Origin of the sequence: Pseudoalteromonas sp. NZS11_1 (assembly GCF_015864275.1) — a bacterium.
In the GTDB taxonomy this organism is placed as follows: domain Bacteria; phylum Pseudomonadota; class Gammaproteobacteria; order Enterobacterales; family Alteromonadaceae; genus Pseudoalteromonas; species Pseudoalteromonas arctica.
In genome coordinates this window covers 519,045-611,426 of sequence record NZ_JADYXK010000001.1, presented here as the reverse complement: position 1 = coordinate 611,426, position 92,382 = coordinate 519,045, and the positions used below count along the sequence as shown (strand labels likewise).

General features: G+C 39.1%; 74 protein-coding genes and 1 tRNA gene (1 of these 75 cut by a window edge). 23 read left to right on the top strand and 52 right to left on the bottom strand.

All coding sequences use genetic code 11. From position 1 onward, the window contains the following. Positions 1 to 8,971, bottom strand: an 8,971-nt coding sequence (locus I6F44_RS02675) for an Ig-like domain-containing protein (RefSeq protein ID WP_197173242.1), incomplete at its 3' end; no start/stop codon positions are given. 239 nt (positions 8,972 to 9,210) lie between these two features. Between I6F44_RS02675 and I6F44_RS02670 the strand changes: the two genes are divergently transcribed. From I6F44_RS02670 to I6F44_RS02655, 4 genes are all read left to right on the top strand, one after another. Then, positions 9,211 to 11,187: a TolC family outer membrane protein gene (locus I6F44_RS02670; protein WP_121953507.1), complete on the top strand. Its 1,977-nt coding sequence runs from the start codon at positions 9,211 to 9,213 to the stop codon at positions 11,185 to 11,187. A 120-nt stretch (positions 11,188 to 11,307) separates the two neighbouring features. Then, positions 11,308 to 13,446 (top strand): type I secretion system permease/ATPase, encoded by a 2,139-nt coding sequence (locus I6F44_RS02665; RefSeq protein WP_121953506.1) that lies wholly within the window; start codon positions 11,308 to 11,310, stop codon positions 13,444 to 13,446. Further along, positions 13,443 to 14,864 (top strand): HlyD family type I secretion periplasmic adaptor subunit, encoded by a 1,422-nt coding sequence (locus I6F44_RS02660; RefSeq protein ID WP_024608819.1) that lies wholly within the window; start codon positions 13,443 to 13,445, stop codon positions 14,862 to 14,864. The genes I6F44_RS02665 and I6F44_RS02660 overlap by 4 nt, the downstream gene beginning before the upstream one ends. 23 nt (positions 14,865 to 14,887) lie before the next feature. Beyond that, positions 14,888 to 15,475: a response regulator transcription factor gene (locus I6F44_RS02655; RefSeq protein WP_007583159.1), complete on the top strand. Its 588-nt coding sequence runs from the start codon at positions 14,888 to 14,890 to the stop codon at positions 15,473 to 15,475. Positions 15,476 to 15,497: 22 nt separating this feature from the next. On the opposite strand, the gene I6F44_RS02650 is transcribed toward I6F44_RS02655, so the two are convergent. The 3 genes from I6F44_RS02650 to I6F44_RS02640 all read right to left on the bottom strand — a co-directional run bounded on the left by I6F44_RS02650 (position 15,498) and on the right by I6F44_RS02640 (position 18,766). Further along, on the bottom strand, positions 15,498 to 17,453 hold the full coding sequence (locus I6F44_RS02650) for a bifunctional diguanylate cyclase/phosphodiesterase (RefSeq protein WP_007583158.1): 1,956 nt from the start codon (positions 17,451 to 17,453) through the stop codon (positions 15,498 to 15,500). After that, positions 17,453 to 18,160, bottom strand: coding sequence for a transglutaminase-like cysteine peptidase (locus I6F44_RS02645; RefSeq protein ID WP_121953505.1), 708 nt, complete (start codon positions 18,158 to 18,160; stop codon positions 17,453 to 17,455). The genes I6F44_RS02650 and I6F44_RS02645 overlap by 1 nt, the downstream gene beginning before the upstream one ends. Positions 18,161 to 18,307: 147 nt before the next feature. Beyond that, positions 18,308 to 18,766, bottom strand: coding sequence for an LPP20 family lipoprotein (locus tag I6F44_RS02640; RefSeq protein WP_008168853.1), 459 nt, complete (start codon positions 18,764 to 18,766; stop codon positions 18,308 to 18,310). 140 nt (positions 18,767 to 18,906) lie between these two features. Here I6F44_RS02640 and I6F44_RS02635 point away from each other — a divergent pair, with 140 nt between their 5' ends. Beyond that, positions 18,907 to 20,100: a flagellar assembly protein FlgT gene (locus tag I6F44_RS02635; RefSeq protein WP_121953504.1), complete on the top strand. Its 1,194-nt coding sequence runs from the start codon at positions 18,907 to 18,909 to the stop codon at positions 20,098 to 20,100. Between the two features lie 4 nt (positions 20,101 to 20,104). Here I6F44_RS02635 and I6F44_RS02630 read toward each other — a convergent pair whose 3' ends face one another. Beyond that, complete coding sequence (locus I6F44_RS02630) at positions 20,105 to 21,007, bottom strand: LysR substrate-binding domain-containing protein (RefSeq protein ID WP_024589976.1); 903 nt, start codon at positions 21,005 to 21,007, stop codon at positions 20,105 to 20,107. 112 nt (positions 21,008 to 21,119) lie between these two features. On the opposite strand from I6F44_RS02630, the gene I6F44_RS02625 reads away from it, so the two are divergent. The 4 genes from I6F44_RS02625 (at position 21,120) to I6F44_RS02610 (ending at position 25,170) form a co-directional block, all read left to right on the top strand. After that, positions 21,120 to 21,848, top strand: coding sequence for a glutathione peroxidase (locus I6F44_RS02625; RefSeq protein ID WP_010553231.1), 729 nt, complete (start codon positions 21,120 to 21,122; stop codon positions 21,846 to 21,848). An 82-nt stretch (positions 21,849 to 21,930) separates the two neighbouring features. Further along, a complete protein-coding gene (locus tag I6F44_RS02620; protein ID WP_121953503.1) occupies positions 21,931 to 23,379 on the top strand; it encodes a dihydrolipoyl dehydrogenase in 1,449 nt (482 codons plus the stop codon). Between the two features lie 144 nt (positions 23,380 to 23,523). Next, positions 23,524 to 24,456: an exopolyphosphatase gene (locus I6F44_RS02615; RefSeq protein ID WP_024609032.1), complete on the top strand. Its 933-nt coding sequence runs from the start codon at positions 23,524 to 23,526 to the stop codon at positions 24,454 to 24,456. 120 nt (positions 24,457 to 24,576) lie between these two features. Beyond that, positions 24,577 to 25,170, top strand: a complete 594-nt coding sequence (locus I6F44_RS02610; RefSeq protein ID WP_121953501.1) for a DUF4303 domain-containing protein — start codon at positions 24,577 to 24,579, stop codon at positions 25,168 to 25,170. Between the two features lie 258 nt (positions 25,171 to 25,428). Here the strand turns inward: I6F44_RS02610 and I6F44_RS02605 are convergent, their stop codons facing one another. The 22 genes from I6F44_RS02605 to rppH form a co-directional block, all read right to left on the bottom strand. Continuing rightward, entirely contained in the window at positions 25,429 to 26,283 is an 855-nt protein-coding gene (locus I6F44_RS02605; RefSeq protein WP_197173241.1) for a hypothetical protein, read from the bottom strand. 9 nt (positions 26,284 to 26,292) lie between these two features. After that, a complete protein-coding gene (locus tag I6F44_RS02600; protein WP_197173240.1) occupies positions 26,293 to 26,439 on the bottom strand; it encodes a hypothetical protein in 147 nt (48 codons plus the stop codon). Between the two features lie 208 nt (positions 26,440 to 26,647). After that, positions 26,648 to 27,523, bottom strand: a complete 876-nt coding sequence (locus tag I6F44_RS02595) for a hypothetical protein (RefSeq protein WP_197173239.1) — start codon at positions 27,521 to 27,523, stop codon at positions 26,648 to 26,650. Continuing rightward, on the bottom strand, positions 27,523 to 29,289 hold the full coding sequence (locus tag I6F44_RS02590) for an AAA family ATPase (protein ID WP_197173238.1): 1,767 nt from the start codon (positions 29,287 to 29,289) through the stop codon (positions 27,523 to 27,525). The genes I6F44_RS02595 and I6F44_RS02590 overlap by 1 nt, the downstream gene beginning before the upstream one ends. A 194-nt stretch (positions 29,290 to 29,483) precedes the next feature. After that, entirely contained in the window at positions 29,484 to 33,353 is a 3,870-nt protein-coding gene (locus I6F44_RS02585; RefSeq protein WP_197173237.1) for an RNA-directed DNA polymerase, read from the bottom strand. 461 nt (positions 33,354 to 33,814) lie between these two features. Continuing rightward, entirely contained in the window at positions 33,815 to 34,699 is an 885-nt protein-coding gene (locus tag I6F44_RS02580; RefSeq protein ID WP_197173236.1) for a hypothetical protein, read from the bottom strand. An 8-nt stretch (positions 34,700 to 34,707) separates the two neighbouring features. Further along, a complete protein-coding gene (locus I6F44_RS02575; RefSeq protein ID WP_197173235.1) occupies positions 34,708 to 35,088 on the bottom strand; it encodes a hypothetical protein in 381 nt (126 codons plus the stop codon). After that, positions 35,088 to 35,288, bottom strand: coding sequence for a helix-turn-helix transcriptional regulator (locus I6F44_RS02570; RefSeq protein WP_039484739.1), 201 nt, complete (start codon positions 35,286 to 35,288; stop codon positions 35,088 to 35,090). The genes I6F44_RS02575 and I6F44_RS02570 overlap by 1 nt, the downstream gene beginning before the upstream one ends. Positions 35,289 to 35,410: 122 nt before the next feature. Continuing rightward, the gene (locus I6F44_RS02565) at positions 35,411 to 36,256 is read right to left on the bottom strand and encodes a DUF6387 family protein (RefSeq protein ID WP_197173234.1); all 846 of its coding nucleotides are present in this window, start codon (positions 36,254 to 36,256) and stop codon (positions 35,411 to 35,413) included. Between the two features lie 10 nt (positions 36,257 to 36,266). After that, positions 36,267 to 37,505: an integrase domain-containing protein gene (locus tag I6F44_RS02560; RefSeq protein WP_197173233.1), complete on the bottom strand. Its 1,239-nt coding sequence runs from the start codon at positions 37,503 to 37,505 to the stop codon at positions 36,267 to 36,269. A gap of 259 nt (positions 37,506 to 37,764) precedes the next feature. Continuing rightward, positions 37,765 to 37,839 (bottom strand) — tRNA-Arg (locus tag I6F44_RS02555). A 72-nt stretch (positions 37,840 to 37,911) separates the two neighbouring features. Then, the gene (locus tag I6F44_RS02550) at positions 37,912 to 38,586 is read right to left on the bottom strand and encodes a FlgO family outer membrane protein (RefSeq protein WP_121953500.1); all 675 of its coding nucleotides are present in this window, start codon (positions 38,584 to 38,586) and stop codon (positions 37,912 to 37,914) included. A gap of 8 nt (positions 38,587 to 38,594) precedes the next feature. Further along, positions 38,595 to 39,296, bottom strand: coding sequence for a FlgO family outer membrane protein (locus I6F44_RS02545; protein ID WP_010553226.1), 702 nt, complete (start codon positions 39,294 to 39,296; stop codon positions 38,595 to 38,597). 13 nt (positions 39,297 to 39,309) lie between these two features. Further along, positions 39,310 to 39,903: a FlgO family outer membrane protein gene (locus I6F44_RS02540; RefSeq protein WP_121953499.1), complete on the bottom strand. Its 594-nt coding sequence runs from the start codon at positions 39,901 to 39,903 to the stop codon at positions 39,310 to 39,312. A 144-nt stretch (positions 39,904 to 40,047) separates the two neighbouring features. Then, the gene (locus tag I6F44_RS02535) at positions 40,048 to 40,542 is read right to left on the bottom strand and encodes an SPOR domain-containing protein (protein WP_180961365.1); all 495 of its coding nucleotides are present in this window, start codon (positions 40,540 to 40,542) and stop codon (positions 40,048 to 40,050) included. Between the two features lie 112 nt (positions 40,543 to 40,654). Continuing rightward, positions 40,655 to 41,338: an SPOR domain-containing protein gene (locus I6F44_RS02530; RefSeq protein ID WP_197173232.1), complete on the bottom strand. Its 684-nt coding sequence runs from the start codon at positions 41,336 to 41,338 to the stop codon at positions 40,655 to 40,657. 608 nt (positions 41,339 to 41,946) lie between these two features. Further along, positions 41,947 to 42,825 carry a UTP--glucose-1-phosphate uridylyltransferase GalU gene (galU, locus tag I6F44_RS02525; protein WP_007583126.1) on the bottom strand — a complete coding sequence of 293 codons (879 nt, stop codon included), beginning with the start codon at positions 42,823 to 42,825 and terminating at the stop codon, positions 41,947 to 41,949. A 23-nt stretch (positions 42,826 to 42,848) separates the two neighbouring features. Next, entirely contained in the window at positions 42,849 to 43,700 is an 852-nt protein-coding gene (locus I6F44_RS02520) for a thymidylate synthase (protein ID WP_010553222.1), read from the bottom strand. A 10-nt stretch (positions 43,701 to 43,710) separates the two neighbouring features. Next, positions 43,711 to 44,514, bottom strand: coding sequence for a prolipoprotein diacylglyceryl transferase (lgt, locus tag I6F44_RS02515; RefSeq protein WP_007583122.1), 804 nt, complete (start codon positions 44,512 to 44,514; stop codon positions 43,711 to 43,713). 13 nt (positions 44,515 to 44,527) lie between these two features. After that, entirely contained in the window at positions 44,528 to 45,337 is an 810-nt protein-coding gene (locus I6F44_RS02510) for a sulfite exporter TauE/SafE family protein (RefSeq protein ID WP_197173231.1), read from the bottom strand. A gap of 90 nt (positions 45,338 to 45,427) precedes the next feature. Beyond that, a complete protein-coding gene (ptsP, locus tag I6F44_RS02505; protein ID WP_007583118.1) occupies positions 45,428 to 47,692 on the bottom strand; it encodes a phosphoenolpyruvate--protein phosphotransferase in 2,265 nt (754 codons plus the stop codon). A gap of 30 nt (positions 47,693 to 47,722) precedes the next feature. Beyond that, positions 47,723 to 48,241, bottom strand: coding sequence for an RNA pyrophosphohydrolase (gene rppH / locus I6F44_RS02500; RefSeq protein WP_002958704.1), 519 nt, complete (start codon positions 48,239 to 48,241; stop codon positions 47,723 to 47,725). A gap of 683 nt (positions 48,242 to 48,924) precedes the next feature. Between rppH and mutH the strand changes: the two genes are divergently transcribed. Beyond that, positions 48,925 to 49,596: a DNA mismatch repair endonuclease MutH gene (gene mutH / locus I6F44_RS02495; protein WP_024589993.1), complete on the top strand. Its 672-nt coding sequence runs from the start codon at positions 48,925 to 48,927 to the stop codon at positions 49,594 to 49,596. A gap of 197 nt (positions 49,597 to 49,793) precedes the next feature. Here the strand turns inward: mutH and eno are convergent, their stop codons facing one another. From eno to rlmD, 5 genes are all read right to left on the bottom strand, one after another. Further along, positions 49,794 to 51,092 (bottom strand): phosphopyruvate hydratase, encoded by a 1,299-nt coding sequence (eno, locus tag I6F44_RS02490; protein WP_121953496.1) that lies wholly within the window; start codon positions 51,090 to 51,092, stop codon positions 49,794 to 49,796. 112 nt (positions 51,093 to 51,204) lie between these two features. Further along, positions 51,205 to 52,839, bottom strand: a complete 1,635-nt coding sequence (locus I6F44_RS02485) for a CTP synthase (protein WP_101217576.1) — start codon at positions 52,837 to 52,839, stop codon at positions 51,205 to 51,207. Positions 52,840 to 53,001: 162 nt separating this feature from the next. After that, entirely contained in the window at positions 53,002 to 53,799 is a 798-nt protein-coding gene (gene mazG / locus I6F44_RS02480; RefSeq protein WP_121953495.1) for a nucleoside triphosphate pyrophosphohydrolase, read from the bottom strand. 2 nt (positions 53,800 to 53,801) lie between these two features. Then, complete coding sequence (gene relA, locus I6F44_RS02475; protein WP_121953494.1) at positions 53,802 to 55,958, bottom strand: GTP diphosphokinase; 2,157 nt, start codon at positions 55,956 to 55,958, stop codon at positions 53,802 to 53,804. Positions 55,959 to 55,966: 8 nt separating this feature from the next. Beyond that, positions 55,967 to 57,292: a 23S rRNA (uracil(1939)-C(5))-methyltransferase RlmD gene (rlmD, locus tag I6F44_RS02470; protein ID WP_121953493.1), complete on the bottom strand. Its 1,326-nt coding sequence runs from the start codon at positions 57,290 to 57,292 to the stop codon at positions 55,967 to 55,969. A gap of 109 nt (positions 57,293 to 57,401) precedes the next feature. Here rlmD and barA point away from each other — a divergent pair, with 109 nt between their 5' ends. Next, a complete protein-coding gene (gene barA / locus I6F44_RS02465; RefSeq protein WP_197173230.1) occupies positions 57,402 to 60,176 on the top strand; it encodes a two-component sensor histidine kinase BarA in 2,775 nt (924 codons plus the stop codon). An 82-nt stretch (positions 60,177 to 60,258) separates the two neighbouring features. Here barA and pdxJ read toward each other — a convergent pair whose 3' ends face one another. From pdxJ to rpoE, 10 genes are all read right to left on the bottom strand, one after another. Continuing rightward, a complete protein-coding gene (pdxJ, locus tag I6F44_RS02460; protein WP_024592969.1) occupies positions 60,259 to 60,990 on the bottom strand; it encodes a pyridoxine 5'-phosphate synthase in 732 nt (243 codons plus the stop codon). A 22-nt stretch (positions 60,991 to 61,012) separates the two neighbouring features. Continuing rightward, a complete protein-coding gene (gene recO, locus I6F44_RS02455; protein ID WP_024592970.1) occupies positions 61,013 to 61,705 on the bottom strand; it encodes a DNA repair protein RecO in 693 nt (230 codons plus the stop codon). A 20-nt stretch (positions 61,706 to 61,725) separates the two neighbouring features. Next, positions 61,726 to 62,658 (bottom strand): GTPase Era, encoded by a 933-nt coding sequence (gene era / locus I6F44_RS02450; protein ID WP_007581730.1) that lies wholly within the window; start codon positions 62,656 to 62,658, stop codon positions 61,726 to 61,728. Continuing rightward, entirely contained in the window at positions 62,648 to 63,325 is a 678-nt protein-coding gene (gene rnc / locus I6F44_RS02445) for a ribonuclease III (RefSeq protein WP_007581728.1), read from the bottom strand. The genes era and rnc overlap by 11 nt, the downstream gene beginning before the upstream one ends. A gap of 2 nt (positions 63,326 to 63,327) precedes the next feature. Continuing rightward, the gene (lepB, locus tag I6F44_RS02440) at positions 63,328 to 64,263 is read right to left on the bottom strand and encodes a signal peptidase I (protein WP_007581726.1); all 936 of its coding nucleotides are present in this window, start codon (positions 64,261 to 64,263) and stop codon (positions 63,328 to 63,330) included. A 16-nt stretch (positions 64,264 to 64,279) separates the two neighbouring features. Next, entirely contained in the window at positions 64,280 to 66,067 is a 1,788-nt protein-coding gene (gene lepA, locus I6F44_RS02435; protein WP_007581724.1) for a translation elongation factor 4, read from the bottom strand. A 276-nt stretch (positions 66,068 to 66,343) separates the two neighbouring features. After that, on the bottom strand, positions 66,344 to 66,793 hold the full coding sequence (locus I6F44_RS02430; RefSeq protein ID WP_024609022.1) for a SoxR reducing system RseC family protein: 450 nt from the start codon (positions 66,791 to 66,793) through the stop codon (positions 66,344 to 66,346). Between the two features lie 19 nt (positions 66,794 to 66,812). Further along, positions 66,813 to 67,763 carry a MucB/RseB C-terminal domain-containing protein gene (locus I6F44_RS02425; RefSeq protein WP_121954201.1) on the bottom strand — a complete coding sequence of 317 codons (951 nt, stop codon included), beginning with the start codon at positions 67,761 to 67,763 and terminating at the stop codon, positions 66,813 to 66,815. Positions 67,764 to 67,767: 4 nt separating this feature from the next. Continuing rightward, complete coding sequence (locus I6F44_RS02420) at positions 67,768 to 68,385, bottom strand: sigma-E factor negative regulatory protein (RefSeq protein WP_007581717.1); 618 nt, start codon at positions 68,383 to 68,385, stop codon at positions 67,768 to 67,770. Position 68,386: 1 nt separating this feature from the next. Then, positions 68,387 to 68,968 carry an RNA polymerase sigma factor RpoE gene (rpoE, locus tag I6F44_RS02415; protein WP_002958721.1) on the bottom strand — a complete coding sequence of 194 codons (582 nt, stop codon included), beginning with the start codon at positions 68,966 to 68,968 and terminating at the stop codon, positions 68,387 to 68,389. A 246-nt stretch (positions 68,969 to 69,214) separates the two neighbouring features. Here rpoE and nadB point away from each other — a divergent pair, with 246 nt between their 5' ends. After that, a complete protein-coding gene (gene nadB / locus I6F44_RS02410; protein WP_007581714.1) occupies positions 69,215 to 70,825 on the top strand; it encodes an L-aspartate oxidase in 1,611 nt (536 codons plus the stop codon). On the opposite strand, the gene I6F44_RS19585 is transcribed toward nadB, so the two are convergent. Both I6F44_RS19585 and I6F44_RS02405 read right to left on the bottom strand, forming a co-directional pair. Beyond that, the gene (locus tag I6F44_RS19585) at positions 70,800 to 71,156 is read right to left on the bottom strand and encodes a hypothetical protein (protein WP_007581712.1); all 357 of its coding nucleotides are present in this window, start codon (positions 71,154 to 71,156) and stop codon (positions 70,800 to 70,802) included. The genes nadB and I6F44_RS19585 overlap by 26 nt on opposite strands. 55 nt (positions 71,157 to 71,211) lie before the next feature. Further along, positions 71,212 to 71,463: an FAD assembly factor SdhE gene (locus I6F44_RS02405; RefSeq protein ID WP_007581709.1), complete on the bottom strand. Its 252-nt coding sequence runs from the start codon at positions 71,461 to 71,463 to the stop codon at positions 71,212 to 71,214. 164 nt (positions 71,464 to 71,627) lie between these two features. Here I6F44_RS02405 and ygfZ point away from each other — a divergent pair, with 164 nt between their 5' ends. Then, positions 71,628 to 72,539, top strand: coding sequence for a CAF17-like 4Fe-4S cluster assembly/insertion protein YgfZ (gene ygfZ, locus I6F44_RS02400; protein WP_024592974.1), 912 nt, complete (start codon positions 71,628 to 71,630; stop codon positions 72,537 to 72,539). 12 nt (positions 72,540 to 72,551) lie between these two features. Continuing rightward, a complete protein-coding gene (locus I6F44_RS02395) occupies positions 72,552 to 73,037 on the top strand; it encodes an FKBP-type peptidyl-prolyl cis-trans isomerase (RefSeq protein WP_007581704.1) in 486 nt (161 codons plus the stop codon). A gap of 41 nt (positions 73,038 to 73,078) precedes the next feature. On the opposite strand, the gene I6F44_RS02390 is transcribed toward I6F44_RS02395, so the two are convergent. Genes I6F44_RS02390 through I6F44_RS02380 form a run of 3 tightly spaced genes read right to left on the bottom strand, consistent with a single transcriptional unit; the run spans position 73,079 to position 74,762 of the window. Continuing rightward, positions 73,079 to 73,561 carry a hypothetical protein gene (locus tag I6F44_RS02390; RefSeq protein ID WP_008168001.1) on the bottom strand — a complete coding sequence of 161 codons (483 nt, stop codon included), beginning with the start codon at positions 73,559 to 73,561 and terminating at the stop codon, positions 73,079 to 73,081. A gap of 25 nt (positions 73,562 to 73,586) precedes the next feature. Continuing rightward, on the bottom strand, positions 73,587 to 74,399 hold the full coding sequence (locus I6F44_RS02385) for a DUF481 domain-containing protein (RefSeq protein WP_007581700.1): 813 nt from the start codon (positions 74,397 to 74,399) through the stop codon (positions 73,587 to 73,589). A gap of 42 nt (positions 74,400 to 74,441) precedes the next feature. Continuing rightward, entirely contained in the window at positions 74,442 to 74,762 is a 321-nt protein-coding gene (locus I6F44_RS02380) for an HI1450 family dsDNA-mimic protein (RefSeq protein WP_007581697.1), read from the bottom strand. Between the two features lie 367 nt (positions 74,763 to 75,129). On the opposite strand from I6F44_RS02380, the gene I6F44_RS02375 reads away from it, so the two are divergent. The 7 genes from I6F44_RS02375 (at position 75,130) to I6F44_RS02345 (ending at position 82,948) form a co-directional block, all read left to right on the top strand. Further along, positions 75,130 to 75,921: a crotonase/enoyl-CoA hydratase family protein gene (locus tag I6F44_RS02375; protein ID WP_121954203.1), complete on the top strand. Its 792-nt coding sequence runs from the start codon at positions 75,130 to 75,132 to the stop codon at positions 75,919 to 75,921. 71 nt (positions 75,922 to 75,992) lie between these two features. Next, positions 75,993 to 76,346 (top strand): CidA/LrgA family protein, encoded by a 354-nt coding sequence (locus tag I6F44_RS02370; protein WP_002958731.1) that lies wholly within the window; start codon positions 75,993 to 75,995, stop codon positions 76,344 to 76,346. After that, on the top strand, positions 76,339 to 77,082 hold the full coding sequence (locus I6F44_RS02365) for an LrgB family protein (protein WP_024592978.1): 744 nt from the start codon (positions 76,339 to 76,341) through the stop codon (positions 77,080 to 77,082). The genes I6F44_RS02370 and I6F44_RS02365 overlap by 8 nt, the downstream gene beginning before the upstream one ends. 38 nt (positions 77,083 to 77,120) lie before the next feature. Beyond that, positions 77,121 to 77,951 (top strand): mechanosensitive ion channel family protein, encoded by an 831-nt coding sequence (locus tag I6F44_RS02360; protein WP_008167991.1) that lies wholly within the window; start codon positions 77,121 to 77,123, stop codon positions 77,949 to 77,951. Positions 77,952 to 78,119: 168 nt separating this feature from the next. Then, positions 78,120 to 81,374, top strand: a complete 3,255-nt coding sequence (locus I6F44_RS02355; RefSeq protein WP_121954204.1) for an nSTAND1 domain-containing NTPase — start codon at positions 78,120 to 78,122, stop codon at positions 81,372 to 81,374. A 20-nt stretch (positions 81,375 to 81,394) separates the two neighbouring features. Continuing rightward, the gene (locus tag I6F44_RS02350) at positions 81,395 to 81,775 is read left to right on the top strand and encodes a DP-EP family protein (protein ID WP_121954205.1); all 381 of its coding nucleotides are present in this window, start codon (positions 81,395 to 81,397) and stop codon (positions 81,773 to 81,775) included. A gap of 183 nt (positions 81,776 to 81,958) precedes the next feature. Next, a complete protein-coding gene (locus I6F44_RS02345) occupies positions 81,959 to 82,948 on the top strand; it encodes a sensor domain-containing diguanylate cyclase (RefSeq protein ID WP_121954206.1) in 990 nt (329 codons plus the stop codon). Positions 82,949 to 83,026: 78 nt separating this feature from the next. Here I6F44_RS02345 and I6F44_RS02340 read toward each other — a convergent pair whose 3' ends face one another. Then, positions 83,027 to 83,509: a winged helix-turn-helix transcriptional regulator gene (locus tag I6F44_RS02340; protein ID WP_024598591.1), complete on the bottom strand. Its 483-nt coding sequence runs from the start codon at positions 83,507 to 83,509 to the stop codon at positions 83,027 to 83,029. Between the two features lie 169 nt (positions 83,510 to 83,678). Between I6F44_RS02340 and putA the strand changes: the two genes are divergently transcribed. Both putA and I6F44_RS02330 read left to right on the top strand, forming a co-directional pair. Then, positions 83,679 to 87,482: a bifunctional proline dehydrogenase/L-glutamate gamma-semialdehyde dehydrogenase PutA gene (putA, locus tag I6F44_RS02335; protein ID WP_010553201.1), complete on the top strand. Its 3,804-nt coding sequence runs from the start codon at positions 83,679 to 83,681 to the stop codon at positions 87,480 to 87,482. 117 nt (positions 87,483 to 87,599) lie between these two features. Further along, positions 87,600 to 88,793, top strand: a complete 1,194-nt coding sequence (locus tag I6F44_RS02330) for an HD-GYP domain-containing protein (protein ID WP_197173229.1) — start codon at positions 87,600 to 87,602, stop codon at positions 88,791 to 88,793. A gap of 53 nt (positions 88,794 to 88,846) precedes the next feature. Here I6F44_RS02330 and I6F44_RS02325 read toward each other — a convergent pair whose 3' ends face one another. The 4 genes from I6F44_RS02325 to I6F44_RS02310 form a co-directional block, all read right to left on the bottom strand. Further along, positions 88,847 to 89,884 (bottom strand): general secretion pathway protein GspB, encoded by a 1,038-nt coding sequence (locus I6F44_RS02325; RefSeq protein WP_169044244.1) that lies wholly within the window; start codon positions 89,882 to 89,884, stop codon positions 88,847 to 88,849. Between the two features lie 11 nt (positions 89,885 to 89,895). Continuing rightward, positions 89,896 to 90,813 carry an ExeA family protein gene (locus I6F44_RS02320; RefSeq protein ID WP_165734544.1) on the bottom strand — a complete coding sequence of 306 codons (918 nt, stop codon included), beginning with the start codon at positions 90,811 to 90,813 and terminating at the stop codon, positions 89,896 to 89,898. 165 nt (positions 90,814 to 90,978) lie between these two features. Beyond that, positions 90,979 to 91,497: an Lcl C-terminal domain-containing protein gene (locus tag I6F44_RS02315; RefSeq protein ID WP_024590014.1), complete on the bottom strand. Its 519-nt coding sequence runs from the start codon at positions 91,495 to 91,497 to the stop codon at positions 90,979 to 90,981. Between the two features lie 9 nt (positions 91,498 to 91,506). Next, a protein-coding gene (locus I6F44_RS02310) for an Lcl C-terminal domain-containing protein (RefSeq protein ID WP_197173228.1) crosses the window boundary here: on the bottom strand, positions 91,507 to 92,382 show its 3' portion. The gene runs 780 nt beyond the window's last position; only the last 876 of its 1,656 coding nucleotides appear in the window; its start codon lies beyond the right edge, outside the window — the gene reads right to left on this strand; it ends in the stop codon at positions 91,507 to 91,509.

Sequence of the window (92,382 nt, the reverse complement as noted above, 5' to 3'; positions counted from 1 at the left end):
TGCCTGTGGCAGTGGTGTCGTTGCCTGCCACATCTTCAACACTCGCGCTAATAGTGTATGCACCTTCTGCAAGTGCTATCGGTACAGGCATTGACCACGTACCATTAGCAAGTACGGTGGCGCTCATTGTTTGCGCTGCGCCGCTGCTGTCGGTGACAACAATGGTTACTTCACTGCCTTGTGGCGCATCGCTTGTACCCGAGATAGTCGGTGTCGTGTCATTGCTAACACCATTGTCTGCAATAACAAGGCTTGGTGCGGTTAAGTCAATCTCGCCTGTTTCGGTGGCGCTGCCGATATTACCTAGTCCATCATCTACCTGTGCGGTGACAGTATATTCGCCTTCTGCTAGTACGCTTGGTGCATCGACGCTCCATACGCCGCCCGTTACGGTCGTATCAACAGTCGTAATATTCCCTGCACTGTCTTCAAACGTTAAACTAATGGTGGTGCCATCTGCCGCATCGCTTGTACCATTAATGGTTGGGGTGGTGTCGTTGGTGTCAACCAGTGCATTAATACTGATGCTTGGCGCTGTGGTGTTGAGTATGGCGGTTTCACTTAACGTAGTGGTATTACCGGCGTTATCACTAACGCTTGCTTCGATAGTAAGTGGACCATCAGTTAACGCGTTCGGCACATCTGCTGACCAACTGCCGTCGGCTTGTACTGTCGCGGTGAACATTTCGGTTGTGGTGCCATCGCTTACACTGATGTTTATCACTGTGCCCGCTGGCGCATTGCTGCTTCCGCTGATTGTTGGGGTGCTGTCGTTGGTCGCTCCTACGGTATCCAGTGTCAATGTCGGCGCTAAGGTATCTAGGTTGCCCGTTTGTGTCGCACCGCCGGTGTTGCCTGCATCATCGGTGATACTGGCTTGTACGGTGTAGCTTCCATCCGGTAATTCAGGGCTGGTTGCTTGCCAGTCACCGTTTGCATCCACGGTGGCGGTGATTGGGTGTTCATCACCGTTGCTGTCGGTAATAACAATATTTATAACCGTGCCTGCAGGCTCTGTTGAGGTACCACTAACAACTGGGGTGCTGTCGTTACCCAGGCCCAGTGCATCAACGGTGACAACCGGTGTAATGGTATCCACATTACCACTGCTGCTCGTGGTGGTGTCGTTGCCTGCAGCATCAGTAATGCTGGCAACAACGCTAAAATCACCTTGTGCAAGGGCACCTGGAATTTCAATGTTCCAGTGACCATTGCTGCCAACTAGGGCCTCAATGGTTTGCACAGCACCTGCGCTGTCGGTGATGGTGAGTGTAACGGTGCCACCAATTTCATTACTGATGCCCTGAAGCTCGGGTGTTAAATCGCTAACATCACCTACGTTTTGAATGGTGAGCGTTGGCGCTTGCGTGTCTAACGTAATTGTATCTGTAACTTTTGTCGTATTTCCTGCTTCGTCAGATACACTCACTTCGATGGTGTTATCACCTTCATTTAAATCTGTTTGTGGAGTTACTTCCCAGTTACCATTTGTATCTACTGTGGTGGTAAGTGTTTGTTCAACCCCGTTATCATCAGTAATAACAACCGTGATGCTGGTACCAACGTCTGCATCACTAGTGCCTGAAATAGTAGGCGTTGAGTCGTTGGTTACAGCTTCAAAGTCAACGGTTAAGCTAGGTCCTGATGTGTCTATATTACCGGTAGCCGTAGTTGAAGCGCTATTTCCTGCAGCATCAGATACTTCAGCTTCTACAGAATAATCGCCCGAGGCCAGCTCTTGAGAAAGCTCAACACTCCAATTACCATCGGCATCCGTTGTAGTGCTAAATGTACGAACAACTCCTTGAGAATCAGTAACCGTTAAATTTATAACTGTGCCTGAAGCTACGTCTGTTGTGCTACCTGAAATAATTGGAGTAGTATCATTACTTGTTTCTAGTTCATTTACTTGTATGGTTGGAGGCGTAATATCAATTACAGCATCAAGCTCTGCATTAGCCGTTCCACCACCTATGTCTGTTACTGTTGCACTAATTAAAATGGTGCCCTCAGCTAAATTTGCAGGCGGAGTAACACTCCAAAGACCGTTTTCATCAACAACTGTGGTTAAAGTAATTATTGCACCCGCTGAGTCAGTGATCTGAACTTCAACTTGAGAGCCAACTTGTGCATTAAAAGTATCACCATTTATTTGAGGTGTTTGATCGTTAGTTTCGCCAATAACATCAATGGTAATAGTCAATGCGCTTGTATCAATTGTGCCTGAAGCACTTGCTGTGCCTTCATTACCAGCGCTATCACTAATACTTGCATCTACAGAGTAGGTTCCTTCAGCTAAAGCCGCAGGTACTTCTACTGTCCAACTTCCGTCTGCAATTACTTGTGCTGAAATTGTTTGTACTGCACCATTAGCATCGGTCACTGTTAAAGTTATGGTTGAACCAGCTGGCTCCCCGCTAACCGTACCTGAAATGGTCGGTGTTGTATCACTCGTATCGCCTAACGCGTTAATAGTCACTATTGGCGCTGTGGTATCAACTTCTCCCGTTGTTGTGGCTGTGGTTTCATTACCTGCGGTATCTGTAACCGATACCTCAACAGTAAATTCGCCTTCGCTTAGTTCATTTGGCACATCAGCACTAAAGGTGCCATCAGCTTGCACTTCAGTGGTAATGATTTGTGGGTTACCGGCTTCATCAGTTACCGTAATAGTAACAACTGTACCTTCTGGCTCACTCGTCGCGGTGCCTGAAATAGTTGGAGTGGTGTTGTTAGTATCACCTACGGGGTCAATAATAACTGTTGGCGCGGCAGTATCAACTTCGCCTGTTGTTGTTACGGTTGTTTCATTCCCTGCTGTATCGGTAACCGATACTTCAACAGTAAACTCACCTTTACTTAATTCATTTGGTACATCAACACTAAATGTGCCATCGGCTTGTACTTCTGTGGTTATGGTTTGTGGATTACCTGCTTCATCAGTTACTGTAATAGTAACAACCGTGCCTTCTGGCTCACCCGTTGCGGTGCCTGAAATAGTTGGGGTGGTATCGTTACTATCACCTACTGGGTCAATAATAACTGTTGGCGCGGTAGTATCGACTTCTCCCGTTGTTGTTGCTGTGGTTTCATTACCTGAAGTGTCAGTAACGGATACCTCAACTGTAAATTCGCCTTCACTTAGTTCATTTGGTACGTCCACACTAAAGGTGCCATCTGCTTGCACTTCAGTGGTAATTATTTGTGGATTACCTGCTTCATCAGTCACGGTAATAGTAACAACCGTGCCTTCTGGCTCACCCGTCGCAGTCCCTGAAATAGTTGGAGTGGTGTCGTTAGTATCATCAACAGGGTCTATTATTACTAATGGTGCAGCCGTATCGACCTCACCCGTCGTTGTTGCTGTGGTTTCATTACCTGCGGTATCGGTAACCGATACCTCAACAATAAATTCACCTTCACTTAATTCGTTCGGTACATCAACAGTGAAAGTGCCATCAGCGAGCACTTCTGTAGTGATAACTTGTTCGTTACCAGCGTCATCAGTCACGGTAATAGTAACAACCGTGCCTTCTGGCTCACCCGTCGCAGTCCCTGAAATAGTTGGGGTGGTGTCGTTACTATCAACGAGTGCATTAATCGCAATAACAGGAGCTGAGGTATCAATAGTACCCGTTGTTACTTCTGTACTTTCGTTACCCGCAGTATCAGTGATTGATACGTCTACGCTGTATTCGCCTTCACTTAATTCGTTCGGCACATCAATACTAAAGGTGCCATCGGCTTGTACTTCTGTGGTGATGGTTTGTGGGTTACCTGCTTCATCGGTCACGGTAATAGTAACAACTGTGCCTTCTGGCTCACCTGTTGCGGTGCCTGAAATGGTTGGTGTGGTATCGTTAGTATCACCTATGGGGTCAATAGTAACTGTTGGCGCGGCAGTATCGACTTCTCCCGTTGTTGTTGCGGTTGTTTCATTCCCTGCGGTATCTGTAACCGATACCTCAACAGTAAATTCGCCTTCACTTAATTCGTTCGGCACATCAACACTGAAGGTGCCATCAGCTTGTACTTCAGTGGTAATGATTTGTGGGTTACCTGCTTCATCAGTAACTGTAATAGTAACAACCGTGCCCTCTGGCTCACCCGTTGCGGTGCCAGAAATAGTTGGGGTGGTGTTGTTAGTATCATCAACAGGGTCTATTATTACTAATGGTGCAGCCGTATCGACCTCACCCGTCGTTGTTGCTGTGGTTTCATTACCTGAAGTGTCAGTAACGGATACCTCAACTGTAAATTCGCCTTCACTTAGCTCATTTGGTACGTCCACACTAAAGGTGCCATCTGCTTGCACTTCAGTGGTAATTATTTGTGGATTACCTGCTTCATCAGTCACGGTAATAGTAACAACCGTGCCTTCTGGCTCACCCGTCGCAGTCCCTGAAATAGTTGGAGTGGTGTCGTTACTATCAGCCAGTGCATCTATCGTGATCACCGGTGCTGAAGTATCAATTTCTCCAGTCGTAGTTGCTGTGGTTTCATTACCTGAAGTGTCAGTAACAGATACCTCAACAGTAAATTCGCCTTCGCTTAGTTCATTTGGTACGTCCACACTAAAGGTGCCATCAGCTTGCACTTCAGTAGTAATTATTTGTGGATTACCTGCTTCATCAGTCACGGTAATAGTAACAACTGTACCCTCTGGCTCGCCCGTTGCAGTGCCTGAAATAGTTGGGGTGGTGTCGTTACTATCAGCCAGTGCATCTATCGTGATCACCGGTGCTAAAGTATCAACCTCGCCAGTCGTAGTTGCTGTGGTTTCATTGCCCGCAGTATCTGTAACCGATACCTCAACAGTAAATTCACCTTCACTTAATTCGTTCGGCACATCAACACTAAAGGTGCCATCGGCTTGTACTTCAGTAGTAATTATTTGTGGATTACCTGCTTCATCAGTCACGGTAATAATAACAACCGTGCCTTCTGGCTCCCCCGTTGCGGTGCCTGAAATAGTTGGGGTGGTGTCGTTACTATCAGCCAGTGCATCTATCGTGATCACCGGTGCTAAAGTATCAACCTCGCCAGTCGTAGTTGCTGTGGTTTCATTGCCCGCAGTATCTGTAACTGATACCTCAACAGTAAATTCACCTTCACTCAATTCGTTCGGCACATCAACAGTGAAAGTGCCATCAGCGAGCACTTCTGTAGTAATTATTTGTGGATTACCTGCTTCATCAGTCACGGTAATAGTAACAACCGTGCCTTCTGGCTCGCCCGTTGCAGTGCCAGAAATTGTCGGTGTTGTATCGTTACTATCAGCGAGTGCATCAATCGTAATAGTTGGTGCGGTATTATCGATAGTTCCTTGTGCTGAAGTTTCACTTTGGTTACCTGCTTCATCGCTAACGATGGCATTAACGCTAAAGTCACCTTCAACTAACTCATTAATAGCATCAGCTGTCCAGCTACCATCAGCTAGCGTTTGTGTTGTAATTGTTTGTGTATTACCACCAGCATCCGTCAATATTAACGTAACCGTTGTTCCAGCTGGCACATTTTGTACTGAACCTGAAATTGTTGGAGTAGTATCGGCGCTATCTGGGATTGTATTAATTGCTATAATTGGAGCTGATAAATCAATTGTTCCAGTACCGGTATCGCTTGCTTCATTACCTGCAGCGTCTGTTACTGTTGCCGTAATTGTAAAGTCGCCTTCAGCAACAGCTTGAGTTGCACCAACTTGCCAAGTTCCATCTTCTGACACAACCGCCGTCAATGTTTGAGACTCACCATTTGCATCAGTAACTAAAACACTAACAAGGCTACCTGGAGCTACATCACTTGTTGTTCCGCTAAATGTAGGCGTTGTATCGTTTGAATCAGCAAAGTCATTTATTGCAACTAAAGGAGGGGTGGTATCAACTGTGCCTAATTGTGAATCTTGGGCTGCGTTACCCGCATTATCAGATACATTAGCAGTTACGGTAAAATCCCCCTCACTTAAAGCAGTTGAAATCTCAATACTCCAAGTACCATCAGCACTTATAGTAGTCACTAACTGTTGCTCTGCTCCTAGACTATCGGTAACAATTAAAGTTACTTCACTGCCCGATGCTAATCCTTGGGTAGAACCGGTAAGAGTAGGTGTTGTATCGTTTGTATCAGCAATATTGTTGATAGTGACACTTGGTGCGGTTAAATCGACCGTACCTGTAACAGTTGCCGTACTGCTATTGCCTGCAGTATCACTAACACTCGCTGTTACTGTGAAATCACCTTCACTGAGATCTGCAATAATATCCGCTGTATATGTACCATCGGCATTTGTAAGTGTTGTGAGTGTTTGTTCATTGCCTTCACTGTCAGTTATTACTAATGTAACTTCGGTCCCTGCAGGTACATCAATTACGTTACCACTTACTGATGGAGTTACATCATTCGTATCCTCAATAGGATTAATCGTGATTGCAGGATCTGTTAAATCAATTTCTCCAGTTTCGCTTGCAGAAGCTGTATTACCCGCAGCATCAGTCACAGTTGCAATTACACTAAACGGACCTTCAACCAATTCATTACTTGCCTCAACTGACCAGCTTCCGTCAGCACCAGTAACTACTTGCACAGTTTCTGTTACGCCATCGCTTCCTGTAAATGTAACGGTTACTAATGCACCAGGCTCTACGTCTTGGGTAGAGCCGCTAACTGTTGGTGTTGTATCGTTAGTATCAATAATAAAATTAATGCTTACAGTTAAATCAACATTACCTACTGCACTTGCTTGCGCTTCATTACCCGAGTCATCTATAACAGCAGCAACTACGGTAAAGTCGCCCTCAGGTAGAGGGGTTGTTACTTGTGCAGTCCATGAACCATCTGCTTGCGTCACTGCAAGTAATGTAAATGTACTCCCATCGCTTGCCGTAATAGTTAAAGTAATGGTAGTACCTGCAGGCACATTACCGGTGTTACCACTTAAAAATGGAGTGGTATCGTTAGTATTAGCAATTGCATCGATTTGAATTGAAATAGGAGCAAACGTTATTTCGCCGTTTGTTTGCGCAGTAGCCTCATTACCTGCTGGATCGGTTACTGACGCAGTTGCTGTAAACTCACCACCTGGCAAGATTTCATTAGCATCAACACTCCATGTGCCATCTTCATTTAATAAAGTAGTTAAAGTTTGTACGTTACCGTTAATATCGGTTACTAATACTGTAATAACAGAGCCCGCAGGAGCGTCTTCCACCCTACCTACAAATGTTGGTGTAGTATCGTTAGTATCAGCAATTGCAGTAACGGTAATATCTGGGTTTGTTAAATCAACAACACCTTGGTTATTTGCTTGGGCTTGATTACCTGCAGCATCGCTTACACTTGCATCAACCTCAAACTGCCCTTCAGCCAATGGCGTAGTTACGTCGATAGACCAATCACCATCAGCGTTTGTTTGGGTTAATAATGTTTGAGTTTGACCATTAAAATCGGTAATAACCACACTAATAATAGAGCCTGCAGGTACATCTTGCGCGTTACCAGTAATAGTTGGCGTGGTGTCTTGAGTGTCGTTAATATTATTAATTTGTACCGTAGGCGCCGTTAAATCAACTACTCCTGAATCACTTGCTGATGCTAAGTTTCCTACACTGTCGCTTACTTGTGCATCAACAGTAAAATCACCTTCGGGTAAAGGAGTCCCAACTTCTACACTCCAGCTTCCATCGGCTTGAGTAACCGCAGTTAATGTTTGTATTTGTCCTGCACTATCTGTAACAGTAATTGTTACTTGCGTGCCTTCAGGAACACCATTTGTTGTTCCAACAAGTGGTGGTGTTGCGTTATTTGTTTCATCAGTTACATTTACTGTGATTACCGGAGCAGTTAAATCTACATTCGCTAAAGCTTGATCTACAGCTTGATTTCCAGCGGCATCAATCGCCACTGCGCTTACGTTAAACTCTCCTTCAGATAAAGGTGAGGTAGTAGTAATAACCCAATTTCCTAGCGCATCAACTTGAGTAACAATTGTTTGTACCGTACCTGCACTATCCGTTAACGTGACTGACACATTATCCCCAGTGTTCATCAACCCAGATACAGTCCCTGTTACTGTCACTGTTTGCGAAGCAGAATCGGCAACAGGATCAATAGCAATAAGCGGAGGTGTTGTATCAATTTCTATAGAAATAGTGTCGTTTATAGGGTTGCCAACAGGATCTGTCGCTTCAACAACAACGGTCACAGGGCCATCAGCAACCGGAGTTGGTAGAGTTATTTCAAAGGTACCATCAGGGCCAATCACAACACTAACTACTTGAGAATTTCCATCAACATCAGTTACCGTTACATTAACCGTTTCGCCAATTAAGTTTTCACTCGTACCGGTAATTGTTGGTTGTGATGAATTAGTAACGCCCAGCTCATTAAGTGAAATAGAAGCCGAAGTTGCGTCAGGCACAATACCATCAGAAGTATCTCTTAAATTAAAAGCTTCAGTAGCGCTTTGATCAAAAGAAGAATCAAAAGTAACACTACTAGGATCAACACTTTCAGAAATTCGGGTTAACTGTACAAACGAACTACCTCCATCTGCACCAGCTGCATTACCGCCACCAGCGGCTGTTGCCTCTAAATTATCTAAAATGTCCCCATCACCCTCTAATGCATCTAAAAAATCTGTTACATCTGAATTAGCTGCCGTTGATGAGTCTTGTTCTGTACCTAAGTCTAAGCTTGCGATTGCTTCATCTAAACTTTCATCAAAAACAGTTGTTTCGCTAGCGTCTCTTGCTTCTTTCGCTAATAGGTCTGGTGTTATTTTTACCTTTTGATTTGCGGGTATAGATAAGGTTTCACCTTGCACATCTATTTGTAACGACGACTTAATAGCAGTAACAACTAAATCACCTACGGTAATAATGTCACCAACGTTTAACGCTCTTATTGATCCATCATCCAACACAACACCCGCCGAACCCTGAATATCAATAACTACAAGTTGATTTGCTTCCATTTAGGTACCCTCAAACTTTTTAAAATAACAATCTAATAAATTAAAGGTAGAACAAAAAAAGCACATAGATACTGGACTCAAGTACAGGTTTAGAAGAAAAATTCAAAAATAAAAAATCAACAAAAAAGTGGTAGAAATTTTTTTTTATGCTGTCCAAAAAGATTACTTGCAAAATTAGCACTCCTTTACTAAATATTTAAAAGAGTATTTTCGGTCTTAACAGGATCTAAGAGGAAGAAATGATTATAAAAAACACTTTTAAAAAGCATCAAGGGACTATGTTAATCGGATTAGCGATTGCAACCGTAACTTTATCAAACTACGTGCATGCAAACGAACAATCAGCAATGCCACTTACATACGTCTCAAGTAAAGCGATTGAAAACAATCCTGAAGTACAAGAAGCATGGCATGCTTTTAAATCTTCTATTTATGGAGTGGATGCTGCCCGTTCAGGTTATTTACCAAGTGTTGATGTATCAGCAAGTGCAGGATATGAAAGAAGAAATTACGGTATTGAAGAAGAATATAACCGTAATACAGCCGAATTAAGCGTTACTCAAATGCTTTATGACGGTTTTAGAACATCTAATACAGTTGACCGTTTTAAACGTATTCAACTTATTAGGTACTTTGAGCTTATTTCTCAAACAGAACAAACAGCACTTGAAGCCTCGATTGCACTACTTGACGTACAAAAATTCAAAGAGTTAGTACAACTTGCAGAAGCTAATTTACAAGAGCACGAGTCTGTATACCAACAAATAGAGCAAAGCGTAGGCGCCGGTGTAGCGCGCGCAGCAGACCTAGAACAAATTAGTGGCCGTTTATCTCTAGCGCAATCTAATGTATTAACGGAGTACTCAAATTTACATGATGTAAGCGCTCGCTACCTAAGAGTTGTAGGTGAGCTACCTATGAACGATATAAAGCAAGCTGACCTTGATGAAAACAATATACCAATTTCGGTTAACCAAGCGCTAGACGTCGCCTACAAAAACAGCCCTTCATTTTATGCCTCTTTGTATAATATTGAAGCGCAAAAAGCGAACGCCAAAGCACAAAAAGCGGCCTTTCATCCTAACGTAGATTTATCTGCCCGCTACGGTAGCCAAGATAGAGATGAGCTTGGTCAAAATGAAACCAGAACAGAAGCGCGAGTCGGCATAGATATTAGTTATAACTTGTATAACGGTGGTCTTGATAGCGCTAATTTAGAACAAGCTTATCAAGATATAAACATTGCAAAATATCAACGAGATCAAGCCTGTATTGATATTCGTCAAAGTCTGCAAATTGCCTACTACAACGTCACTATACTAGAGCAAAAGTTGCCAGCGCTTAATCAACACCGCGAATCATCAACTAAAGTTAAAATTGCATATAAAGATCAATTTGATATAGGCCAACGAACTCTACTAGACGTACTTGATGCCGAAAACGAATCGTTCCAATCAACACGTTCATACATAGTTGCGCTTTACGACCGCCAATCGGCTATTTTAACTATGCTAAAAGAAATGGGGAAATTATTGCCAGCACTTGACGTAATGTCAGGTAAATACCCTACATTAAAAGAGCTAACTGACGATCCTATTGTGCATAACGCACAAAATATTTGTCCGAGTTACGATGTAGCAACCACCTTTAGCCGCAAGGCATTTCTACAAAAAAAAGCGAAGCAAGATAATGCCTACATGAGTGTAACCGCTATGCCAAGGTACTTAGATATACCGTTGGAAACCGACACTACACAAAGTAGCTTTTTAGATGATGATGGTGACGGCGTACCAAACGAGCAAGACACTTGTCCGAGTACGCCGCTGTCAACTAATGTTGATTTATCTGGCTGTACAATTTATAGCGCATCAACCTCGAATATAGAGATTGGTATCCCTTTTTCTGCTGACTCAAGCGATGTAAGGTCTCAATATATTCAAGAAATTAGTCGGCTTGCAGATTTTTTAAAAGAAAACCCAAATAAGCAGGTTGAAATACAAGGTCATGCTTCTCTAGATGGAGATCGAACATATAACCGCAAACTATCTGAAAAACGTGCGTTTGCCGTTGCCGAAATTCTAATTAAACAATTCGATATAAAACCAAAACGTGTTAAATCGTTCGGGTACGGTATTGATCAACCTCGAGTAAACGAAATATCAGTAAGAGCAAATGCTGCGAATCGACGTATCGAAGCTGTAATTACTGATAGCTAAGTCAATTAACGTTATGTAAATAACCTAAACTCGGCTTGAAATATTTAAGCTAAATTTATTTCTCGAGTTTAGGTTTAGTAGTAACAACCGCATGCAGTTCTACATAACATTGGATGGTTTATGGAATTAAACGATGTACTTGATCACGGTGGCATACTCGTTGACTGCCTAGCAGTTTTATGTCGCCATCATGATAAAGAGTTTTCAAGAGAAGCACTATTAAATGGACTTCCTCTAACTGATGGAAATCTTACTCCATCAGGTTTTTCGCGCGCAGCAAAGCGCATTGGCTTTAAATCAAAAGTAGTTAATAAGCCACTACAAAAAATTAATACAGCACTGCTACCTGCCATCTTAATTTTAAAAGACAATCAAGCCTGTGTTATTAATTCTATTGATTACGATAAGCAGTTGGTTAGTGTAATTTACCCAGAGCTTACCGAATCAGTTATCGAACAAAGCATTGATGAATTAGCAGGCAACAGTGTTGGTTTAATTATTTATGCACAACCAGAATTTGCATTTGATGAGCGAACACCTGTACTTGAAAAACTATCAAAAGACGGATGGTTTTGGGGAGTAATTAAAGAGTGCCGCTCACTTTATAAAGACGTAATCATTTCAGCTATTGCGTTGGGCTTTTTGTCGGTTGCCATGCCTTTATTTGTAATGAATGTATATGACCGCGTAGTGCCCAACCATGCAACAGAAACCCTTTGGGTACTTGCCATTGGTATTATGATAGCACTCACTGCTGACTTTGTTTTACGCTTAGTAAGAGGCTATTTTGTAGAGCTTGCTGCAAGCAGAATAGATGTCAAAGTATCGGCTGTAATTATGGAGCGGGTATTAGGTATGAAACTAAAAAACCGTCCATCATCAGCTGGCTCCTTTGCTAGCAATATTCAATCATTTGAAGCTGTACGTAACTTTTTTAGCTCCATAACGCTTGTCGCATTAGTCGACTTACCATTCGTAGTTTTATATTTAATTGTTATCGCCATTATTGGCGTACCTCTAAGTTTACCCATTATAGCGGGCGCACTTATATTATTAGCTTACGCTATAGCCGCACACCGCAAACTTGAAGCCCTTTCAGAGCAAACAATGAAAGCAAGCTCAATGCGAAATGCAGTATTAGTAGAAAGTTTAACCAACATTGAAGATGTAAAAAGTTTTCACTCAGAGTGTAAAACACAATCTGTATGGGAAAAGTCGACCATTTACATTGCGCAAGTAAACGCACAAAGCCGACTCGTTTCAAGCTCTATATCAAATACAGCATCGTGGATACAACAATGTGTAGGCGTGATAATAATGATAATAGGCGTACACCTCGTTATTGAAGGTGAGCTAACTCAAGGCGGATTAATTGCAGCCTACTTATTATCATCTCGTGCTATGGGCCCTATTGGGCAGTCAGCCGCTGTTTTAGCGCAATATCATCATGCCGCAATAGCAATGCAATCACTAAATGAGATTATGGAAAAAGAGGTCGAGCGCCCACCTGGTAAGCATTGGTTAAGCCACCCTATTTTAAAGGGCGATATAGAATTTAAAGATGTATGCTTTAAATACTCTGACGAATCTCATAATGCACTCAACGGCGTTAGTTTTAAAATTAAAGCTGGTGAAAAAGTCGCAATTTTAGGACGTAATGGCTCAGGTAAAAGTACATTAGAAAAGCTTATTTTAGGGCTATATGAACCCTGTTCAGGAGCAATTTTGATGGACAATAACGATATACATCAAATTGACCCTGCAGAGCTTCGCCATAATATTGGTTATGTACCGCAAACCGTTGCCCTGTTTTATGGGACCTTAAAAGACAACCTTACGATAAGCGCTTGGCATGCCAAAGACGAGCAAATTATTGAAGCCTGTGAGCGAAGCCAATTATTTGATTTAATTAATTCGCACCCAGACGGATTTGATTTACAAGTAGGCGAGCAAGGCCGCCAATTATCAGGAGGGCAACGCCAAGCTGTAGGTATGGCAAGAGCCATAATTAACGACCCTCCAATACTATTACTAGATGAGCCAACCTCATCACTAGATCATAATAGTGAAAGTAAAATTATTAATAATTTAAAGGGTTATTCTAAAGATAAAACCTTAATCGTGGTGACTCACCGCTCATCATTACTTGAGCTTGTTGACCGAATTATAGTTTTAGATAACGGAAAAGTAGTTGCTGATGGACCAAAACAAAAAGTAATTGCGGCGTTAAATAATAAAACCGTGGAGCAGGCCTCATGAGTGATAACAAAAAACCACTTGAACAACGCTCTTTTGAATCTGTTAGCAAAGCAATAGAAGCAAGAAAACAAGGTAAGCCATCCGTATTTAATAAACTATTTAAAGGATGGATTTCACCGCCAAATACTCAAGACTGGGTAGTAGATGCACAGTGGGAAAAAATGCAGCAGGAACCAGCAAGCGCTAGGTTACTACTTTATTTAATTTGCTTAACGTTTATATGCCTTATTGTGTGGTCTGGTTTTGCTAATTTGGATGAAGTTGCTCGTGGCGAGGGACGGGTTATTCCCTCTAATAAATTACAGCTTATTCAATCTTATGATGGTGGTATGGTCGAAAAAATAAATGTCCGAGAAGGCCAAATAGTAAACGAGGGTGATGTACTCATTAAAATAGACCCTACCCGCTTTATTTCTAGCTTTAGGGAAAATCAATCCAAGGTTGAATCGTTAAGTGCAAAAGTTGCGAGGCTCAGAGCGCTCACTCAAAAAAAGGAGCTCGTATTTAACGAAGATGTTATAAAAAATGCGCCTCAGGTGGTTCAACACGAACGCTCTCTTTATTTGAGTAACAGCCAAGAGTTGGAGCAACAGGTAAGTATTCACAAACGTCAACTAGAGCAGCGACACCAAGATTATATTGAAGCAAAAGCGGCACTTCAGCAGCATACCAGCGCGCTACGCTTAACAAACAGGGAGCTTAAAGTGACCCGCCCATTGTTACGCACCGGTGCTATTTCGGATATAGATATTATTCGTTTAGAGCGTCAAATAGTTGATTTAAACGGCGAGATAAACAGAACCAAAGCAGTTATAAATAGGAGTCTTTCGGCCATTAACGAAGCTAAAAATAAGGTAACCGAAGTTGAGCTCGTTATGATTAACCGCTGGAACAATGAACTCTCCGAAGCGCTACTGCGACTAGATTCAATTAAAGAAACTGAATCTGGCTTAGCCGATAAAGTAACTCAAACTGAAATACGCTCTCCTGTTAAAGGCACTGTACAACGATTATTAGTTAATACTGTTGGCGGTATTTTACAGCCAGGTAGTGATGTTATGGAAATTGTCCCGCTTGACGATCAACTTGTAGTAGAGGCAAAAATCCCGCCTAAAGACATTGCATTTTTACGCCCTGGGCAATCTGCAATGATAAAATTTAGTGCCTACGACTTTGCCGTATATGGTGGCCTTGAAGCCGAAGTATTACATATAAGTGCCGATACAATTACAGATGACCGCGAGAATACCTTTTATTTGGTGCAGCTAAAAACCACCAAAAATAATTTTTCAAAAGAGCTGACTATTATTCCAGGAATGACCACTCAAGTGGATATTATTACCGGTAAAAAAACCGTACTTGAGTATATTTTAAAACCGGTTCTTAGAGCTACATCGCAAGCAATGACAGAGCGTTAAAACATTTTATAAATGGAGAAGTAATGCGCCAAAGTATTTTTATTACACAGCCTGAATTTGAATCGAAACACTGGCATACAGCGTTTCCTGGTTGTTTGATATGCACAAAAGAACCACACAGAGTCACGGCATCAAGTATTATTTGGGTTTTAGCCGGCACACCTAATTGGCTTGAGCTTGTTAAAAAGTATTCTCAGCAACGTTTACTGGTTATCGTTATGACCAACGAACTAGAAATAAATCAACTAAGAAGTGCGCTTGAAGCAGGAGCTAGGGGGTACGTAGAAGCACTCGCTACTAAAGTAATTATTGAACAAGTACTTGAGACAATTTGTACTGGCGGAATATGGTTACCAGGGCAATTACTATCTAACTTAGTAGGAGCTTTATCAAATACACCGTTTAAATATGCGAGCACATGCGAGCTTGATGTACTCACAAAACGAGAACGCCAAGTAGTTGATATTGTTGTAACAGGTGCAACTAATAAGCAAGCTGCAGAATCTTTAAATATTACAGAACGCACAATTAAAGAGCATATGAGCTCTATATTTAATAAGCTAAAAGTTCGCGATCGTATTCAATTAATGTTAGTTGTAAAAGGGCATTAACCGCACAGTTAATGCCTATTACTTACTCTTTAATAACCCCATCAAAACCTAAGTTAATAAGCGTATCTATATCATCTTGGCTTGTTACACCTTGAGCCACCACTTTAATGCCAATAGAATGCGCTAATGTACACACTCCTCGCAGAAATGTTTGGTTATCTTGGCTGTAACTAATATTGTGTCCGTAAACACTATCAACCTTAATCATTTCAAGACCAAATTCCTGAATTTTATTAATTTTAGTAAATTCAGGGCCCACACGTTTTAATGCTACCTTAGCGCCCATACATCGAGCCTGCTCACAAAAATCTTTAAATATCTCAATTTCGCTAACGGCAATACTTTCACGAATATCAAAACAAATTTTAGAGGCTAAATCAGGAAACGCCGAAAGGTACGTAAGAATCGAAGCAAGTGCAGCATCATCAAGTAGCGTTTGAGCAGATAATTCAACCGAAATCAGTTCACTTGGTGGCTCAATACTATAATGAGCCACCAACGCCTTAATTAAACCCCAATCTAAACGCGCTAATAACTTTAATCGGTTAGCCCACTGGTAGTAGTAACTAGCACGGTATACTTGCCCACCAAGCTTTAGGCTCAACCCTAATTGATTTTGCATTACCTGCCCTGTAAAGCTCGTTACTGGGTAAGTATTTATTTCTAAATTATTATTGTTGAGTGCCTCTTCTATGGCATTTTTCCAGCTAGTTGCATTATCAAACAGCTCACTTTCTTGCTTGATTTGAGCTACTTTTGCTTGTACATCAGATTGTTTACCCGATGATTTTAAAAGTTCATCCGCACGCTTTAATACATCAAATCGCGTGTCGTCTTTTTGAATATAAGTACAGCTGTGAGGTATCGCTAGCTTAACGTTTTTATACTCTTCAACAAACGATTGATGCATCAATAAAATACGTTCACTGATTGCTTGAATATCATCAATATCACTAAATAAAACGGTAAAATCGCTGTGAGAAATACGTGCAATGTAATTTTCAGAAAAGTGTTCTTGGTTGCTCTCTAAGAAGCTAACCAACATCTGTGAAAATCGACGTAGAAAGTTAACCATTTCTACTCGTCCCACTTCCTCACTTACGCGATCGAGGTTAACAACCCTAAATAAAAATAAGGCACCATGGGCATGATCTTTCGATTTTTGTAAGTGAGCCTCAAGCGTTGCACCAAAGTATTCTCTATTTGCTAAACCAGTTAGCTCATCGTGTTGCGATTTAAATCTAAGCTCTTCTAAACGTTTATTATCTTCTTTAATAATACGGCTAAAACGGGTAGATAATTGGTTCATAGACTGCACTAAACGTGCAAACTCAAATGTGCGCGGAACGCTCGATTTAATAAAACGTTTTTCACCAAATGCATTAGCCTGATACACAACATCATCTAGTGGTTTTAATATTCTACTTAAAAAGTAAGCACTAACTATACAAGCAAAAAAAGCGACAATTAAAAAACTAAAAAATAGTTTAAGCGCACTTTCCCATAATGCTTGCTCAGCATATTGACTGTGGCTTTCTATAAACAAAGTACCAAACTGCTGCCAACCATTATTTACTTGCCCAACCCCTGGCTGTACATTTAATCCATACATTGCTCTAAACCACTGCGGAGCCGTCGCTTCGAGTTCATCGGTAAACGTGCGTTTAACAATCACCTCACCATTAGGGTTTTGTAGTTCTATTCGCTTATAGTGACCGGTATCAAATGTGGCCGATACTAATAATTCAAGCTCAACGGGGTCTTTATCTAATTGGCTGATCATTAACGCGAGTGAACTGGCGTTATCTACATTTTTTAAGTACAGCTGGGTCGAAAAATAACTTTTAGCCGAATTAGTGCTAATTAAAACACTACTTATAAAGCCTACAAAAATAACAATTAATAATGCAATCCACAGCTCTTGCCTGAGTGTTATTTTTCGTTTTTTAAGATACTTAGATAAGGAAAATGATGCCATTACCACATAACTCCTTCTTTGGTTGTCTGCTCCAAAATTTTACGCCAGCGTGAGAGTCTTGCTGTTGGGCTGGCTACACTTTTGGTTGAATTATTAGCCCATAAACCTTGGCTGTTAAAGCTAAAAACAGGGCTTAAATCTACACGTTTTGCAGCAGGTAAAACCTTTGTTACTAAACTGTCTAAAATAAGTGGCTGAGCGTTTGGTGTAGCAAAATAACCTAACACCATATGTGCTTGCGTTTTGTTAGTGCCCGCAATTTTTGCTTTTACATAAATAAGGCGTAACTTGTCGTCACTCACCCCTAGGGCTCTCAAGCTTATATACTTTGCTATTGCGTAATCTTCACAATCACCTAAGCCTCTGCCTAACGTTTCTAAAGGGGTTGCCCAATAATCGTTTTGTTTCCATAGCAAAATATCAGTTTGGTAGCGTAAATTACGCGCAAAAAAATCATTAACAATAAGAATTTGTTGTTGCTCTGGTTTGTTTTGAGTTTGTACCAACATACTTTGCCAGTTACGTGCAACAGCCGCTCGCGCAGGTCCATATTTTTGACCCATCAGCTCAATAAAGGTATTAAATTGAATAGTTAGTCGGCTTGCAAGCACACCACTAGAGAGTACAAAAAACAGTAATAGGTAGCGCAAATTGGCTTTGCACCATATAAATAATTTAGGATTTAAATGAGTTGGCTTAAACGCCATTTACAGAGCCACTGTTAATATAAGTGGCAATAAAATACATCTGTTGAGCACTACGCAATCTGCTTAAAAATTAATCCTAACAACAGCATAGCACTCAATATAAGAGGATGAGATATTTTGAATAACTTTTTTAATTAACTGGGCTATTTAGTAATAAGTTACTTTTTTAACTTCGCGTGGTTTTACTTCACCTATGTATAAATCGTGCACACGCTTCATATTAAGCTCAAGCTCGGTCACGTAAGTGTCATCTACTGCGTAAGTTTTAATTATTTGTGCACCTTTAATAAGCCCCTGCACTTTACTTTCTAGGTAATCGTCTTGAGCAATTGAACCTTCCACCGTTGTTCCTGCGGTAATTTTTTGCCCATATACTTGCTCAGTAAGCTCGCGGTAAGCCTCAAGCTTAGAAGCCTTAATTGCCATAAGTTGCTTTTGCGACGCGTTAGCGCCTTTTTGCAAGCTAATAGGTGCATACCCTATCGCTTTTAAAACGGGGTAATTATTTGGCTCTACATATTTATATTCAACATGCTTATCAAAAACGCTGCTACAACCACCTAAGGTTAAACACCCAAGTGTAATAAGTAATGAAATTGCTCGCATAGCATCTAGCCCTTGTATAGTAATTAGCAGTACATATGCACGTTTAATGCCATTTATAGCATTACTAATAATTACCAAATAACATTGGTACAGTCCTTGCTCTACCTAGTTAATAGCTAACGTTTAATTGGAGTAAAAGTATGAAGTCGTTTTTATCATTGGCATTTGCAGGATTAAGTGTAACGGCATTATTAACCTTCTCCCCTTTTACTAAAGCACAGTGGTATGAATCAACGGGTCACGCGAACGTTCAAAATGGTGATACGAGCGCAGCTAAATCTGCCGCTATAAAAGATGCGATTACACAAGCGTTAGTGTTCTCTGGCGCACGGGTTAGCTCTGTACAAACCCTGGTAGATGGCGTGTTAATGCAAGATCAGCTAAAAATTAGCAGCCACGGTGAAATTCAAAAAATTGAACTAATCAGCGAAAATAAATACGACAATAAATTTGCCGTTACATTACGACTCGATATTTTTTCTCAAACAGAGCAATGCCCACAAAATAGTTTTAATAAGTTTGTGGCCGTTACACAAAGCCAACTTGTTCATCGTGAACACGCCAAAATGGGTCAAATATTTGACGTAAGCAAAGCGATTAGCAAAAATATTTTTACTTCCCTGCAAAAATCAAAAATGAGCGCAGTACCTATTGCTTACTATAATAATGCAATAAGCGTTGATAAATACTTTTCGCAGCAGCACGACTATTCAAATGCCCAATTAGAAGAAATATCTTCGCGCAGTAACGCTCAATATGTTCTGCTTAGCCAAATAACCAGCCTTTCGACTAGCGACAAACTCAATAACGATTATGCATTTTGGCAAGACGAGGCGTATGAGCGCAGTTACAACATTGAGTTTGCACTGTTTGATGGCACTACCTATGAGCAACTTTGGCAAAATAGTTACCATACTCAAGCAATTTGGCCATTTGAAAAAACAACCATAGTTGATGTTAATAGTGATAGGTTTTGGCAATCGCCTTATGGGCAAAGCATAACCGATATCAACCAATCAGTAAGTTATGACATTCAAGCAGCTATGGCGTGTTTACCTACTCAAGGTAAAATAATGCATATGGAAAATAGCAAAATCGTTATTAACTTAGGTAAAGCTCATGGGTTAAAAAAAGGCCAAATGCTAAGCATTGCGCACCATAACTATTTAACCGACGCGGCAGGTAATGTTATGCCACACACCATCACCACGCTTAATAAAATTCGCGTAGAGCAGCTTTATCAGCAAACTGCTGTAGCTGTCAGTATTGATGACAAACCGCTACCTGGCGTGCAAATTAACGATGTTGTAGAAATAATCAGCCAAAACCTTTAAATATTTAATTAACTTTTTTAGTTAATTTAGCTTTTAAATTAGGGTGAGCCGATAACCACTCGCCCAATTGTTCTACACCAGATAAATGCGGATAATGCTTTCTGCATGCAAACACCACATTACGCTGCTGATTAGGGAATATAGGCAAGTAATCAATCCCTACACGGTCGGTACATGCCAACTTTGGTACAAATGTAATACCGTCATCCATGGCCACTAACGCTAATAATGTTTCTAAACTATTACCTTTATACTGGTTAGATACATCGACTCCTGCAGAAAAACAAAACTTTTGGGCTTGATCTTTAAAGCAATGGCCATCACTTAACATTAATAGGCTGCATCCTTGAAGATCGCTCAGCGCTACTTTTTTATGCTTAGACAGCGCGTTATCGTGTGATACCGCCACTAAAAAATCTTCTTTGTATAAAGCAACCGTATGGTAATTAATAAGCTCTGGCACATCGGCTAAAATAGCAAAGTCGAGTTCACCCTTGTTTAAAGCTTCTAAAATTGTTGCTGTTTGCATCTCAATAAACGAAAACTGGCTATCAATAAATGCCGCTTTCATCGATGTTAGTAACGCAGGCAACAAGTAAGGCGCAATGGTAGGAATAATACCAATAGTTAATTTACCTTGTAGAGGCTCGTTAGAAGTAGCAGCAAGTTCTTTGAGTATTTGCGTTTGTTCTAAAATAATCTCTATTTGCGTCAACAAACGTTCACCTTTTGCTGTTAAGGTAACTTGCTTGGTTGAGCGATCAAACAAAGTAACGCCAAGCTCATTTTCGAGTTTTTTTACTTGACCACTTAATGTAGGCTGGCTTACAAAACATGCATCGGCAGCTTTGCGAAAATGTTTATATTGCGCTATTGCTTTTACATATTCAAAATCTTTTAAGTTCATATTCAGCTCTACGTGATAGTTTATAACTATCAGTTTAATACAAACAAACGATTGGAACTATATTTAATTATTCACCATAATGGCTATCAACAAATCAAGAGGAACAAAAACTATGTTAAACAATATCGAAGGTCAAACAATCCCAAGTGTTACATTTGCAACTCGTCAAAATAACGATTGGAAATCAGTAACAACAGATGACATTTTTAAAGGTAAAACTGTTGTAGTGTTTTCACTACCAGGTGCATTCACACCAACATGTTCATCAACTCACTTACCACGTTACAACGAATTAGCAGGCGTACTTAAGCAAAACGGCGTTGACGAAATTGTATGTTTATCAGTAAACGATACCTTTGTAATGAACGCATGGGCTGAACATCAAGAAGCGCAAAACATTACTTTATTACCAGACGGCAACGGCGAATTTACTGACGGCATGGGCATGTTAGTAGACAAAAACGACCTAGGCTTTGGTAAGCGCAGCTGGAGATACTCTATGCTTGTTAAAGATGGCGTGATTGACAAAATGTTCATCGAACCAGATTTACCAGGTGACCCGTTTGAAGTATCTGACGCAGACACAATGCTTGATTACATCAACCCTAAGCAAGCTAAACCAGAACCAGTAAGCATCTTTACTAAACCTGGCTGTCCTTTCTGTAAAAAAGCAAAAGAGCTTCTTGCAGAAAAAGGCTTCGCATATGAAGAGATTGTTATGGGTGCAGGCGCATCACTAACAAGCCTAAAAGCTGTATCTGGTCGTGACACTGTTCCACAAATATTCATTGGTGGTAAACACATCGGTGGTTCAGACGACTTAGAAAAATACTTTGCTTAATTAATAAGTAAATTAAATACCTAACGTTAGTAGGTAAAAAATAGGGGCTTTTATGCCCCTATTTATTAGAGGAAAAAATACTATGAAAGAATTGCAAACCGATGTTGTTGTTATAGGCGCAGGCACTGCTGGTTTAAGTGCTTATCGTAATGCTAAACAGTTCACACAAAATGTATTAATGATCGAATCAGGCCCATACGGCACCACATGTGCACGTGTTGGTTGTATGCCAAGTAAGTTATTGATTGCAGCCGCTGAAGCTGCACACGCAATTGAAATGGCACCTGCATTTGGTGTTCATAGCTCAAAGCCTATCATTGATGGCAAAGCAGTTATGGCACGCGTTAAAAGTGAACGAGATCGTTTTGCAGGATTCGTAGTAGAAGCCGTAGATGAATTACCAGATGGTGATAAAATTCGTGGTTACGCTAAATTTTTAGACACAAACCGCATACAAATAGACGACCACACAATTATTACAGCAAAACGCTTTGTAATTGCCACCGGTTCACGCCCTTCGTACCCTGGCGTATTTAATAACTTTGGCGACAAACTTATTATAAACGACGACGTATTTGATTGGGATGACCTACCAGAATCAGTCGCTGTATTTGGCCCTGGTGTAATAGGTCTTGAAATTGGCCAAGCACTTAGCCGACTAGGCGTAAATGTAAAACTATTTGGTGTAGGCGGCGCAATTGGCCCACTTACAGACCCAGTAGTAAAAGACTATGCAAATACTGTTTTTGCTGAAGAATTTTTTGTAGATACCGACTCAAACGTATCTGACATGATGCAAGTTGGCGACAAAGCACAGCTAACTTACACCGACAAACAAGGTGAAAAACACACCGAACAGTTTGACTACGTACTTGCAGCCACAGGCCGAGTACCTAACGTAGATAAACTAGGCCTTGAAAACACAGGCATTGAGCTTGATGAACGCGGCGTACCGCACGCAGACACGCACACAATGCAATGTGGTGAGTCGAACATATTTATAGCAGGCGATGCGAGTAACATGCTCCCATTGTTACACGAAGCATCAGACCAAGGTGCTATTGCAGGTCAAAATGCCGGGCGCTTCCCAGATGTACGTATAGGTCTGCGCAGAGCTAAAATTGCAGCTGTATTTAGCGACCCACAAATGGCGATGGTAGGCGAAAGCTACAAGCAAATTACCGACCGTTTAGGCCCATGTGGTTGTTTTGAAGTAGGCGAAGTCAGCTTTGAAAACCAAGGCCGTAGCCGAGTAATGCTTAAAAACAAAGGTCATATGCGAGTATACGCAGAGCAAGGTACAGGCTTATTTTTAGGTGCTGAGTTTATTGGCCCACAAGCCGAACACATCGCTCACTTACTTGCATGGGCTGTACAAAACAAAATGACCGTACCAGAAATGCTTGATATGCCATTTTACCACCCAGTAATTGAAGAAGGGTTACGTACCGCCCTTCGCGACTTAAATGCCAAACTTAAATTTGGCCCAGACATTGTAAATTCATGTATGGAATGTGGCCCAGGCGCATAACCTATTTGCCACACATACAAACTTGCTAGCAAAAGCCAAAACTAACGTTTTGGCTTTTTTTTATAATTTTTTTGAGCTGACCTCTCAAAAAAAAATTTAGCTGTTACACTTAATTGATAATTCAATTAAAAAGATGGAATAGCTATGCCCAATAATAAATTTAGACTAGTCACCCGCAGCGATTTTGATGGCTTAGTTTGTGCTGTATTGCTTAAAGACTTGGACCTAATTGACGATATTTTGTTTGTTCACCCAAAAGACATGCAAGATGGCAAAATAGACATTACCGAAAACGACATTACCACCAACCTCCCCTACGTTGCAGGTTGTCACATCGCATTCGATCATCACCTTAGCGAAACCGTTCGTAACTCAAGCGACATAAAAAATCATATTATTGATCCAGAAGCCCCATCAGCAGCTCGCGTAGTTTATGACTATTATGGCGGCGCTGAAAAACTTCCAAATATTTCTGTTGAAATGATGGACGCGGTAGATAAAGGCGATGCTGCTCAGTTTTCAAAAGACGAAATATTAAACCCAACCGATTGGGTCTTAATGAACTTTATTATGGATGCGCGAACTGGCCTTGGCCGTTTTCGCGAGTTTAAAATTTCAAATTACCAATTAATGATGAAACTGATTGATGCGTGTAAAGATCAAAGCATCGAAGAAATCCTACAAATGGAAGACGTAGCCGAGCGTGTTGCTTTATATAACGAGCATAACGAAAAAGCTAAAGAGCAAATTTCTCAATGCGCTACCGTCCATAAAAACTTAGTGGTTCTTGATTTAACTCAAGAAGAAACTATTTACGCCACAAACCGATTTGTTATTTATGCAATGTACCCCGACTGCAATATCTCGATTCATAAAATGTGGGGCCTTAAAAAACAAAACGTAGTGTATGCCGTTGGTAAATCAATCACTAACCGCAGCTCAAACACGAATGTTGGCGAACTGTGCCTTAAATACGGCGGTGGTGGTCATTTAAATGCAGGTACTTGCCAAGTAGAAACAAGTAAATCTGAAGCCGTACTTAGTGAGCTAATCGATACGATTACAAGTGATGGCTAATATTAACTTACAATAACCAGAGTCATATAATAGCTCTGGTTATTTTATTTTAGTAGAGTGAGTTTTAATCGCTCTCTTTTTCATATAAATTTCTGTAATAATAAAAGAAATAATGACCTCATGTTAGATACTAAAAACTTCGAAAAAACACTTTATCAAGATACCAAAAAAGCGTTTAAAAACATTATACAAAAATACGGTAACGATCTTTATGTAATGGGCTTTTACCACACAGGTAGCTACTCACTACTTCCAATGTTTAATACCTTATCGGATTTAAAAAAAGTATTTGAAGAAGAGTACGGCAATGATGTAAGTAGTTTTTACATGGCTAAATGGAATCCAGAAGACTACCCCACGCTTGAGGATTATTCCGAATACTTTGATGAAACAACTCTAGAGTGTCAAAAACTAGAAAACAGCATTGATTTGTTTCAATCAGATATAGAAGCAATGGATAATTGGCATCAATGGCTTACAACCATGGAGAAAGTGCTCATACAATTAGATACCGAAGGGATATTTTCAAATGGTATCGAACGCGAAAAAATTACTTTAGCAATACTCGCCTATGATGAAGAAGAAAGTATTCAATTTAAAAGAATCAAACGACTTAACCCACCAACTGTTCTAGCACAAATTCGAACTGACTTTGAAGCCATGATTACAGAGCGTGAAAAATGCGAGCAAGAAGTGTTAAATACCATTAATTAAAAATAAAACACGACTACATATACGCTATACACAAAGTATAAGGAAGGGAGGTTAAAATATAACTCATTGATTTAATTGGTAGCCCCTGCAACCACCAAACCGACAACTTAAGGCTCTGATTTTAAATGACTTAAAGGCAGAACAAGACTAAAGGTGTAACATAGAGTGTAACAAAAAAACATTTTAAACTTTTTGAAACACTCTAAATAAATTTGAATTAAAATAATTAAATTAAAACTCACTTTATACAGAAATAGTTTATTGTGCGTATTGAATATCAGCTCTAAAGTACCCTGGAACAGGGTAAGTTACATCGGATGGTGCCATATAAAATACATGGAAAAAGTAAGTACCATCTTCAGGTAATTCATATTCAAGGTTTTCTGTACAGCTATAAGCTCCTTCGTTTATGCTAAACCCAATAGCGCTTCTATCTTCCCCAGCGCCGCTTCTACACCTAGTCAACATCAAAGCAGGTATAGACTCTTGCAAATACGAGTTTAAGAACAACTTATCGCCTGCCTTCCCTTCATATACAAAGTAATTATTATTAAGGTCTTTATTGATTTCATTATTCTCAGTAAAGCTTATTTTTCTAGGCGTACTTGGTAAACCACCAGAGCCATTCTCATTTAAAATAGTCCTCTGATTATTCTCAATAGTATCAACTGTAAAATAGCCATAGTTAGAGTTTGGATATTCAAAATGTATAGAATGTTGTCCAGCTTTCAAATCAAGTACCACCCGATGGTCGCAAGCAACGCCAATACTATCGACTGTTATAAATCCGCTTTCTTCAACTGTACTACTCACACATCTAGTTTTATCAAGTGTCTTCATTCCAAGATCAAGTAATGCTGATATATAAAGCTTCGAGTCTTTTTCTAAATTAATAGTAAAATAATTCTCGAAAGCATCAACGTTAATTTCATTCTTCTTAATAAAAGAAACCGGACCAGGGTTACTTGGTGTCCCCCCTGGATTAAACTCATTCCCTGAGCCGGTTACAGTACCCGCATTATCGGCTACTGAACTACTGGCCGAATCATCTTCATTACTTCCGCCGCAACCGGCTAAAGCTAATAATAAAATTGAAGCTGTTATATTTTTCACTAAATTTCCCTATAAATTATCATTCTGATTAAATTCAAATATTTCTCTATGCTCTTTAAAATATGCTAAATGTTCCTTTGTAAGGTTTTTTATTGCCATTTTTTTATCTACACCGACTGCTTTTAAAGCATCGGTTGATAAAGAGTTCTTGATCAAAACCTTTCCTTTTTCATCAAAAGAAATAAAAACTGATCAAAAAGCTTCATTGACTGATTCTTTAAGTTTAATTAATCGTATGACTTTCCTTGTTTATAGTTATTTTTATAGGCAACACCATTAGCTCAAACTAAAAATACCTAAGCTCGATAATTTTACAATTATTTTTGGCCTATCACAGGGAATAGACCAGCTTGATAATATAAACCTAATTGAGGTATGTGATTGCCGCTTGCTTAGTATTAATAATCTTTTCTAGTTGCTTTATTACATCATTACTTTCATGTTTCGAACATATATTTAAACTAAGTTTATCTGCTTGAGCCCCTTGTGTGACGCCTTCTGAAAAACCATGCCCAGCTTTTATAGCGCCTATATTACTTATTAGATATCTATCATGGAAAAACTTTTGAGGTACCACTGTCAGGGAGAATTTCGGCATAAATTTGAAGTTAGATGAGTACTCATTAATGAAAACTCTCTTAGGATTTTTTGTGTCGACGCTTGTTATCAGATGAAAATTCTTAACCGTTCCGTCTTTCTCAATCATTTCAAATATAGCTTGAAGAACCTGATTATTTGCTAAAGAAAAATACTGGTCCACTAAATAGACTGTATCGCTTAACTTTAATAATGGCTTAAGTATTTTAGCAATTTCAGGCGCACTTTTATTTATACATATTGTTGGAGGTATACTCCAGCTAACGTGTCCATCTATAAGAGAATCATAATCTAATGCTCCTAATACCCTCTCAGATACAACGACATAAAATGGGCTCTCTTGGTGTTGCTTTTCATACCAACTCTGCCAATTATCAAAAGTTAAACCTTTTCTTGGTAAGGGTAGGATCACAAAGCTATTATTTTTAGATTTTAATAATTTATTCAAAAAGTTTTTTACAGACTTTTTCTTAATCGGCTGCATAGTTTCGGATTCTTGAACTGACTGATAAGCCTCTTTTACCCACTCTTTAACAGGCGCAACAACATAACGGCCCGCTTCAAAGCCAAATCGCTCCTTAAGAAGCCCATAATAGTGATATTCACCTAAACATTGCGGGTCGAATGCTACTTCTTGATACATTAAAATAGCTCCTCATCACGCTCATCAAAAAATCCACCGGGCCATTTTACTTTAAAGTCGCCATCATGACTCAGAGGCACTATCGTAGCCACAGTTTGACCATGTAGTTTTTGCATATGAACAAATTTTATTTGGGTAGGAAGTAAATGAATACCATTATGGGGGCGGTGTAAATCTGTTTCACGAACTCGTTTTAGTAAACGTAATGCGATATGTTCACTATGTGTTTCTAGAAATATTTGCTTTTTACATTTATCAAACGCCTTTAATCGACTCAAGTCCTCATCATTAAAATCAAAGTGTCCTAATAAGTACTCACTATGGCCCACATAATCCATCACATGCTGAGTTTCTGACATCACAGGGACAAAATTTTCAAGCTTTACTCCACCATCTTTATTTACTATGCCATCCTTGTTTTTAAATTTACTCGTGTTTTTTTCATTAACAGGGAGCATACAATAGCAGTTATCGATAGGATCAAATGCTATTCTTGTATAGTTTGAGATCCCAGGTTTGATAGCTGACTCAATAAATAAATCAGCCAACTCAACTTGGAGCTTTGGATGAATATGTAGTTCAGGTTGTTCTATACAGATGACCCCTTTTGAGTGAAGTACGCTAGTAATAACAGGTATTACTTGGCTTATGCCCACGCTTAAATCGCTCGCCCCCATACGTAAACCATTTTCGTTTTTGAGTCCTACTCTAGTATTAAAGTCATCAACCTCAACGAAAACGCTAAAGCCTGTTTTTAATTTTTCATCAAGCCAAAAATTTACTAATTCCGGATCTTTAGAACTACCAACAAACCAATCCCACGCAGCATGACCGGTATACCAACGCTGCTTTTGTATGGGAAGTTTAGCTTCAAAATACCTATTGGGAATCGCTCTTATTGGTCCGACTAAACAAATCTCACCAATACACTTTTTAATACTAGCAACAATATACTGGGTATATAAATCAAAAAAACTACCATAAATCGATATTGAATCATCAAATTCAATACTCCTATACCACTCATGACACTCAGTTATACTATCGAAATATGAGTAATCTCCAAAAAAAATAGAATCGAAGATATTAAGTTCAAAATCATTAAAACTAAAGTTATGGCTCAATAGAGCATCTCTAATTCCTTCAGCATTTAATCCTTTACTTTCTTCTGGTAAGTAGTAGTCACCGTATGTGTATTTAGATATATGTGGTGTAAATAATCGATGTTTGAAATTAAAATCAATTGAGCTACATTTCTTATCTCTATTGTCTAATTCAGTAATGGTCCATAGATGTTCTTTATTGACCACTAATGAGAGCTTTTGAATATAAATAGACTTAGTTATTTCGGAGTAAGCTATAGATATTTCTAATGACAATAGTCCAAAAACACCAGTATTGTTTATTGGCCCTGGATATATACCTTGGCTGATAAATTCTTCAAATAATTTATCATTTACTATCCCACCTAACTCTGAATAAAAATCACAACTGAACTCAACTTTAAATTTCATCACTCTATTTAAATCGCGATTGAACACAAAGCTTTTAAACCCACCTAAGTTTATTTCAGCAGCGGTGCTTAGCTGATTTACGTCTAAGTTAAAGTTGTTAAAAACCTCATTTAAGTACCCTAAAGCGTAGAACGCACTACTTTTACCAGCACCGTTCCCCCCGAATAATAAATTAATTGGTCCAAATTCAAACCTTTGGGTATCACTACCAATAGACTTAAAGTTCGTAATTTCTAAAGCACTAATAAACACTGAATATCCTTATTTTTAAATGATTTCTATACACTGTACTACGAGTAGCAACCGTACTTTCAACTAAAATCATGCTTTACTAAATACTCAACCGCTAATCAGTATTAAACTTGAGTTTGTTATAAGCAGTCTCTAAGAACCTATTTAACCAAAGCAGGCATAACACGATGTTTTTTAAATCCCGGCTGTCAGATCTATGTATTTGTTACACCCGCCGGTTTGGTCTTAATTGACTTACTCGATTTCATTCCTAAACCTACATCATCACGCCTAAAGTCAAACATATTCATCTCAAACGTGTTGATTGAGACCTGATCTTTACCATGACTGTGAGCAATCAATCGATCGTAGGGCTTGCTATATGGAGCTTTCGCGCAAGAGCCACCATACACTCCTGTATTAACTAACACTACAGGCTGGAACATATGATAGTGAAGCGCATCAATCATAGTATCGAACGTGTTTACATCCTTATTGAGCGCGCATACGGCATAGGCATTTGTTTTATCCTTTAAGTCCGCGCTTAATGAAATATCTGTTGCGTCATAACAAATAGAACCTGTAATTACAAAACCTGGTTTACTTGGAAATTTAGGATGTTTTAATTCAAGCATTAACTGATACGGTCGCCAAGGCTCAATTTTACCAACCTCTTCTGCCATCATATTATACTTACCCTGTAGCCGTATTAGTTCCTTCTGTTCAGAGTTTGCTTTTGGCGGTACAATCCAAACAGCACAATTATTTGGCCCTTCTACATTATCTTGCTTAATAAAGCCCAAGCCGGCGTAAATTATTGAGTGAGTCTTCCTAGAAAGAGTAATTAAAATATCCAAATCATCATGACTAACTGATAGCTCTGGCCATATAATAAGATCAATTTGCTTCCCTCTTTCTTTGCGCTCTGAGTCATCAGTTCGCTGCGCATCAATGTGCTTACAAACTAGTGCGGCAACATCAGCAACATGGAGCCTGTGTCTTGCCTTAAAACCGATATCATCTAACATTATTCCATGTTGCTCAAAGTCACTATTGCTAGGCAGTTTAGATTGCACCATAGCAACAGTTAGGTTTTGCTTATCATCTCGCCAATCAAGATTAATTGTTTCAATTAACCCTGGCATAGCTGTGTGCTTACAGTATTTTAATTTAAGCTCACTCAATCTATTTTCGACTAACTTTTTAACACTATTTATAGTCCATCTTAATGGCCAGTCGTAACCTTGGTCATTGACTGATATGCCGGGCCAAATCAAAAGTTTTGATAATAAAGTTGTTAACCAATGAGAAATTTGCGCAGACTCTCCTGCTATAGAGTGCGGTGTATTCATCATGCCTAAAGCTCTTTTTTCAGAGCTAGTTTTTATACCTCTATACCCTGTTTTCGCCTCTATACTCGAACTAAAACCAGACCAATCTATGTTGCCTATTAATGCTGAACGAACACATATAGCGACTCGCTGAAGAGCCTTAATTTCAGGGTCAACATCAGTTAAATGTGGACTCAATAATGGGTTAGAAGCAGTAAACTCAAGATCAATATTAAGACTACAATCAAATAAATTGTACTCAGGGGGTAATGAGTAGCTACAATTCTCTAATTCGACTTTAGTTTCCGCTATATCTATCACTGTATCTGAAGCAGCCTTTTCTAACTCAGTATTTTTTCCAAGCAAGGCCTGAATTAACTTTAACGCCATTATCTCATTTGCAAACGGGTTATCTGGTCGCTGTACGAGCCTTAACAGTGACTGAGTGCCACTAATGCTCTCTAATGATTTCTTTAAAGGCCTTTTATCAATTCCTTGATGTTTAATAAGCTCTTTTACTATTTGTTGTTTTGGCCAACGATATTCAAGTGGCCGAGCGTGCTTAACAAGTGAACTAAAGAAGGTAATATTTTGTACTGAGATATTTGATAAAACTTCAGTCACTTTGTCTGACGTTAAATCATCTAGTAAACATGCAATAGCCCTAACTAGAGCTTTGGTATCCTTATTTAGCTGCTCCGCAAGTAAAATATTAGCAGCGAGCTGTTCCCCAGAGAACGAGGCAGGCAAGCTAATTTTTCTAAACCCCTTACTCAACTTTATAATAAGATCATAGTCTTCATTACCAGAGCCTTGCTCCAAAGTAGTATCAAGCCTTACTAGTAACAAGAATCTAGCTTGTTCAACTAATAAATTAAAACCTACTTCATCTTCTGTATCAGCGCTCAAGCATATACTAACTGCTTCATGTTGAAGTTGTTCAAAAAAGTTCTCATGGTCAGCATGTAGAGGAATATATTTAGGGTCTAACCGATGAATAGTGGTGGACGCATGTCTAAAGATTTCGGCTAAGCAATACGCGGCAACAGCTTCGACTTTTTTATTTTTATCGCACAGTTTTCGTTTTAACTGTTGAATAACAGGGTTAATTAACTGCCTACAAGGAAATAGCTCTAAGCCTTTTTTTAGCAGCACGACCAGTGATGGGTCTTGGCTCCAACATGCAATTAATCGTCTTGCTAAGCGCTCTTGTTGATAGTCCCAATCACATGGAGTGGAATTACCGTTAGCGTCGACAGGGTGCGCCGTAAAGTTACGTATAACTTTTAGCACCTTCGCAATCTTGTTAGTTGCAAAACGCTTCAGACTGTCATCTCTTATATCAAGATGTTTTTGCTCTACTTGTGCCAGTAAGTTTATGGCGCAGTTTTCACCTTGTGGAAGATAAGCATCAGTCCTCACCATAGATAATAACGCTTCAAGTTGGCCTAAGTACTCCTGAGAATCATCAAAAGTAATTGGCCCACTTAAACGATTTTGAATTTTTGTCAGTTCACCAGAAACACCAACTACTCTTGGTTTATATAGCTCCACCTTAGTTTTATCGCCGTTTAGACTTAAAGTGTTGAGGCCGGTGTCTTTAAGTATCATCTCTATTGAAGATATGATTTTCTTTTTTAAAGAAGCTAAATGCTGTACTTTACAAGAAGTTAATTTTTCTTGCTTAACTAGCGAAGAATGTTTAGGTGAGGTAACAACTAGACGCATATCATCTACGTAGCGGCAGTAGTCAACTAAAGTAATATCTATGCCACAATTGTTATTTATCTGATGCCCAATTAGCTTTTTGAGTGCCTTATCAAACTCTAAAAGATAAATATTCGATAAAAAACCACCAGCAACCAACCCTTGAGGTATTCCTTTTGGTGCCTCTGGTACATTATCCGACTTGCATAATTCCTTAAAATCAATCTTTGCTTGCTCACTCCAATCCCACTTTTCAAATGCTAAGAGTAACTTACCGATAAGTTTATATTCGCTAGAGTCAACAGACTGTTCAAGAGCCAAATCATCCAACTTTTTACATAGTGTTTTTCTATCAATTAAATCAAAAAACTTAGAGAGATCAAGTTCAACCATAAACACATCTTGCTCATCACTAAGCTCATTTCTAGCTCGCTCTGCAAAATAGTACGATCGCTCTAAAAATTGGCGATTATCAATAAAGAATTTACTATAGATGGTTGTGGCACCATAGCTGTGCTCAGCCTTTCCATCGTCACCATATCGGCAATAAAGACGGTTTCCATAATTAACGACTCCCTTATCATGTACTAATTCAAAATCTATAGACGGGTCACCTTGTATTGTTTCAACATCATTAGCTAAACACATCATCAACAATGTCATTATGCTTTGATCACGAATAGGTATATGAGCCAAGGGCCTTAAAGGAATATCATCAGCAGGCTCAATTGGATGCCAATATAAGCACTCATCTGATGAAGCTGTGTTAGGTTTATCGTCTTGGAAGCTCCATTTATACTGCTTTGGAGCAGGAACTAACTCTAACTCTTTAAATCTGAATCTACGCGCCTTAACTTGGAGGCACCAATTTTTGGTCATAGCGGCTAAAGAGAGTGCCGATAAATCCAATTCAAAGTTATCGGCATACCAGTTTGTAGTTCGAATATAGTGATGGCTTTTTTTCCAAGCCAACGCCATTAACAAAGGATCTGTTAAATAATCATCGGTTAGTGCTAATTTCTCATACTTTTTTGCAATCCTTGGCATTAACTTTATTCCCTTTAAACAACTTGTTCGACTATGACATCGGTGTGGTCGAGTTTAGTGGCTTGTACGCCAGTTAAACTGAACTGTGAGTAGTTCACATTACATAATTAGCACATCTACTTTCTATATCTTGAGTATATTTATTGGCAACCCGTTGATTCAACGTGTTTCATGCTGTTTAGTGATGCTATATAAAATATGGTTAATAAGCAAAAATAAAAGGTAAACTAAATGATGAGATATTAAAAAATAAAATGGTAACTTCTATACAAAATAGAGAAGAGGACAAATCGTTTATTTACCGCTTTTTATGTTCCGATAAAATAATAAAGTACTATTTTATCATGCACTTGAAAATATAATTGTTCCGCCATTTGTTCCGCGTTGTTCCGTTTATAAAAAGCGTTTTTAGAACAGGTAAACGAGTGATATTTTTGCGATATTAAAGTTTACTACAACTGCTAAGCATTATCGTAATCATCTAGCCACTCGGCTACAGTTTGCTCTTGTGGTTTTCGTTTTAAATATATTTCCTCTTCTTGCTCTATAGAAGGGGCTATAGCATTACCTTTTACCGCACTACCTTGTTTACTTATACCGTGGCTATAAGACTCCGTATTATTTAATGTCCGTGATTCACAATATACGTAGTTACTCATACTCGTAGTCTCACCATTTTCTATGCCTTGGTATATGTGGCTATTAGCATTTTCGCTGCCACTGTTTAATGCCCCATAAACATGCCCCGCTATATTGCCACGGCTAAGTGCCGCACGAGTGCCACCGTTTTGCCCTTCGCCTGTCGCTAAAACGTCACAATTAACCGCCTTAATAATTTGCTGATATGTTATGTTTGCTAAGCAAAGTGTTTTAGAGTCGAGTTTATTACCTTTTCTTATTTCAGCTTGCCACAGGTAGTTTTTCATAATATTTATTTTTTTATAAAGTTCACTTGGCCTTCTAGGTTTTGGTAAGTTTGAGCAACTCCAGAATTTGAGTAACGCTCCTTGTGCTGGTGGATTAAAAAGTTTTCCATTTAAGCGCCCTGACTTTTTTTTACGATCCAATGATACGTTAAAAATTGTGTAGTAATCTTCGTGGAAACTCAAATCAGTAAAGCTCATTGTTAGGCCATCGTATTTACTCAAATATCGTCCAACTTTAAACTGTCTAAATTGGTATATAGGCTGTGCGATCACACAGCTTAACTGGCTTAGTAAAGTGTTTTGATAGATGTGGAGCCAGTCACTAGGAACCGGCTTTCCACTTTTTGGAGTAATATTTAATTGACCGTTAGTAATACTAATTACATCACCACGGTTAATTAAGTCATTAAGCTTAACCATATAACCTCCTAGCTTCCCAGGAGGTGCTTTATTGGCTTTAAAAGTTCAGCTGTTTGCTCTGGTGTGAACTCAGCTAATTTGCGTTTAATACGGCTTTTATTTATGGCTTTTATGATAGTTTCAGCAATATCTAATGAGCTAAAACTATATTTTAAATGACCACCGATACCATCTGAGTTTGGTATTTTTTCGCGTATAAATTTGAATCCGAACTCGCGCTCAAGATCTGTAAAGTAGTTTCTTCCACTTGATAAACCAGCATTACGTAAAATATCTAATTCAGTCGCACCCTCAGGATGAGCAAGAATATATAGGTTAGCTCGCTCTGTTTTAGGCTGCGGCTTTTTAGGAGCAGGGCTTGCGGCGTTACTACCACTTACAGCACACATTATGCTGCCCCTTTATAGATGTTGCTACATGGTAGTTTCTCGACCCAGCGTTGAATATCACTTTCAAGCCAGCCAACTGAGTTTAAACCTAGCTGTTTTCTTTTTGGAAATACACCTAATCGCTCTTTGCGCCAAATAGTAGAACGACTCAAACCGGTGAGTTCTGTTACTTCTTGGAAACGTAATATTTTGTTGTTCATGGATATTCGCCTTGTTTCGTTTTAGTTCAAGGCGAATGTTAGAGTTTTAAGAAAAATGAACGAGAGTGATCTAGAAAGTTTTTTTCTCAGTGAAAAAACAAATATTAGAATTTACTAAAAAATTAAAGATTAAATTCTCCAGTAATATTTGTCAGTGATAAATCCTTACATAAAAGCGTATTTAACAAACTACTTATTTTTGCATTCCCGCCAGAGAGGTCTTCGCTGCCCATTTCCCCGAAAGGAAAAACGAGGGCCGCTTGGACTCGTTTTGGAACCGTTAGATTAACTTGAGCCTCCCAGATCAGCAGATCTAGTAATGGTATAATTCTATAGGTTTTAATTTTTGAGACTTCAGCTTGTTTAATAAACCTTTTTACTGGCTCAGCAATCTCCATTTCCTCACGCCACTTAGGTAAATGACTTCTCAGTGAAGTAATAATTTCTTCGTCAGTGTGGCTACTTAAGTGAATCTCGCAAGTAACTAAATCTTCATTCAAAGTTTTTGAAAGAGATCCGTATAAAGAATTATCTTTAAAACAGCTAAACTCTCCATCGTGCTTATAGATGCCTTTTTCATTAAGAAAATTACTGTATTTGATAAATTGTAACATTCCAACGGGATAAACAGCGTCATCATAAGATAATTGATCTTCAAATATATGATTATCCTCTTGATGTCTAGTTAGTTCATTTCCTGACAAAGTAGCTAGATGGTTAGCGAGTTCTTCTCTTTCTACGGATGCCTGCTCTTCTAGTAAAACATGCGTATTTGGCTGCCCATTTAATATTCCTTTCCAAAAACATCTAAAATGCTCATCTTCCATTAAATCTGTATTTCGATTGCTATAAAGACTTCTTCGCCTAGATAACTCGTCTAATAAATCTATATTGTCGAGTTTATAAATATAATTATAGTTTTCAATTTTAAACCATGGAACATCCTTGGTTGAGTTAACCTTCTTCATAGATCTACCTTTAAACCATTTTTAAATGCTGACTACCAGTAACAGAATAATTACCTTTACTAGCTTCTTCAATATGTTCAGACCACCAGCACATCATTTTACGTCTGCGTTCTAAATAATCAGTTCGATTATAAGCAGCGCGCACTTTATTACTGTCTACATGCGCCAAAGCAGCTTCTATAACATCAGGATCAAACCCTTGCTCGTTTAACGTGGTACTTGCAAGCGCTCGTAAACCATGCGCTGTTTGTTTACCTATTAACCCCATGCGTCTTAATGCTGCGCCCAATGTTTCACGGCTAGCATGTGTTCTAGGATCTTTATCCGCAGGGAATATAAACTCTCGATGAGCACTAATAGGTTTTAGGTACTCAAGTATAGCTAATGCTTGCGGGGTGAGTGGCACCACGTGGGGTTTGCGCTTTTTCATCCGTTCGGCTGAAATATTCCATAGTTTATTCTCTAAGTCTATTTCATGCCAAGCAGCCCCAGCTGCTTCTCCTGGACGCACCATAGTATGTAGTTGCCATTCAAATAAACATCGCGTCATTAACTTAATACTCGCGTTATTTACTACGCTAATAAGTTTAGGAAGCTCTTGTGGAGTGAAACTAGCCATACTTTCATGGGTAGCTGAGTCGAATGCTTTACTGATGCCACTTAAGTTATTAGATTGTATTCGCCCAGTATTTATAGCAAATTCCATCACCTCGTTAATCCTACGACATATACGCCCAAGTATATCTAGCTTATCTGCTGCGGCTAAAGGCTTTAATGTCTCAATAGTTTGTTGTGCCGATAGCTTACTTATAGGTACCTTGCCCAAATAAGGGAAAAGATGAAGCTCAAAACCTCTGCGTAAATTAAAAGCATACTTCGCAGTTACCTTTGGCTCTTTAAGGGCTATCCACTCTCTAACTACTGCCTCAAACGTATTTTTAGCCTCAGCAGCCTTATCATTATTAAATGCCTCTTTATGCTCTTTGGGATCTATATCTTTTGCTAACAGAGCCCTAGCCTCGCCTCGGCTTTTTCGAGCATCAAATAAAGTTACATCTGGGTACATACCAAAACTAATCTGGGCTCTTTTTTTTGTATAAGGTTTAGAGTATGTGAACAACCACATTTTTGATCCATTGGGTTTAACTCGTAAAGCAAGACCTTTGCCATCAGCCAAAAGATATTCTTTATCTTTTGGTTTAGCTTTTTTGATTTGCGTGTCATTTAATGGGGTAACTAATTTAGGCATTTAACGCTCCACTGTCGAACGGGTAACCAAAGCTTATAAAGCAAGAAAATATAAAAATCTTAATTCTTTCTATAATTTTCATTTGGTTACGGTTTAATGTTACACCGAAAGTACAAAATATGATCGATGTAACATCTAGTGTAACTAAAAAATTGCACTATGGCGATACCTCCTGAAACAGAGTGAAAGCTAAAAGCCTTTATTTTAATGGGTTTAAAGAGTTTTTTGGTACAACGTGAAGTGGTATGAAATGTGTTTTTGGTAGCCCCTGCAAGAATCGAACTTGCAACTGCCCCTTAGGAGGGGGCCGTTATATCCATTTAACTAAGAGGCCACAAATAAGCTGTGTGCTTAGAGGTGTGAATTATAACGGCATCTGGTTTTTTATATCAAGCAACAACTGAACTTAATTGCTTGATAAGTATATATCTTCTTTATTTAGTACATAAATTGGGATTAGTTTTCGACTACTCGCGACGATTTTTTTTGTATGCGCGTTAATTACACGTGTATTTACAACAACAGCATCATGGCGATAAATTAATGTACCCGCTAATACATGGCTCGCCATTTGCTCATCACTAAGCTTTTCAATATCACGTGAAAAAGCAAAATCACCACGGCTATTTACATCTATTGTTTGGGTTGTTTTAAAATCAACCACGCCATAACCAAACTTTTGTAACTGATGAATTAACGTCTCAGATATTTGATTACCCAATTGATTACTTTTAGTAAGCGATGAATCAAGATCGACCAAGGTAGTAACGGCAATATTAATATTGGTGTCGGTATCACTTTCAAATTCAAGCGTATCAACCAAATCAAGTGCCATTTGCTCTACATAGTTAGCAAGTGTTTTATGGTGCTTAAGTGGTGTGAACTGCTGAGATGGATCATATTCAACTTGCGATTGTATTGCTTGATTATTATAAGCAATATTAAGCTGATCATTACCACCGTTTACTGTGTAATCTGTTCGTGTTGTGTTTTCGTTATGCTCATTATTATGCGTCATTGAGCAGCCTGTTAACCCAATTAAAGTAGTAAATCCAACGATAGTAATTAGTATATACGACATAGTTAGCCTCACTTGCTTGCTTGCTTAAGCATTATACCATCAGTGCGGTAGTTACTATTAAGTGCATCAACAACTGACTGCGGAATAAAACCTTGCGCAGTGCCTACTACGGCTTTGCTTTGCAGCCCAATAATACGTGCATTTACAAGGACTCCTCCTTGACTACTCACTAATGTGCCAGCGAGTACGTATTTAAAGTTTTGATCTTGGTTAAGCTCTAAATAATCTCGACTAAATACAAAGTCTCCTTCAGGTGTAACACGCATGTAGTCGGTTGTTTTAAAGTCAATAACGGGTATGCCAAAATTATGTAGCTCGTGCATAAAACTTTCTGATATTTGATTACCCAGTAAACTACTGTCATTAAAATCATCATCTAAAAATACAAAACTTGAAACAGCTAATGGTGTTTTTCCATTAACATATTGCAGATTTTCAACCATGTCTTGCATTATCCCGCGTACATAATGGTTTATGTTCTTTCGCATTGGCGGAGTCGGCTTAGTATGACTATTTTTTTGAGCAAAGTCCGATTGAAATAAACGGTCATTGGATACTGGATCTGCAACATCACGCTGATTATTAACGAGTTGCGTTGTTTGGTTATTATTTTGAACCTGGGTCTCATCCGTACCTGTATTCATACCATTTAGTATATGCGAACAGCCAAAGCCCAAAGGTAAACAGAGGGTAATTAATAGATTTCTCATTTTGTGCTCCTGGTTAGTATTCGCTGCGGTATAAGTAGCCATCGCGTTGCTGTATTTTTTCATTACCCCACATCACATTAATTGGGATCTCGGTACTTCCCGCAGAGAGCACCTGTTTATTTTCTATATTCACAAGCCGTGCATTAACTATGTATGCATGCTGCTGGCGAGTCACTGTTCCTGTGATAACTAAGTCAATATTTTGGCGATTACGTAATTTACTTAAATCGCGACTTAAAATACTGTCTGAGTTTTCTGATAAATAGAGGTTATTCCCAAGTCTGTACTCAACCGTGTGATAACCTAGTTGCGTAAATTGTGTAAGCAGACTTTCTTGGATCTGCTGACTTAAGCCTGAGGCTTGCCCTGTCACTAATTTTGTATCTAGTGCATCTGCATAAAAGAAGCTACTAACGCCAACACGTGCATTAGCATTTAATGCTCCATTTAGGTGGTTAAGTTGCGACGTTAAATTAACTACATAGTCATCAACAGTAAAAGGAGCCATGGCCGCTTTAGGTGCATCTGTAGGCACACTTGGTTCTGGCGGTGGCACCAAGTTACAAGCAGCTAAATTTAAAAATAATAAAGGCAGTAAAAGGCGCATAATTGCCATCCTCTTCAAAACATACTGAGGATGAAGCAATTTGTATGCCTATATCGTACTTCTGTAAGGTTGTTGAACATAATAGCTAACAAAACATGCTACTTGTTGCTTTATAAGAGCTAAACAATCATTTTTCGCATCCGCTTAATTGCTATAAGCACCTAACTTCAATCGATAAAAAGTTGTGTTATTAACACTTACGGTTTCTACATTTATCTCAGTGGATAAGATGATATTTTGTGGTATTTTTTTTTGGAATTCGCTGAGCTTCTTTTGCAATGCATTTTTATTTTTAAAAGCGGCAATTTGCAAAGCAAACAATGCCGAGTCGGTTTTTAATATACTTTCGTTATTAACTACATCATTTACACGAGTATTTAGAACATCAGACTCATTTAGTTGTTTTAGGTTAGTAGCAAGCTGCGTTAATTTATTTTCTAACTTGAGTAGCTGCTCTACTTTTGGTTGAGAGCTTTCCCATTGTGCCGCAGAGCTTTTGAGCAGCTCCAAATCAGACTTTTCAATAAGAATCGGTTGCGGGGTTGCTTGAGCCATTTTAACTTGTTGAGATGAGTTACATGCAGATAAAACAAGTACACCCATTAGCATCATGCATTCTAAGCTCCGTTTTAAAAGCATTTTCCTTCCCTGAAATGACGTTGTTTTATGGGGAAATATACCCCCTAAACGCATTTAATTATGAAGGGTGTATTTTATGGATAAACAGATTTTAAGCAAGTTTCTATTTTAACTACAGCTTTACTGGCTTATCGGTGTAGTTACTTACTATGCAATCGAGTTTGTACAACTTGAATACGTCACAGTCTGCTTTTGCATTTTTAAAGTTTTGGTAAGAGCCAAGTTTTAGCCTGTAAAACATTTTGTCGTTTATTTTGGCGGCTTCTACGTTAGTCAATATTTTGTCTCTAAACAACGGTGCTGCTTTAGTATTTAGCTCTTGCCATGCTTTAGCCACACCTTGCTCTGAGTCAACCGAAGCTACCTGTAAAGCAAATACATGTTTAGGTTTATTTAATTCTACAGTTTGTTTTTTATTACTGTAATTTTGTTTAACTTGTTGGCGTGACTTAACATTACGTGTGTTTCGTGGTGAGCGTACAGACTTGCTGCTATACCCTTGATTAGACTGCGCAATAGCTTTGCTGTTTATAATATCGATATGATTTACGAGGTAAGTTATTTCTTTTTCTAATCTTAAAATTCGCTCTATACCTTCACGAGCTTGTTGCCACTGCATTGCGGCATCTTTTAGCTGTGCAAGTTCAAGGGCTGTAATTGATACGTAGTCAGGCGAGTTACTTTGAGGTTGTTCATCAATGGTTTTTATTTCAGGCGAGACGCTGCATGCTGTACCAAATAAAAGCATTAGCAAGCTAAGTAAAAGCCCAATGTTATTTTTTTTATATATAAACATGTATTAGTTGTCCTGAAAGCAGTGTTTTTACACTACATTTCAGTTAAACATTCTCACAAGAAAGCGTTTAACTTTATTTAAGCTGTGAGCTATAAAACTTAGCTCTTCGCATGCTTGTCAGTATTTCGTAAAACACAACGTTGCATACTCCACCCCTTCCTTGAGAGCATTATTTAATACAAATTCAATGCCAATTAACACAAACTTTACAACATAAATAACAATATGTCTGTAATGACTTAAAAACTTTTATTTTAGAGCTATTCCTTTTCTTATTTTATTCTAGGGCCTGTTGACCTTTCAGGATTAAAATTTGTTCAATCTAGGGGCCATTTAATCGCGGCGCGAGGTTTGTAACCTAGTGGGCTAAGTAAAAACCGAGTAACAAAGAGTAAATTGTCCCGAGGCAGAACCCTTCGGGCAGCGCATGTTTGGCATTTATGCTACGTTATCGCCTATTTATGGGGAATAACCACACTACATAGGCTCTGCCTTGCCTAAATACCAAACAGCCTGCTGAAAATTTAACCTCGAAAGATAAACAGGCCCTAATAAAACTCATAAAAAAAGGCGCCGATATAGGCGCCTTTCATGTTTTACGTTAACTGTTAAATCAGTTTTTTAATAAATGATTTTAATTCATCGGCAAATTCATCGCGACGAAGTGCAAATTCAATCGTTGCTTTTAAGTAACCAATTTTACTTCCACAATCGTGGCTACGGCCTTTTATAGCGTATGCATCTACTTTTTCGTGTTCCATTAACATCGCAATTGCGTCAGTTAATTGAATTTCGTCGCCTGCACCTTGCGGAGTTTTTGCAAGTAACGGCCAGATATTTTCGCTTAATACGTATCGACCCACTACAGCTAAGTTTGATGGAGCTTCATCTACTGGCGGCTTTTCTACCATATTAAGAATTGGTGAGCTTTCACCTTGCTTTAAGTCAACATCACCTAAATCAACCACACCAAACTGGTTAACTTGTGCCATTGGTACTGGTTCTACCATAATTTGGCTGTGCTTGGTTTTCTCAAAATTAGCGATCATTTCTGCTAAGTTATCTTTTTTAAGATCGCTCTCTACATCGTCAATAATTACATCTGGTAAAATAACTACAAACGGTTCGTTACCAATAATAGGCGCTGCACAACTAATAGCATGGCCTAAGCCTTTTGCTTCACCTTGGCGTACGTGAATAATGGTTACGTCTTTAGGGCAAATTGCTTGCACTTCGGCAAGTAGTTGCCGCTTAACACGCTTTTCTAAAGTAGCTTCTAGTTCAAAACTTGTATCGAAGTGATTTTCGATTGAATTTTTACTTGAGTGCGTTACCAACACTATTTCTTTAATTCCTGCAGCAACGGCTTCGTTTACTACATATTGAATTAAAGGACGGTCTACCACTGGCAGCATTTCTTTAGGAATTGCTTTAGTGGCTGGTAACATACGAGTGCCAAGGCCCGCTACTGGGATCACTGCTTTCATTTTATGTTTTCCTTAATCTTTTATTATACTGAAAATGGATATTGAATCGCTTCGTGGCATTGATAGCCTATTACTTCAAAGTCGTCTCGTGTTACCCACGTTTCTATGTCTTCTAATGATTTAATTTTTGGATTAATTTTTAACTGAGGTGATTCAAATGGCTCACGCGTTAACTGCACGTCTCGCATCAGTTCAAGTTGGTTTTCGTAAATATGTGCATTAGCAATTTTATGATACGCCTTACCCGCTTTGTGGCCGGTAATTTGAGCCACTAACGCAAGCAACACAAAACACTGAATCTGATTGAAATTAAGGCCAAGCGGTACATCACAGCTTCGCTGGTATGACGTTAAGTATAGCGTATCGCCAAGTAGTGAAAAAGTGTGCGTATGCATACACGGACGCAAACAACCAAGCTCAAACTCACCTGGATTATAAAACGTGATTATTTCACCACGGTCATCAATGCCATTTTTTAAGTTATTAATAACTTTGGAAAGCTGATCAAGCGTTGAGCCATCTGGACGTTGCCAACCACGGCCTTGTACGCCATAAACACGGCCCATATCGTCCTCACCTTTACGGTTAGGGTTATTGAGCCATGCGTTGTTATCGTTCGCGTTGGCATCCCATGTTTTACAGCCAATCTCACGAAACTGCTCAGCGCTGTCGTAACCACGTAAATATCCTAGTAACTCAGCAATCGCTGCTTTGTAGTAACTTTTTCGCGTCGTGATCATTGGAAACTTATTATTAGCCACATCGTATTCTAAATCGGCATTAATAACGGTTAAACAACGCGTACCTGTACGTTTGTTTTCGACCCACTGACCTTCGTCAACAATACGCTGACATAATTTTAAATATTGTTTCATGCTTTTCTTATTATGCCTTAGCTGTTTTAACGTGTTGTGGTTGCTTATATGCCCAAATTAATAAACCTAAACCACCCACTATCATAGGAAGTGAAAGTATTTGTCCCATTGAAATAAAGTCGGCAAATAAACCGAGTTGTGCATCGGGTTGGCGGAAATATTCAATACAGAATCTAAACACGCCGTAACCTAATAAAAATACACCGGCTACGCTGCCTGCTGGACGTGGTTTTTTAATAAACCATTGCAGGATTAAAAACAGCACTAAGCCTTCAAAAAATGCTTCGTATAACTGCGATGGGTGACGCGCAAGCGGACCGCCCGTTGGAAATACCATTGCCCATGGCACGTCGGTAACTCGGCCCCATAACTCACCGTTTATAAAGTTACCAATACGTCCAGCTAAAAGCCCTACAGGAACCAGTGGTGCAACAAAGTCGCCTACTTGAAGCAGTGACTTTTTACGCGTCCATGAAAAAATTGCGACGGCGGTTATAACGCCAAGTGTTCCACCATGGAACGACATACCGCCCTGATCTATCCTAAATAAATACAGTGGGTTTTCTATAAAATAACTAAACTGGTAAAACAATACGTAGCCAATACGCCCGCCTAGTATTACCCCTAACATGCCGTAAAACAGTAAATCGCTTACTTGGTCTTTAGTCCAACCCGAATTTGGCTTTGACGCTTGACGATTAGCAAACCACATCGCAAATGCAAAACCTATTAAGTACATTAAGCCATACCAACGTACGCTTAGCGGTCCAACAGAAAAAATAATTGGATCAATTTGAGGAAACTCAAGTGCCATAAAAAATAAACCTTTAGCTAAAAACCATTTTAATTGCGATAACTACAAGCAGCACCGCGAAAACTTTCTTAATTGTATTAACAGGTAAATAGTGAGTTGCTTTGGCGCCAATGGGCGCAACAAACCACGAGGTAATAACAATCCCAAATAATGCAGGTAAATAAACAAACCCGGCAAAACCATGCTCTAAATCGGTAACATGCCAGCCTGCGCTGATGTAACCAATAGAGCCAAATAATGCAATAACAATTCCGCACGCTGCCGCGCAGCCAATTGCTTTTTTTATATCAACCGAAAAATAATTAAGCATCGGTACTATTAAAGCTCCGCCGCCAATCCCTATTAAACCTGATAACCCGCCCATTATTGCAGAAACGCCCCCTAAAATAGGACCAGCCGGCAACGGTTTTTCTGACATCGGTTTATTACGCGCGGAGAGCACCATTCTTGCTGCAACAAATACAACACTTATAGCAAACACTGTACGTAATATTTGTTCAGGGATTAAACTTGCTGCAAAGCCACTAATAAGTGCACCTAAAGCCACACCCGACATAACCCACGGGGCGATTGCCCAAGGCACATTATCATTTTTATGATGAGCCAGCGCTGAAGACGTTGAAGTAAATAAAATAGAAGCGAGTGAGGTTGCAATAGCAATTACTAATACATGATCAGCCGACGTTACATTAAATGAGAGTAGCAGAGTGCTTAGTACTGGAACGATAATTAAACCGCCGCCAATGCCTAGTAACCCAGCTAAAAACCCAACAATACAGCCTAGTAGTGCGCAGCTTGCGACTAACAAACCTAAGTCATACATAGTAATCTCAAATACCCTTTTAAGGTTTATATATTAAAGGATTATAAAACTAATAGCATCTGTGTATTGCAATTAATTAGGTGTACAAGCTTATTTGGGGGTGTAAAACAAATCACCTAATTTATGCTCTAGCATAAAGCTTCGCGTTAAACGTAGTACTTGTTTGGCTGTGGATTGCGCTAAACATTCACTTAGTAGTTGTTCCATGTCACTGACATTTAAACGCCTAAGTACCCACTTCACTTTATTAAGCGATGATAAATTCATACTCAGGCGTCTGTAACCCATGGCAATAAGTAAAATAGCTCCTTCAGGATCGCCGCCTAGTTCCCCACACAAACTAAATGGCAGTTCATATTGCTCACATTCGTGCGCCACTTTATTTAGTACTCTTAGTACACCTGGGTGATAAGGGTTAAAAAGTTCGGCTACACGTGCGTTAGCCCTGTCTACTGCTAATAAATACTGTGTTAAATCGTTACTGCCTACTGAGCAAAAATCGACTTTTTTTGACCACTCTGGAAGCATAAATACACTTGAAGGTACTTCCAGCATTATTCCTATGTCGGGTCTTTCTATGGTTTGCTCTGGGTATTTTTCACTTAACTCAAAATAAGCCTGTTCAAATAACGCAAGTGACTCATCAACTTCTTCAGTGCCACTGATCATAGGGAGCATTATTTTTAAATTACCCAAACCAATATTTGCTTTAAGCATCGCTTTTAGTTGATCTAAAAATAACTCTGGATGATCAAGGCTTATACGAATACCACGCCAACCTAAAAATGGGTTTTCTTCGGTAATATTAAAGTAATCAAGTACCTTATCGCCCCCAATATCCAATGTACGCATAACCACAGGATTAGGATGATAGCTAGTTAGTACTTCTCGGTACCAATTTTCTTGCTCTGATTGCGAAGGAAACTGGCCCTTTTGCATAAACCACGCTTCGGTTCGATAAAGCCCCACACCGTCACAAATATGCGCGCTACTTTGCTCGGTATTAAGCTCAAGGCCTGCGTTCAATAATAAGCTAACATGTTCACCGTCAAGCGTAATTGATTCTGAGTCTTGCTCAGCTAAAAAGCGGTTATTTAGTAGGTTATCTTGATGCTGTAACTCTGTGTATTCGTCCATCAGCATTTGTGAAGGCGATATATATAAACGCCCAGCAAATGCATCTAAAATCATCGGTTTGCCATTAAACTGCAATAGAGGTAAATCCTCTATACCCCAAATGGCAGGGATCCCCATCGCACGCGTTAATATAGAAGCATGGCTATTTGCAGAGCCATTTACGCTTACAACGCCTGTTAAGTGACCTTTTGGCACTTCAGCAAGCATGGCGGGTGTTAAGGTATTAGCAATTAAAATAGTGTTGGCCGGATAATTTTTAACAGCGTGCTCGGTATTTACAAGGTGGTGTAATACGCGAAGACCAATGTCTTTAACGTCAACAGCACGCTCTTTTATATAAGGGTCTTGCATGGCATTAAATTGAGATATTAAACGCTCTATTACAATTTTTAGGGCGCTTTTAGCACACCAGCCTTCTTGTAATTGCATTTCAACATTATGCCCTAAACTTTTAGCGTCAAGCAGTTGTTGATACACATCAAATACCGCAAGAGCTTCGTGCGGAATAGAATCGCTTAGCGTCATAGATAGGGTATTAAATTCTTTGCGCGTTGCAGCTACAGCTTGAGTAAATAAACGACGCTGCTCAGTGACGTCACTGTCTTTTAAAAGCTCAATAGATTTAAAATCAAGTTTTGGTAATACAACAAATGCTTGTCCTATACCTATTCCTGGCGCACTCGATACACCTTTTAAAACAGACGTTTGATGAGATGACTCATCTTGGCGTAATATTTCTTTAATTTCAGCATGCGCTAACTGTGAAGCAAGTTGAGCAGAAAGCGTTATTAAAAACGACTCTTCGTCTTGGCTAAATACACGTGCCATTTTTTGTTGGACAACAATAACGCCCAGTACTTTTTTTTGATGAACAACGGGTACAGATAAAAAAGCGTTGTAGCCTTCTTCATTTACTTCGGGGGAGAGCTTAAAACGAGGATGCGATTTAGCAAATGCAATATTAATAGGTTCTTCGCGTTGCGCTACTAGGCCAACTAAACCTTCGGTAAAACCAATTCTAAACTTACCTACCGCATCGGGGTTTAGCCCTTCGGTTGCCATAAGTACAAAATTGTCCTGGCTGTAATCTGCAAAATAAATGGAGCAGCACTGGGTTTTCATGGCATCTTTAACCATTTGCACAAAGCACACTAATGCGCTGTCTAAATTCGCTTGTCGCGATACAGACTCCGCAATAGATCTCAGTGTAGCCAGCATGTCCTGCTCCTTTATTTTATTCTGAATTAACTACCTTTTACTTCGCCAATGATCTTTATGTTGTTCTCTCTTATTAAAAGGCATGGCGAAAGGAGCAAACTCTTTCATTACACGTCGATAAACATCCCGTTTAAACGATACAACCTGTCTTACAGGATACCAATAACTTACCCAGCGCCAATCATCAAATTCAGGATGATGGGTTTTAAGTAAATTTACATCTTCGTCTTTACAGCGTAATTTTAGTAAAAACCATTTTTGTTTTTGCCCAATACACACCGGACTAGAGTCTCGGCGGATTAATCGTTTGGGTAATTTATAGCGTAACCAATGTTTTGAGCTTGCGACTATTTCTACATCTTCTGGTCGCAACCCTACTTCTTCGTGTAATTCACGGTACATGGTTTGTTCTGCAGTTTCGCCATCATCAACACCACCTTGGGGAAATTGCCAAGAGTGTTGACCATAACGTCTGGCCCAAAAAACCTGTCCCTGATTATTGCAAATCACAATTCCGACATTGGCACGAAAACCTTCGGCATCAATCACCTTAGTGCCTCATTTGTAAGTCGATTTTTAATGATTGTTCCACATTAGCCGCAATACGGCAAATACTATTATACCCAACCCGATTAGTAAGCTAAGTTTGAGCTTTTAGTACATTGATAATTTATGGAGAGTGGGTAAATATTTGGAAAATAACTTAACAAGGCTATTGCGGTTCTTGTTTTCCTCTAGTTACTCACAGTTTGTGCATAACTTTTGTAAAACACGCTCATTTTGCAAACAAATCCACAATATTATATCCAAAAACTTGGCTTCTCCACAGATTCTGTGGATAAACATGTTCATATAGTTGTATTTATCCTTACAACTTTTAAATTGCTTAATCAAAACTGAATGTACAACATTAAAAAAACCAACTGAGTCAGTAACTTAAAGTAAAGCAGCTTAATTTCAATATGTTCAAAATTAACACAAACAACAAGCGAGCAAAAAACACACAACTCTAGTGATATCCACGGCTTAGCCTATTTGCTATCATGGCTATGATATTTATACAACCGAAATTAAGAATACTGATTACGTTGAATTGATACTTATAATCGCAATAAAAAGTAGCTCAATAACAAAAAACTATCATATGCAGTTTCTCCGCATAAGTAATTTCAACGTAGTTAGTGAGTTATTAAACCTCTATAATATTCATATTTTAATAAAATTGGCATGACATGCGACCTACAAAACCACACTCAATTAACGATTTAATGCAACGCGTTAATAATATTGCCGGATTAACTCTAGGGCAGCTTGCTAACAAGTATAATTTTAAAACGCCAGATGATTTACTGCGCGAAAAAGGTTGGACTGGTCAGTTAATTGAATACGTACTAGGTGCTACTGCGGGCTCAAAACCACTTCCGGATTTTGAAGATTTAGGAATTGAGCTAAAAACACTCCCTATTTCCTATAAAGGTAGGCCACTGGAAACTACGTTTGTATCGGTTACACCTTTAATGAACGTTACAGGAATGACGTGGCATACCAGCTCTGTACGTAAAAAACTAAATCATGTTTTATGGCTGCCAATTTTAAGCGAACGTGATATTGCCCCGTTTGATAGAACCATTGGCAGCGGCTTTTTGTGGCAACCCTCACCTGAACAGGACGCTTTATTACAGCGCGACTGGGAAGAGCAAATGGAGCTAATTGCGCTAGGTAGAGTCGACGAAATATCAGGCCATTTAGGCGATGCGATGCAAATACGCCCTAAAGCTGCTCATAGCAAAATAGTGACTGATGCTATTGGTCCAAATGGGCAAATAATTAAAACCCTACCCCGTGGCTTTTACTTAAAAACCAGTTTTACAGGTGATATTTTAAAGCAGCAGTTTCAGCTTTAACTGTGTTATAAAATATTAAAACTTAAGTAACCTTTAATATTATTGCCGCCACCCTCTTTCGCTCTGTGCGCGCGCCAGCAAGCTTAACCCTACAACTTATTCTCATCTCTTTGAAAAAGTATCAGGCATAAAAAATCCCCGCTTATGCGAGGATTTTATCATCTAAAATTAAAAATTAGATTCTATATAAAATAGAATTACTGACCTTTAACTTCTTTAAGACCGTTGTACGGTGCTTTATCACCTAATTGCTCTTCAATACGTAGCAATTGGTTGTACTTTGCAACACGGTCAGAACGGCTCAATGAACCTGTTTTAATTTGACCTGCAGCAGTACCAACAGCTAAATCAGCAATTGTTGAATCTTCAGTTTCACCAGAACGGTGAGAAATAACAACAGTAAAACCAGCGTCTTTAGCCATTTTTATTGCAGCTAAAGTTTCAGTTAAAGAACCGATTTGGTTAAACTTAATTAAGATTGAGTTAGCAATACCGTTGTCGATACCACGTTTTAAAATCTTAGTATTTGTTACAAATAAATCATCACCTACTAATTGGATTTTATCACCCATTAGTTTAGTTTGATGTGCAAATCCATCCCAATCAGACTCATCAAGACCATCTTCAATAGAAACGATTGGGTACTGATTAGTAAGATCTTGTAAGAAGAAGTTAAATTCTTCAGAAGTGAATTTTTTGCCTTCACCCTTAAGGTCGTAGATATTTGCTTCTTTGTCGTAGAACTCAGATGCAGCACAATCCATCGCTAAAGTAATATCTTTACCTAGCTCGTAACCTGCGTTTGCAACAGCGACTTTAATTGCTGCAAGAGCCGCTTCGTTAGATGCAAGGTTAGGTGCAAAACCACCTTCATCGCCAACCGCTGTTGAATGACCATCAGCTTTAAGTACTTTAGCAAGGCTATGGAATACTTCAGCACCCATACGTAGGCCTTCGCGGAAGTTTTTAGCGCCAACAGGTTGGATCATGAATTCTTGAATATCTACAGAGTTATCTGCATGCTCACCACCATTGATGATGTTCATCATTGGAAGTGGCATAGAGTAAACACCTGGTGTGCCGTTTAAGTCAGCGATATGTTCATAAAGCTCAACTTTTTTAGACTGTGCAGCTGCTTTTGCAGTTGCTAGTGATACAGCTAAGATTGCGTTTGCACCTAATTTTTCTTTATTTTCGGTACCGTCTAAATCTAGCATCACTTTATCTACAGCGCTTTGATTTAATGCACTTTGGCCTTTTAAAGCATCAGCAATTTCGTTATTGATATAACCAACTGCTTTTAATACACCTTTACCTAAGTAACGTGATTTATCACCGTCGCGTAACTCTAATGCTTCACGAGTACCGGTAGATGCGCCTGAAGGTGCTGCTGCACGACCCCAAGAGCCATCTGCTAAATGTACGTCTGCTTCAACAGTTGGGTTACCACGCGAGTCCATAATTTCGCGACCGATTACTTTTACGATTTCTGACATCTTGATTCCTCTATATTCCCAAAATGGTGAGTTCAGCTAACTTTACTACGTTTTATATAGCTTAGTCAGCCCTTAAAACAAAAAAGCCGTGCAATATGCACGGCTTTTAAAATTACGAATTCGCTTTTTGGTGGATATGCGCGGCTGCTACAAACCCTTCAAATAACGGATGACCATCACGTGGAGTTGACGTGAATTCCGGGTGGAACTGCGCGGCAATAAACCATGGGTGATCTTTATTTTCGATAATTTCTACCAGTTTTTTATCTTCTGATAAACCAGTAAAGCTTAAGCCTGCTTTTTCAAGTATTTCTACAAAGTTATTATTTACTTCGTAGCGATGACGATGGCGTTCAACTATTTCGTCGCTGCCATATACTTCGCGTACTTTAGAACCTGGTGTTAAATGACATTTTTGTGCGCCTAAACGCATAGTGCCACCTAAATCAGATTTTTCGCTACGTGTTTCAACATTACCTTCAGCATCTAGCCATTCAGTAATTAAGCCAACTACTGGTGCTTCTGAATTTGCATTAAACTCTGTAGAGTTTGCATCCGTTAAACCTGCAACATTACGTGCATATTCAATTAATGCTACTTGCATACCTAAACAAATACCTAGGTATGGTACTTTATTTTCACGTGCGTATTTAGCCGCTAAGATTTTACCCTCAACACCACGTCCGCCAAATCCACCCGGTACTAAAATAGCATCTAAGTGTGAAAGTAATTCAACACCTTTGCTTTCTAAATCTTGTGAATCTACGTATTGAATATTAATTGTTAAACGGTTTTTAAGGCCCGCATGCTTTAATGCTTCGTTAACCGATTTGTACGCATCTGGTAATTCAGTGTATTTACCAACCATACCAATTGTCACTTCACCCGTTGGGTTAGACTCTTGATAAAGTACTTGTTCCCACTCAGCTAAATCTGCTTCTGGTGGATCTAAGTGAAAACGACGACATACGAAGTTATCTAATTCTTGCGTTTTTAATAACGCAGGAATTTTATAAATGCTGTCTACGTCAGGTAATGAAATAACCGCTTTTTCTTCTACGTTTGTGAATAATGAGATTTTTGCACGCTCATTATTAGGTAGTTTACGGTCTGAACGACAAATAAGAATATCTGGCTGAATACCTACTGAGCGTAACTCTTTAACAGAGTGCTGAGTTGGTTTTGTTTTAACTTCACCTGCAGGGCCTAAAAATGGCACTAACGTTAAGTGAATAAATAGCGCGCGTTCGCGGCCAATTTCAGTTCCCATCTGACGAATTGCTTCAATAAACGGTTGTGATTCTATATCACCTACAGTGCCGCCAATTTCTACAATAGCAATATCATAACCTTCAGCACCGTCGTATACACGTTGCTTAATATCGTTAGTGATATGTGGAATAACCTGAATAGTAGCGCCTAGGTATTCACCACGGCGCTCACGACGTAATACGTCTTCATATACACGGCCTTGTGTGAAGTTATTACGACTAGTCATTTTGGTACGAATAAAACGCTCGTAGTGACCTAAATCAAGGTCAGTTTCTGCGCCGTCTTCTGTAACGTAAACTTCACCGTGTTGAATTGGGCTCATTGTGCCTGGGTCAACGTTGATGTAAGGATCCAGCTTTAAAATGGTAACATTTAAACCACGGGCTTCTAAAATAGCGGCCAGTGAAGCTGCGGCAATACCTTTACCCAACGAAGAAACAACTCCGCCAGTAACGAAGATAAATTTTGTACTCATGCGAACCCTAGAATATCAGGAATTAAAAGGAATATAACACCCAAAGAAGAGCCTAAGGGTATATCATCAAGACGGGGCGAAATTGTACCAAAACACTGCTTATCAATCCAGCTAAAATTAGCTAATACGCGCACAAAAAATGTGCACTATTTAACATTAAGCCTATTTTACTTTTTTAATCGCATCCCACGCACTATCCATCTCTTCAAAGGTGGCTGTATCTAAGCTTTTACCTTGCGCATGCAAATAGGCGTTTACCTTTTCAAAACGCGCTGAAAACTTATCATTAGCGCTACGAAGCAGTTGTTCGGGATCTCGTTTAATATGGCGTACAACATTAACAGTGGCAAAAAGTAAGTCGCCGAGCTCTTCCGCTGTATGATCAGATAACGGGTCTTGCTCAATCGCTTCTTTTACTTCAAGCACTTCTTCGCTCACTTTATCAAGTGCACCATGATACGTTGGCCAATCGAAACCAAGTGCGGCAACCCGTTGTTGAATTTTTTTGGCTTTACTTAAACTTGGCATATTGGCAGGAATATCTTGCCAAAAAGAAGGTGATTCTGTTTGCGCTCTAGCACTGCGTTCTTGTGCTTTGATTGCTTGCCACTGTTGCGATAGCTGCTCGTCTGTTAGCTCTTTTTTATCGCCAAATACATGCGGGTGGCGACGTGTAAGCTTATCGTTTAATTGCTCCACTAGATCATTAAAATCAAATAGATTTTGCTCTTGTGCAAGCTGCGCATAAAAAATAATTTGAAATAACAAATCACCCAATTCACCTTTAAGCTCACCTAAGTTGCCTGACTCAATACAGTCGGCAACTTCGTATGCTTCTTCTAGTGTATGCGGCACAATAGATTTAAAATCTTGTTTAAGATCCCACGGGCAACCATCCTTGGGATCTCGCAGTGTTTTCATTATGCTAAGAAGCTGTGTAAGCGCTGCATTATCATTCATGATTAATGACCACGCTTGGCATCGTGTACACCTTCAATTTGGTGTAACTTAGAAAGAACACGATTAGTACCCGATAAGTCATGTACTTCTATTTGCATCGTAAATATAGCTAACTGATTATCTTCAACCGTATTTACGTTCATGTTTAAAACATTTACTTTTTCGTTAGCAAGTACTGAGCTTATATCGCGTATTAGCCCTGAACGATCGGTTGCTTCTATTTTAATACTTAGTGCGTACGAGCCGTTGATATCATCAGACCAACTTACCGAAATAACACGCTCTGGATGCTGATTTTTTAAGTTATTAAACGAATCACAGTCTTCCTTATGAACACCTATTCCTCGACCTTGCGTTATATAACCTATTATCTCATCGCCAGGGACAGGACGACAGCATTTGGCTACATGGCTCATTAAGCTACCAACGCCATCAACCACTATGCCGTTTTTGTCACCGGTTACTTTGCTAGGCGCTTTAATACGAATAACCGGTTCATCTTCTGTCCGATCACTTACAAAGTTAAGCATTTGATTGAGGCGTACATCGCCCGCACCAATTGCAACCATTAAGTCATCAAGTTCTTTAAAGTTAAAACGCTTGATGGCTGGCTCTAAATCTTTGTATGTTAAATTAAGCTTTTGTAATTCACTGTCGAGAATTTCTTTCCCCGCACTTAAGTTTTTGTCGCGGTCGAGCTGTTTAAACCAGTGATGAATTTTGGCTCTAGCGCGCGATGACTTAATGTACCCTAATGACGGGTTTAACCAATCACGACTTGGATTTGGTTGTTTTTGGGTCAGTATTTCTACCTGATCCCCAGTTGTAAGTTGATGCGTGAACGGCACTATTTTGCCGAATATTTTTGCACCAATACAACGATGCCCCACATTTGAGTGAATGTAGTAAGCAAAATCAAGCGGTGTAGCGCCAAGTGGTAAATCAATAATATCGCCGCTTGGGGTAAATATGTATACGCGGTCTTCTACTACTTGGTTTTTAAGCTCTTCTGCTAAATCGCCACCATCAACCACTTCTTCTTGCCATTGAAGTAACTTACGCAACCAGCTAATTTTTTGCTCATAACCCGAGCCGCGTCCCGGTAATGCACCTTCTTTGTACATCCAGTGTGCAGCCACACCCAACTCAGCATCTTGATGCATATCGCTGGTACGAATTTGTATTTCTACTGTTTTACCTTCAGGCCCAAATACCACGGTATGGATTGACTGATAGCCGTTTTGTTTTGGGGTTGCTACATAGTCGTCAAACTCTTTATTAAGATGACGCCAATTGGTGTGCACAATACCCAGCGCTCCATAACAATCTTGTAGGCGTTCAACAACGATACGCATTGCACGAATATCAAAAAGCTGATCAAACTCGTAGTTTTTTTGCTGCATTTTTTTATAAATGCTGTAAATGTGCTTGGGGCGGCCATAAACTTGGGCCTCTATGCCCGCTTCACTTAAACGGTTTTTTACTTGCTCAACCATATCTTCCATATAGGCTTCGCGCGTAAGACGTTTGTCGTCAAGTTGTTTGGCTATGCTTTTATAGGTGCCTGGGTGCAAATATCTAAACGATAAATCTTCCAGTTCCCACTTTAATTGCCCTATTCCTAATCTGTTTGCCAATGGTGCAAAAATATCAGCCGTTTCTTTAGCGGCAATGACGCGGTCTTCTTCATCCGCATTTTTTACATTACGTAAATGACATACCTGCTCGGCAAGCTTAATGACCACGGCGCGCACATCTTCAACCATGGTTAATAACATTTTTCGAATATTATCAACTTGCATAGTTCCTTTACCTTGATGCGATAAAGTACTAATAGTGGCCATTTGTGCAACCCCAGTTAACAGCATGGCTATATTACTACCAAGCTGCTCTTCTATGGTTTCTAATGATATTAAATCGTTTAAAAAATACGGGGTTAAATACGCAGTAGCTAACGATTCGGGGTCGAGATTTAGCTCAGCTAAAATTTCAACCATTTCGATTGCAGTAGTTTGCCTGCTTTCATTATCACATTTTACGCAGAGCGCTTGCGCTTTAGTAAGTAGCTCTGTTTTTTCTTCAGACAAGGCAAGAAATAAAAGCCGAGTGCTAAAATCTGTTGTCTCATCTTGTTGATGTGATTGTCGTGTAGCTACCATAATGCGTTCTACCTCCGTTGAAATAACGCCATAGTTTCAATATGCCCTGTATGAGGGAACATATTCATTAGCCCAATTTTATTAAGATCAAAGCCAGCTTGTGAAATAATTGCGCTGTCACGGGCTAAAGTAACAGGGTCACAAGAGACATATAAAATAGTTTTAAACTGCTTTAAAGATAATTGCTCTAATACAGCCATTGCACCAGTCCTAGATGGATCGAGTACAAGCACATCTAAGTTTTTACTAAACCATGGGGCGCTCTGTATGCTTTGCGTTAAATCAAAGCAATGAAACTGCGCATTGGTAATAGAGTTAGTTTGCGCATTTTGAGCAGCCATTGCAACCGCTGAAGTCACACCTTCTACGCCAATTACAGATTTTGCTTGTTTTGCCAACACTAATGAGAAATTACCAATGCCACAAAATAAATCCAATAAATTTTCATCACCTTTTAAATCAAGCCAATTTGCGGCTTGCTTTAACATAGCTTCGTTAACTTGCGCATTTACCTGAATAAAATTACCTAAACCAAATTCAAATTTTAGATCAAACTCTTTAAGATAATAAAACGGCATGGCTAAGTGTGAATGCTCAATTACATCGCTCTCGCTTTGCCATACAACTTCAAACTGTTGGCTTTTTGTTATGTGCTCAACCAAAGCCTTTGTATCATCGTTAATTGCTTTAGTGTGACGAATAACAACAAAGTTTTTCTCATCACTTTGGCATAACTGTAAATGGCTTATACTGTGCAGCGCTTTGTGTTGATTAATTAAACCATCAAAAAGTGTAAAAACATCTGCAAATACTTCATCAAGTACTGCACATTTATTAATACTGACAATATTTTTTGAACCACTGGCTCTGTAACCAACACGCATTTTTTTTGCTGCTTTATCAAACATAACGGCTATGCGAGCGCTGCGCCTGTAATGCACAGACTTACTTAATAATGGAGCTTGCCAGTTTAAGCTGTTTAATTTAGCAAACTTACTAAATAGCTGAGTAACTGCAGTTTGTTTTTCTACAACTTGTTGGCTTACTTCTAAATGCTGTAATTGGCAGCCACCACACTGATTATAGTGCTCACAAAAAGCGTCTACTCTTGATTCACTCGCTTTAATAACTTTAATTACTTTTGCACTGCTGTATTTAGCTTTATCTTCGACGAGCATTGCTTTAACTGTTTCATTTGGTAATGCACCGCTTACAAAACATACTTTATTATTATGCTTCGCAATGCCACGCCCTTGATGATCCATTCCCGTTATATTTAATTCTAATGTTTGTTGCTTAAGCGGTTTTTTTTTCGCTTTAAAAATTTGCGCCATTAGGCATTACCTTCAGTTTATTTATGAAGCACCTATATTTAGATGCTTTAGAATGCGTGTTGAACCGTATATACTCAAATCATACTAATAACGATAAAACGCTCCCATTATGACCAAATTAGGCTTACGCGATTCTGTTTTAACACTGACCCTGATCCCAACGGTGATCATAGGATTACTACTTGGTGGCTATTTTACAATAAATCGTTACATTGAGCTTGATGAAATTTTATATCAGCAAGGTACTACTATTTCTGAGCCCCTTGCTATTGCGCTTGAGCAACCTATGCTCGAAAAAAACAAACAGCTATTGAATCGCCTTATAAGCTACACACATAACAAGCACTCCCCTACAATTAAGTCGATTGCAATTTTTGATAAAAATAATACGCTATTAATGACGAGTAATTATCACCGCTCATTTGAAAAGTTAATTAATCAAAAGACGCTCATAAATTTAAAAACGACCCACGTGCAAAAGTCAGATGAGCTTGTTACATTCTTCACGCCCATTATTAACCATACAAATCACGACTCTAAATGGGATCCATCTGCTTTTCAGTCATCTCTGGGCACCGTTATTATACAGCTAAACAAAGACCAAGCGGTTATAGGGCAGCAACGTGCTTTATTAATTAGCGGTATTGTAATTATTTTATCATTGGTATTTGCAGCAATTTTAGCTTTAAGGTTAAGCCGCATGTTTATGACGCCGCTTAATAAGTTAGTACTTGCAACCGACAAGTTAGTCGAAGGTAAAAGAAGTACTGGCCTTAACGACAACATGATAGGTGAATTTGAGCTATTGCGAGAAGGCTTAAATACCATTGCTCACACTATGGTGATGCAAAAAGATGAAATGCAAAAAAATATTGACCAAGCAACTAGCGACTACCGCGAAACACTAGAGCAATACGAAACTTCAAATATAGAGCTCTCATTTGCAAAAAAAGAAGCTCAAGATGCTAACCGTGTAAAATCAGACTTTTTAGCTAAAATGAGTCACGAACTTCGTACTCCGTTAAATGGTGTTATTGGATTTACACGCCAGCTTTATAAAACACCGCTGAATAAACATCAAAAAGATTATCTCGATACTATTATGCTATCAGCAAATAGTTTAATGACTATTATTAGCGACATTCTAGACTTCTCCAAACTAGAAGCGGGTGCAATGGAACTTGAGTCGATTCAGTTTCAACTTCGTGATGCTGTAAATGAAGTGATGACACTACTCGCTCCTAGCGCACACGATAAGCAATTAGAGCTATCCATTTACATTAACCAACAAGTACCAGATGACTTAACGGGCGATCCCACTCGCTTTAAACAAGTGCTGATAAACCTATTAAGTAATGCGATTAAGTTTACTGAAAAAGGCTCCATTAAGGTCGACATAAGCCATCGGTTACTCGACGACGAACGTACTTCTTTACTTGTGTCAGTAACAGATACTGGCGTGGGTATACCTGTGGATAAGCAAGACTCTTTATTTACGCCATTTGGGCAAGCAGACTCAAGCATTACACGTAAGTTTGGTGGTACAGGCCTTGGCCTCATTATTACCAAGCATATTGTTGAAGCGATGAATGGCCGCATAACATTAAACTCTGCACCAGGTAACGGTACCTGTTTTACATTCAATAGTGTGTTTAGTTTGCCCAATCATGTATTTACTAACGACTTACCGACTAAATCGCTCATTGGTAAGCGTATTTTGTATTTAGAGCCACACGAGCATACACATCACGCTGTACTTTCGTTATTGACTCAGTGGGAATCAAGCGTAACGGCATGTTTTAACGAGACTAGCTTTTTAGACGCTATAAAAAATACTGAACATAAATATGATGTTTGCTTAATTGGCCATATGGCATCAGTTGATGATATGCAGCAACTAAAAAGCTATGTGAAAGCCGTGCGTGAATCTACTGATTACTTATATTTAATGCTTAATACTGTATCGCACAATATGCGAGAAGCCTTTATAGGCAGCGGTGCTGATGCGTGTTTAAGTAAACCACTTAATCACCGTAAGTTGTGTGAGGTACTTGCCGCACCTTACAGGCTTGACCACCCTACTCATAATATTGAACAAAACGATCAAGCTTTGCTGCCGTTAAAAGTATTAGTTGTTGATGATAACGATGCCAACTTAAAACTTCTCCATACTTTATTAAGTGAACAGATTGAAGTAATAGAAACGGCACATAATGGTTCACAAGCATACAGCTTAAGTAAAAGTCATAAATACGACATAATTTTTATGGATATTCAGATGCCAATTATGGACGGTATAACCGCATGCAAGCTTATACAAGAATCATCACTTAATGAAGATACACCCATTATCGCTGTAACGGCACACGCCCTTCAAAGCGAAAAAGAGCAACTACTAAAAGATGGCTTTAAAGGCTATTTAACTAAGCCTATTGATGAAGATATGCTTAAACAAATTATTAGCGATCATAGTCCACAGACCCCGGTTAATCGCGATAAAGCTAAAACAGATACACCACAAAGTCCTGCACCATTTCAAAGTAGTCGAATTGATTGGGCACAAGCCCTGCAGCGTGCTGGCGGAAAGAGCGAGTTAGCGCTAGAGATGCTTAATATGCTACTTCTAAGCGTCCCTGAAACTCTTACATTGCTTGCTAAAGCGATAGAGAGTAATGATTATCAGCAAGTCTTAAGTATTGTCCACAAGTTTCATGGCGCATGTTGCTACACTGGTGTGCCTAAACTTAAATCACTCGCAGAAACAATTGAAACATCACTTAAAAATAAATGCTTGTTAGAGAATATTGAACCTGAATTATTTGAGTTACAGGACGAGCTTGAAAACTTACTTGCTGATGCAAGCGTAACTGAGCTACAAAGATAAGCTTTGAATTTTAGATACAAAAAAACGCGGCATTAACCGCGTTTTTTTAATTAAGCTTTTTAAATACTTATGTAGATTCGTATTACATTCTTGCTTCAATCATTAATCGTTTCATATCGCGTACGGCTTTATCGAGTCCATCTATCGCTGCACGAGCAATAATAGCGTGGCCAATATTTAGCTCATAAATCTCAGGCATCGCGGCAATGGGTTTAACGTTATGGTAATGAAGACCATGGCCAGCGTTAACAATCAAACCTAAGCTTGCTGCGTATTTAACACCTTCACGAATATGCTCTAACTCTTTGTGTAAATCAGTATCATTTGTTGCATCAGCATACGCGCCTGTGTGTATTTCTACATAAGGAGCACCACATTCTTTGGCTGCATCTAGTTGGGCTTTATCTGCATCAATAAATAGCGATACTTTAATACCCGCGTCGGTAAGCGTTTTTGTTGCGGCTTTAATTTTATCTATATTACCCGCTACATCTAAGCCGCCCTCGGTGGTTAACTCTTCGCGCTTTTCAGGTACTAAACACACGTACTCGGGTTTTACTTCAAGCGCTATTTTTATCATTTCATCGGTAACAGCGGTTTCAAGATTCATACGAGTTTGGATAGTTTTAGCCATCACATAAACGTCGCGATCTTGAATATGGCGTCTGTCTTCACGTAAGTGAATCGTAATACCGTCTGCGCCTGCATGCTCTGCTACACTGGCTGCATGGGCTGGATCTGGGTAACTTGTTCCACGCGCTTGACGAAGTGTTGCAATATGATCTACGTTTACACCCAAAAGAATATCTTTCATTTTCTTACCTGTAAAATTACGTTTATTGAGAGGCCATAAATAGCTCACGGCTTTTTAATGGTTTACTACCTAATAAGGGTTTTAATAAATAGCGACTTAATTGCTTTGCCATATATAGCACATCACTTTGGCTAAAGTCATGATTTGCTATGGCGTTGAGTTGTTTGCCACTAAATCCAGAACGCGTATCTTCTTGTATTAAAAAACCAAGTTCGGGGAAATAACTATACGTCTGCTTTTCATCTATTGGTTCACCACTGGCATCAAAACTAAAATCCACGCCATAACCGAGTAATTCCAATAATTGAAATTCGTACGAGCGAAGCACTTCTTGTAAATTGGCTCCGCTGTTTAGGTTTCCTAGGTGAGATTTATATAGCTCAAATACTTGTTCAATTGGCTCATTAACAGGAACGATGCGATTAGTTAGCTCATTCAAATAAAAACCACAATAAAGCTCATCACCTTTTAAAAAGTGCGGGTTACCATGCAGTTCAAACTTATTGATATATTTTAAATCGTACTTGCCACTGTAATTAACAAGGAGTGCCTGGAATGGCTGAAGTTGTGCTTTATGTTTAGTGGCCTGGCGACCACTAATTCGGGCCAGCATTCTTAACTGGCCAACGCCTTCTACAAGCATATCTAACATTACTTGGGAGTCACTATAAGGACGCCGATGTAATAAATACGCGGTGTAGAAGTCGCTATCCATTCACTAAGCTACTGCTTGGTTTAGTCTTCACTGTAACCTAAGCTTCTTAGTGCACGTTCATCATCAGCCCAACCCGACTTAACTTTAACCCAAAGCTCTAAAAATACTTTGTTATCAAGCATTTCTTCTATGTCTTTACGGGCTTCACGGCCAATGGTTTTTAGCTTTTCGCCTTTATTACCAATAACCATGCGTTTTTGTGTTTCGCGCTCAACAAGAATTAACCCATTGATGTGCCAAATACCGTTGTCTTGCCATTTAAACTGCTCAATTTCAACAGTCACAGAATACGGTAGTTCTTCACCCATAAAACGCATTAGCTTTTCACGGATAACTTCAGCTGCCATAAAGCGCATCGAACGGTCAGTTACATAATCTTCAGGAAAGTAAAATTCGCAAGGAGGTAAGCGTTTAGTTACTTCTGCTTTGATTAAATCAACGTTTTTACCTTGCGTTGCTGATACTGGCATAATTCCAACAAAATCAAACTTGTCACTTAACCACTTCATATGAGGCAATACAAGATCACGGTCTTTAACTTGGTCAATTTTATTAATAACTAATAATACAGGCTTACCACTTTGCGATACTTTATTAAGTACCATATCGTCATCTGCATTCCAATGAGTGCCTTCAACGACAAAAATAATAAGCTCTACATCGCCGATAGAACTAGACGCTGCTCGATTCATTAGACGGTTAATAGCACGCTTTTCTTCAACGTGTAGACCCGGTGTATCTATGTATACCGCTTGGTGTTTATCTACGGTATGAATACCCATAATACGATGACGTGTAGTTTGTGGTTTACGTGAGGTAATACTCACTTTTTGCTCAATGATTTCATTAAGCAAAGTCGATTTACCTACGTTTGGTCGACCGACAATCGCCACCATTCCACAAAATGTATCTACATCACGTTCATGAGGCTGTATTAAGGTATCAAGGTTCATTTTTAAGTATCTTCAATGCTTTTTCGGCAGCTTTTTGTTCGGCCTTACGGCGCGAGCTACCAACAGAAATTATGCTATCCATTCCATCAACAATACATTCAACCGTGAATGTTTGATTGTGTGCTTGGCCTTGTGTATCAACCACTGTGTAGCCCGGTAACGATAATTTACGGGCTTGTAAATACTCTTGCAGCAGGGTTTTAGGATCTTTCTGGTTAAGCCCTGGTGAAATAGCATCCAAACGTGATTGGTACCACGCCAATATAAGATCGCCACAACTGTCGATACCTGAATCTAAAAATGCAGCGCCTATAATAGCTTCTACTGCATCAGCAAGCGTTGACTCGCGACGAAAACCGCCACTTTTAAGCTCGCCCGGCCCTAAGCGTAAATAATCGCCTAGACCAAATTCAAGACCAAACTCAGCAAGTGTTTGACCACGCACAAGTGTTGAACGCATGCGACTTAAATCGCCTTCACGCGCTTTAGGGAATTTGGCATAAAGTGCATTGGCAATCACAAAGCTTAAAATCGAGTCGCCTAAAAATTCTAGTCGCTCATTATGTTGGCCTTTGTGGCTGCGGTGCGTCATTGCTTGTTCAAGTAAACCTTGATCAGCGAATTCATAGCCAATTTTTTTATATAATTCTGTTACATTTTTTTTCATCGTTACTGAATATTACCTAGGCGTTCAAAGCGAACACCAGTTGGAACCCATCCTGGTAAAATATCATCAGGGCCATTCTCAAATTCAAAACTCATCCATATAAAGACAGCTTTACCCACCAAGTTTTCTTTTGGTACAAAGCCCCAAAAGCGACCATCTTGGCTGTTGTCGCGGTTATCACCCATCATAAAATAATGATCAGCAGGAACAGTCCATTCATCAGAAGGCGTGCCCGGTTGCTGATAGTAACGCCCTTTTCTTTCAGGCGCTTGTGGGTTGATTAATATATCATGCGTAACTGTTGTTAAATTTTCATTCACACGAGCTAGAGGCATTGGGCCTTGTTTAAATTCGTTATCATTAATTAGTTTAAAATCAATTTTATTGAATTCATTACATAAAAGCTCACCCTGTTGGGTTTCGCCTTCTTTACAGTTTGGCTGAATATATAAACGTTTATCACGATAAACAATTTTATCGCCAGGTAAACCAATCGTACGTTTAATATAGTCAACACTTTCATCTAAAGGGTATTTAAAAACAACAATATCACCACGTTCAGGCTCACCGATATCAACTAACTGAGTGCGCCAAACTGGGTCTTTTATTCCATATGAATACTTTTGTACTAAAATAAAGTCACCCACTAACAGTGTAGGCATCATTGAACCAGATGGAATTTGAAACGGTTCAAAAATAAATGATCTAAAAATAGTAATTGCTGCAATCATCGGGAAAATCGACTTTGCTGTTTCTGTTAGTACTGGTTCTGGTGCAATTAATGCCGCAGTTTCTTCATCTAACGGAGCTCCAGCAGACGTTTGCGCTATCGCTAAGCGCTCCTGTCTTTTAGGTGCATACATTAAGTGATCTATTAACCATATTAAGCCTGAGCCTAAGGTTAATAGCACCAATAAAACTGAAAAATAACCAGCCATTTATAATCCTTTGTTTTTATTTACCAACTTTTAAAATAGCTAAAAACGCTTCTTGAGGCACTTCAACATTACCTACTTGCTTCATACGTTTTTTACCATCTTTTTGCTTTTTAAGTAGCTTTTTCTTACGACTCACATCGCCACCGTAACACTTAGCAATTACGTTTTTACGTAACTGTTTTACCGTAGTACGTGCAATAACGTGTTGTCCAATCGCTGCTTGAATCGCAATATCAAACATTTGACGAGGAATAAGCTCTTTTAATGCATCAGCTAACTGACGACCACGAGACTGAGCACCATCGCGGTGAACAATAATCGCAAGTGCGTCAACACGCTCACTATTGATTAAAATATCAACACGCACCATATCTGATGTTTGAAAGTGTTTAAAGTTATAATCAAGCGATGCAAAACCACGGCTTGTTGATTTTAATTTATCAAAAAAGTCCATTACCACTTCAGCCATAGGTAGCTCGTACGTAACAGCTACTTGCTTTCCGTGATAGGTCATTTTTGTTTGGCTACCGCGTTTTTCAATACACAAAGTAATAACATTACCTAAGTATTCTTGTGGTACCAAAATATTAGCTTCAACAATCGGCTCACGAATTTCTAAAATATCGTTTACTGCAGGTAAATCAGACGGGTTATCAATCTGGAATGTACCTTCTTTAGTAACTATCTCATAGATTACCGTAGGTGCCGTTGTAATTAAATCAATATCGTATTCACGCTCTAAACGCTCTTGAATGATTTCCATGTGTAGCATACCTAAAAAGCCACAGCGGAAACCAAAACCTAATGCAGTTGAATTCTCTGGTTCAAAGAATAACGACGCATCGTTTAAGCTTAATTTATTAAGCGCATCACGAAATGATTCATACTCATCAGATGCAATTGGGAACATACCTGCATAAACCTGAGGCTTAATTTTTTGAAAACCAGGTAAACGAAGTGGAGCCGCATTTTTTTGATGAGTTATAGTATCGCCTACTGGCGCACCATGTATCTCTTTGATGCCAGCAATAACAAACCCTACTTCACCTGTTCTTAAAATACCGGTGTTAGTTTGCTTAGGTGTAAACACACCCACTTGGTCGGCAGTATGTATATGCTCATTCGACATTATTTTTATTTTGTCGCCAGTGCGTAATTCACCGTGCTTAATACGCACTAATGATACAACGCCTTGGTATGGGTCAAACCAAGAATCGATAATAAGTGCTTGTAGAGGTCCATCTGTATCGCCTACTGGCGGCGGAACATCTCTAACAATCATTTCAAGAACTTCGGCAATACCTACACCCGTTTTAGCGCTACATTGCACTGCATCAAGGGCATCAATACCAATAATTTCTTCAATTTCTTCTGCAACGCGCAAAGGATCCGCTTGCGGTAAATCGATTTTGTTAAGTACTGGAATTACTTCTAATTCCATTTCAATAGCGGTGTAACAGTTAGCTAATGTTTGTGCTTCAACGCCTTGGCCTGCATCGACAACGAGTAGTGCACCTTCACATGCAGCTAAAGAACGCGATACTTCATATGTAAAATCAACGTGTCCTGGAGTATCAATGAAATTAAGTTGATAAGTTTCGCCATCGTTCGCTTTGTAATTCAACGTTACACTTTGCGCTTTAATGGTAATACCACGTTCGCGCTCAATATCCATTGAATCCAAAACTTGTTTTTGCATTTCACGGTCGGTTAAACCGCCACAAACTTGGATCAAACGATCTGAAAGGGTCGATTTACCATGGTCAATATGGGCGATGATCGAAAAATTACGGATATGCTTCATAAACTGGATTCTATACTTCTATTTTAATGGACTAAATATGAATACCTAAGTGACTTGAAAATACTTGCTGTAGGATGCCATAAGCTCAGTTTGTAAATTACAAACATCACGAATGCTTTTTAATATTGATTAAAACCATTTTATTTATTGAATAACAATAAGTTAAATTTATTTAACTTATTGTTATTCAGCTAGATAAAATAATTTAAAAAACCACTATTCCCTGTATTTCCAAGTTACTTTGGTATAAAACGGCAATTTTACATTTAATTGGCGTCAATCACCATCTATTTGAGTTAAAGGGATACTAATTGGGTGAATTTTTATAACTTTTATATCGTGCTTTAGCGATTTCACGCGAGTTTTAGCTATAAAGAAACCAGTAACACCACCTAAAGCTGCAGCTAAAATTTGCCAACCTTCGGAAGACATAAATAATTGCGCTGCAATCAGTGCAAAAACCAGACTTAAAAGCAGTGGTAGCATGTATACCGCAAATGCATGCTTAACGACGTGACTATCATCAAGTGACAAGGTTACCTTTTGTCCTACTTCAACAGAGGATTCAAATTTATAAGGGAAGGTTTTTTTTGCAGTGCCAAACAGCTTACCAAACACTTGTGAGCCGCAACGACCATTGCAGCCTTCACAAGCTTGTTTTTGTTGTGCTTCTAAATGAGCAATGTGGCCATCGAGGGCCACAACAGTGAGGGTTTGTTCAATCATAACAATCCTTACGAATCGTTTATAATGAGCGGGTAACTGACTCAGCAATCGCTTTTGCGGTCATACTCGGTACATTACCAACAACCGATACATCAAAATTACCGCCATTATGCACATATACTGTCGTTGCACCAGAGGTTAGTGCACCACTTAAACGCTTACCCGGTAATGGACGCTGAATAAATACCGAAATTTCAACAAAACCATCAGAGAACAAGTAATAGTCTGTTAATTCGTTATTTAAATCGAGCTTATGTCTGTCTGATTTTAGTAATTCAAAGCCATCCGGTAACCAACTAATTTGCCAGTTAGTCGCTGTACTGTCTTCGTTTATAAGTGCATCGTTTGGTAAAGGCGTTGGAAAGTTTCGATTGAGGACTTCAAGTAACATACCTGCTGGCTGCTCTGTCACACTAATGTGAGTAAGCTGTAACTGCTCTAAGGCCTCACCTTCATGGTTAACGTACGCGGCTTTTAGTAACAACGACGACTCCATATCCAGCCAAATCCAATAATTATATTTATACTCGTCTTTAGATTCTATGCGAACTAGTTGTGCAGCACGCCCAGCAATACGACCTTTCCCGCCTAGTACAAAATCATAGTGCGCGCTTAAGCGATCTATATCTTTAAAAAGTACTTCAGGGATTGGACCCGCTATTGAATCTGTTTTTAGGGAGTATGGTTCTGACTGAGGTTCAAAATAAGTAACTTGGTTGTCAATACGGACCATTTCAAGCCCAGCACCGTTAAGTAAACTTAAATGCTCAAGTTCTGTGTCACCTTGTAAAGCATGCACCCATCGGTAGGGTTCCATTGTTTTACCTTTGACAACCACAAACGAAGCGTCAAAATTACGGGTGTGAACGGCATTAGCCATTTTTAGTAATAAATCTTTGGCAGGATTTGTGTCGTTGGCAAATGCATTAAAGCTTACTACCAACGACAGAACAAAAGTGATTACTTTCATTTAATTAGTTTTTTTCCTCAGACGCTTTGGTATTAGTTTGCGCTGTTTCTAAAGAATTCGCAACTCGTGCTTGGCGTTGATGCTCAAGAACTAATGCACCAATACGTTGTTGCTGTAATTCACGTAAACCTTGCTCTGCATTTTCAAGCGCAGGCTCAGATGAGTAACTTACTGGCGACGCCATACCTGTCAGCGGTGTGGTTTGTAGTAATGGAATTTCGCTTTGTTGCTCGTTGTTACTTTGAGGAAGCGTATTAACTCCCACAATAGCAAACATTGCCACACTGGCTGCAATTGCTAGTTGAGCAACTGGCTTGCGCCAATTAAAAGCCACTACTTTATTATCTTGTACCGTCTCAGTGATTGCTTGAGGCTGTGTTTTTGACTGACTAAAGTCAGCATAAACAGGCTCGCTTTCAAGTGCTAATGCAACGCGATCGCTAATATCAATATGTATGTCGTTATTATTTTTTTGAGCACGCATCGCATCACCAATTAACGCATAACGGCCAAACGTAGTTACATCTTGCTCTGCAATTTTTGCATCAGTCAGATGTTGCTCGCCATCAAGTAATGCCGATAACGCTTCGTTATCTAACTTGTTAAGGTGTGCTTTTGTCATACTAAGACTCGCCTATTAATGGGTTTAATTTGTTATCTATTGCTTCACGGGCACGAAATATACGCGAACGCACAGTCCCGACCGGGCAATCCATTACCACTGCTATTTCTTCATAGCTCATCCCTTCGATTTCTCTAAGGGTGATTGCGGTTTTAAGATCTTCAGGCAAACTATCAATCGTATTAAAAATAACAGCGCGTACTTCTTCGCTTAAAAGTAGGTTTTCAGGAGATGCATTAGATCGCATTGAATCTGCACAATCATAAAACTCGGCATCTTCAGCGTCTATATCATTTGCTGGCGGCTTACGCCCCTGGGCTACTAAGTAATTTTTAGCACAATTAACGGCAATACGGTATAACCACGTGTAAAAGGCGCTGTCACCTCTAAAGTTTGGAAGTGCACGGTAAGCTTTAATAAAAGCCTCTTGTGCTACATCAGCAATATCGCCTTGGTTTGATACATAACGTGAGATCAAACCTGCAATTTTGTTTTGATACTTCTTTACTAATAGGTTGAAGGCGTTTTTATCTCCTTGCTGGACCCTTTTTACTAGCACTAAATCTAATTCCTGCTCGCTCATTCGAGCCGGTACTCCTATGTCTGATTTTTGCTTGTTATTCATATTGTCGTCATTGTTCACAAATACTCTGACCTCTTTATGAATAAAAAGTTCTGCTTAATATTATTTTTTTATAAAATAGATGATAAATAACGGCGCTAAGCCTTTAAAATCACTACGTAGTAGTATGACAAATATGGTACAACTACAGATATTAAAAACAAATATTGCTCTATACGAGCATTGTAACCGCAAAGTACCTCTGACATGAACCAAAATAAACATCACATTGCAGATGTCGCTATTATAGGTAGCGGCGCAGCAGGCTTATCACTTGCATTATCTCTAGCTAATTATTGTAACGTTACCGTGATCAGTAAAGGAGCGCTTACAGAAGGTTCTACTTTATATGCTCAAGGTGGTATAGCAGCTGTATTTGATAAACAAAACGACAGCATAGAATCTCATGTTGAAGATACACTCGATGCGGGCGGCGGTTTATGCGACAGAGACGCTGTTCATTATACTGCCAGCAATGCTCACGATTGCCTACAGTGGTTAATCGACCAAGGTGTTCCCTTTGATATGGAGTTTGATAGCAAAGGAAAAGAGCGTTTTCATTTAACACGTGAAGGCGGTCACAGCCATCGTCGTATTTTGCATGCAGCCGATGCTACTGGCAAAGCTGTGCAAACCACGCTTATTAGCCAAGTTAAAATTCATAAGAATATAACGCTCTTAGAGCAATACAATGCTATTGATTTAATTACAGATAAAAGCGCCGGAAAAACAGGCTCACACATTGAAGGTATGTATGTGTGGAACAAAAAAGCTAAAAAGGTAGAAACCATTTCAGCTAAATTTGTTGCTCTTGCCACTGGTGGCGCAAGCAAAGTGTATTTGTATACATCTAATCCAGATGTATCAAGTGGTGATGGCATTGCAATGGCATGGCGCGCAGGCTGTAAAGTTGCCAATATGGAATTTAATCAATTTCATCCAACGAGCCTTTATCATCCAGAGCTACAAAACTTTTTAATTACAGAAGCTATGCGCGGTGAAGGGGCTTATTTAAAACGACCTGATGGCACTCGTTTTATGAAAGATTTTGACAGTCGTGAAGAACTTGCTCCACGCGATATAGTGGCACGCGCAATCGATTTTGAAATGAAGCGTTTAGGTGCTAATTGTGTTTATTTAGATATTAGCCACAAAGATAAAGACTTTATTATTGAGCACTTTCCTACTATTTACGCAAAATGCCTAAGTGTAGGGCTTGATATAACAAAAGAAGCAATCCCAGTTGTACCTGCTGCGCATTACACTTGTGGTGGCGTAATGACCGACTTTAACGGTAAAACAGATCTCGATAACTTGTATGCTGTTGGCGAAGTCGCTTACACAGGCCTACATGGTGCAAACCGTATGGCAAGTAATTCATTATTAGAATGTATTGTATTTGCCCACGCTGCAGCTAAAGATATTTTAAGTAAAATTGAACATGCACCAGAGCCAATGGCTCTACCTCATTGGGATGAAAGCCGTGTTAGTAACTCTGATGAAGAAATTGTTATTACCCATAACTGGCATGAACTACGTTTATTTATGTGGGATTATGTAGGTATTGTACGCTCTACTAAACGCTTAGAACGTGCACTGCATAGGGTTGAGTTGCTGCAGCAAGAAATACACGATTATTATGCAAACTTTAGAGTAAGTAATAACTTGCTTGAGCTTCGTAACTTAGTACAAGTGTCAGAACTCATTATTAGAAGTGCAATGGAGCGAAAAGAAAGCAGAGGCCTACATTATACTATTGATTACCCTGAACAAAATGAAAATCCAACACCGACTATTTTGACTCCAAAACGCAATTAATCGCGCTTAAAGTAGCACGTTTTAGACGCGCATAGCTTTGTTCATTAACACCGTTGGCTGAAATTATAAGCCAATGGTTGTTACTAAAACCTTTAATATGTAGCCATATATTATTGCCATAAAAACGGCTTTTTTTACTAATTTCACCCTGAATTTTTAAACCTTCACCCTCAAACCTAAATAGCTTGGGTTCTAGAATTATAACGCCATGGTTTGGATGAATTGCCAACACTTTTTGCCACACTAAAAAGCCAGCTAATATATTAATTATCAAACAAAAAAGCATAGCTAGTAGCGAATCTAAAAATAAACATAATATTAAACTGAGCATGCAAAAAAAGACCACAATAGGTTTGTGGTCAGCGTTATTATTAGTAACTGTAAACCTATACACGAACTCGGTCTAAGATCAGCGAAACCATACCGTTTAACTGCTCATCTTTACATTCTTGATGACCCATAAACCATGCAAATAAGTCAGGGTCTTCTTCTGTTAGCAAACGCTGAAAAATAGCCTGTTGCTCTGCGCTTAAAGAGTCGTATGCTTCTTCAACAAACGGCATAAACAAAACATCAAGCTCTAACATGCCACGACGGCAAGCCCAACGAATACGTGCTTTACTATGAATTTCAACCATTTTAAACCTCATACTTAATTGACTCGAGTTTAACAAACACAAGCCTATTTAGCAGCTATTAATCTCTCATTAAAGAATAAACCCGCACCAATAAGCGCTTGTCTGTACCATACGTAACAACTGCGTTATTATGTCACTTCATTTATATTGCAAAGAAGGTTTTTATGTCGAGCGTTTATGCATGTCCGTTATCTCATCAACTTATTAGCCTCTGCGGTGCTGATAAATTATCTTATTTACACGGGCAAATCTCTCAAGATCTAAATAAATTAACCAGCAGTAATTATTTGTGGGCTGGCCATTGCAGCGCTAAAGGTAAACTTTGGGGCGTATTTAAATTATTTTCTTATCAAGACAGCTACTACCTTACAGGCAGCGAAAACGAAGTAGAAAAATCGTTAGCTGAGCTAAAAAAGTATGCCGTATTTGCAAAAGTTGACATTAGTGCATGTTCAAAGCGATTAATTGGTCTCATTGGTGATGATTTATCGGGTGTACTCGCACAACTTGATATTAACTTTGAAGGTGATGCGAGCGCGTGTGACTTTGAAAGCGGTAAAGCACTAAAATTAGCTGATAACCGTGTTTTATTGATGGTCGATAGCCAGTTTAGTATGCCTGATGACGTATCTACACTTGATAACGAAGCTCCTTGGCAACAAGCATCTATGCTTGCAGGTGAACCTCAGTTAAGTGCAGATGCAATTGGCGAGTATGTTCCTCAAATGGTAAACCTACATGCTATTGGCGGTATAAGCTTTAAAAAAGGGTGTTATACCGGTCAAGAAACTGTGGCTCGCATGAAGTACCTAGGTAAAAATAAGCGTGCAATGTATATAGTTTCAGGTCAAAGCGAAGGGATACTTTCAGAGCCCGATTTAGAAACCCAATTAGGCGAAAATTGGCGCCGTGCGGGTAAACTTATTGCACAAAGCTTTAATGAACAAACAAATAAATTAACAGGCCTCGTTGTGTTGCCAAACGATACTGATGTAACTCAGGTACTTCGTGCAAAACACACACCTCAGGTGGAGCTAAGCATTCTGCCTCTACCCTACTCTCTTGAAGATGAATAAATAGGAATGACTATGATCGTTGCGGCAAACAAAGTGGTAAAAATGCATTATTCGGTAATGGATAATGATGGCAATAGCATTGATAACTCGTTCGGTGGTGAGCCACTACACTTTATCATTGGCACAGGCTACTTAATTTCAGGCCTAGAAAATGCTTTGCAAGGCAAACAACCAGGCGACACACTTAGCGTAAAAGTTGAACCTGATGAAGGTTATGGCGAACGCCACGATAACCTAATGCAAGCTGTACCTAAGTCGATGTTTGAAGGTATGGAAATTGAAGTCGGCATGCAATTTCGTGCATCAACAGATGATGGTGACCAATCAGTAATGATCATCGATATCCAAGATGAAGAAGTTATTGTAGATGGTAATAACCCACTTGCAGGCATAACACTTAACTTTGATGTAGAGATACTAGAAGTACGTGATGCAACCGAAGAAGAACTCACTCATGGTCATGTACATGGTGAAGGTGGGTGTGGTCACGACCACTAATACACTGTTAAACCAAGAAAAAAGCGCCTAGGGCGCTTTTTTTATATCATATTGTTGCGCTTAACCGTTTCAGTTTTTGCCTTACTAGGCAGCGCGATTGATACATTCTTTTCTTTTAGAGCGGCTAGTAAACCTTTTTGATCGTTTGTGCCAACTCGATACAAAGTGCCATCTTTAAGCGTTAGCTGTATTGCACTAAAGCCAGATACTGTATACACCCAACCATCGTGAGTAATTCGCATACCAATACCGTGTCTGTAAGAGTTTTGAACTGCCTTAGCTTCTACTACTTCGCCAAGCTCAATGCTTTGCCCTGCAACGCCTGGGCCAAACGCCCAGCTAATTTTTTTATCATCTACTTTTACTGTTAGACCATGGAACAAAAAGCCCACCAGCACTAAAATCCCAGCAAATATCATTAAAGGTCCATCAGCGCCTAATAAGTTCCATGCAAGCGCTACAAAACCGCCTATCCACGCTAATACAAAAAAGATAAACACCGCATACTGTTTATGCTGATACATAATATTCTCTAAATTAAATAAATACTTAAAAGCTGTACACCAATGTAGCACTCAGCTCTGAGTCGAACTTGAGTTTATCATCTTCGGGTTTTGAATTATAACGATACATGTAGGTAAATTTGAGTGATACCGCACCAATCACTTGGCTTATTAGTGCGGTTTCCGATTTTAAGCGAGAATTAAGACCTGAGAGCGACTGCTCTATACTCACATCTTGATTAAAACGAGTACGCTTAGAAACCAAACGTTCCCACTGCATTGCAACACGTACTAAATAACCAGTTTTATTAATTTCATCTTCGCTCACATCCGAATCTTCATCGGCTACTGAACGGTATAAACCAGGTCCTATATCAATATCTACTTTGTTTTTAGAGCCTTGGTATACACGTGCACCATAGCCTGTCGCCACCGTACTTTTAAAATCAAGTCCACTAAACTCATCTTCTTCGTAATCACCGTAAATAAAAAATGAGGAGTTTTTAACACCGACTTTATAGTTACCTTGCGCAGATACAAAAACACGATTAGCTGTAACATCAGTGCCACCGCTTTCATCGTTCTCATCACGCTTATAAAGAGAGTCTATTTTAAATTGGTTACGCCACTTTTCAAAGTCTTGGTATAAATTACCTTTGAGCTTAAAACTGGTCGAATTGGTGTTACCTTTACTTAGAATAAAGCCAAATTCAGTATCACCGTAGAACATGTCACCTTTGTGTAACTCATGAATTTCTTCATCAGAGAGCTTGCCATATTCATGAAAATCTTCAAATGGATCAACGGCCCAACTTGGGCTGCTAATTATTAAAAAAATTAAAAATAAATACTTACGCACAATACTCTCTCTGCACACAATTATAAAAATAAGCAGTATTGCTTATTCAGTTTCTTTCCATAAAATATGACAAAACGGAGCATCTTTATCACGACTAATCAAAATTTTAGCAAACAAAACATCATCATTTTCAAATTCTAAACCAACCAACACCTGAATAAAGTGCTCTGGCTCTATTTCAAGGGCTACAAAGTCTTGCCACTGGTCATCTGGCTCGTCTTCTTCAATAAAGCCTAGGTCTTCTCTAAACTCATTAAAGTCTTCAACATCTTTTTCACTCAAGTTATTTGGCGCTAACTCTAAAAAAATATCATAAGCTTGGTGAGTAGCTTCTTCTACCGTATATAAACGTGGACCCGACATATGTGCTTAACCTTAAGCTTTTAAGTTGCGCTATATTATCAAATCTCATCATCATTTTGATAAAAAAAAGCGTAAAACACTGACTTTTTTGTAACCGAGTCATGCTTTATTCAGCATACAACTAAAACGACAAATAAAAACTCACCTAACCCATTGAATATAAAGATTACTTTTATTATTTTAGTTAAAATAACAACGTAAAATATTTTTATTATCTTAGGTTCGAATTGTTTAGCTTTTTCTCATCTAAAACCAATTTATTAAGACTACGGCTTTAGCAATAAATTCCATTTATTTAAAAAATACCGTCACTTTACTTAATTCCTATAACAACATAAGCTCAAGCAACAGGTCAGAGGAGTGTGTAATGATAAAACTAGAAAAACAAAATGGCATTGCAACCGTCACGCTTAGCAGAGCAAAAAAACAAAATGCATTAAGTTTTGAAATGTTTGTAGAGCTAAACAAAGCCATTAAAAATATAAAAAGAGATCGTAGTATTCGTGCTGTGGTAATAAAAGGCGATGGCGAGCATTTTTGTGCAGGCCTTGATATATCTGCAGTAATGGCTACACCAATGAACATAGTGAAATTATTGCTTAAATGGTTACCTGGCAATCAAAATTTAGCGCAAAAAGTAGTATTAGGCTGGCAGTCACTTAGTGTGCCCGTTATTGCACAAATTGATGGCAACTGTTTAGGGGGTGGTTTGCAAATAGCTTTGGGGACAGATTACAGAGTTGTTCATATTGATGCCAAACTTGCCATTATGGAAGCGCGTTGGGGATTGTGCCCCGATATGGGCGCAAATGTAATGATGAGCGGTTTAGTTAAGCGCGACCAAGCACTTTGGCTTGCAAGCCACGCAAACCCAATCACTGCACAACAAGCAAATGAGCTAGGTTTGGTTACTAAACTTACCGATGATACTCAACAAGCCACGCAAAACATGCTCGATACATTACTTGAGCGTTCACCAGATACGCTTGCTGCTATTAAACGTGTTACACAACTTAGCTATAAACCAAACCAACGAAAAATACTCGCTAAAGAAACCTTAAGCCAAATTCGCTTATTGCTAAACCCAAACACTAAAAAAGCAATTGCTAAAGCAAAAGGAAAAGCGGATATAACCTACGCAAATACAAAGCACTGGTAGACTATTGCACAATGCATAAAAGAGTTTGATTTGTTAAAGTTAAGCTCTTATCTTTTCTGTGAGCCACTTTGATGAAATATCTGCTCAGTAGCGCTATTATTTTACTATGTTTAGCCTGCGCTAAACTCATTATGCACTTTATTGGTGGAAGCTTTCCTGCACCGTTACTCGCTATGGTTATTTTATTAGTTTTACTCTTATCGGGTATTGTAAAAGAGCAACATATAAAACCATGCGCCTCCCCTATTTTAAATATTATGCCTATCTTTTTCATTCCTGCGGGTGTGGGATTTATTGAACATCTCGGCCTTATAAAATCGCACTGGGCATTTTTAGCCTCAGTTGTGGTGCTAGTCCCTATAACTACCTTGTTGCTTGTTAGCAGTGTAATTGCGTACTTTAAGGGAAGAGAAAATAATGACTGATTTTACTTTTTCCGCTATTTCAGAGCTACAGCCTAATTTATGGTGGCTAAGTATTCCTTTTATTATTGTATTGTTTTTAGCACTAAGGGCCGTAAACCAAAGTATAAAAAACAGCGTATTTAAATCGCTCACTAACCCCGTATTTTTAAGTATTAGTATTATCGCTTTATTACTAATTAACCTAAATTTGCCTTATACGCAATTTGCCTCGCACAGCAAATTACTAAGCTGGTTATTAGAGCCCGCGATTGTAGCTTTAGCACTTCCTTTATATCAGCAGTTTACACACGTACGAAAAAATCTATTACTCATAGTCGCAACATGTAGCTTAGGTATTGTTAACGCAACCGTTGTGGCATTTTTGCTAAGCATATTATTTAATGCGCCTGCGCAGCTAAGTGCATCTGTTGCCGCACTCAGTGTCACAACCCCAATATCTTTAATTGTTACTGACTCATTAGGGGGGATTAGCTCTCTTGCTGCGGCTTTAGTTATTTTTATTGGTTTACTAGGCGCTTTATTTGGCTTTATGCTTTTTAAACTCATTAATATTTTTAATCACGAATCTCAAGGTGTTGCAATGGGCACAGCTTGTCATGCAATTGGGACTGCTGCTGCTATTGCTGAACATCCAAAAGTAGGCGCTTACTCCTCAGTTGCAATGGCGCTAAGTGCTTTATTAACAGCAATTATAGTGCCGCTGTTATATCCATTTTTAGTCAACATTTTGCTATAGTTGGAAAAATACAACATAGCCCTAACATAGAGCGCTTTATGATCAGTTCTGAAATCGAACAGTTTGAAAAATATTACACCATGCTTACTGAGTATATGGTTACCTACAGTATGCAAATTGTTGGCGCTATTTTTATCGTCCTCATTGGTTTGTGGATAGCACAAAAGCTTGCCAAATTTGTAGCCGCGTTAATGACCCGTCATAACGTTGACATTACGCTTACTAACTTTGTCAGTAGCGTGGTAAAAGTACTGCTAATTGTAATGGTTATAATTATTGCACTTGGCAAAATAGGTATCAGCGTTACGCCATTTGTAGCAGCCATTGGTGCTGCATCTTTAGGTGCTGGTTTAGCGCTGCAAGGAATGCTTTCTAACTATGGTGCGGGCCTTGCCATTATAGCCACTCGACCTTTTGTTGTTGGTGATACTATTGAAGTTAAAAATGTAAGCGGCCAAGTTAAAACAATTGAGCTTGGCTACACTATTTTAATCAATGAAGAAAAAGTAGAAATCACCATTCCAAATAAGCATATAGTAGGTGAAATACTTCATAACTCATTTAGTTACTCATTGGTCAAAGGTGAAATAGATATAGCCTATAGTGCTTGCTCTGATAATGCGATTAGCCTTATTGAAGACGTACTTAAAGCACACGAATTAGTCGCACAAAATCCGTTATCACAAGTGGGTATTGAACGCTTTGCCGATAGCGGTGTTACAATAAGCTACCGATATTGGGTACCTACTACTAAAATTATCGAAACCAAGCTGGCTATTAATGGCGGTGTTTATAAAGCAATTAATAACGCTGATATTGAAATCCCATTCCCTCAACGCGTCATTACTATAAATAAAAGCGATATATAGTCATAAAATCCAGTGGGTAATTCAATATTGAATTACCCACATCAATAAACTTCTTTTACTGCGTAAAAACTCCTTATCTGTTTGTTATTTTATCTGTAATATAAAGACTTGGTTAAAAAAGTCGGCTAATCACTCGCTTTAATTACATAATAACAATAATGAGCCATTATGAATCGCAGCCCTTTTTATTTAGGTGATTGGCAAGTCAATCCCCAGTCAAATACTCTTCAGCGTGCAGAAAAAAATAAACAGTTAGAACCAAAAGCCATGGATGTGTTAGTTCATCTTTGCTTCCAAAAAGGCGAAATTGTTACTACTGACGAGCTATTAGATCAATGCTGGAAAAATGTTGAGGTCGGCGATAACCCGCTGCATAAAACAATTACCCAGTTACGAAAAGCCCTCGGTGATAAAGCAAGTGAACCCACCTACATAGAAACTATTCGCAAACGTGGTTACCGCGTTATTGCAAAACTTGAGTTTCCTCTGGCTGAAGATATAAAAAAAAGTGAAAACACATGGCAAGGTGGCTCTCCTTTTTTAGGATTAAGCGCCTACAACCCAAGCGATACACACCTATTTTTTGGCCGCAATCAATCTATAGAAACGTTACTCAATAGAATATCGAGCCAAGTTAAATTTGGTCGTGCTTTTTGCTTAATACTTGGCCCTAGCGGTACGGGTAAATCTTCGCTTGTTAATGCTGGGATTTTACCAAAACTGCTAGATGAGCGAGGCTATAACGGCATTGGGGTTATTTCTTATAGCCAACTCGACTTTGCAGATGTTCATAAAAATAGACTTTTTTTAGATTTAGCTTCTGCATTACTTGATTGGGATATAAACGCCCAGCCTGTGTTTGAAGGATTAAGCGCGCAAACACTGGCAGAGCAACTAGAATTGACAATCGATGGCGTAATCAACGCCATACAAATTGCACTTAGCAAAGCCTCTACACAACTTAAAACACCACAGTTATTTTTATTTATTGACCGCTTAGAAGTACTGCTTTCTTCTCCTATATTTAGTAGCGAAACGCGCAGCCATTTTTTATCGGTTATTGAGCGCTTAGCAACCTCTAAAACTGTGATTGTATTTAGTGCGTGTCGTAACGACTTTTACCCTTTAGTCGTTGAACAACCAAGTCTAATGGCAGGCAAAGCTCATGGCGCCCACTACGATTTAACACCGCCAAACCGCCAAGAGCTCCAACAAATTATTCGCCTGCCAGCGCTAACCGCTAATTTAACGTTCTCCAATGACCCACAAACCCAAACACCACTGGATGAAATATTGTGCGCCGATACAGCCAATAACCCCGATGCACTGCCCATGCTACAATACACATTGCAAGAGCTGTACTTACAGCGCAGTGATAATAACGAGCTACTGCACAGTGTTTACACAAAACTCGGTGGTATTGAGGGCGCCATAGGCAAAAAAGCAGAAGATATATTTATTGACCTTAGTAACGAGCAACAACAGCAACTAAAAAGCGTGTTATCACAGCTGATCACTTTAAATCCAGATGGTAAAACCATTACGAGCCGCGCTGCCCGCTGGCAAACATTAACGAACACAAGCCAAAAAGAGCTTGTGCAAGCCATGGTCGATAGCCGTTTATTTGTATCGCATTTACAAAACCAAGAAGCCTGCTTTAGCCTTGCTCACGAGGCATTATTACGTCAATGGCCGCGCGCAAAACAATGGATTAATGACCATAAAGATGCCTTAGCAATAAAAAGTCGTTTACAACACCAAGCGCAAAATTGGATAGATGAAGGTAAAAGTAGTGCTTACCTCCTAGCGCCAGGTAAACCGCTACAAGAAGCGCAGCTATTACTAAACGACAAACTGTTTAAATTAGATGATAACGAGCACACTCTTATCAAAAGCTCTATTAAAAAAACAAAAACAAAAATAAGAGTAAAACGAGTGACCGTTGCTTTATTGTGCTTACTTACATTTACCGCGTTATTAATGAGCTTTACTAGTTTTAAGGCCCAACAACATGCGCAAAAGAAACAGCTTGAGGCCGAAAGCTTACTAGGGTTTATGGTGGGTGACTTTGCCGATAAATTACGTAGCGTTGAACGTATGGACTTACTTGATGGTATTAGTAATAAAGCACTTGAGTATTTTACTGAGCAAACTGACGATTCAAGTTCTCTCTTTAGCTTTAGCGATAATAAAGCACAATTTAACAACCGTTTTCAGTACGCACAAACCCTCGAAGCAATGGGTGAAGTAGCTTATTCCCGAGGTAAAACCGATGAAGCCTTTACCGCCTTTGAAAACGCCCGCACCCGCCTTGAGGCATTATTAAAAATACAGCCTAACAACTTAGAGCTACTCACGCTTGCAGGTGCCAATGCCTTTTGGCTTGGTCAATTAGCTTATGATCAAAATGATCATCAAGCTACTGAGCAAATGTTTAAAAAATACCACGCTTACAGTAAAAAAATGTATGCGCTGGCAGCCAATGATTTTAACTCCATTATGGAATTGTCGTATTCATCTAATTCTTTAGGTTCTTTATACATAGAAAAGTCTGACTACAGCGCTGCAAAAAAGAACTTTACAGAGTCGCTTTTACTTAAAAATAAAGCACTTGAACTAAAACCGAATAACAAAAATTTACTTCGAGATAAATCAGATACGATTAGTTGGCTTGCAAAAACAGAAGAGAAGCTAAGTAACTTTAATGAAGCAGTTAATATATTGGAAGGTGCAGTTGAGGTAATCACAAAATTGACTGCTAACTACCCTAGTGATGCAAGCCTTTTTTACACGTCAGCAAACATATATATGCAACAAAGTTATTTACTGAGCTATTTGAGTGATAAACGGATGGCTCATAAAAAAGCCAGCTTGGCTAATCAAGTTATCAATGAAGCTTTAGTACAAGATCCAAAAAACAATAAATTTCAGCTTATGTATTATCGCTCTTTAGCACATTCACTAATGCTATCTACTGATGAAAGTACTGACTCAACAATTGAAAAAATAATTAATTTTTTAAAATCTCAAAATTTTAAAAATACCAGCACTATCAATACACAAATTACACTGATTCAATATTTTATAAATAGACAATCACCACTCAAAGCACAGGAGTTATTAACTGAGCTTGAGAATAATGAAAACTACACACATCAATTAGCCAACCTAACTAGAACTGGTGATTACTTAGTACATACAAGAATAAACTTAATCAAAGCGAACTTAGCTACAACTAATAAACAGCGAGAGCAATTTTGCTTAAGTGCTATCAAAACTATTTCTGAAGCAGCAAAAACAAGTCAGAGCGTAAAAATAACATACCCACTAGTACAAGCTTATACCTGTTTAAACAGAGAAGACGAGATATCAGAAATAAAAACAAGCCTAGTTAAATTAGGCATTACGAACTTCCAACTATAATTACTCATAAAGGAAATGATATGAATAACACCCTAGAAAATGTCGACTTTCAAGTAAATATTAAACTTAACAACGGTGAAGCTATTTTTAGTTATACAAAAAATGGCGAACCCGCTACTGGCGGTGGTGTTGTAAGAACCGAAACCGCTGGCAACTACAATTTAGACGACGCCACAATTCAAAATGGTTTCGTATTTACTGGCGCTACTATCACCGATATCGACACACAAAAACCATGCGCCCAAGACTTCAGCTATAAAGTAAGTGATAACGGCCACACAATTATCATTACCGACACAGACGAAAATAATGGATCTGTATGCTTAATCTTTAACGTTGAGTGTAATGGCAAAAAATATGAAAGCGCCGATCCTCAAGTTAAGAATGAAAAAGAACTCTAATTAGCAACGCTTCTTTTTAAATTGCACTGGCCTATTAATTGCGGTGCAATTTTTTAAAAACGCCCCTAAATAAACATTAAATAACAATAACTTAAATCAGAAGGTTACCGAAAGGTTTAAAACCCATAAATTAAATAAACTCCTAGACATAAAGTTTCATTAACAATAAAAATGAGCAACACCATGTCTAACAATAATGAAAATAGCAGAGCAAACAACACCGACAACGCTGTATCTGCATTAATCAGCAGCATTTCTAATACCGTTAACAATGAAAAAATAAGCGCAATTATTAATGTCACTAATGTCATGGCCGATGCTATTTTTATTGTTAATGCAGATGGAGTGTTTGAATCAGTAAATCCCGTTGCAGCTCGTTTTTTTAATGTTACGTCTGACTCATTAATAGGTAAAAAATGGCAAGATTGTTTACAAGAACAGTATCGCGATGACTATCAATACATGTTTGAAAGTTGGAAAAACAACTATCAAACACCACTCAATCATGGCCCAAAAGAAGTTAAAATAATAAAAAACAATGGTAACTGTTTAGATATAGAGCTCTCAATTTCTTGTATACCCGCATCAACCACAAACAATACTCCTCTATTTATTTGTATTATGCATGATATTTCTAGGCATGTTAAAAAGTATAAAGTACTCGAAAACATAGCCAAAATAGATCACCTTACAGGCGTCGCTAATCGCTGCACTTTAGAGAAGGCGATTATTAAAAATTGGCAAGAATGCATAGTAGACAAACAGCCTTTGAGTTTTATCTTGATCGATATTGATTTTTTTAAACTGTTTAATGATAATTTTGGTCATGTAAAGGGTGATAAATGTTTGCAAAAAGTAGCTCAAACAATTGAAGACTGCCTCCCCTCAAAAGATAGTTTAGTAGCACGCTATGGTGGTGAGGAGTTTGCTGTTGTATTACCCCGCTCACATGTCTCAAATGCAGAAATGATCGCAAAACGTATTCAAGAAAAAATACTCAACATTAATTTTAGAGATATTGGTTTGCCAGCGAATGTAAAGATAAGTGTAAGCCAGGGTTTAGCGTGTGAATACGATAATCAGTACAGAACATCTGAGGCATTAATATGCGCGGCTGATACGGCTTTATATAGAGCGAAGTCGGAAGGTCGTAATAAATTATGTATAAGGTGATGTACTAACTATTTGGTATAGCCTTTATCTACTAAAATAAAAAACCGCAATTGCGGTTTTTTATTACTTAAGAAAAGCTTAAACGTCGATTAGCAGCCCTTCGTCTTTTTTAATCTTTTCGATCACCATATAAGTATGATGAGTGCCCACGCCGGGAATATCGACTAAGTCGCCAAGAACTTGTCTATATTCTTCCATATTAGACACGCGGATTTTTAATAAATAATCATAACCGCCTGCCACCATGTCGCATTCAACGACTTGTTGTATTCTTAGTATATGCTCTCTAAATACCTTAAATACTGCTGTATTTGAAGCAACAAGCGACACTTGAACATGTGCTACTAAGCTTTGATTAAGCTTTGCTTCGCTAAGCTTAGCGTAGTAGCCTTCGATATAGCCTTCTTGCTCTAATCGTTTTACACGATCAAGACACGGGCTTGCACTCAAATTAACCTGTTTTGCGAGGTTAACATTTGAAATTCTGCCGTTCTTTTGTAGAACGTCTAGTATGGCTAAATCAATACGATCTAGCATGCGTAATCTATTTGGAATTGTCATAACAGAATTTTATGCGGATAAGTTAAATTTATGCCCTGTAAATTATCGTAAAACGCGAAATTTAACCAGCATATTCTGCTGAAATTTAATTAGAATGCACTCACAATATCACTGGTAATTTATTGGTAATTAATTTTACTTTAATTCTTAACACTCCTGAGGGTTGCTTATGTTATTCAACGGCGATTTAACAACGATTTGTCCTATTAGACAAAGAATCCGTGACTTCTACCGCATAGATGAAAATGCGGTTATTGATCATATTTTACCGCTTGCAGAAGTAGGCGTAAAAGCACGAAGTCGTGCCTGGGAAAGAGCCCGCCAGATTGTTTTAAACATTCGTAAAGAGCAAGATGGGCAAGGCGGTGTTGATGCGCTTTTAAATGAATTTTCACTCTCTAGTGAAGAAGGCGTTGTATTAATGTGTTTGGCCGAAGCACTGCTTCGCGTACCAGATAAAGCGACTCAAGATGTACTTATTCGTGACAAGTTAGCGAAAGGTGATTGGAGCTCTCATTTAGGCAGCAGCGATTCTTTATTCGTAAACGCGTCTTCTTGGGGATTATTAGTTACCGGTAAAATGGTTAACTACACAGACAAAACGAAAGAACAACAGTTCGGCATGCTTAAAAAGACCATTGGTCGTTTAGGTGAGCCAGTTATTCGTAAGTCTGTAAATTTTGCTATGAAAATTATGGGTAAGCAATTCGTTATGGGTCGTACCATTGACGAAGCAATTGAACGTGCTGCCGATACAGAGCAAAAAGGTTATGTATATTCTTACGATATGCTAGGCGAAGGCGCGCGCACAATGAAAGATGCGAAGCGTTACTTTGACAGCTACATGAATGCTATACACTCGATTGGTAAAGCGGCAAATGGTCGTGGTCCAATTAAGAGCCCTGGTATTTCAGTTAAGCTTTCTGCTATTCATCCACGTTATGAGTTCACTCATAAAGACCGTGTGATGGAAGAAATTGTACCAAAGTTAAAAGAGCTTGCGCTTGCTGCTAAGAAATACGATATCGGCTTTACCGTTGATGCTGAAGAAGCTGACCGTTTAGATATTTCATTAGATGTAATTGAAGCGGTATTTAGTGATGAAGATCTTGGTGATTGGCAAGGATTTGGCTTAGCGGTTCAAGCGTATCAAAAACGCGCTATTTTTGTAATTGAATGGCTAACAGACCTTGCAACCCGTGTTGGTCGTAAAATGATGGTACGTTTAGTTAAGGGCGCGTACTGGGATACTGAAATCAAAACCACACAACAAGATGGTTTAGAGCATTTCCCTGTATTTACTCGTAAAGCAACAACCGATGTTTCTTACAAAGCATGTGCAATTAAAATGCTTGAAGCGCGCGACGTACTTTATCCACAATTTGCAACGCACAACGCTTACACTGCCGCGACTATTTTAGAAGTAGCGAAAGGCGATAACACAGGTTTTGAATTTCAACGTTTGCACGGTATGGGTGAATCATTATTCGACCAAATCGTTAACGAAGAAAAAATTCAATGTCGTGTATATGCACCGGTTGGTCAACACGAAGACCTACTTGCTTACCTTGTTCGTCGTTTGTTAGAAAATGGTGCTAACTCATCATTTGTAAACGCGATTGTAGATACAACAAAACCTGTTGAATCATTACTACCAGACCCTGTAGAAACACTGCAAGGCCTGCGTAACAAGTACAATACGCAAATCAAAATGCCAATTGATTTATACGGTGAAGAACGTGCTAACTCTAAAGGCATGGATTTAACCGATATTAACGTTATTACCCCTTTCAAAGAGAATCTTGAAACATGGTTTAATGAGCACTTAATTGAGCAAAGCCAAGTACCAGAAGGCTCATTGGCTGTTAAAAACCCAGCAAATCACAAAGAAATCATCGGCCACGTTAAGTTACAAACTGGCGAAGAGATGAAAGTATTACTGGCTAACGCTGAAGCGGCACTTGAATCATGGTCACAAACACCAGTAAAAGAGCGTGCTAATTTACTGCGCCGCGTTGCTGACATTTTAGAGCGTCATCATGATGAACTAGTCGCTATCTGTATTAAAGAAGCGGGTAAAGTAGCGCAAGATGGTATTGATGAAGTACGTGAAGCGGTTGATTTTTGTCGTTACTACGCAGCGCGCGCTGAAGAGTTATCTAAAGATGAGCGTTTTGAAGCCCGTGGCGTTATTTTATGTATTAGCCCGTGGAACTTCCCGCTTGCAATATTCTTAGGTCAAGTTGCTGCTGCGATTGTTACAGGTAACACTGTAATTGCCAAGCCTGCTGAGCAAACAAGTTTAATCGCCCTTCGTGCCATTGAACTAATGCTATCTGTTGGTTTACCTGAGCACGTTGTTCAACCTGTTATCGCTCGCGGCTCAGAAGTAGGTAAAACAATTGTTCCAGATGAGCGCATTCAAGCGGTTATGTTTACAGGTTCTACTGAAACAGGCACATTAATTTCTCAAACACTTGCTGCACGTAACGATATTCAAGTACCGTTAATTGCAGAAACAGGTGGCCAAAACTGTATGATTGTTGACTCAACGGCGCTTCCTGAGCAAGTAGTTGACGATGTGATCAGTTCTGGTTTTCAAAGTGCTGGCCAACGTTGTTCTGCTCTTCGTGTTTTATTCATTCAAGATGACGTAGCAGATGGCATTATCGAAATGCTTAAAGGCGCTCTAGCTGAGTTACACATTGGCGATCCATCATTACTATCAACTGATGTTGGCCCTGTAATTGATGAAAAAGCACTTAAAAACTTAAATGAACACGTTGAGTACTTAAAAGGTAATTCTATACTTCATTACGAATGTAAAATTCCTGATAATACTCAAAATGGCGCATACTTTTTTGCTCCTCGTTTATACGAAATTAAAGACTTATCAGTACTTAAACGTGAAGTATTTGGCCCATGTGTTCATATTGTTCGCTTTAAATCGAATGAACTTGATGATGTGATGGATCAAATAAATAACACGGGCTATGGTCTGACAATGGGTGTTCACTCACGTATTGAAGAGCGCTGTGAGTACCTTGCTAAAATGTCACGTGCGGGTAATGTTTACATTAACCGAAACATGATTGGTGCCATTGTTGGTGTGCAACCGTTTGGTGGCCGTGGTTTATCAGGTACTGGCCCTAAAGCCGGTGGCCCTAACTACCTACAACGTTTAGTAAAAGAAAAAGCATCACCAGATAACGTGCAAATGACAAACCTGACGCCAGATGAGCTTGATTTACACCACTACAGCGGTGCAAATGAGCAAGTTAAAAAGCTAATGGCTAACTCAATGCGCGATGAAAAAATCTGGCGTGCAACACCACTAAACGACCGTGTTTCGGCTGTACGTCAGTTGCTTGCTAAAATCGCGACGGTAGAAATTATCGACGATTTAGCAGACGACTTAGCATTAACATTATCAGAAGCACGTGCACAGCTTAACCGCCTTGAAAAGCACATGCGTAAGTTTACTACCCTGCCTGGGCCAACGGGTGAGTCTAATACACTTCATCTAGAAGCACGTGGTTGTGTAGTGTGTTATGCAGATAAGAGCACATCATTTAACTTCTGGGCATTGTCTATCATTACTGCTATTGCCGCAGGTAATACGGTAATTACTGTAGCGTCTGAGCTGTTTTATGATGAAGCCGTTGCCTTTAAAGATAAATTTATCTCTACAGGTGTTGCAGAAGGTGTTTTCCAAGTAGCTAAACCTAACCAGTTACAAGCTATTTTGGCGCACCCTCATTTAGCCGGTGCGGTAGTTGCTGCTCGCTCGTCTCGCTTGGGCTACTTTAGTCAACAGCTTGCACAGCGTAAAGGTGCTATTTTACCAGTAATTAGCTCTGAGTATTACGATACATTAATCAAACGTCTTATTACTGAAAAAACAATCAGTATTGATACAACAGCATCAGGTGGTAACACATCACTAATGACGCTTGTTGAAGATGATGAATAATTAAGCTAATGCTTTTTAACTAAAAAATAAAAAAGGCACTGAAAAGTGCCTTTTTTATTAGGTAGTAACGTATATATTTGTTAGCTTAATGAAAGATTAACAATAGAAGTAATAAATTTGAAAATAATTCCTGTTGGTCAGTTATTGCCTGGTATGTTTGTGCAAAGCGTTACTAGACAAACTGGCAGTATTAAAATTAAAAATCAAGGCTGGGTTAAAACTCAGGCTGGTATTAATAACCTAATAAAAGCAGGCATTTTAGAAGTAGAAATCGATCCTGATAAAACCCTCATTGACTCAGTCCCTGAAAAAGCTCCTATTACTGTACCTGCAACAAAAATAAAGCGTGACCCTTGGCAAAAAACACACAGTGCCGAACAAGAAATGGGAAAGGCAAAAAAACTGTATGACGAAGCTAAAACACTGCAAATAAAAGCGTTTAAAGATATTAAAGCAGGCCGCGATATAGATATTGCACCGTTCAAAGAGCTGGCAAGTGGCTTTATGGACTCTGTTTTTAGAAACCAAGACGCCCTAGCCTGCCTTACCCAAATGCGCCAAAAAGATGCTTACCTACTTGAGCACTCTATTAATGTATCGATATTAATGGGGATTTTCGCGAAGCATTTAGGTATAGAAAAAAACATTATCGTTGAACTGACTACCGGCGCACTTTTACACGACATTGGTAAGATAAAAATCCCTGATGAAATACTCAATAAGCCGGGTCGCTTTACCGATGATGAATTTAAAATAATGAAAATGCACTCGCTTTTCAGTAAAGAAATATTAGAAGAGTCTGGCTTAACGGGGATCGCGGTTGATATTGCAGGTATGCATCATGAAAGGCTTGATGGTAAAGGCTATCCGTTTGGTAAAAAGGGCGACGAAATAAGTCAGTACGTGCGTATGGCATCAATTGTAGATGTGTATGATGCACTTACCGCAGAACGTGTTTACAAAACAGGCATGGAGCCAATAAAAGCCTTTAAAATACTAAAAGACGGATGCCCAGATAGCTTCGATCCCGTGCTGCTTAATAAGTTTATTCAATGTATTGGTATTCATCCGGTAGGAACGCTCGTTAGATTATCGAGTCAAAAAGTTGGTTTAGTGACCGAGAGTAATCCCAGTACACCACTAAAGCCTATCGTTAAAACATTTTACAGCGCCAAACATAGTCGCTATACAGAGATAAAAGATATCGATTTATCTAATAAAAAAACCTTAGATACCCTTGAATCAGCGGTGAAACCTAAAGAATATAATATTGATTTAGAACGCTTTTATAAAAACTCAATATTACCCTAAGCAATATTGAGAGCTCAACATTCTACCGAGCTCTCAACATAATAGCTAAACGTTTACTGCGGCCAGTCTTGCAAAGCCTTTAAGCTAAACTCATAACCATCAAAATCAAGTACACTTTGCTCAGGTGTAATCTCTCTTACAGTTAAAGCGCCTATGCTCTCTCCTTCATGTAACTCTCGGCCATTTAGCTTGATCCAACGCTTGTCAGCACTCGATGAATAAATATGCGCTTGATATTTAATACTAGGCAACATTGATTGCAAACCATCTGGTAGTAATTCTACAGGCTCAACACGTGATGACGTTTTTGATGCATGGGTAACTTCATAATCCTGATTTTTTTCGACGTCTTGTATAGCTTGCGCAAACGCATTTTTAAGTGTTGTAGGCACCTCATCAAGCTCAGGATCGCTCATCTGTTGAGATTGGTTGTTACCATTAATTGGCTTACCTAGTACTTTATATTTACTCATATCTAGTTGAGCTGATGCTGTATTTTGACTTTGCCCAAATACCGAAGCGTTCTGTGTATTATTTGGATTGTAATTATTTTGTGGATTAAATACTGGCTGATTATAATTTTGAACTGGCATTACTTGTTGCACGTTCTGCTGATTATAACCCGTTGCGCTCGTGACCTGACTCGATGGCATAGGAATATATTGCCCATTAGGCGTCAATAACATTTGCTGTACACCATTAGGTGTTTGCACATGTACAAGTTGCCCTTCAATCGTTGCAGTATTTGTTGGAGCTACTTTAGCGGGTTCTAACTTAGCTATTTGCTGTTTTTCAACTGCGGCATCTACCTCTTTAACTTGTTCTTTAGGTGACGATTTTTCGCTTTCAACCACCTTAATTACAGCGGGTTCCGATGTGTTTAATAAAGTAGTACCTTGAAACCACTTACCAGTAGTAAACCCACCAGCTACAGCAATAAAAGCAGCTAAGCTTGTACCAAATACTAACGCTAATCGTCTATAACGCTTTAGTGCTTGCTGTTGCTTTAACTGCTCTGATTGTAAGTCGTATTGCTCAGCACTCATATCTGATTGCTGCGACTGCTTTAGCGCATCTAATAAATAAGACATAACTTACCTAACTATAAAATAAATGAAAGCCCAATGCCTACGGCAAATAAAGCAGCGAATGCAAGGCTATATGGTACAAATGACGTTGCTTTGTTGGACTCATTAACTGGCGCTACAAAATCCATGGGTAATGACTCATGTGCTGATTTTTTTATTATATCGCTATCAACTATCAACTGCTGCTTTGCAAAAGTGCCTACCAAAGCTCGCTCACATACCAAGTTCATTAATCGTGGCACACCACCGGTTAATTGATGAACAGCTTGCATGGCATCCATCGAAAAAATTCCTTTATCACATCCTGCAACATGTAACCGATGCTTTATGTAAGCAACTGTTTGGCCTTGTGTAAGTGGTAATAAATGGTAACGAGCTGTTATTCTCTGGGCGAGTTGCCTTAATTCATTGCGCTTTAAAAGCTCTTGTAGCTCAGGTTGACCAACCAATACTATTTGTAATAATTTTTTATGATCGGTTTCTATATTTGTCAGCAAGCGTAATTGTTCAAGCACATTAGGGGCAAGTAACTGCGCTTCATCAATTATAAGTATGGTGTGCCCGCCCGATTTATTATTGGTCTCTAAGTGCTTTTTTATAATATCGGTAAGACTTTTAAGCGTCGCATTATTAGCATCGTAACTAATGTTGAGCTCATCACAAATACTAGCCAATAACTCTAGCTCTGAAAGTGCTGGGTTATGGATCATCGCTACTTGCGTGTTTTCAGGTAACTGCTCTAACATACTGCGGGTAATTGTAGTTTTACCAGTACCCACTTCGCCTGTTAATAATACAAAACCACCGTCTTCACCTAATCCATAGGTAAGGTGTGCTAAGGCTTCTTTATGTCGTTCACTTAAAAATAAGTAATGAGGGTTGGGCGAAATTGAAAAAGGTTTTTCATTCAGGCCAAAATAGCTTAAATACACCGTGATGTTCCTTCGTAATTAAATCACGGCCTATAATGGCAAAAAAACGCACTAAGTGACAACGTTGTAAGCGCTTTATTATTGAAATAACGTAAATTTATGTAAAACAAAAAAATGCAGCGGTTTTAAGGCTGCACTTTCATCTGTCTAATCTTAGTAAGTACTTTATTCTTCGTAGCGAACTAACCGTAAATACACATTACTAGTTTTGGCGTGCAAGCTATTCAGCCCACTATCAAATTGATAAACCCATGCAGAGCTCATCGTGCTCACACCCGATGTATTTGACCAATAGTTTTGAAGCTTAGTACCAAAAAACACCTCTTCATTAATGCTCGGCTCGGTGCAACTGTGCTCTAAAATACTCGCCAACTCTTTAATGTTAGGCATTTGCCAATCATCGTAATCTGCGGTTGTATCATTTTTAGCACCGCGTAGTGCTTCTTGCCAAGTAAGAGAAGGTGTAGAGCCTTCGCAAAGCTGCGTCTCTGTATTATAAATTTGCCCATAACTACAACGTTGCCACATAAGGCCTGTTTCGGTATCAGACACTGTGCCATCTGTATTTATGGTAAATCTATCTGTCGGCGTTGTGGTATCTGCACCGTCGTAGCACGTTTGCGCCGCTGCAATATTAAAGCTCAAGCTTATAGTTGCTAGTGCATAGAGTAATTTTAATCTCATTATTTTCTCCTAACGGCTTCTAACTAAACGAACATACGCGGTATTTTCTTTTGGATAAGCAAGATCGTTACCATCACTCATATCAATAATGTACGCTTGCGATAAACTTGTACCATCGGCTGCAGTTTGCGAGGTCCAATACGGTAAATCCACATTTTCTATATCACCTGATTGAGGAATATAAGGAAATAACGATTCGTCTATTAGCACTCTTTGCCCTTGTTTCCCGTAATCAATTAAACCTAAAAGCTCGTTATAAGTTGGTAAGCGCCAGTTTGTACCACCACAGAAATCTAAGCTATTCACTTCGTTTATATAGCTTTGCACGCCGCAACTGGTATCATCCGGACAAGTTGAATTGGCTGTACTGGTATCGGTAAAAGTAGTATCGCCCAAATCCCAAAAGTAATGATTTTGCCCTTCACGCAAACTTGTATTTGGCAATACTCCAGAGGATTCAGTTTTTACTTCCCATACAAGCCCTGTAACATTATCGCGTATACAGGTAAAGTCACTACTATCATCACCAACTTCATCAGCAAACTGATTAAGTTTAGTGTAATCAAACGCTAAATTACCTTTGCCAACCTTATCTAAACGATTTGCATAGCTATCGCGTCCGAGCTCTGCATCTTGCTCTGGAAAATCATCGCTTTCACAGTTAATGCGTTGTGTATTGTTGTAACACTCACCAACACCACTATCGTTTATAAGCCCAAGCGCTTTTGGTGATACATCAACAAATAAAGAATCTGTATCGGTACGTCCTTCTGAGTCGGTTACCGTTACTTCAAAGCTCAATGTGGTCTCGGTATCTACATCAGAGGCAAAAAATGTCGTTGTACATTGGTTGCTATTACTTAATGTTTCGCTATTACCGGTAAG

Coding starts and splice junctions, on each gene's coding strand:
- I6F44_RS02670 (WP_121953507.1), top strand. CDS start 9,211: ATGATTATAAAAAACACTTTTAAAAAGCATCAAGGGACTATGTTAATC.
- I6F44_RS02665 (WP_121953506.1), top strand. CDS start 11,308: ATGGAATTAAACGATGTACTTGATCACGGTGGCATACTCGTTGACTGC.
- I6F44_RS02660 (WP_024608819.1), top strand. CDS start 13,443: ATGAGTGATAACAAAAAACCACTTGAACAACGCTCTTTTGAATCTGTT.
- I6F44_RS02655 (WP_007583159.1), top strand. CDS start 14,888: ATGCGCCAAAGTATTTTTATTACACAGCCTGAATTTGAATCGAAACAC.
- I6F44_RS02650 (WP_007583158.1), bottom strand. CDS start 17,453: ATGGCATCATTTTCCTTATCTAAGTATCTTAAAAAACGAAAAATAACA.
- I6F44_RS02645 (WP_121953505.1), bottom strand. CDS start 18,160: ATGGCGTTTAAGCCAACTCATTTAAATCCTAAATTATTTATATGGTGC.
- I6F44_RS02640 (WP_008168853.1), bottom strand. CDS start 18,766: ATGCGAGCAATTTCATTACTTATTACACTTGGGTGTTTAACCTTAGGT.
- I6F44_RS02635 (WP_121953504.1), top strand. CDS start 18,907: ATGAAGTCGTTTTTATCATTGGCATTTGCAGGATTAAGTGTAACGGCA.
- I6F44_RS02630 (WP_024589976.1), bottom strand. CDS start 21,007: ATGAACTTAAAAGATTTTGAATATGTAAAAGCAATAGCGCAATATAAA.
- I6F44_RS02625 (WP_010553231.1), top strand. CDS start 21,120: ATGTTAAACAATATCGAAGGTCAAACAATCCCAAGTGTTACATTTGCA.
- I6F44_RS02620 (WP_121953503.1), top strand. CDS start 21,931: ATGAAAGAATTGCAAACCGATGTTGTTGTTATAGGCGCAGGCACTGCT.
- I6F44_RS02615 (WP_024609032.1), top strand. CDS start 23,524: ATGCCCAATAATAAATTTAGACTAGTCACCCGCAGCGATTTTGATGGC.
- I6F44_RS02610 (WP_121953501.1), top strand. CDS start 24,577: ATGTTAGATACTAAAAACTTCGAAAAAACACTTTATCAAGATACCAAA.
- I6F44_RS02595 (WP_197173239.1), bottom strand. CDS start 27,523: ATGTATCAAGAAGTAGCATTCGACCCGCAATGTTTAGGTGAATATCAC.
- I6F44_RS02585 (WP_197173237.1), bottom strand. CDS start 33,353: ATGCCAAGGATTGCAAAAAAGTATGAGAAATTAGCACTAACCGATGAT.
- I6F44_RS02580 (WP_197173236.1), bottom strand. CDS start 34,699: ATGGTTAAGCTTAATGACTTAATTAACCGTGGTGATGTAATTAGTATT.
- I6F44_RS02575 (WP_197173235.1), bottom strand. CDS start 35,088: ATGTGTGCTGTAAGTGGTAGTAACGCCGCAAGCCCTGCTCCTAAAAAG.
- I6F44_RS02570 (WP_039484739.1), bottom strand. CDS start 35,288: ATGAACAACAAAATATTACGTTTCCAAGAAGTAACAGAACTCACCGGT.
- I6F44_RS02565 (WP_197173234.1), bottom strand. CDS start 36,256: ATGAAGAAGGTTAACTCAACCAAGGATGTTCCATGGTTTAAAATTGAA.
- I6F44_RS02560 (WP_197173233.1), bottom strand. CDS start 37,505: ATGCCTAAATTAGTTACCCCATTAAATGACACGCAAATCAAAAAAGCT.
- I6F44_RS02550 (WP_121953500.1), bottom strand. CDS start 38,586: ATGTCGTATATACTAATTACTATCGTTGGATTTACTACTTTAATTGGG.
- I6F44_RS02545 (WP_010553226.1), bottom strand. CDS start 39,296: ATGAGAAATCTATTAATTACCCTCTGTTTACCTTTGGGCTTTGGCTGT.
- I6F44_RS02540 (WP_121953499.1), bottom strand. CDS start 39,903: ATGCGCCTTTTACTGCCTTTATTATTTTTAAATTTAGCTGCTTGTAAC.
- I6F44_RS02535 (WP_180961365.1), bottom strand. CDS start 40,542: ATGCTTTTAAAACGGAGCTTAGAATGCATGATGCTAATGGGTGTACTT.
- I6F44_RS02530 (WP_197173232.1), bottom strand. CDS start 41,338: ATGTTTATATATAAAAAAAATAACATTGGGCTTTTACTTAGCTTGCTA.
- galU (WP_007583126.1), bottom strand. CDS start 42,825: ATGAAAGCAGTGATCCCAGTAGCGGGCCTTGGCACTCGTATGTTACCA.
- I6F44_RS02520 (WP_010553222.1), bottom strand. CDS start 43,700: ATGAAACAATATTTAAAATTATGTCAGCGTATTGTTGACGAAGGTCAG.
- lgt (WP_007583122.1), bottom strand. CDS start 44,514: ATGGCACTTGAGTTTCCTCAAATTGATCCAATTATTTTTTCTGTTGGA.
- I6F44_RS02510 (WP_197173231.1), bottom strand. CDS start 45,337: ATGTATGACTTAGGTTTGTTAGTCGCAAGCTGCGCACTACTAGGCTGT.
- ptsP (WP_007583118.1), bottom strand. CDS start 47,692: ATGCTGGCTACACTGAGATCTATTGCGGAGTCTGTATCGCGACAAGCG.
- mutH (WP_024589993.1), top strand. CDS start 48,925: ATGCGACCTACAAAACCACACTCAATTAACGATTTAATGCAACGCGTT.
- eno (WP_121953496.1), bottom strand. CDS start 51,092: ATGTCAGAAATCGTAAAAGTAATCGGTCGCGAAATTATGGACTCGCGT.
- I6F44_RS02485 (WP_101217576.1), bottom strand. CDS start 52,839: ATGAGTACAAAATTTATCTTCGTTACTGGCGGAGTTGTTTCTTCGTTG.
- mazG (WP_121953495.1), bottom strand. CDS start 53,799: ATGAATGATAATGCAGCGCTTACACAGCTTCTTAGCATAATGAAAACA.
- relA (WP_121953494.1), bottom strand. CDS start 55,958: ATGGTAGCTACACGACAATCACATCAACAAGATGAGACAACAGATTTT.
- rlmD (WP_121953493.1), bottom strand. CDS start 57,292: ATGGCGCAAATTTTTAAAGCGAAAAAAAAACCGCTTAAGCAACAAACA.
- barA (WP_197173230.1), top strand. CDS start 57,402: ATGACCAAATTAGGCTTACGCGATTCTGTTTTAACACTGACCCTGATC.
- pdxJ (WP_024592969.1), bottom strand. CDS start 60,990: ATGAAAGATATTCTTTTGGGTGTAAACGTAGATCATATTGCAACACTT.
- recO (WP_024592970.1), bottom strand. CDS start 61,705: ATGGATAGCGACTTCTACACCGCGTATTTATTACATCGGCGTCCTTAT.
- era (WP_007581730.1), bottom strand. CDS start 62,658: ATGAACCTTGATACCTTAATACAGCCTCATGAACGTGATGTAGATACA.
- rnc (WP_007581728.1), bottom strand. CDS start 63,325: ATGAAAAAAAATGTAACAGAATTATATAAAAAAATTGGCTATGAATTC.
- lepB (WP_007581726.1), bottom strand. CDS start 64,263: ATGGCTGGTTATTTTTCAGTTTTATTGGTGCTATTAACCTTAGGCTCA.
- lepA (WP_007581724.1), bottom strand. CDS start 66,067: ATGAAGCATATCCGTAATTTTTCGATCATCGCCCATATTGACCATGGT.
- I6F44_RS02430 (WP_024609022.1), bottom strand. CDS start 66,793: ATGATTGAACAAACCCTCACTGTTGTGGCCCTCGATGGCCACATTGCT.
- I6F44_RS02425 (WP_121954201.1), bottom strand. CDS start 67,763: ATGAAAGTAATCACTTTTGTTCTGTCGTTGGTAGTAAGCTTTAATGCA.
- I6F44_RS02420 (WP_007581717.1), bottom strand. CDS start 68,385: ATGACAAAAGCACACCTTAACAAGTTAGATAACGAAGCGTTATCGGCA.
- rpoE (WP_002958721.1), bottom strand. CDS start 68,968: ATGAGCGAGCAGGAATTAGATTTAGTGCTAGTAAAAAGGGTCCAGCAA.
- nadB (WP_007581714.1), top strand. CDS start 69,215: ATGAACCAAAATAAACATCACATTGCAGATGTCGCTATTATAGGTAGC.
- I6F44_RS19585 (WP_007581712.1), bottom strand. CDS start 71,156: ATGCTCAGTTTAATATTATGTTTATTTTTAGATTCGCTACTAGCTATG.
- I6F44_RS02405 (WP_007581709.1), bottom strand. CDS start 71,463: ATGGTTGAAATTCATAGTAAAGCACGTATTCGTTGGGCTTGCCGTCGT.
- ygfZ (WP_024592974.1), top strand. CDS start 71,628: ATGTCGAGCGTTTATGCATGTCCGTTATCTCATCAACTTATTAGCCTC.
- I6F44_RS02395 (WP_007581704.1), top strand. CDS start 72,552: ATGATCGTTGCGGCAAACAAAGTGGTAAAAATGCATTATTCGGTAATG.
- I6F44_RS02390 (WP_008168001.1), bottom strand. CDS start 73,561: ATGTATCAGCATAAACAGTATGCGGTGTTTATCTTTTTTGTATTAGCG.
- I6F44_RS02380 (WP_007581697.1), bottom strand. CDS start 74,762: ATGTCGGGTCCACGTTTATATACGGTAGAAGAAGCTACTCACCAAGCT.
- I6F44_RS02375 (WP_121954203.1), top strand. CDS start 75,130: ATGATAAAACTAGAAAAACAAAATGGCATTGCAACCGTCACGCTTAGC.
- I6F44_RS02370 (WP_002958731.1), top strand. CDS start 75,993: ATGAAATATCTGCTCAGTAGCGCTATTATTTTACTATGTTTAGCCTGC.
- I6F44_RS02365 (WP_024592978.1), top strand. CDS start 76,339: ATGACTGATTTTACTTTTTCCGCTATTTCAGAGCTACAGCCTAATTTA.
- I6F44_RS02360 (WP_008167991.1), top strand. CDS start 77,121: ATGATCAGTTCTGAAATCGAACAGTTTGAAAAATATTACACCATGCTT.
- I6F44_RS02355 (WP_121954204.1), top strand. CDS start 78,120: ATGAATCGCAGCCCTTTTTATTTAGGTGATTGGCAAGTCAATCCCCAG.
- I6F44_RS02350 (WP_121954205.1), top strand. CDS start 81,395: ATGAATAACACCCTAGAAAATGTCGACTTTCAAGTAAATATTAAACTT.
- I6F44_RS02345 (WP_121954206.1), top strand. CDS start 81,959: ATGTCTAACAATAATGAAAATAGCAGAGCAAACAACACCGACAACGCT.
- I6F44_RS02340 (WP_024598591.1), bottom strand. CDS start 83,509: ATGACAATTCCAAATAGATTACGCATGCTAGATCGTATTGATTTAGCC.
- putA (WP_010553201.1), top strand. CDS start 83,679: ATGTTATTCAACGGCGATTTAACAACGATTTGTCCTATTAGACAAAGA.
- I6F44_RS02325 (WP_169044244.1), bottom strand. CDS start 89,884: ATGTCTTATTTATTAGATGCGCTAAAGCAGTCGCAGCAATCAGATATG.
- I6F44_RS02315 (WP_024590014.1), bottom strand. CDS start 91,497: ATGAGATTAAAATTACTCTATGCACTAGCAACTATAAGCTTGAGCTTT.